We start from the raw sequence: 115,343 nt of genomic DNA on the forward strand, positions 1-115,343 counted from the left end.
GCATCTCAAAACAATGAAAATTATATTCAGATTATTAAAAAACTTGAAGAAAAACATTTAGATTTAGTCACAGAATTAATTCCGATTTCGAATCAAAGTTCATGGTTGAGCTTCGTTAAAAAACATTTTAATGATATAGAAGATATCTGTAACGGAATTTTCGTATTGGGAGAATTCACAGATAGAATTAAAGATAAAATTATGTCTTACGGCGAATTTCTGTCGTCAAACATTATCGCTGCAAATTTACAATTCGAAAGATTTGATATCAAATGGATGAATTCTTCCGAAAATATTGTTACTAATAACAATTACACCAATGCAAAAGTAAATTTTGAAGCCACTGAAAAGAATTTGATACAATTTTTAAACGAAAATAAAAATCAGATTATTATGGCTCCCGGATTTATTGCTAAAGATGAAAAAGGAAATTCTACAACCTTAGGACGAGGCGGTTCAGACTATACCGCATCTCTCATTGCTTCAGCCATCAATGCTGATGAACTTCAGATCTGGACAGATGTAAGCGGAATGATGACTTCAGATCCACGATTGGTTTCCAACGCAAAACTAATTCCTGAAATTTCATATGCAGAGGCAATGGAACTTTCCCATTTTGGAGCAAAAGTTTTATATCCTCCGACAATTCAACCAGTGATGGTGAAAAATATTAATCTAAGAATTAAAAACACTTTCGAGCCGGAAGCATGCGGAACATTAATTTCTCATCAACTGGAAAAAATAAATTCTGAAAATCAGCAGATTGCAGTCGGAATTTCTAATATGAGCAACATTGCTTTATTGACTTTAGAAGGAAGCGGAATGATTGGAATTCCGGGATTTTCCGCAAAATTATTTCAATGTTTAAGCAGTGAAAAAGTGAGTGTTATTCTCATTACACAGAGCTCGTCTGAACATTCCATAACTGTTGCCATTCATGAAAAAGATGTTTTTAATGCAAAAAATGCTATTGATATCGCTTTTGAAGATGATTTAAAGCTAAAAAAAGTCGAGCCCGTAAAAATTGAAACCAACCTTGCCATTGTAGCTTTGGTCGGAGAAAATATGAAAAGCAGAAGCGGCGTAAGCGCAAAAATGTTTGGCTGTTTGGGAAATAACGGCATCAATATACGGGCAATTGCACAGGGTTCCTCTGAAAAAAACATCAGCATTGTCATTTCAGAAAAAGACATCAAAAAAGCAGTGAACGTGCTGCATGAAGAATTTTTTGAATCGGAAATAAAACAGGTACATCTTTACATTTGCGGAACTGGAAATGTTGGAATGAAATTAATTCAGCAGATCTATGACCAGAACGAATATCTTAAAGAAAATCTTTTAATCAATTTAAGAATTGCAGGACTTTCCAACAGCCGTAAAATGATTTTTTCAGATACAGGAATTTCAGAAAACGAATTTTTCAATTTTAACAAGAATGGCGAAGATGCTTCTGCAGAAAAATTTGCTCACGAAATTATTTCAAGGAATTTAAGAAACTCTGTTTTTGTAGATGTTACGGCAAGTTCAGAAATTCCGAATATGTATGAAAAATTGCTTAAAAAAAGTATAAATATTGTAGCTTGTAATAAAATTGCAGCCTCATCAGATTTTGAAAATTATAAAACCTTAAAAAACATTGCCCGGAATCACAGCTGTAAATTTTTCTTCGAAACCAATGTCGGAGCAGGACTTCCCATCATTGGAACAATTAACGATCTGATAAGAAGCGGCGATAAAATCACCTCTATTCAAGCAGTTTTGAGTGGAACTTTAAATTTTGTTTTTAACTATTATGATGGAAATAAACCATTTTCTGAAATCGTAGCCCAAGCCCAAAAAGAAGGCTACACAGAGCCCGATCCGAGACTGGATTTATCTGGGACCGATGTAGCCCGAAAAATTTTAATTCTTGCCAGAGAAGCAGGCTATTCGCTGGAATTCAATGAAATCGAAAATGAAAGTTTTCTTCCTGAAGAATGCATGAAAGGAAACGTGGAAGATTTTTACAACTCCCTTCTCAAATACGAAACTCATTTTAAAAATTTACTGGATAAAGCTAAAAATGACGGCAAAATTTTAAAATATGTAGCTGAATTTAAAGGCGGCAAAGCAAAAGTTGGATTACAGCATATAGCACCCGAAAGCGACCTTTTTAACCTATATGGAAAAGATAATATTGTGATTTTTAAAACTTCAAGGTATTCTGAACAGCCTCTGGTTGTGAAAGGTGCAGGAGCAGGTGCTGAAGTTACTGCAAGTGGAGTTTTCGCGGATATTGTTCGTTCTGTTTAAAATTTTGACTATGAAAAATATAAAATTACAAGTCCCTGCAACAGTCGCCAATTTGGTTTGCGGATTCGATATTTTAGGAATGGCTATCCATGAACCATATGATGAAATGGAACTGAAATTATTAGAAACGCCTGAAATTATTATTAAACATCAAGATCATTTCGGATTACCGGAAGAGCCTTCAAAGAATGTTGCCGGAGTTGTTTTATTAAAAATCCAGGAATATTTGAATTTAAAAAACGGCTTTGAAATCATCATAAATAAAAAGATAAAACCAGGAAGCGGATTAGGTTCCAGTGCTGCAAGTGCGGCCGGAGCTGCTGTGGGAGCTAATGAATTACTGGGAAATATTTTCACCAAAGAAGAACTGGTATATTTTGCAATGTTTGGGGAAGAACTGGCTTCCGGCGTAAAACATGCAGATAACATTGCGCCCTGTATTTTTGGCGGAATAACTTTAGTTAAATCATCAAATCCTATTGATATTATTCCCCTGAATTCTCCAGATTTATTGGTGACGGCAGTTCATCCGCAGGTTGAAGTGAAAACCTCCGATGCAAGACAGATCCTGAAGAAAAATATTCTTCTTAAAGATGCAATAGAACAGTGGGGAAATATTGCAGGACTGGTTGCCGGAATTCAGAATAATGATTTCGGATTGATTGGCAGAAGTCTGAATGACGTCATTGTAGAGCCCGTACGAAGCATTTTAATTCCAAAGTTTAATGATATCAAAGAAAAAAGTTTAGAATTAGGAGCTTTGGGCGGAGGAATTTCAGGTTCCGGACCGTCAATTTTTATGATTTCAGAAAAAGAAGAAATTTCAAAAAAAATCGCAGACATGATGAAATCTGTTTATAATAAAATCGGCATTGAAAGTTTCGTATATGTTTCAAAAATAAATCCCTCCGAAATTAAAATCATCTAAAATTAAAATTTAACCTAATGAAGTATTACAATTTAAAAGATAAAGAAGAAGCCGTTGATTTCAAAACTGCGACCATAAAAGGACAGGGAAAAGAAAAAGGTTTATTTTTCCCTGAATTTATTCCAAAATTTGATGAGGATTTTATAGAAAATTTACATCAATATTCCGCTGAAGAAATTGCTTTTCAATGCATGAAAGATTTTATTGGAGATGAAATTACTTCTGATATTTTAAAAGAAATCGTTTCAGAAACCATTAATTTCGATATTCCTCTGAAAAAAATTAATGAAAACATATATTCTTTAGAACTTTTTCATGGACCGACTCTGGCTTTTAAAGATATTGGAGCAAGATTTATGAGTCGCATTCTTTCCTATTTTCTGAAGGATGAAGATAAAAAGGTAACGATTTTGGTTGCGACGTCTGGAGACACAGGAGGTGCAGTTGCCCATGGATTTTACAAAACTGAAAATATTGATATTGTTATTCTTTATCCTAAAAATCGTGTGAGTGAAGTTCAGGAAAAACAATTGACCGCTTTAGGCGAAAATATTTCTGCTCTGGAAGTTGACGGCAGTTTTGATGATTGTCAAAGTCTGGTAAAACAGGCATTTTCAGATAAAGAAATAAACTCATCTTTATTCTTAACTTCTGCAAATTCTATTAATGTCGCAAGATGGCTTCCTCAGCAGATTTATTATTTACTGGCTTTAAAACAGTGGCAGAAATTGGAAAAACAAAATCCTGTCATTTGCGTTCCCAGCGGAAATTTCGGGAATATTTGCGCAGGAATTCTAGCTCATTTCAGAGGACTTCCTGTTGATCATTTTATTGCGGCCTGTAATGAGAATGATATAGTTCCTCAGTATTTAAAAACACAAAAACTAGAATCGAAAGAAACAGTTGCTACCCTTTCGAATGCAATGGATGTTGGAAATCCGAGCAATTTCGTAAGAATTCTAGAGCTTTTTAAAAATCATTTTGAAGATGTAAAAGGCAAAATTTCGGGCTACTCCATCGATGATGACAAAACCTTACACACCATCAAAGAAGTTTATGAAAATTTTAATTATTTGCTTGACCCCCACAGTTCAGTCGCTTATACAGCAATGGAACAATATTTGAAAGAAAATCCGGGTAAAAAAGGTTTTATTTTGGCAACAGCACATCCTGTAAAGTTTCCTGATGCGGTAGAAAAGGCAACCCAAATCTCTATTAAGCTCCCCGAATCTTTAGAAGATTTAATGAAAAAGGAGAAAAAAAGTCTTGAAATACAACCTGACTTTGCAGAATTAAAACGATTTTTGCTTGATAAAAATTAAGAAATATGAGCAAGATTTTTCTTGAAGATTTAAAAATATATGCCTATCACGGTGTTTTACCAGAAGAAAATATTATTGGCACCTACTATATTCTAAACGTGGAACTTCACACCGATTTGTGGAAAGCAGCGGAATCTGACGATTTGAACGACACCATAAGCTATGCTGACATTAACCAAATCATCCATGATGAAATGAAGATTAAATCTAAACTATTGGAACATGTAGCAGGAAGAATCATTTCTCGGATCCATAACGAGTTTCAACAGATAAATTATATCAAATTAAAAATCACCAAAACCGCCCCACCTATGCAAGGCGAAATGAGAGGGGCAAGTATCGAACTGGAGCAAAGTTTTAAACCTGAAAATTAAATTTACTTAGTTTTCTAAAATTTTATACCATTGAATATCATCAAAATATTATTTTTAGTAGCTTTTATCAATGCTTTTGGACAAACAAATGTCGAGAGCCAGCAAATAGCATATAATTTTCCGAAGATAAAATCTAATATTACCATGCCGGTAACGATTCCTCTTTCGGAAATCAGTAATATGATTAATGCTTCCGTAAAAGAGCTTATTTACCAGGACGATTCTTACACGGACAACAATAATGACCAGTTCAAAGTCAAAGTCTGGAAAACCCGCCCTATACGGCTAGTTGGAGGAACCAATCAGAATATATTAATTGAAGTTCCTTTAAAAATATGGGCAGAAAAAGGCATCGGAACATTAGGTATTTACACCTATCAAAATACAACTTTTGAAACCGTAATGTCTTTTAATACTACATTGACTTTTCAAAATAACTGGACCATTACAACCAGTACCAAACCCAACGGATTCCGATGGGTAACAAAACCGGTTTTAGATTATGGGAAAATTCAAATTCCCATCACTTCTATTGTCGAAAAAAATTTAATAGAACAGCAGCAAAAATTCTGTAAAACCATAGATCAGCAAATGGCCTCTCAGCTGAATTTTCAGCAATATGCAGTATTGGCGTGGAATGCTTTTTCACAACCTTTTAATATATCAGAAGAATACAATACCTGGCTAAAAATCTCCCCGATCAGTGTAAATATTACTCCGTTAAAATTTTATGCTAATCAGATTAATACCAATATTGGAATAGATATTTATTCTGAAACTTTCACAGGCACCAAACCGGATGCTTCACAGCCTATAAAAACAGCCTTAAACTTCAGTTTCTCTCCTAGCTTAGGAGATAATTTTTTATTACAGACAACCGCCAATATTCCTTATACAGAAGCCAGCAATATCGCAAGAAAAACATTTTTGAACAAAGAATTCGATATCAGAGATTCAAAAGTAAAAATTACCGATATCAGAGTCTATGGTATAGATGATAAAATTATGATTGAAGCTCAAACCGAAGGCTATGTAAAAGGAACCAGCATTATTTCAGGAATTCCGGTATATGATGAGGCAAAAAAGAAAATTGTTCTTTCGAAAACCAAATTCAAACTTAAAACATCCAATTTTTTACAGAAAACAGCTTCTGTTTTATTTCAGGGAAAAATCGTAAAAATGATAGAAGAAGAATATGGTATTCCTACTGAAGATCTGGAAAACAATTCGAAAAAAAGCATCGAAGAGGCTTTCAACAAAGAATATTACAAAGGATTAAAAATGACCGGAAAGGTTTTTAATCTCAAACCTACAAAAATACTCTTAACATCAACAGCAATCACAGCCGTTATTGATACTAATGCATCTTTAAAGCTTACCCTCGCTGGAATTTGAATTATCTTATCTGAAAACAACGACTTTTTTTAAAATTTATCCCACTGATAAACAATATAAAAGAATGTAAAGGACAGAAAAATTGGATATTTTTTTTGCCGAGCAAGAAATTTTAGTATATTTGCAGACGTAAAAAAACGGTGCTTTGGCCGAGCGGCTAGGCAGTGGTCTGCAACACCATCTACAGCGGTTCGAATCCGCTAGGCACCTCATAAAACCCTATCCTATTGAATACAAATAGTTTAGGGTTTTTTCTTTCCAAACCTTCACGATATTTTCACGATAAATAAGAATTCATCTTTTTAGATCATATCTATTCCAAATAATAAAGCCTTACCCATACGTTGATGTTCCCCAAAATTTGATCAATAGATATTATTCAAGAATTAATAGAAGAAAAAGCAAGCCTTATTTCCTGGCAGAAATAAAGAAAAATTAAGCCATCTATTATAGAAGGCTTTTTTATATTTGTGCGAAATTTCTAAGCATGCCTATATCAAAAACCCAATATAATATATACACAGATCAAATTTAGATTTTCGTAAATATTCTGTCTCATCAATTCTTCCATTATCAATTTGAAATTTAAAAATAACCATGAAATCATTTTTTAAAATATTTAAGTTTTTAGGTAAGTTCATACTAGGAATTCTAATAGCAATATTGTTCTTAGGGCTGTGTTACCGATTATTTAGCCCCAAACCAGTTCCTCCCGGTACATTAGTTAATGTTAACGGAACCAACATCCATGTAAGAGCAGAGGGAGACAAAAAATCTTTACCTACAGTGATTATTGAAGCTGGAGCACACAGTAATACAGACATGCTGCATTGGATTGCGGAAGGTTTAAAAGATAAAACGAGAGTAATACGTTATGACAGAGATGGAAAATGGTTTAGCGAAGCGAGTAACAGTGATCATAGATCTCCTGAATTTTATGCACATCAGCTTCATGAATTATTAGAGAAAACAGGAGAAAAACCACCTTATATTTTGGTGGGCCATTCTATGGGAGGTCCTTATACCAGAATATTCAGAGATCTTTATCCGAACGAAGTAAAAGGAATGGTCTTCATAGATTCAAGTCATCCTGAACAATGGAATCGATTAGCACAAAAAGAATTGGTTCCTGAAGGACAGGCAAAAACATTAAAAATCGGAGCTATACTTTCGGATTTAGGTATTTTAGGTCTTTATAACCGGATTTTTAGTAAAGCTCCATATCAAGGTGATGGCTTACCCAAAGAGGTGTATATTCGTTCACAATCGCTAACAAATAATTCCGGGGATGTTTATAATATGTTTTTAAGAGAAAATAAATTGACTAATGACGTACTGAAGCGTGCAGGTGAGGCGAAAAAATTAGATTCATTACCTGTTTTAGTATTTACTGCTACAGAACAGTATAATGAATCCCAAAAAGAACAATACAGAAAAAAGGGGATTGATCCTGAAAAGCAAGTTCAATTATGGTTTGATATGCAAAAAGAAATAAAAGAACTTTCTTCTCAAGGAAAACAAATCGTCATGAATGCCAATCATGGTAGTATCATTACGAAAAAAGCAAACGCAGATGTAATCAACAAGGAGATTATTTTACTCTCCGAAAATATTGCAAAGAAAGAATAACATCCTTCTAAAAACTCTAATCTTAAGATTAGAGTTTTTTATTTTAAAGTTATTTATAAAAATTAGAAACTAAATTATATTTTCTCATCATGAACATTAGCATCAATGTTTTTTGGAATTTATATTTTTTTTCTTAATCTCCATATACCGTCTGTAATCAGGAAAATTGTTACTGTAATGCCAAAAACCAGATCGGCCACTATTTTTACGGAGAAATAAATACAAACAGGAGATTACAAACATCATTAGAACTAATAATACAATTAGCTTGACGAATGAATGATCAAATAAGTCCATGGAAAGTTTTTTAGTTTGTACAAATCTACAAAAATAAAAATGCTATAAAAAACTAACAAATGATATTTTTAAAGTTTTTTTTAAATCATAAAAACAAATAAAGTGTAAAAAAATCACTAAAAATAGATTTATAATTATTTCATTTCTTTTAGAATTAATATAATATTTTTTCATCAAAAATTTCATTAAAAAGAATGAAACCCTTTATTTATAATACTTTTAAGCATATCCTTCAGAAAGAAAAAAGGACTGTTTGTTTTTCTATCCAGAAAAAGTGAAATAAATACAAGAAAAACATTACAAATTATTGACAATAAAGCAATCTACAATCTAAAATTCACCTTTCTCTAGCAAGAATTTTGCTGTGTTATTTTTATTTATTCCACCAATTTTAACACTTATTAACATTGTTTGGCTTTATAATTGAAATTATCATTACAACAATTGGTAAATGTTATCAATAAAAAATTGAATTATGAAAAAGATAGTGTTAGCAAGTTTTTTGTCAGTATTTTTAATGACAGCTTGTAAAAAGGATGATCAAGTAGCTGAAAAATCTTTGGAACAGCAGAAAATTGAATTCCAGATGAGACAGCTAGAAATTGAAAAACAGAAATTAGCTATTGAAAAAGAAAAAATGGCTTACGAAGCTCAGAAGCAAGCAGACAGCATTGTTGAAGCTAAAAAAGCAAAAGCAGCTACTTCAAGTAATTCAAAACCTCAGATCATAAGAGAGAGAACCATATATAGAGAAAGTTCAGGTTCAAACGGAAGCTATGCTAACAATGGAAGTAATGGAAGCAGTACAGCTTCACAGGGAACTACTCAGAAAAAAGGGATGAGTAAGGCCGCAAAAGGTACCATCATTGGTGCTGTAGGGGGCGCAGCAGCAGGTGCAATTATCGCTAAGAAAAACAGAGGACTTGGTGCCGTAATCGGCGGAGTTGTAGGAGGTGCAACCGGTTATACCATTGGTAGAGCAGGTGACAGAAAAGACGGCCGGGTTCAGCCAAAATAATTATTGTTTTTTCAATAAAACTAAAAGATTGCTTATTTTTAAGCAATCTTTTTTTATGATCTTAATTTTACTTTCCACAATATTGATTATTCCGACCCTGATCGGCTGGGGAAGAATCTCAGAATATTTGTTAACTCCACTATTTAAAGGAATTTCAGGGAAAATATTTTCCGGAGTTTTAACCATCAGTTTGATTTGGACTGTTATTTCCTTCTTCATTCCGTTAAATCTATATGTAGAAATTCCGACAATCTTATTGGGGCTTCTGTATTTTTTCAAAGACAAATTATATAAGGAATTTACTTTATTTTCGAAAAAAGACTATTTTTTATTTTTTATGATTTCGCTGATCATCTTATTCTGCGGTTCGTTTTATCCCTACATGATAGATCATTTCGGATATTATGTTCCCTCAATAAAATGGCTTACAGAATATGGTACGATTAAAGGTATTTCAAACCTGAATCCCGTTATTGGTCAAATGTCTATTTGGCATATTTTTCAAGCTGGATTTTCCAATTTAGCAGATCCTTTTCTGAGAATAAACACCGTTTTACTCATTGTTTACATACTCTATATCATTGAAAAAAAATGCTGGATCCACCTTTGCTTCCTTCCTTTTTTACTTATGTTTTCGCAATCCCCGAGTCCAGATCTTCCTGTCATCATTTTTTCATTAGTTATATTAAATGAAATTGTGAAACAAAATAAGGAAACAACCATTTTATTTATATTTTCAGCATTTGTTTTTGCAATAAAGCCAACAATGATCTGGCTACCTATCTTAAGTTTTGCTTATTCAATATTCATTACCAAATCAGGTTTTAAAAGCCTAATTCCAGGAATTTCGATCCTAATATTATTTTGTATTAAGAATATTTACACCTTTGGTTATCCTATTTTCCCAATTTCAGTTGGAGATGTTGGAGTAAGCTGGAAACCTAATCCCGATATTTTAAAAACCTCTTCTGAAATTGCTATTCAAAAAACATATGATATGCAGTATTCTTATCAGCAAATTCAACAATTTTCCTGGTTTGATTATGTAAAAAACTGGTTTTTCTTGCACGGAATGAAGTCAAAGATCAATATACTATTTGTTATAAGCTTAATTATTTTCACGGGATTTGCATTCATCAAAAAAAACAGAATCATTACCTTAATTTGTATTTCGGTTTTAATAAAAAGCATTTTAGTAATTTCATTTTCCGCACAATATAGATTTTTCATAGATGTTTTCTTTGTCATTTTCTTTATCATGTTTATGAATTACTTCGATCAAAAAAAATCACTTATCATATTTTCTGTTTTCAGCATATTTTTTATCGGATTTATATCAATTCCTCAACTTGTTAAAAAACATTTTCAGAGTTTCTATTTAGGAAACTTTATGAAAGAACCTGAAGTAGAACAGATTTACAAACCATCCGTTTATAAAACCATAGATTACAATTCTTACAAAATAGGAAACTTAAATTTCAATGTCTCCAGAAAATATCCGCTTAATTATAACATTCCTCTTCCTGCTATTTCCGAAGGCTATGTTTTTGAATATGTAAAAGCCGGAATTTTCCCACAGCTTATCGATGAAACAAATATGAAAAGTGGATTTATCTGGAAAAAATTAAATTCAGAAGAAAAAAAAGAAGCAGAAAACGTTATCAATTCTATCAACAATCTGTATAAACAGAAGTAATTTATGAGCCTTTTTATCTGAAGAAAAAGCCGTAAATTTGTATCATGTTAAATACTTTAGGTAATCTTCTCAGTCTTACAACATTTGGAGAAAGTCATGGCTTGGCTTATGGTGGAATCATCAATAATTTCCCGGCAGGTTTAACGGTTGATTTCGATAAAATTCAATACGAATTGGATCGAAGAAAACCCGGACAATCTGCAATTGTAACCCAAAGAAAAGAAAGTGACACAGTAAAGTTTCTTTCAGGAATTTTTGAAGGAAAAACTACCGGAACTCCCATTGGTTTTATTATCGAAAACGAAAATCAGAAATCAAAAGATTATGATCATATTGCTAACTCATATCGTCCGAGTCATGCAGACTTTACGTATGATCAAAAATATGGTCTAAGAGATTATCGCGGCGGAGGAAAGTCATCAGCAAGAGAAACCATGAACTGGGTGGTTGCCGGAGCTTTGGCAAAACAGTTTTTATCAAATATTGAGATCAATGCTTACGTTTCTTCCGTAGGCGAAATTTTCTGTGAAAAACCTTATCAGGCTCTAGATTTCTCAAAAACGGAAAGCAATGAAGTCCGTTGTCCTGATGCCGAAACGGCAGAAAAGATGATCGAAAGAATCAAAGAAATTAAAAAAGAGGGCAATACAATCGGCGGAACGATTACCTGTGTAATCAAAAATGTTCCTGTCGGAATTGGTGAACCGGTTTTCTCAAAATTACAGGCAGAATTAGGCAAAGCAATGCTTAACATCAACGCAGCAAAAGGTTTTGAATATGGAAGCGGATTCTGTGGTGCAAAAATGACAGGAAAAGAACATAACGATCTTTTCAATGAGGATTTTACGACAAAATCTAATCTTTCGGGCGGCATCCAGGGAGGAATTTCAAATGGGATGGATATCTATTTCCGTGTAGCTTTCAAACCTGTAGCTACCATTTTAAGACCTCAGGAAAGTGTTGATAAATTCGGAAATCCTGCCATCGTAGAAGGAAAAGGGCGCCACGATCCTTGTGTTCTTCCAAGAGCAGTTCCTGTAGTGGAAAGTTTGGCTGCTTTTGTTTTAGCAGATCTATTTTTGATTAACAAAACAAGAAATATTAATAATTTTTAAAATATAAACAGAGTAATGGAAAATTACTGGGCTCAAGGAATTTCTTTTGAAGACTATGTTCAAATTGCAAAAGAAAGATTAGAAAATCCTTCCACTCAACAAGAAATCGACTATAAACAATATTATGAGCTTGGACTTCAAAGAATGGACAGAACGGTAAAAAAGTATGTCCCGGATGAAGAACAATTAAAAGAACTGGCTGCTAAAAATTTTGACGGAAAGATTTTAATCATTTCTGAAGCGTGGTGTGGTGATGCAAGCGCAACAGTTCCAGCTTTGGTTAAGTTTTTTAAAGGTCACAACGAAGTAAGAATCTTCCTGAGAGATAGCGATAAAAGTTTAATCAATCAGTTTTTGACGAATGGGACTGAATCTATCCCGAAAATCATTATTCTTGATAAAGATTTCAACGTAAAAAAATCTTGGGGACCACGTCCAAAATACGGAACCGAATTGCTTATGAAACACAAAGCTGATCCTGAAGGCTACCCAAAAGACAGTTTTTATAACGATCTTCAGCTATATTATGCAAAAAATAGAGGAAAAGACGCTGTTCAGGAAATTTTAGATCTTTTGTAAATTCTGATATTCAGAAAAATATAAATTTTTATCTGCATTTTGGGCTAATTAATAGTAAAACTCATGAAAAAGAACATACTTTATCTTGTATTAATTATCATTATCGGCGTGATTGCATTCGTTCCCGGAGTGAAAGAAAAATTACAGGACGCTTTTTTTCCAATTGCAACCATTGAAAATGCCGTTCATGTAAGCGAAGAAGATTATGATATTGATCTGCAGGGAATCAATGTACCGAGTACCAATCTTAAAGCTTTTAAAGACAAAGCTGTTTTTCTTAATTTCTGGGGAACCTGGTGTCCTCCGTGCAGAAAAGAATGGCCTTCGATCCAAAAACTTTATGACACAAAAAAAGATAAGGTAAACTTTGTTTTAATCGCCATGAATGATCAAGAAGATGCCGTAAGAAAATTCCTGAAAGACAACAATTACAATGTTCCTGTATATATTGCACAAAGTCCTATTTCTGAAAAAATACTTCCTAAAGTTTTTCCTACCACTTATCTTTTGGATAAAAACGGAAGAATCATCATTAAAGAAGATGCTTCAAGAGACTGGAACTCAGAATCAGCACATCAGTTTATCGACAGCATCGTTAAATAATTTTTTAACTAAATTTTATAAATATTTGGTACAAAGTTTGTGAAATATACAGGGTTAAAATTATTTAAACCAAACACAAAATGAAATATTCGAAACTTAATCTTGCAAAAGAAGCCATCAATCACAAAGGCTTTATGAAAAAGATTCCTGATATTTTCAGAATGATAAAAATGTGGAGAAAAGGGACATATCCCATGAAATCTATCGACATTATTCTTCCTTTATTAGGTCTTTTATATGTAATTTCTCCTATTGATCTTGTGCCTGAAGTAGCAATACCTGTTTTAGGAGTCATGGATGATCTTGCGGTTTTATACCTGGTAATTCCTAAACTCATCAAAGAGGTGGACAAATTTTTACTTTGGGAAGCTCAACAAAAATACAGTGCAGGAGGACCAAAGATTATTGACGCTGAAATAATAGAATAGAAAACATTCCCGATCGGGAATGTTTTTTTATTATCGGCTGTCATTCTGAACAAAGCGAAAGTTGAGTGAAAGAATCCTTTGAGCATAAATTAGATTTCTCCTATCGTCGAAATGACAAACTATTTTTTCATTACAACAAATAATCATCCCTAACAACGTTTTAAAATATCATCAAAAATTTGAATGTAAAATTCACTATTTACTTTCCTAGATAAAATTGATATTTGAGTTTTCCCATTTCGTTTTCAAATCCTTAAATTTGCACCATCTAATAAAAAATAATGGAAAGTAAAAAAGAATTCTTTTTGGAGTGCTACAAGCTTGGCATCATTAAATTCGGAAGATTTACATTAAAAAGCGGTATTGAAAGTCCGTTTTATGTAGATTTAAGACCACTGGCTTCAGATCCTAAAATTTTGAAAAGTCTGGCTAATTATTTACTGGAAATGCTTCCTCTGGATAATTTCGATTTAATCTGTGGGGTTCCTTACGCTGCACTTCCTATGGCAACAGCAATGTCTTTGGAAAGTTACATTCCGTTAATTATTAAAAGAAAAGAAGCAAAAAGCTACGGTACAAAAAAACTGATCGAAGGAATTTATCAGAAAGGACAAAACTGTCTTTTGGTAGAGGATGTCATCACTTCAGGAAAATCTTTGATCGAAACCATTGCAGAAGTAGAACAGGAAGATCTTAAAGTTGCGGATATCGTTGTCGTTCTTGACAGAGAACAAGGCGGAACACAGCTTTTGGAAAGCAAAGGGTATAAAGTACACACACTTTTCAACATTTCAGAAGTTTGCGAGATTCTTCAGGAAAATGGAGAATTATCTGACGAAGAGGTAAAAAGAATTCATGATTTCTTACAAGGGAACCATATTCAGTTTGAAGAAAAAACAAAAGCTTCTTACGAACAAAAGCTAAACAGTGCTCAGCATTCTGTTTCTAAAAAATTATTAGAAACCGCCATCGCTAAACAATCTAATCTAATTGCTTCTGCTGATGTTACGACCACTCAGGAATTATTAGATCTTGCTGATAAAGTTGGACCGCATATCATTGCATTAAAGACTCATATCGATGTTATTTCTGATTTTGAATACGAAAAAACAATTACTCCATTAAAAGCATTGGCTGCAAAACACAATTTCTTATTAATGGAAGACAGAAAATTTGCAGACATTGGAAACACTCAGCAGCTTCAGTTCACAAGTGGAGTTTTTAAAATTACTGACTGGGCAGATTTTGTAACCTCACAGGTAATTGGAGGTTTTGAATCTTTAGACTGTTTCAAAAATGTAGGTGTAGTTGCCATTATCGGAATGTCTTCTAAAGGAGCTTTAACTACAAGCAGCTACAGAGAAGAAGCTTTAAAGGTGGCTTCATCTCACCCAAATGTAATAGGAGGAGTTTCTCAAAATACACTTCCTGAAGAACTGTTATTGTTCACGCCAGGTGTGAATCTTGCTGATTCAGGTGATGGAAAAGGACAGCAATACAATACGCCGGAACATGTGTTCAGAACTCTTCATACCGATTTCATTATCGTAGGCAGAGGGATTTATAAAGCTGAAAACCCTGAACAAGCTGCTATCACTTATAAAAATGAAGGCTGGAAAGCTTATTTGAATTCTTTATAAGAAATAATTCAAAATATTTTTAACCACAAGAGGTACTAAAGAACTTATTTAGATCTATTATATCTTTTGTGGTTAATTTTTTATCAACTCCTTACTCAAATCTTTACGAAATCTATCCAAAATAAGTTATATTTGGTACTTTATCAGGAATATTGAAAAGAATTAGTATTTGTCTTATTTTGTTTTTAGGTGTTGTAGAGATTTCTGCACAGAAAGACAGTATATCTGTTGAAGCCAGGCTTTCTGCAGATAACAAAACATTAACGGTAACTCAGGAACTGGTCTATTATAACCATTCTGAAAAAGAGCTGAACACTATAAAACTGTTAAACTGGATTTCTGCCTATCATAAGAGAGGAACATCTTTAGCCTACAGAAAACTGGAAGACCGGAATACTGATCTTCATTTTGCTAAAGATGAACAACTGGGAAAGCTTTTAAACTTACAGATTAAAAGTTCCGGTCGGGATATTCCCGTTCAAGACCTCTCAGACGAAAATCTTTTCCTTCCCTTACAGCAAGCACTGAAACCGGGAGAAAAAATCAAATTGCAGCTGCAGTACAAAATGCAGCTCCCCGATCAAAGGTTTACAGGATATGGCACATCTAGCAATGGTGTAGCTCTAAAATATTTCTTTATTGTTCCCGATCACTTCGATCCGGACAATATTTCTTCAAAAAAATATCATGATATTGAAGAATCTGTAAACTTCAATACTTTTTGGGATATTAATCTCACTTCCGATATAGCCTATTCTATTCAAAGTAATATCTCTCAATCTTCAAATGGCCATTTCACCGATGATCTTGATTCTGATCCTGAATTTATTCTTTCTAAAAAAGCGTTTCCGGTTATCAAAATCAATACTGATGATATTAACACTGAAATAAAGTTCGGATATGATCTGAATCCTCAGGAAAAAGAAAATCTGGAGTTTTTTCTCCCTCTTCATTTAAGGTTTATTAAAGAAAAACTAGGATTTGTTCCTGAAACACTTTTTATTTCTGAGAAATTCAGGAATAAGGAAGATTTTTTCGGGAATAACGATATTAGTGTCTGGAAGTTTAATTTTCCTCTTTTTACAGATGCTGAAAAAATAGATTTGGACTACTTTGGAATTATTGCAAAGAAAATTCTTGATGAAAGCATTATAACCAATAAACAGGATAATCATTGGTTTAAAAATGGTTTAAAGTCTTATTTGGAAATCCAGTATCTGAATAAATTCTATAAAGAGACCAAACTTTTGGGAACACTTCCGGAAGCTAAAATCTTTGGAATAAAGCCTTTAAAACTATTCCATGCTTCCAAGGTTAAACTGGTTGACCGATATGGTCTTGCCTACCAATATATCATGTCGCAGAATCTTGACCAGAAAGTTGATGAAAAGTTCACGGTTTTGAGCAACTTTAATGATATGGCGATCAGCAGTTTTGAAACAGGAAGCTTGTTCAATTATTCTGCTGATAAAATGGGATATGATAATTTCAACAATCTTTTAAAAGATTTTATTGTAAAAAATTCTCATCAAAACATTAATCCGAGAGATTTTTTAAAGGAGCTTTCAGAAAAAGATAAGAGAACAGAATATCTGGCCAACTTTCTGGAACACAAAAACAGGGTTAATTTTAAATTAAAAAGATTACATACAGAAAATGACACATTGAATATTAAAATTCGTAAAAATACATTTTCAAACATTCCTGTAAAATTAAAAACAGAAGATAGAGACGGCAGCAAGCAAGAATATTGGGTCGACGCCGAAGACAACGAAAAAACAAAAATTTTTCCACTTCCTGCCGATGACATTTACAAAATCACACTGAATGAAGATTATATCTTCCCTGAATCTAAATACAGGGACAATTACCTGTATGCCAAAGGTTTTTTCTCTAACACTAAGAAAATTAAATTCAAATTCATAAAAGATATTCCCAATCCGGAATTCAATGAAATCTATATAAGCCCAAAGATCAGATTTAATAATACTTACGATAAATTCTTGTTTGGAGTCAATTTTAAAAACCAGTCATTTTTTGACCAGAAATTCCTGTATTCATTTACCCCGCTGTACAGTTCCGGAACAGGAAAAATGACGGGTTCTGGAGCCATCTCCTACTCTTTTCTTCCTGCCGAAAGTATTATCCGAAGTCTGACTTTCGGAGTTTCGGGCTCTTATTTTCATTATGACTATAATCTTGCCTATCACAAACTTTCTGCTTTTTCTAACATTAATTTCAGAAAAAATCCAAGAAGCACCGTAGGAAGAAGTCTGGCTTTTTCATACAACTATTTCGAAAGAGATCTCAGTCCAGCAATGATTGCCAACAAAGATTATGACAAATATAATCTCTGGAGCCTTGGATATGGATACAGCGACAGTCAGATGATCCATGAGAAAAGCTTAAGCATTAGTACTCAGGGAATGGAAGATTTTAACAAAATAAATGCTGAAGGTTTTTACAGATGGGAATTTGCTCCTAAACAAAAACTGAGCTTAAGATTATTTGCCGGATATTTCCTAAGAAATGATACCCGAAACAGTATGTTTAATTATGGTATTTCGAGAGTTTCCAATTATTCATTTTCCTACACACTTTTAGGTGAAAGTGCCAGCAGCGGAATTTTGGCCCAGCAGTTTATTTTAGCAGACGGAGGATTCAAATCTTTTCTACCAGGAAGTGTAAACCAATGGATCACTTCTTTCAATGTAGATTCCAGTGTCTGGAAAATTTTCCATGTATATGCAGACGCCGGATTTTATAAAAACAAAAACCGACCGACTCAATTTATCTGGGACAGTGGAATAAAAGTGAAGATAATTCCTGATTTTCTTGAGGTATTTTTCCCTGTACAGTCTTCATTAGGTTTTGAGCCTTCTTTCAAAGATTATGCAAAACGTATACGATATACATTGGTACTAAACCTGGGATCTATTATTAATGCAGCGAGACGAGGTTGGTATTAATAAATCATGTAAGAACAGGCGTGATTTATAACTATTTTACCTCCTAGTAAATTTTTAACTACTAAAATCAAAAGTTAATTTGAGTATTTATTAATTAATAAAAAAAGAGCTATCAAAAATGACAGCTCTTTTAAAATATAATTTTCTGTTAAAATTAATCTTTCAAAATTTTCTGAGAAACTGCTTCATTATTTACAGTACCTGTAACGATATAGTTTCCTTTTGCCAAATCAGCAACATTTAAAGTTCCATCAGCTTTTACCGACGCTGTTTTCACTACTTGTCCGAACATATTATAAACTTTTACATTTTTTGCGTCAGTTCCGAAAACAATTTTATTATTCTTTACAAAAGTGTTTTTTACAAAAAGAGATTTTTCTCTTCCGAAATCTGCAACAGCTAATGAACCATTGGCATAAACTCTAGCCACCAAATTACTGATACTAACATTTCCAGTACCAGATGTTGCACTTCCGGCCTGTCTAATAGCAACTCCTCCTAAAGTTGCAGGTGCAGATCCAGTTCCTAAATTATTTGTCAAAAGCGGCTGTGAATTAATTTGCAATGTTGTAGTATTTGTAGCAGGACTTGCAGAATTGTCTATTATATATGTAAGAGTGATATTTGCAGGTGTACCATAAGGAATTTCAGCACCATAAGTTGGATTTGGCGCAGGAGTTCCCGAGCCATTATTTAAAACTCCTAATGTATATCCTGTAGCAGAGCCTTTAATATATAATCTCCCATTAAAGTTTCCAGGAGTAGTTCCAGCTGTTACGACAAACATCAAAAAGTAATCTCCAGCGGTAGTTAACCCTGTAGCATTTGCAACGTTAATTGTAGCAGAATAATCTGCCTTACTAATCCCTGTTGCACTTACGGTATATGGCGTTGAAAATGCTTTATTAGCATCTTCACTATTTCCAGCCACAAGAGTAACCTTAGTTCCATCAGCAGTCAATTGACCTGCAGTTCCACTATGTGAAACCCAACCATTTGAAGTTAAAGCTCCGGTATAGTTAAAGTTATCCGTTAAAACAGTTGTTTGCGCATTCATTATTGTTGAAACAGCAACAATTCCTAAAACAGTAAATATTTTTCTCATAATTTAATTTTTTAATTATTTATAATTTATAGCACAAAATTACATCATTTTTTTAATCAAAAGCAATAATTGGATTAATTTTTTGTTAATACTACTAAAACCCCAAGTATAAGTATTTTTTTAGCTATTTTTACCAATTATTTTTAAAGAATTGCGGAATTATCTTTTAATATTCGTATTGTTTTTTACGGGCATATTCTATGGAAATGCGCAGATTTTCTCGTGGAAAAATCCGAACCTGCCCAAAGACACTTTAAAAAAAGACAGTATTCTCTCCGCAAAGAAAGACAGTATCATTGCTGCTAAGCTGGAACAGGATATTTTTGCAAAGGACACTTTAGATTTTGTAAAGACCAGCAACAGAATCCTTGTAGATGAAGCGGTTTTAGCTAAAAATGACAAAAAAAGATTTTTAGGGGAGTTAAATTCCAAAGGTTCTATTATCCGTGGAATTACTTTTGGTAACAATCAGGGACAGTCTGTACAAAGCTCTATGGACCTTCAAATCTCCGGGAGACTTTCTAAAGATGTCACGATTTTAGCCAGTATTTCTGATCACAACCTTCCTATTCAAGCGGATGGATATACTCAAACCCTGGAAGAGTTTGATAAGATCTATATGCAGCTTAACATAAAAGATAAATCTATTCTTAGAGCCGGACATCTGGATTTAGCGGAAACAAAAAATTACTTTGCCAAATATCAGAGGAGAAGCATGGGACTTCAATTCCAGACCGAAATGGGAAAGGAAAATAAAACTTTCGTGGATGTTTCTATGGGTGTAGCGCGAAGTGAATTCCACAGAGTCCGTTTTCAGGGGGTGGAAGGAAATCAGGGACCTTATCGATTAACCGGAAAAAACGGGGAACAGTTCATTACGCTGATTTCCGGTTCTGAACAGGTTTTTATTGATGGTATTTTAATGAAAAGAGGGGAAAACCAGGATTACATTATCAACTACAATACCGGAGAAGTTACTTTTACCAGTTTCCGGCCTATTTTCCAACAAAATTTCATTACCATTTCTTATAATTATACCAATAGAAATTATTCAAGATACTTATTTACAGGGAAAATAGAACATGCAAGGGAGAAACTTAAACTAGGATTAAACTGGTTTATGGAAAATGATAATAAAAATGCTCCTCTGGCTCTTAATCTTTCTAAGGAGGATGAACAAATTTTAGCAAATGCAGGTAATAATCCTGATCTTATGTATGCACCATCAGGAGTGGTCACCCAGTATGATGTGAACAAAATCCTATACAGGCTGAATCCTAATGGAAATTATTATGAATTTTCAACAGATGCCAACGAAACCCTTTATCAGGTATCTTTTACTTATTTTGGTACCAATCTAGGGGATTATAAACTTACTCAGACCACCAACAACGGACGTGTTTTCCAATATGTAGGGACAAATCTGGGAGACTACAGAGCTGTAAGAAAACTGCCATCTCCTGAAAAATCCCAGGTATACTCATTAAATTCTGAATATGCACTTAAAGACGGTAAAATAGGAGCAGATTTTTCATTGAGTAATTATGATGTTAACTTATTTTCTTCAAAGGATTCAAGACTAAATACTGGATATGCATGGCGTGTATTCGGAAACAAAATTTTCAAGAAAAACAACTGGAGTGGTACTCCAACTTTTGAATATCAATATATTGATAAGCAGTTCCATATCTTAGACCGCATCAATGATGTGGAATTTTCCAGGGATTTCAACTTGGCCCAGGAATTCAGCGGAAGAACTCAAAACAGGTTTACATTCAGCTTTTTAAATAAATGGAATAATAAATCGACTTTAAACTACCGCATCAATTACCTGGATGAACAGGATTCTTATAAAGGAATTAAAAATGATTTGGATTTTTCTTGGATTAAAGGTAAATTTTTAACAAAAGGAAATTTATCATATCTGGATACAAAAGCAACCCTTCAGAATACCAAATTCATAAGAGGAGGAGCTTCTACAGAATTTACCGGACAGAAAGGAAGCTGGGCGGTAGGAGGAAGTATGGAGCATAATGAGAAAACATATAATGACACTCAACTCATGGATGTCACCAGTTTCAGCTGGAGAGAACTTTTTGTGCAGAAAAAAATCGGAGACAGTACCAGAACCAAACTGTTGGCAAAAGTATACATGAGAGGTAATGACTCTGTACGTGATAACCGTCTTCAAAGTATGAATAATATTTTAGGATTCATGGCGGAAAGCCAGATTATTAAAACAGAAAAAACAACGCTGAATGCTTTGCTTCATTACAGAAAGTTTTTCTATCAAAACCAGGAGCCGAATGTAACCCAGAACAATGATTTCGTTGTCGGAAACATTCTTTACAATCAGCAGCTTTTCAGAAACGGAATGCGTCTACAGGCATTTTATGAATTAGGAAACGGACAGGAAGCACAAAGAGAATTTCAGTATATAAAAGTAACGGACGGACAGGGTATTTATAAATGGACCGATTACAATGGAGATGGCGTTCAGCAGCTTGATGAATTTGAGATTGCAGAATATTCGGATTTAGCACAATACATAAGAGTATATACCAATTCGGTACGTTATCTTCCCTCCAATAAAAACAAGCTTCAGTTAGCATTATTCGTCAATCCTGCCATTATATTTAACTCTGAAAATAAATTTTTAAAACGCTGGAATTTTAATATTTCCCTGAATTCACAAAATTCATTCTATAAAAAAGATAAAGTACTTGTGCTCAATCCTTTTGAAAAAAGTGATAATCAGATCCTGAAAAATCAGAATATATTAACTTCTGTACAGTTCAATCCTACCGAAAAATCAGGCTGGAATGGTAATTACCGTTTTATCTCAAATGACAACCTCATCAATGCCAATTTCAGTAACGAAGAAAGAGAGCAAACTTCCCATTTCTTAAATATCGGATATTGGTTTAATAAAGAGTTCAGGGTAGATTGGGAAAACTCTGTTCATGATATTAAAAATTCTTCCCAGCTGTTTGCAACAAGAGATTATCGCTTAAACAATTTTGAAACAAAGCCTAAAGCAACCTATAAATTCACAGATGCCATTCAAGCCGAACTTTCTTCTGCCTACAGACAGAAACAAAGAGTAGATGGTGAAGAACTTTTAAAAGCATTCGACATTACCGGGACCATACAATGGGAGCGTAAAAAAACTTCCATCAGAGGAAATTTCTCCTTCATCAATAATGACTTTACCGGAAATAATTTTAGTATTGTAGGAAATCAAATGCTTGATGGATTAAAACCAGGTAAAAACCAGGTATGGAGTGTGTTTATTCAACAGGCGATCAACTCATTCCTTCAGTTGAATTTAACTTATGAAGGAAGAAATTCGGGAGATAGAACCATTCATATCGGAAGCATGCAGGTAAAAGCAAGTTTCTAACATTTTTCCTTATTAATTACGATAATAGATATTATCATATTTTCAAAAGATTAGAATTTCGTAAATTTGCACCATGATAAAAATAGGCAACATAGAACTGCCGGAATTTCCGCTTTTGCTGGCTCCGATGGAAGATGTAAGTGACCCTCCATTCAGAAGATTATGCAAAATGCATGGTGCAGATTTAATGTATTCAGAATTTATTTCTTCTGAAGGCTTAATTCGTGATGCGATTAAGAGCAGAAAAAAACTTGATATTTTTGATTACGAAAGACCTGTCGGAATTCAGATTTTTGGAGGCGATGAAGAGGCAATGGCCATGTCTGCAAGAATTGTAGAGACTGTAAATCCTGATTTGGTTGACATCAATTTCGGGTGTCCTGTAAAAAAAGTGGTTTGCAAAGGTGCCGGAGCTGGAGTTTTAAAAGATATTGACCTTATGGTTCGTTTGACTAAGGCTGTAGTAAGCTCTACTCATCTTCCTGTAACGGTAAAAACCCGTTTAGGATGGGACAGCACTTCCATTAATATTGACGAAGTTGCCGAACGTCTTCAGGAAACCGGTATCAAAGCATTAACGATCCATGCAAGAACACGTGCTCAGATGTATAAAGGTGAAGCCGATTGGGAGCATATCTCAAGAATTAAACAAAATCCAAATATTGAAATTCCAATCTTTGGAAACGGAGATATCGATTCTCCTGAAAAAGCTCTGGAATATAAACAAAAATACGCCTGCGACGGAATTATGATCGGTCGTGCAGCGATTGGCTATCCTTGGATCTTTAACGAAATAAAACATTTCTTTAAGACCGGCGAACATTTGTCTGCTCCAACTATTGAAGACAGATTATTAGCTGTTCGTCAACATGCAGAATGGAGTGCAGAATGGAAAGGAGAAAGATTGGGACTGGTTGAAATGAGACAGCATTACAGCAATTATTTCCGTGGAGTTCCGCATTTCAAGGATTTCAGAAAGAAATTCCTGGAAGTTTTTACTTTAGAAGAAATGGATGCTTTAATCAAAGAAACTCAGGAATTTTACACCGAATATTTCGCTCAACAAGCATAAAATAAAAACCCATCAAAATTTGATGGGTTTTCTTTTTGTATTAAAAAAATATCTTTCTATTAATATCCTTCTGAAGCAGACTGATTTTTAATTAAAGCCAGCGCAGAAGAAGTTCCGATTCTCTTGACTCCAAGATTAATCATTTTTTCAGCATCTTCAAAAGTTCTCACTCCTCCCGCTGCTTTTACAGAAAGTTTCCCTGCATTATCCAGCATAATTTTTACTCCTTCAAATGTTGCTCCGTTAGGTTTTCCATTTTCAGTTTTATAAAAGCCGGTTGAAGATTTTACAAAAATTTTTGATAAATCATTCTCAGAAAAACTCTCTTCAGCCCAGTTAGAAATATTCTTAGTAAGATCTGCAATCTGTACATCCGTTAGAGCTGCAATTTCGATAATCCATTTTGCAATCTTATGATGCTGCAGACAAAGGGATGTACATTGTACAAATTCTTCTTTTACTAAATGTAAATCTCCTTTCAGATATGCAGTATAATTAATAACAAAATCCAATTCATCTGCTCCGTCTACGATTGCTTGTTTAGCTTCCGCCAGTTTTTCTTCAATAGAATCTGTTCCTTCGTGAAAACCAATAACAGTACCTACCACAACATTGGATTGTTTTTCCTGGATATACTTTTTGATTTCAGATACATAATCAGGGCGAATCATTACGGCAAAGATTCCGTTATCAATCGCTTCCTGTGTCAATTCTATATCTTTCTGTAAAGTTTCTTCATCTGAAAGTCCCGACTGCGCAGGAGTTTTCAAATAGGTTGAATCCAAATATTGTGCAATGTTCATAATCTGTTATACTTTCAGTTGTCTGTAAATACCTTGTTCCAAAGATATGAAAGTTTCTGTTCTGGTCACTCCTTTTAGCTTCTGAATTTTGCTAAGGATCTGCATCAGATGATCATTGTCTTTACACAGAACTTTTAAGAAAATCGTATAATTTCCGGTTGTATAATGTGCTTCCACTACTTCATTAATATCTCTCAAAGCCTTTACCATATCCGGATAATGACTTGGCTGATCTAAGAAAACACCGATATAGGAAATTACCTTATACCCTATCTTTTTAGGATTCAAAAAAGAAATTGAATTTTCAATAACTTCTGCCTGCTCCAATTTTTTTATTCTTTGATGCACTGCTGTTGTAGAAATCCCAACATTTTTTGAAATATGTGCTAAAGAAGTTTTCGCATTATCCATCAGCATATGGATAATCTGCTTATCTATGGAGTCTAGGTGGTAGGTTGTGTTTTCAGCGTCTTTCATTTTTGTTAAACTTTTGCTTTTTTACTTTTATTTTTACTTATTATGTTCTCTTAATTCTACAATTACAGGAAAATGATCACTATATCCTCCTAAATAACGGGTTCCTGCATAGGTTCTAAAAGGCCTCCCACTAAACACTTTATCTTTGCTACTGATTTCTTCCACATTAAAAACATATGCTTCCTCAAAGCAAAGCCCCATACTTTTATTAAAAAAAGACATGGATAATATAATCTGATCGAACAAAAGACCAGATTTGTAATGATAAGTGGAGTACTTTTTCTCAGTAAATAATTGCCGAAAAGGATTTTCTAAGATTTTACCCGAGGGGGAGTCAGATAACATCTCAACTAGATTTTTTTCATCCGGATTCTCATTGAAATCACCAAACAAAATCACAGATTCATTACGGTTACTAATGATTTCTACAATTTTGCTTTTAATCTCTTTGAGAATAAAGTCTCTTTTAGGCTTATTGACGTCTTTTTCTCTTTTGGAGGGTAAATGAGCAACAAAAACGTTGATAATCTCATCATTACATTTTATTTTCGAAAAAAGGACATCTCTTGTCGTGTCATAATCTTCTTTATTCGGATTTCCTCTATCAAAAAAAAAAGTAATGGCTTCGGAATCTAAAATTTCCACTTTTGATTTGTCATACAGCAATGCTACGTCTACTTTCCTTTCATCCATAGAATTGTAATGTACAATTCCATAATCTGAATTAAAAGGCTGCATTTGTACAAGCTCTTCTAAGACTTTTCTTCCTGAAATTTCAGACAAACCAATGAGGAATGGCAGGGAACCTTTCTTATCTTTTATGAGTTGAAAAACATGAGAAATTTTGTGTAGCTTATTCTTATATTTTCGCTCATCCCAGTTTCTCAATCCTGAATGAGTAGGATCAAGCTTATGTGTGGGTTTCGGATCAGGTAAAAATAAATTTTCTACATTATAAAAAGCTAATAATTCCATCAACATTCATTTTCAAAACGCGGTTCTCCACCTTAAATTCCGAATGTAAATTTATCACTTTTTTACAAATATTATTACCTATTTCACAATTATTTTATGAAAAACAAAAAAACCAAATTTACATAATGCGAAAATTAACAATTTAATCATTAGTATGGGTTTAAATTTTACTTAAAATACCTTGAATCTTAAATTAATTTTTCTTCAATCCCGGATAATTTTCAGTCAATTTGAACCTCGAAGATATTTCGTAAAAAAATTAAAAATTATACCTAACAATCACTGTTTTTGTGGTTTTTTAATCTAAACCTTAGTCAGAAAATAAGATTATTTTATGTTTTTTAGACCCAATTGAAACTTTACTCATTTTTTATTAAAATTTTGGGAATTTATTTCAATAAAAAACCGGATTTATAATAAATCCGGTCGTTTTTCTTTCGTTATTCTTACGGCTTCGTCGTGCCGCCATTCTTCAATTTTGCCAAAATTACCGCTCAGCAATACTTTGGGAACTTCTAATCCTTTATAAACTTCCGGCCTTGTATAAATAGGCGGCGATAGAAGATCATCCTGAAAACTATCGGTTAATGCACTTTGTTCATCATTAAGAACTCCGGGTAAAAGACGGATCACAGAATCCGCGAGCACGCATGCTGCAAGTTCTCCTCCGGTTAAAACATAATCTCCAATAGAAATTTCTTTGGTGATATGAAGATCTCTTACCCTCTGATCAATTCCTTTATAGTGACCACAAAGGAAAATCAGGTTGTTCTTTATAGATAGCGTGTTGGCAATTTTCTGATTCAAAGTAATACCGTCCGGTGTTAAATAAATCACCTCATCGTATTCTCTCTGCGATTTCAGTTCGGAGATACATTTATCCAGCGGCTCTACCATCATTACCATTCCTGCACCTCCTCCATAAGGCTCATCATCTATTTGCCTGTGTTTATTGATTGCCCAATCTCTAAGATGATGAAAGTGCACTTCTACCAGTCCTTTATCCATTGCTCTTCTTAATATGGAAGTTTGAAATGGACTTTCCATCAATTCTGGAAGTACGCTTATGATATCAATTCTCATTGTAATGTTCCGTTTTTCTTATTAGGTAAAATAATTAATCTTAAAGCTGAATCTTTGTTGAAATAACTCCACATCCAGTTAAAAAACACGGCAAGTTTATTTCGAACGCTCAAAATTAGCATTAAGTGGAGGAACATCCAAAAATACCAAGCCAAGAATCCCTGAAATTTTATAAACGGCAGATCTACAACTGCTCTATGTTTGCCTATTGTCGCCAAAGAACCTTTATCATCGTATTCATATTCATTCCATTCGCTAACTTTCTTTTTCAAAAAGTTTTTCCCTAGATTTTTTGCCTGATTTATGGCTACATTGGCAACCTGCGGATGACCTTGAGGATATTTCGGAGTCTCCATATAGGCGATATCTCCTATGGCATAAATATTATCATACCCTTTTATTTTATTGTACCGGTCAACAATATATCGGTTTCTTATAAGATTTTCGGCGGGAAAACCATCAATCACATTTCCGGTAACTCCTGCTGCCCAGATCACATTATTTGAAGGAATTTCTTTTCCGCTTTTCATGTACACTTTATCACCATCGTAATCTGTTACATATTCTTCACTCAGGAAAGTCACTCCTAAATCTTTTAAATATTTTTCAGATTTTTCCTGGGATTCATTGCTCATTACTGCGAGTGGCTTCTCCGTAGAACTTACCAGGATAATTTTAAGGTGATCAAAATTCATGTAAGGATAATCTCTTGGAAGAATATCTTTTTTCATTTCGGCAAAAGCACCTGCAAGTTCCACTCCCGTCGGTCCGCTTCCTACAATTACAATATTCCAGTTTCCGTCATCGCTTCTGCTTTTTTCTAAGATCAACTTTTCAAATGTTATTAAAACATGGTTTCTGATACTGATGGCTTCCTGGGTATTTTTCATCCCGAAAGCTTTTGATTCAAGATCTTTATTTCCAAAAAAATTGGTCTTACAGCCGGTTGCAATAACTAATTTATCATACGTAAATTCTGCTCCATCTGTTATGACTTTATTATGAGCTGCATCAATCTCTTTTACTTCTGTCAGACGAAATTGTGTATTTCTGGATTGCTGAAAGATTTTTCTGAACGGAAAAGAAATATTGGAAGGTTCTATCCTGCCACATGCCACCTGATAAAAAAGCGGCTGAAACATATGATGGTTTACCCGGTCCAGAACAATAACTTTTTTATTTTTATTGTTCAACGTTTTTGCAAGTTGCAATCCCGCAAAGCCGCCTCCTATAATGATGATCTTTTCGCGTGTTTCCATATTACACAAATTTACTTATTTTATTTAGTATTTTTTCGCTTAAAAAGTTAGTTTTGCAAAACTTTATGAGCCCTAGAAAGTACACCAAAAAGACTGCCAAAAAGATCCATAAAAACAGACGGAAAAGCTATTTCTTCCGTCGCAGGATTGTATTGGTAATACTTCTTATTGCTCTTATCGGAACAGGATTGTATTTAAAACATTCCATAAGCTATTATTATGCTTTATATTTTAATAAATTTAAGCATAAAAAACTACATAATACTGAAGCAGAAGCCTTAAGAATTCAAAAAATACTTTCGGATAATCTTGATAAGACGTATGGTTTTGATGTTTCACATTATCAGAATAAGGAAGATATCAACTGGGATAGTTTAAGCATTGGGAACAAAACAATTCCTCTGGAGTTTGTAGTTATGCGGGCTACCATGGGAAACCGCAGTGCTGACAAACATTTTGATGAGTTCTGGCAACAGGCCAAAAAGCATGAACTGATACGGGGAGCATACCATTTTTACAGATCCGATGAAGACCCTGTCATTCAGGCTAACAATTTTTTGGCCAACGTGCATTTAGAAGGTGGTGATTTGCCGCCTATTTTAGATATTGAAAAAATTCCCAGGCGAAAATCCAACAAAAAACTGGTAGAGGATTTAAAAGTCTGGTGCAAAATTGTAGAAGAAAGATATGGCGAAAAGCCTATCATTTACACCTACTATCATTATTATAAAGATTTTTTGAAAGGTGAATTTGATGATTATCCGCTCTGGCTTGCCAATTATAATGATGTTCCCGCTCCGTCTCCCGATGACAGCTGGGATTTCTGGCAATTTACCGAAAACGGAATCGTACACGGCATTAACACCAAAGTAGATCTTGATATCTACAATGGAAGTTCATGGTCTTTAAAAAGCCTGACTTTAGATTAATTTTTCAAAAAAACAATAACGTCTTTGTTTAGATCTTCTGCAATTTCAAAAGGAAGATAATGGGTAGCTTTAGGATAAATTTTAAGCTTGGCATTGGGAATTTCTTTGGCAATCATTTCAGTATGTTCTTTCTTGATCACATCGTTTTCTCCGGCAATGACCAATGTAGGATTCTGAATTTTCTGTAAAGATTTTTTATTGATATTTGGCTCAGTCAGCATAAGATTCAACAATCGTTTTTCAGTTTCATGTTCCGGTTGGTTGGCAAGTTCTATGAAACGGGCTTTGGTTTTAAAATTCTTAAGCAAATCTTCATCAACTCCTTCTGGAAAGATATTGGCTCCGATAATGATGAGTTTGTTGAGATTCTGAGGATATTTTAAAGCAAATTCAAGCCCTGTATTTCCTCCATCGCTCCATCCTAAAATATTAGTTTTTGAAATATTTAAATGATCTATTAAATGCTTCAAGTCATCAGCAAAAATTTTGTAGTTCAGATCACCTTTGGTAAAGTCTTTACTTTTTCCCTGAGCTCTTGTATCAACAGCAATGACTTTAAATTCTTTTGAAAGTTCGGGAATCTGTTTGTAAAATTCTTTGATACTTCCGCCGTTTCCATGAAGTAAAACAAGTGGCTCACCTTCTCCATAGATTTCATAATACAATTCCGTATCATTCAATTTCAGAGTGTTTCCCACAGCATCATTTTTACCGTAAACAGAATTTTCAGATTCTAAATTATATTGACTAAGATCCGGAGCCAGGATTGAAACCTTATCATTATTATCCTTCACGTCGTCTTTACTATTTTTCCCGTTTTTATCCACTTTAACATCAATATTAATAGCTGGTGCAGCAATAGTCATTTTTTTCCAGTCACCATAAAATTCTCTGATATATCCCGTTCTGAACAACGCAGCACTAATCGTGATTCTCCCCTGGAATCTTTTCAAAAACTGGATTCCGACAAAAAATCTCCCCTGAACCCAGATATTCCGGTCATTAACATCCAAAGTAAAGGTACCGTCTTTTATCATCTCTTTCGTCAGTTCAACCGTAATTTCTTCGTCCAAAACATTCTTATCCGGAAAACCGTTTTTCTCCGAATAAATGCTGTAACGCATTAGAACAGGCTGATCAGAAGTATAGCTTGAGATATTCAGATTGATGTTTTTAATTTTTGATTTTTTACTGGTATTAAATTCTAAAGCTGTCTCACCTAAAAAGTTCTCATTATTTATATCCGGATTTACATTGTACATCACGCTTTTTGTCTTGGTATTCACTCCCCAGTTTTTATCCACCAGCTTTTTAGGTTTAATATGTACCTCGTCAATATTTTTCACCTTTTCTTTTAAAAATATCTTTTGTCCGTCCAGATTTTTAAAGTCTTGAACAGATTGAGAATATTTTTCATATCCGGGAACTTCAATCAAAATAGGTTTGGTAGAATTTATCCTGGAAAGATCGATGGAAAAATTCCCGTTTTCATCTGAAATCACTCCGGTTTTCTCTTTGTCTACACCTACTTTTACATAAGGAATCGGTTTATTCTCCTCTTTGGAAAATACCGTGGCTGAAACAACCTGTGCTTGGAAATAAACAGCAACAAGGGAAAGGAATAGAAAACTAAGTTTTTTCATGGTAAAAATTTGAAACAAAAATCCTTATTTTCCTAATCAAAAGCTCATAATACCTTATTAAATTTAACAACACAACTGTTAAACTTATTGTAAAGTCTCACCAAAAAGTGAAATTAATTATTAAAAACATCTAAAAAATGTTTCCACAGCAAAATATATTTTATCTCTTGTAACGCTTTATATTTTTGTATTTTCGCGCTACAAAATTTTTATAGAAAATGAATTACGTTGCTGCTGAAAACCTTACCAAATCCTACGGAATAAAAGTTTTATTTGAAAATATTTCTTTCAATATCAATGAAGGTGATAAGATTGCCATTGTCGCCAAGAACGGAAGCGGAAAATCTACCCTTCTGAAAATTCTTATGGGAAAAGAAATTGCAGACAGCGGAAATGTAATCATCAACAAAGACATTCAGGTTGTTCTATTTGATCAGGAAATAGATTTCGATTCGAATCTTACCGTAGATGAATTTATGATGACCTTAGATTCTGCTCCGATTGCGGCTCTAAAAAATTATCATAAATCCCTTCATTCTACAGACAATGATTTCATCGAAAAGGCTCTGGCTGAAATGGAAGTTCACAAAGCATGGGATCTTGAGAATGAAATGAAACAGATTCTTTCCCAACTTAAGATCACCAATCTTGAAGCGAAGATGGGCACACTTTCAGGAGGACAGATTAAACGTGTGGCATTGGCTAAACTTCTAACCGAAACCAGAGCAGAACACCGTCATACTTTATTGATCATGGATGAGCCTACCAATCACCTGGATGTAGAAATGGTAGAATGGCTTGAAAATTATTTGAATAAAGCAAAAATAACTTTACTGCTGGTTACTCACGACAGATATTTCCTGGACAGTGTTTGTGATATTATCTGGGAAATGGAAGATAAAAACCTTTATTTTCACAACGGGTCTTATGCAACTTATCTTGAAAATAAGATGATCCGCGAAGACAATACGAATGCAACCATAGACAAAGCCAACAATTTGTACAGAAAAGAGCTTGAGTGGATGCGAAGACAGCCCAAAGCAAGAACCACAAAATCCAAATCAAGAATCGATGCTTTTTACGAAACGGAAAAAGTAGCCAAAACAGATACCAGAAAACAGGGTCTTGAACTGGACTTTGAAATGAAACGTTTAGGAAATAAGATTCTTGAATTAAAGAACATCGATAAAAGTTTCGGAGATAAAGTATTGTTTAAAGATTTCAGCTATCAGTTTCAGCGAGGAGAAAAAGTAGGAATTGTAGGTAAAAACGGTGCCGGAAAATCTACCCTTCTAAACATTATTCAAGGATTTGAAAAAGCTGACAGAGGAGAAATAGAAACCGGAGAAACGATCTCTTTCGGATATTTTTCTCAAAAAGGCTTAACTTATAAAGAAGACGAGAGGGTTATTGATTTTATTAAAGAAATTGCAGAATTCTATCCTTTAGCAAATGGAAAAAGTCTTTCTGCTTCGCAATTTTTAAGATTATTCTTATTTGACGATCAAACTCAGTATTCTCCTATTTCAAAACTTTCCGGTGGAGAGAAAAGAAGGCTGCATCTGATGTATATTTTGTATCAGAACCCTAATTTCCTGATTTTTGATGAGCCTACCAATGATCTTGACCTTCCTACTCTAACGGTTCTTGAAAATTTTCTGCAAATGTTCCAGGGTTCATTGATCATCGTTTCTCACGACAGATATTTTATGGACAGAATTGTGGATCACGTTCTGGCTTTTGAAGGAGACGGAAAAATAAAAGATTTTGTGGGTAATTTTTCTGAATACCGTGAAGCGAAAAGCCGTGAAGAATCTTTAGAAAAAAATACGGTTCAGAAACAGGAATCTGCAAAAGAAACTATTCCAACTCCGGCACAGCCACAATCTCCATCCAAAAAGAAAAAACTTTCTTTTAAAGAGCAGAGAGAACTGGAGCTCATCGAAAAAGAAATGCCTCAACTGGAAGAACAGAGAGCAAAAATTTTAGATCAACTTAACAACGAAGCTGATTATGAAAAGATTTCCAAACTTTCAGAAGAATTAGAAAAGATTTCCGAAAAACTGGAAAACCACGAAATGAGATGGCTGGAACTTCAGGAAATTCTGGGAGAAGCATAAAATAAAAGGTTCATGAAATTCATGAACCTTTACTTTTTTAAACCAGATGAATAACTTTCCCTTCTTCAGAGCTTTTCTCCGCAGCTTCAATAATTTTCATATTTTGAATGATCTCATGTCCGGGAGAAGGTAATGCATATCCAAAAACAGTATATTCATAGATCCGCTGGTAATAATTCATATAATTGCCGGCTTCGCTTGAAGTCAGGTTTCTTTCAGTTTCGGAAACTTCGTTGATATAATTTAAAATTCCGTCAGTTCCTTTTAGCGGTTTTGTCCATTCTTTTCCGTATTCCGGAATTGATCCTGCCACCAGTTCATTTTCCTGATCGTCACTTCTTTCCTGTAAAAAGCTTCCTTTGTCTCCATGAAGAATATAAGCATAATGAGCTTCTTTACTGAAAACCGAAGACTTTAACCTTACTCTAAGCTCGTTCGGATAATAAAGAAGGACTTCAAAGTAATCATTGGCGAATTCTTTTCCTTTCATAGAAAAAATATCTGCAAATAGTTTCTCAGGATAACCGAAGAACTGAGTTGCCTGATCAATAAGATGTGATCCTAAATCATGTAAAGAACCGGAACCCATTTGTTCAGGATTTTCTTTATGCTGTTTTCCGCTTGCCTCGGTTCTGAATCTGTCAAAACGTATTTCAACTTCTTTCAGATTTCCTAATTTACTTCCCTGAATGATCTTCTGTACCTGTAAATAATCTCTATCAAATCTTCTGTTTTGATACACACTAACAAACAATCCTTTTTCATCCGCCAGTTTCACCAAATCTTCCGCTTCAGACAATGTTACGGTAAAAGGTTTTTCTACAATCACATTTTTGCCCGCATTTAAGGCCATTTTTGCATATTCAAAATGAGTCTGAACCGGTGTATTCACTACAACCAATTCAATATCTGCATTAGTTAACATCTCTTCAACCGATCGATAAATAATAGCATCAGGATATTTTTCTTTAGATTCTTCTTTACTTCTCTCTACTACCGCCGACATAAAAAAACCTGGATGTTCTTTTAAAAACGGAGCATGGAAAACCTTTCCACTCATTCCAAAGGCACAAAGCCCTACTTTTACCAATTGCATACTCATATTTTTAACAAAGATATTTATAAATACCTTGAAGTTAGATGGCTTTAATACAAAAAATTAACATTTTTTATGATAAAAATCAGCAATATTATTTTTAATAAATCTAAATAAAGACAAAAAAATAATTAGATTTGCACCTTATTTAAAACTACTCTAAATAAAAATAAGAATGAAAAAGCAGCTGGTAACTTTAGGATTATTATTTACTGCAGTGTCTTTAAGTGCACAAATGAAAAACACTGAAGCTGATACGATCAGAATCCAAACCATTGAAGATGTAAATCTTCATAAGACCGGAAATCCGAATAAGGCAAAATCATCATCAATAAAGTCTAATCTGACCGTGATGGAAACGCCACAACCAATTGCTATCGTTACCCACGAAATCATTGAACAGCAACAGGCAAAACAACTTAGCGATGTACTTCAAAACGTAAACGGAATTTATATTACTTCTTCCAGAGGTAATTCTCAGGACAGTTTTGGGGGGCGTGGTTTCTCTTTAGGGAATGATAATATTTTCAAAAACGGAGGTAGGATAAACAGTGGTGTTTTCCCTGAAGTAAGTGGTTTGGAAAGAGTTGAAGTATTAAAAGGGGCAAATGCTATGTCGTATGGAAATACTGCTGCCGGTGGTATTATTAATATGATTACTAAAAAACCAAGATTTAACTTCGGAGGAAGCGTAGGAATAAATGCAGGAAGCTGGAATTCATATAAACCAACTGTTGACGTTTATGGTCCATTATCTAAAAATGTTGCATTTAGAGTAAACGGAACTTACGAATATGCTGAAAGTTTCAGAGATGTAGTAAAATCCAATAAATATTATTTCAATCCATCTTTCTTATTTAATCTGGGTTCCAAGTCTCAATTAATTATTGAAGCAGATTACTTGAAAAATGATTTCACTCCTGATTTTGGAATTGGTGCTATAACCAATACTGATGGTAGTTACAAATTAAATAATTTACTTGACAGAAATTCTTTCCTAGGAACAGATTGGCAATACCAAAATGTTCAGCAAGCATCTACAACCGCAACTTTCAATCATCAAATTAATGAAAAATGGACGCTGAATGCTATTGCAACCTATCAAAGCTATACGAAAGATTATTTTTCTACCGAAAGAGTTCAATGGGCTTATGATAAAACTAACAGACTGTTTTGGAACAGACCTTTAAACAGGACTTATAATGAAATGAACTATACTTCAGCACAAGTTAATTTAAACGGAGAGTTCAGCACAGGAAAAATCAACCATAAAGTATTAATAGGCGGAGATGCTGATTATGGAGCAGCAGATTCTTACACTTATTATAATCCTGATAATAACAAAGTCTACGGGACCAGCTATTATTTTGGGGCAAATGGTGCAGCAGGAATCAATGGTCAATCAGGAACATTATATCTTGATGATCCGTCAACCTGGGCTTCCGGAACACAACCAAACTCTGCAACACTGAGCAAATCAAGAATCAATACGAGAAGAATTGGTTTCTATGCTCAGGATTTCATTAGCTTAACCAATCAGTTCAAAGTTATTGCTGGTTTACGTTGGTCGTATATTGAAAATATGCCTACTATAAGAACGGATTTTAAAGCTGCTAAAAATAATATAGTTGACCCTAATTCTACTGTAAATAAAATATTCGTTGATAATTCCGCAACTTCAGACCAAGCCTTTTCTCCAAAAGTAGGAATCGTTTATATGCCTAATGATAACTTATCCGTGTTTGCAACTTATACCAATTCATTTGCAGCTAATACTGGTACAGATATTTATTTTACTGCTTTAAAGCCTACAACAATTGATCAATACGAAATTGGGGCAAAGAAAAACATATGGAACAACGCCGTTTCGTTCAATGTATCTTTATATCAAATCAGATACAACAACTATTATGGAACAGCAGAATTCAGAGCAGATGGTTCAGTAAATAGCGACACTACTATCAAAGAATATATTGGCAAATTAGACAGCAAAGGTTTTGAAGTAGATATTACGGGAAATCCTACACCACAGCTTTCTATTATTGGAGGATTCTCATACAATCATTCTGTTTACAAAGATACCCCAAACACACTGAATGCTTATGTAGAAGATCAAAGATTAGTCAGAACTCCTGCAACAACAGCAAATTTGTCTGCATTTTATAAATTCAGCAGCACATTACAAGGTCTGAAAGTGGGAGCAGGAATATACTATGTTGGAAATAGATTTGCAGGCTGGAATGATACCAAAGCAACATTAGCTAGCAGAAGCAATGTGACCAGAATGTTTGAAGTAGATCCTTATGTTACTGTTTCACTATCTGCAGGCTACGACTGGAAGAAGTTCTCAATTCAAGGAAAAGTTGGAAACCTGTTTGACACCGTAAACTATAATGTACATGAAAACTATTCGGTAAACCCTATTACACCAAGAAATTTCTATTTCACATTGACCTATAAACTGTAAGATTAAATAATTTTTCAGATAAGAGTGGAAGTTGCATTTTTGCAGTTTCCACTTTGAACTTTATAAACAAAAATAATTAAGATATGGATAAGATTAAAGACACAAGAAGTTTCATGAGAGTTACCCACCGTTATCTCGGGTTCTTTCTTGCCGGCATTATGGCAGTTTATGCAATAAGTGGAGTGTTATTGATTTACAGGGACACTGATTTTCTAAAAAAAGAAAAGAAAATTGATAAGGTCATTGCCAAAAACCTTTCTGAAAAAGAGCTGGGAAAAGAATTAAGACTTAAAAACCTGGAAGTAGAGAAAACAGAAGGCAGTGTTTTAAAATTCAAACAGGGAACTTATGATGCAGCTACAGGTCAGGCAAAGTATACCAAAAAAGAGCTTCCTTTTGTACTGGATAAAATGACAAAACTTCATAAATCTCAGTCAAAAGACACCCTTTCTCCGTTAAATGCTTTTTTCGGAATTGCATTATTTTTCTTTGTGATCTCAAGTTTCTGGATGTTCAGTCCTAAAACAAAAGCATTCAAACGCGGAATGGTGTTTACCATTGTAGGGCTTATTGTTTCAATCATTCTTATTTTTATATAAAAAAATTATAAAATCAATAAAAAAAGGCTCAAAAAATTACATCAAGTTTTAACTTAATTTTATGTAAATAATAAAAAATCACCTTAAAATGAGTTACATGGCATATTTATTGTTTTTAACAAAACATTAAGATAATAAACATTAATTATTAAAACGATAAAGTATGAAAAAATTAATTTTAGCAGGAGTTTTTGCGATCGGTGGACTTACTGCTACAGCAAATGCTCAAATACAGAAGGGGAATTGGTTGGTAGGAAGCAGCCTTTTATCCAGCAACTTTGGGCTTAATACAGGAGGTGGTTACAACATATCCATTCAGCCAAAAGGAGCTTATTTTATTGAAGATAATGTAGCAGTCGGTGGTTATGTAAATCTTGGAATAAGCAAGGTAACTAACGGAAGCCCTACAAGATTTGATTATGCAGTGGGGGGTTTAGGACGTTACTATTTGTCTCCTGGAGAAAAAGGAGTTGATAATTTATTGAATCACGGAAGATGGTTTTTTGAAGGGAATGTAGGAATCGGAGGTTCTTCTGTAGAAAGCGGAAACTCAACTACAGGTCTTGATTTCGGAGTTGGACCTGGATATTCTTACTTCATTACACCTAACATCGGGTTAGAAGGTTTAGTAAAATACCAAGGGCAAGCAGGATTCGGAAGTGAAGGACTAAATTCCAATATTACTTTTAATGTTGGATTCAGTATCTATATTCCGACATCAAAAGCAAAACAAGTAATCAGAGAAGCTAAATAATGCTTCTTTAGTTAAATACAATAAAAGCGGCCCGGAAATTTTCCGGGCCGCTTTTCGTACAAATTAAAACTAAACTATAAAAAATCAAATAAATCATGTATTAGGTTGGGGCGTATATCTTAGATACGGTTTGATTTCCCTTACTCCTTTCGGGAATATTTTTTTGGCATCTTCAGTAGAGATAGCCGGTGGAATAATAACATCCTCACCGTTTTTCCAATTGACCGGAGTAGCAATCTTATGAGAATCCACCAATTGTAAAGAATCTAAAACTCTTATGATTTCATTAAAATTCCTTCCTGTAGACGCCGGATAAGTAATAATCAATCTCACTTTTTTTTCAGGATCAATAATTAATAAAGAACGAACAGTTGCCGTTGCCGAAGCGTTCGGATGAATAAAGTCATAGAGTTCTGAAATTTTCCGGTCTTTATCAGCTATAATAGGAAATTCCACTTCTGTATTCTGGGTTTCATTAATATCTTTTATCCAGTTGTGATGATCTTCTACTCCATCCACACTTAAAGCAATTGCTTTTGTATTTCTCTGTTCAAATTCGGATTTCAATTTTGCAGTAAAACCAAGTTCTGTAGTACATACCGGTGTATAATCTGCAGGATGGGAAAATAGAATCCCCCATGAATTCCCAAGAAAATCATAAAAATTCAAGCTTCCAACAGTAGACTCTGCATTGAAGTCTGGTGCTGTATCTCCTAGTTTAATTGACATATTAATTCGTTTTATTAGTCTACAAATTTAGTAGACTTTTTGAGACTGGCAAAATTTTTGTTGAAAATTTCTAAAAAAATTTTAATTTTAGAATTCCATGGAAAAAACAGGCTTAAGATATATAGATGTTGTATACAAAGTTTTAGAAAACTGGTATTTAACTTTTGCAGAACTCACCCCTAAACTGGTCGTAGGGATTATTGTATTTTCTTTTTTTCTTTTTACCAGTAAATATCTCAGCCAAATAGCTGTGAAGCTTTTCCATAAATTTTTCCCAAAAAGTCAAAAAGAAAGCTCCCTTGTCACTTTAATTAGTGTTTTCAGGTTTTTAATTATGGTAATGGGAACATTTATCGCCTTAGAAATCATGGGCTTCAGCGGATTCCTCTGGAAGTTTATCGGAAGTTTAGGGGTTGCAGGGGTAATTGCAGGGGTTGCATTGAAGGATTTAGTTTCCAGTATATTTTCAGGAATGCTTATTGGAATTGACAAAGCGTATAAAGTCGGCGATTACATTACTATAGGAAATCACTCAGGTACGGTACAGGAAATCGGTTTTTTAACGACTAAAATCCTTACCGATGACGGAAAGAAGGCATATATTCCGAACCAGGTAGTTTTTAATGCTCCATTTTATAATATTACAGCTTCTCCGCAACGAAGAATTATTTTAAATTTTGAAATTCCCGCTGATGAAGATATCAGCAAAGCACAAAAAGGAATTTTAGAGGTTGTCAAAAATCTTGAAAACGTAGATCGCTTAGACAGTGTGGAAGTTATTTTCACAGATCTGAAACAAGGTATTTTTAACCTGCAGGCAAAATTCTGGATGAAAATAGGTGCTAATATGGTTCAGCTCAAAAGTGAAGCCTATTTAAAAATAAAACAACGTCTGGATACAGATGGAATTCAGCTGGTAACTCCAACAAGTATAAGCATTACCAACGGAGAGGTTGGGATCAATGAAAATCATGATAAATAATAAAAGCAGTCGATTTGACTGCTTTTATTTATTAAAGATTAAAATTATTTATTTCCCGATAATCAGCTTCTCGGTTACTTTCTCTCCATTTTCTAAAGTAATTGAAATTAAATAATTTCCATTGGTAAGGTCATTTACTTTCAATTTTGTCTCCCCTTTAAAGCTACCGTTTTTCATCAATCTTCCAGAAGCGTCAAATAATGAATAATCCGCTTTTTGTGATTGATTTTTTAATTTAATATTAACCACATCATGAGAAGGATTAGGATAGACTAAGAAACCGCTTTTTATTACAGATTCCGAGGTTCCCAACGATTGAGTAATTGAGAAATTTGAAGAATTTACTGCAAAATAAATATTATTAAGCGCTTTTACCATAATTCTTGCTGAGGCAATATTTTCATTAGGTAATACCACTGATGCAGATCCGTTATTCGGAACACTTGCAGCCAACACCGTATTAAAAGTAAGACCACCATCTTTCGAAAGTAAAATCGTTACATTTTGAGTATTGATGGTTCCCGTATTAGTTCCTGCAACATTCCAGGTAATATTGGTAGTTGTACCTCCGGTATACGAAACATTACTCGTGTGTGAAGAAATAGTGAAAGGACCATCACTTGTAACGGTTACCACCATAGCATCTCTCGCTGCCTGATTTCCCGTCGCTTTATTATCATTAACAAGCAGTGAGAAGTTCAACGTTCTTGCTACACTCGGCGTAACTTCCCATTTTGGAATCAAATTGTTGGCAACTACAGAGCTTAACACCGGAAAATATCTTGAAGGAGAAGTTGTCGGCAACAAAGAACGATACACAGGTCCCCCCGTAGCCGTAGAAACCGGAGGCTGAGTATTTGAAGTGTTATCATACTGCTCCCATAAATAAGTGATCGGATCACCATTAGGATCGGTTCCGGTTCCGGTTAAAACAAAAGCTGTCCCGTTTGGAATAATATAATCTGCTCCCGCATCTGCAGTTGGAACCAGATTATTATTAGGAGTTTTCACAGAACAATCTGATGCCCGTTGCAATACAGCATACATTTCCTGTACGTTTGCAGCATGAAAATAAGCATCACTGTTGTTCTGAACATTGTTCGCTGACCCACAAATTCCTGCATAAGCCATAATAGTGCTTCCACTACCCGGCTCATAGGCAGTAGAGTTATTGGCATTCCCGCTGCATGAACCTGTATTCGCTCTGAAAGTATGGTTTCCACCAAACTGATGCCCCATTTCATGAGCCACATAATCAATATCAAAAGGATCTCCAACCGGAGCTCCGGAACCCGTAACTCCTCTCGCCTTATTAGTCGTACAAATTGAGCCTAAATAAGCAACACCACCGCCTCCGGTACTGAAGACATGCCCAATATCATAATTAGCCGTTCCAATAATCGTATTAATGTTGGTCTGATTTTCACCCAACATAGTAGATCCGTTATTATTCGTATAAGGATCTGTAGTGGCGTTTGTATAAATCAATAAATTATTATTGGCTATCATCACCATGGTAGAGGATATCGTTTTTTCATAAACTCCGTTTACTCTCGTCATCGTTGTCGCCATTGCTGCAAGTGCTCCAGCTACTGTACCTCCATGGAAAGTGGTATATTCTCCTGTTGCCGCTAAAGCTAATCTGTATGTTCTGAATTGCCCGTCGGAAACTACAGGTGCTTTATTGGCAGAGCCATTATTTTTTAAATTATCCAGTTCATTCTCAACATGACACTCAAAAAGCCGGTCATTTTTAGGTAAATCTTTTCTTTTATACAAGATAAAGGAAGAATGATCTTTTGTATAGCTATCAAGATAACTGATGTCCCAGTTATCAAAATACATCACACTGATTCCGGTCTGTGGAGTAAGACTGAAACGGATTGAGTTTTCAGGGTGGCCTTTTTGCCAGCCAACATACGAGCGAATTTCCGGAAACTTAGCCTGTAACTCTGGCTCCATTACAGGAGCTTCCTGAACAATATAATCTCTTATTTTTCCGTCAGAATCCGGAAACTTAACAATAAGGTTTTCATTTTTAGAAAAACGTTGCGGAGCATTTTTAAGATCGTTTTTAATTTTGTCTACATCCAACTGATACAATGAAAAAGCAGTTGGAGTCGTCCATCTCGGACTCAAATTTTCTCTACTCACTTTTTGATCTTTAAGTTTTGTCCAGTAATTCTGCTGGCTAAATCCTTGCACCGCTATTAAAAGGCACGAGACAATAAATGGTTTAGTTTTCATGAGGGTAATTTTAATATATTAGTATTTAATGGTGATTTTTTTAATGGTGATATTTCCAGTTAATTTTAATAAAATATTAGGTGAAACTCTATTTGCTCTAGCAAAATCAGGATTATCAAATCGTGTAACTTTAATATAGAGTATATTTTTATCTAAACTTATCTTCTCAATTAAAACATCATTAGAATCTTTTAAAGATGGCTTAATAATAAGATAGGTTTCATTTTCAACAACTACAGGAATTGGAGAAAACCTGTTTCCTTTATTATTGTTATGGATAAGCTTAAAAACCTCATCCATTTTTTGCTGGGAATTAATAAGAAGAAAGTCCTTTGAAGTTAAGCTAAAAGGATAATGGTATCTGTCTTCAAATTGAATTTCCTTTCCCTTGGGTATTCTATTATTACTGACAACCTGAGACTGACAATTAAGAAATAAAAAGAGGAAAAAGTATAGATGCATTTTCACTTTAAAACCCAATTATTGTAAAAATAGCAATTTTAAAATGAATATATTAGGTTTAACAAAAAAAACCGTTCCAAAATGAAACGGTTTTTTTGTTTTATATAAAAATTTTAGATTAAGCTAAAACTTCTTTTACTTTGTTTGCAGCTTCTTCCAAAGTAATTGCAGAGTGAACAGGAAGACCTGACTCGTCAATTAATTTTTTAGCTTCTACAGCGTTAGTTCCTTGTAATCTTACGATCAATGGAACAGGCAGGCTACCCATAGCTTTGTAAGCATCTACAACACCTTGAGCAACTCTGTCACATCTTACGATACCTCCGAAGATATTGATTAAGATTGCTTTTACGTTTGGATCTCTCAGGATAATTCCGAAAGCAGTCTGAACTCTCTGAGCATCAGCAGTACCACCTACGTCAAGGAAGTTAGCTGGGTTACCACCAGATAATTTGATGATATCCATAGTTGCCATAGCAAGACCAGCTCCGTTTACCATACAAGCAACGTTACCGTCTAATTTTACGAAGTTAAGACCAGCTTCACCAGCTTCAACATCCATTGGGTCTTCTTCTCTTGTATCTCTAAGTTCAGCTAAATCTTTGTGACGGAACAATGAGTTGTCATCCAAAGTTACTTTAGCATCTACTGCGATAATTTTGTTATCAGAAGTTTTCAAAACCGGATTGATTTCGAAAAGAGAAGCATCAATTCCTGTATATGCATTGTAAAGAGAACCGATGAACTTTACGAATTCTTTGAAAGCATTTCCTTCAAGACCTAAGTTGAAAGCAATTTTTCTAGCCTGGAAACCTTGAAGACCTAAAGCTGGATCAATGATTTCTTTGTGGATCAAATGAGGAGTTACTTCAGCAACGTGCTCAATATCCATACCGCCTTCAGTAGAATATACGATTGTATTTTTACCTTCAGCTCTGTCTAATAGAATAGAAACATAAAATTCTTTAGTCTCTGACTCTCCCGGATAATATACATCCTCTGCAACCAAAACAGAATTTACTTTTTTACCTTCAGCAGAAGTTTGTGGAGTTATCAACTGCATTCCGATGATGTTCTGAGCGTTTTCTTTAAGCTTATCCATGTTTGGAGAGAACTTTACACCACCACCTTTACCACGACCACCTGCGTGAATCTGAGCTTTTACTACCCACCCTTGAGCGCCAGTTTCAGCCGTTAGTTTTTCAGCAGCAGCTACAGCTTCATCTACGTTGTTTGCTACGAAACCACGTTGGATTGCTACTCCATACTTTGATAAAATCTCTTTTGATTGATACTCGTGAAGATTCATATTATTTTTATTATTTTATTTTAAAATTTAAAGGTTGACAAATTTACTAAAAAGACACGGAAGTGCAAGATTCTAAGTCTAAAAAATAAATTTTAGAAAAAATTAGATTCTGTTTTTAGCAAAATACAAAATAAGCATTCCCCAGCTTAAGATCATTAACAGCCCTCCAAGTGGAGTAATAGGGCCTAAAAATTTAAGATTTATACCCAAATAGTCTTGCAAACTCAGAAAATAAATACTTACTGAGAATAAAAATGTCCCTGCAATCATTAAAATTGAAGTCCATTTTTCTGATGGTGTTTCAAACTTCAAAATATAGCCGATGATTAAAAGGAAAAAAGTAGCATACATTTGATATCTTACTCCTGTTTCAAAACTCTCCAGTCTTTCCACAGATAAAATTTTCTTTAAAGCATGTGCTCCGAATGCTCCCAAAATTACAGACAACATTCCGTAAACAGCACCGAAGACTAAAGTAATTGTTTTCATTTTATAATTCTTCTAATTCTAGATTTAACTATTTTTCTGGTTTTCATTATGCAGGAAGTAAGAAATAGGAAACCAGCTTACCAATTAATACCGCACCTCCCAAAACAATAAACATCACGGCAAACTTTTTAGAGCTTCTGAATCCCGGATGATTGGTTCTCTTTAAAAACAATCCGAAAAGCAGGATTATAATTGCCAGAATAATCTGTATCATGATTGATCTCTTAATCTGTTAAACTCATTGATCACTTCGTGATGACTCACTGTTTTATCTTTAAAATAGGTTACAAAGTGTTGTTTTTCTTCCTCTGTTGCCCCTAATTGGTTCAAAATATTCAATAAATGCATTTTCATATGCCCTTTCTGAATTCCTGTTGTCACCAAAGAACGCAGTGCCCCAAAGTTTTGTGCCAAACCGGAAACCGCAAGAATACTCATCAATTCCTGCGCAGAAGGTTTTCCAAGAAGTGCCAAAGAGAATTTTACCAGCGGATGAAGATTCGTCAAACCTCCCACAACTCCTACAGAAATCGGAAGATCAATCCAGAATCTGAAAATCCCGTTATCTGTGGTACAGTGTGTTAAAGAAGAATACTTTCCGTTTCTTGCCGCATAAGCATGTGCACAAGCTTCCGTTGCTCTAAAGTCATTTCCTGTAGCAATTACCACTGCATCCACTCCATTCATAATTCCTTTATTGTGAGTGGTCGCGCGGAAAGGTTCAATTTCAGCAATCGTAACAGCCTGTTTGAATTTTGAAGCAAATTCTTCATTGGAAATTCCGCTGTCATCTTTTAAATCTTCAATTTTACAGGAAACTTCAGCTCTTACGATACAATCAGGTGTAAAATTGGAAAGGATATTCATTACGATCTGTAAAGAATTCTTTTCTTCCTGTGAGAAATCTTCACTTACGGCCACTTCCTGCTTCAATGTTTTTCCAAATTGTTCCAAGCATGAATTAATGAAGTTGGCTCCCATCGAATCTACGGTATCAAAACTTGCTTTCAACTGATAGTAATTCGGCATTTCAGCCGTTTTATCAACCAATTTGATATCTAAAATTCCACCACCACGGTTTCTCATGTTGGCCGTAATATCGTTTGTTGCTTCGATTAATTTTTTCTTCAAATTAAAATTAAAGAAATGAAGCAGTTTATGTGGTTCAACATTAAAGATAAAATGCGTGTGACCCAGTTTTTCATTGTTAATAATTGTTGTTTTAAAACCACCTTTATCAATCCAGAATTTTGCGGCTTTTGAAGCTGCAGCAACTACAGAACTCTCTTCAACTGCCATTGGAAGTGCAAATAATTTCCCGTCAATTAAAAAATTCGGAGCAATTCCGTAGGGCATATAGAAATTGGAAATCGTGTTTTCAGAAAACTCGTCATGTAGTTTCTGCAAATCAGCATTTTCGTTCCAGTATTGATTTAATATATGTTGATATTCTGAGTTTCCTTCAAGGTATTCGTTAACTAGCCAATCGATTTTTCCCTGTTTTGTCAGTTTAGAAAAACCTTCTACCGGTTTGTGATTCATAAGTAAGCGATTTTATACAGTAATGTAATACGATTTTACGATTACACTCATAAATTAATGTCCGTAAATATACTAATTTTGTATCTGTAAACTGTGGATAACTTCAACCAAAAACAGTTGATATTTATCAATTTTGGAACTAAATTTGAATAGAAAATTTAAGTTTTAAACCACAAAAGTCACAAAAGTTTTTACACTTTAGTAATTAAAAAGTTTAATATAATACTGTAAAAAGTACATTTAAGTATATTAAAAATCTTCGATTTTTCTTTTGTTAGCTTTTAATTATCAAATTATTTAGACTTAAAATCTTTTGTGACTTTTGTGGTAAAATTAGAATTACATTATGAATTTTGAACGCCTGAAAGAAAAACTCGAAATCCTTGCGGATGCAGCGAAATATGATGTTTCGTGTTCATCAAGCGGAGGAACGAGAAAGAATAAAAAAGGTGCTTTAGGAGATAGTTCCGTAAGCGGGATCTGTCATACCTATACGGAAGACGGGCGATGTGTCTCGCTTCTCAAAATTCTTTTGACCAATCACTGCATTTACGATTGTGCGTACTGTGTTTCCAGAAGTTCCAACGATATAAAAAGAGCTGCTTTTACGGTAGAAGAAGTTGTTGACTTAACGATCAATTTTTACCGCAGAAACTATATTGAAGGTCTATTTTTAAGCTCAGGAATTTTTAAAAATGCGGATACGACCATGGAACGTTTGGTTCGTGTTGCAAAAAAATTACGTTTGGAAGAAAATTTTAACGGATACATTCATTTAAAATCGATTCCGGGAGCAAGTGACGAACTGATGCAGGAAGCCGCTTTATATGCTGACCGATTATCTATCAATCTTGAAATTCCTACGGAAAGCGGATTGAAATTATTGGCTCCTGAAAAAAATCGACAGGATATGCTGAATCCGATGAAATATATTCAGAATGGAATTGCACAGTATAAAGACGAAAAGAAAATTTTCAGAAAAACACCAAAATTTGCTCCGGCCGGTCAGTCTACTCAGATGATTGTGGGTGCAACGAATGAAAATGACTTACAAATCATTAAAGTTGCCGATCATTTTTATAAGAACTTTAGTTTAAAAAGGGTTTATTATTCAGGTTATGTTCCTGTTTTGGAAGATAAAAGGTTACCTTCTTTAACGACTGAAGTTCCTATGCTTCGTGAAAACCGATTATACCAATCCGATTGGCTGATGCGTTTTTATGGATTTAAAGCGGAAGAAATTTTAGATCCTCACATGCCGTTTTTGGATTTAGAAGTCGATCCGAAATTAAGCTGGGCTTTGCGGCATCTTGATCAGTTCCCTGTCAATTTACAGACTGCAGATTACCAGATGATTTTAAGAATTCCCGGAATCGGAGTAAAAACAGCACAAAAAATTGTAAGTGCAAGACGTTTTCAGGTATTGAATATGGATCATTTGAAAAAGCTGGGAGCCGCTGTAAATCGAGCTAAATACTTTATTGATTTCAATGCCGGAAATGCCTTTTTAAGATATTTAACTGATAAAAATCTCAGAAAATTATTGATTGGAGGAAGTTCTTCGAAGTTTCAGAATCAGTTTTCACAGCAATTGACTCTTTTTTAAACATAAATTTAGTGAATATTTTGCATGAGTGAACACAAAATAAAACTTTTGGCTGTCATTCTGAACAAAGTGTAGCGTAGTGAAGAATCCATTTATAAGTACAACAGATTTCTCCTTCGTCGAAATGACATTTGGAATGAAATATTGAAGAGATTCTTCCTTCGTCAGAATGACAGTTTAACCACATAACATTAATTAATTTTCAAATTATCACATTTTCAAATTAAAACATGATTACCCTACTCTACGACGGCAGTTTCGACGGGCTTTTAACTGCGATATTTGAAGTTTTCGAATACAACTATAAAGACATAGAAATTGTAAGCAGAGAAAGATTTCATCAGGAAAATATTTTTGCAGAAATTCATGAAGTCATTACTCAGGATGACAAAGCTGAAAGAGTTTTTAAAAAATTAGAGCAAAATATCGGAAAATCTGGAATTCACGAGTTGCTGAAAGTCTACTTATCAGAAGATCCTGAGTTGGAACAGCTTATTTTTTCAGCAGTAAGCCAATCTGTACAGCATCCGAATGAAAATATTCTGCAAAATTATGCGGATCAGGATATTTTAAAAATTTCTAAAATCTGCAAATCCATCAGTCGGGAAAGGCATAGGATGACTGCTTTTGTCCGTTTTGAAAAGATGCAGGATGGTGTTTTTTTTGCTAAAATTGATCCCGACTTCAATGTCATTCCCCTGATTCGAAAACATTTTAAAGACCGTTATCAGGATCAGAAGTGGATGATTTATGATTTAAGGAGAAATTATGGAATCTTATATGATCTGGAAACCTGCGATTTCTTTTATCCAGATGAAAAACTGGATTTAAACAAGTATGAACAGCAGTTTCATGATGAAGAAAAAAAATACCAGAAACTCTGGCAAAGATATTTTACCAAAACCAATATCATTGAACGTAAAAATATGAAGCTTCATATTCAGCATGTTCCGAAAAGATACTGGAAGTACCTCACTGAAAAATGGTAATCAAGCATTCCCGTTAAGATTTAAAATGTCTGAAAAATCATCAATAGTTTCATATTGTGTTTAACTTTTACTTTTTGATGGTTCTTAAAGCTTTCTTCACGATGTATTGGGTTTCTTTTGTTGAACTTTGACGAAGCCACTCATCACAAATCTCTATCACAAATTCTGGCTGTGATTTACTGGCATCATTCAGCCAATTCCCTACACTATCCTGAACATATCTGGAGACATCGGATCGCAGCGGTTCTAAAATTTCAAGTCCCAATCCGGGATTTTGCTTTAGAGCATTAATATGTTCACACCACACCCCTCTCGGTCTGGTAGATTCGCTTGCAAAACGTCTCACATTTTCATTCTCATGCTGAGTCCATTCTGATAAAATGGATAAACTTTCGTCAAGATTTTTTGAAATATCAGGACGTACCGCCATCCAGCATATTTCCCTCACTCCAAAATGGGAGTCTGCAGCAAATGTCATAATACCGTTAAATTTTTCTCCAAGCTTTAATTTATCATTTCTTCCAATGCTATAGGCAACCCAACAACGCACCAGGTCTGCCGGATGGGTTGCAAGCTTCAATAGAAACTCATCATCTTTATTGTTTGTAGCCAGATGCAGCAATGTAATACCAATGGCTTCATTGACTGTATTGACCGTTTGTTTTTTCAGTTGGTCCACAGTATTTAAAACCAATTGCAAATATTCTGTACGATTATTTTGCTGCAGAAGGTTTTTTAACAATATTCTTTGATCAACCGCCAACCATTCAGTAAGATTGGCCGTTTCTATTTCTCCCCAGTTAAGTTGTTCTAAAATATCAGCAGGAATATCTTTAATGGAACGGGCTCCTTTTCTTTTTTCTGTCATAATGATTGTATTAATTCTTCTACATCTACTCTGATCATGTAATTTACCTCTAAAAATTTATATATGACCCTATGGTTTTCATCGATAACGAAAACAGCGGGAACAGGTAATGTATTTTCATCATTTTTGTTGAAAAGTGAAAGATCAATACCTAAATCCTTATAATAAGGTAATACAAAATCCTGAAGCTGAAATACAATACCCAGTTTTTTAGCAAAATCATTATTATGATCAGTTAACACTTCAAATTCAAGATTGTTTTTTTCAATCATCGGCAGAGAATGATCGGGACTTTGTGGAGAAATAGCCACTAAAACAGCATTTTTCTTTTGTATCTCTGAAATATTATCCTGCAAAAATTTCAATTCAAGATTACAGTAGGGACACCAGCTTCCTTTGTAAAATACCAGAATCATTTTTCCATTTTTAAGGATTTCTCTGGAATTTATTTTTTGGCCATATGCATTGGGCAGAGAAAATTCAGGGACCTGCTCTCCTATCTGGATACTGTTTTCCTGTATATTTTTTGTTTTTAAATCTTCAACAGAGTTTCCGAATGCGTTTAAAACATCTTGTGAAAGCTGTGAAGAAAGTTCATGATTCAATTGCTCAATCTGCATTGACAGTGTATTCATTATTTTTAATTTATTATTTTTACAAAGGTCTAAAAGCCTTTAAGAATAGGCAATACCGCATATTTTTCACCCATAGGGATAAAAAAGTCAATTTTATGAAAACAGAGGAAAAAGCTGAAGAAAATAAAATCTGCCCACTGGAAATCGCAGTGAATACGATCAGTGGAAAATGGAAAATTCCCATCGTATGGCAGATCAATGAAGGAAAAAAACGCCCCAGTGAATTTTTGCGCGGCATTGCCAAAGTTGACCGAAGAGTTCTGAATCAACAATTAAACGAAATGGTAGAAGATGGTATTCTGGAGAAACAGTCATTTAATGAGCTTCCTCCACGGGTAGAATATACCCTTACAGAACTGGGGGAAAAGCTGATAGAGATTCTCTGGCAACTGAATGATTGGGGAAAATTGCTGATCCCTGAAAAAGAAAAAATATAAAACAGCTTTTAATTCTGAACCGGGATAGTTAAATAAACTGATCCTTATAGCAGCTAAATTTACATCCTCATATAATCTTGACATCTGTGCCGCAGAAACAAAAACTGCACGATATTTTTTTAAACCTACAAACTTCAGAAGCTTTTAATAATTTATATTCAAAACTCTTATCAAGTTACTGCCATTATCTGAACTTGTTTTTGTAAATTTGTGTTCGAAATTTTTTACTAGATGAAAGAGAGTGCTGTAAAAAAAATTGCAGTTCTTACTTCAGGAGGTGATTCTCCGGGTATGAATGCAGCATTAAGGGCGGTAGTAAGAACCGCAAATTATTATAATATCGAATGTTACGGAGTAAGGGAAGGCTACAATGGCTTAATCCACGATGATTTTCTTAAAATGGGCCCCCGTTCCGTAAAAAATATAATCAACCAAGGCGGAACTATTCTGAAATCTGCCAGATCCAATGAATTTAGAACCAAAGAAGGTCGTCAACAGGCATATGACAATTGTGTAAAATACGGAATTGACGGTTTGGTGTGTATTGGTGGAGACGGAACTTTTACGGGAGCGAAAATCTTTAATGAAGAATTCGGAATCCGTGTAATTGGTGTACCCGGAACAATTGACAATGATATTTTCGGAACTGATAACACGATCGGTTATGACACTGCATTAAATACTGCAATGGATGCCATCGACAAAATCCGTGATACGGCCACTTCTCACAACAGGGTTTTCTTTGTAGAAGTAATGGGTCGTGATGCTGGTTTTATCGCTTTAAACAGCGGATTGGCAACCGGAGCACTGGATATTTTAATTCCTGAGAAAAAAGACAGCATTGATGAGCTCTTTGCTAATTTCAGAACGGCTGAAAAATCAGGAAAGTCTTCAAGTATCGTAGTGGTAGCAGAAGGTGAAAAATTAGCCAATGTTTACGAACTGGCTGAAAAAACAAAGTTATCTTTCCCTGATTACGATATTCGTGTAGCTATTCTTGGTCATATGCAAAGAGGAGGATCTCCAAGCTGTGCAGACCGGGTTTTGGCAAGCAGATTAGGCTACGGAGCCGTAACAGGATTAATGGAAGGACAAACCAATGTAATGGCAGGAATGCGTTCTAACGATGTTGTTTATACACCTATCGAAGAAGCCATTAAAAAGCATAACGAAATCAATCAGGATCTTTTATTGATTTCAGAAATTTTAGCAATCTAATATTTTTAATATAATTTAAAACAAACTATTATGTCAACAATCAAAGTAGGTATCAACGGGTTTGGTAGAATTGGACGTCTTGTTTTCAGAGCAATGACTGAAAGAGACAACATCGAAGTAGTGGGAATCAATGACCTTATCGATGCTACATACATGGCTTACATGTTAAAATATGATTCTGTACACGGGATTTTCCCAGGTGAGGTTTCTGTAGAAGGAAACGACCTTGTTGTGAATGGAAAAAGAATCAGAGTAACAGCTGAGAGAGATCCTAACAACCTGAAGTGGAACGAAATCGGAGCTGATTATATCGTTGAATCTACAGGTTTATTCTTAGATAAAGAAAATGCTGCAAAGCACATCAACGCTGGTGCTAAGAAAGTAATCCTTTCTGCTCCTTCTAAAGATGATACTCCAATGTTCGTAATGGGTGTAAACCACACTGAACTTACAGACGATATCAAAATCTTATCAAATGCTTCTTGTACAACAAACTGTTTAGCTCCTTTGGCTAAAGTAATCCACGATAACTTCGGAATCGTAGAAGGTTTAATGACAACTGTACACGCTACAACGGCAACTCAGAAAACTGTTGACGGTCCTTCAATGAAAGACTGGAGAGGTGGTAGAGCTGCGCTTAACAATATTATTCCTTCTTCTACAGGTGCTGCTAAAGCGGTAGGAAAAGTAATCCCTTCATTAAACGGAAAATTAACAGGTATGTCTTTCAGAGTACCAACTGTTGACGTTTCTGTAGTAGATTTAACAGTAAGATTAGAGAAAGCTACTTCTTACGACGAGATCTGTGCTGCCATCAAAGCTGCTTCTGAAGGTGAATTGAAAGGTATTCTTGGATACACTGAAGATGCTGTAGTTTCTCAGGATTTCGTAGGAGATAAGAGAACTTCAATCTTCGATAAAGATGCTGGTATCATGCTTTCTCCTAACTTCGTAAAACTTGTTTCTTGGTATGACAACGAAATGGGATATTCTAACAAGTTAGTTGATATGCTAATCCATGCTGCTTCTTTGTAATAAAATAAATAGCAATAAGTATTATAAAGCCTTCCCAATGGGAAGGCTTTTATTTTTTTATTTAATCACACCATTAAAATGACCATAAACATTCATTACTAAAAATTAAATAGTTTATACCCTACCCCAACTCCTAACCAAGGTTTTTTATTATACTTCCATAAATCAGCATACTGACCAATCGCATAATCAAACCCTAAAAATGCACCTATATTAATGTTATTATATGAATACGTCAAACCAAACGCAATAGAAGCCAAGCCTTTTGTTGCATCTACATATTCAATAATATTTAAGTCTTGATTTGGTTTTATAAATGAATTTGATTTATCCAATTTGACAGAAGAAGCCCCAAAAAGAAGGCCTCCTGTAATTTTCCAGGTATTTATTTTAGTTTCCATTTCCTCTTGATAAAAAAAGGTGGTTTTTCCATATGTATATCCCACAAATAAATTTCCATTGATTTCTGTAGAAAATTCATCACCTAAACCATTATTACCTTTAAATCTATATTTAAGTGGTATTGTAATTGCACTTACAGTAACTGATGTAAAAGATAAATGTGGACTTTTCCTGTTTTTTAATTCATAGAAATAAACAGGATGGTCCTTACACCCATCTAATAGTAAGTTTACTAATAGTTTATTTTTTTCCACTTTAACATTTCCATATTTAACAGAACATAATTTAACCTCTTCTGTTTCTGAATAGGAAAGTGTTTTATAAAAATTTTCATCAATAATAATTTCACGAGTTGTGGTAACCTCATTTTTATTAATAATTATTTTATCTTCGACTAGCAGCTTATCACCAATTTTGTATTGATCTCTAATTTTTTTCTGCTGTTCCCTTGATAAGCTATCATATTTTTTTATAACTTCTTTTTTAAGACTGTATTCACCAAGTTTATCATAAATCCGATACTTCACATTAAAGTTTTCTTGCCCAAAAAACATTCCCGCCCATCCAAGCAGGAACAGCAATACAATTTTTGTTCTCATAATTATTTAGTTTTAGTTGTTAATATAACAAATCTCGGATTTATCTAAATATAAAAAAATCACACTTTTGTAGTATTTCTAATAAAATTCCGAGAATGAATAAGCATTAAATTTTTCATTTAAACTGACAAATCTCACAACCTCATTTACATGAAAAACCTGTATTTTTATAGGAATGGAAAACACAATTTTACAACCACGATTTAAGGAATCAGCTCACTTCAAAGATTTTTGGACAAAAGGCAACGGAAAGCAGCTTATTGAATTTTCTGGTGCAGAAGTAAGCTTTAATGATTTTGAAAAATTCGCACCTTATTTTTATCATGTCGATGAAGTCGGAGATCAGGTTGTAAAAGATATTTATTTCACTAAAAAATTCCATGAAGCCTCTAAAGAAATTGAACACTATATCCGAAATGGAGTTTCTGAAAGTGACGATGTTCCTGAAAGTGTAAAAAAACTTTTTCTTCAAACCCAAACAATTCCTGATTGGCTGGATTATGATTTAATCACATCCGGTGCAGAACTCTGCATGCGAAGCAATCTTGATTCTTTGATTTCTTTGAGAGATTATTGTCTGATTGGCGGCTATGACTATGCTTACCTCAACAAACCTCTGATTGTCACCGAAGCACTGAAAAAAGGTGCCGTAAAACGTCTTTCTGAAACTTTGGATTTTTGGGTAAACGCTACACGATACAACGCACTGGAAATTCATGCAAAAGGCTATGAGTTTGCTATAAAAACCCGTCTGATTCATTCTTACGCCAGACTTTCCATTAAAAAACACTATAAAGATTGGGATACAGAGAATTGGGGCAAACCCATTAATTCTTGGGATATGATGGCTACTTATATTGGTTTCAGCCTTGTTTTTTTACATAGCCTTCATAAATTGGGAAATGCCTTTTCAGAGAAAGAGGAAAAAGGAATTTTCCACCTTTGGAAATATGTAGGCTATTTATTGGGAATTCCTGAACCCCTTCTTCCTAACGATAAAAAACAGGCTACCGAATATTTTTATTTATGGACCTCTGTTCAGCCACCTGCTGATAAAGACTCTGTACTTCTGGCACATTCTTTATTGAATGAGTCACTGGAAAATCCCATTTTAAAATATCAGTTTCAGAGAAAAAACTTACGCTATCTTCATATTTGCTGCACATGGTTTTTACTGGATGATGAAGTTTGTAAAAGGCTTCAGATTCCTGATGTGTCCAACAGAAAAGTTTTCCCGAAAACAAAATGGGCTGTTAATAAAATATACAACAAATTGGTAAGCCGGCAAGCCAGAATAAATAAAGGAAATAAAGACCAGATGAAAGTATTGAATGATTATTTAAAGATCACACACAACTCAAATTTTCATTAAACAACAAAGCTCACATTCTTTTAATTTTGAACGAGTTAAGTATGAATACATTATATTTTCATCATTTTAAAAATGATTTTCTGTAATAAATAATATTAGCTTTTCATTGAGAAATTATGTATTTTTGAGAAATTATAATTATACAGATGAGTAACGCAGACGATAAAAAGAAAGCACTTGCCTTAGTGCTTGAAAAACTAGATAAAACATACGGAAAAGGAACTGTAATGACTTTAGGAGACAGTTCTGTAGATAATACCATTGAGGTGATTCCTTCAGGATCTTTAGGATTAGACATCGCTTTAGGTGTTGGTGGTTATCCAAGAGGAAGAATCATTGAGATCTACGGTCCGGAATCTTCAGGTAAAACGACTTTAACACTTCATGCCATTGCTGAGGCTCAAAAAGCAGGAGGAATTGCTGCCTTTATTGATGCGGAACACGCATTTGACAGAACCTATGCTGCCAAATTAGGAATCGATTTGGAAAATTTAATCATTTCGCAACCTGATAACGGGGAACAGGCATTAGAAATTGCTGATAACCTGATCCGTTCCGGAGCAATAGACATTGTAGTAATTGACTCCGTAGCTGCTCTTACTCCAAAAGCTGAAATTGAAGGGGAAATGGGAGATTCAAAAATGGGTCTTCACGCAAGATTGATGTCTCAGGCATTAAGAAAATTAACAGCTACAATTTCAAGAACGAAATGTACCGTGATTTTCATCAACCAGCTGAGAGAAAAAATCGGAGTAATGTTCGGAAATCCTGAAACAACAACAGGAGGTAACGCTTTGAAATTTTATGCTTCAGTAAGAATTGATATCAGAAAAGCATCTGCGCCTATTAAAAATGGAGATGAAGCGATCGGAAGCCGTGTGAAAGTGAAAATTGTGAAAAACAAAGTAGCCCCACCATTCAAACAGGCAGAATTCGACATTATGTACGGTGAAGGAGTTTCTAAAACAGGAGAAATTTTGGATCAGGCGGTAGAACAAGGAATTGTAAAGAAAAGCGGTTCTTGGTTCAGTTATGAAGAAACAAAATTAGGACAGGGTCGTGATGCAGTGAAAGATGTATTGAAGGATAATCCTGAGCTTTCCGAGGAATTGGAAAATAAAATTAAAGAAGAGATTTCTACTAAAAAATAGTAATTTGTTCGTATAAAAAAAGCTCGGCGGGACCTTTGGTCCCGCCGAGCTTTTTTATTATCAGTTTCAGTTTCGGCGGCTTTGCCGCCGAAACTGAAACTTCAATTAAGGTTTATCCTCCGTTAACTCAAATCCCCAATCTTTTCCTTTCTGGATTGCAGGAATACCTTTTGTCATCCAGACCGGAGCTTTAGCTCCTTTCAGATAATAATCAAAAAACTGCTGTTCACGGATTTGAATATCTTTTCTGTTCTGACGCTTTATAAGATTATGATCGTCTCCATTATAATTCAGAAGCCATACTGGCTTTCCTAAACGTCGTAAAGCTGTAAACATTTCAATTCCTTGATACCAAGGCACGGCTCCATCTTTATCATTACTCATGATCACCACCGGAGTTTTCACTTGATCAATTGTAAAGAGCGGTGAGTTTTTAATATACAGTTCCGGTGCTTCCCATAGATTTTTCCCTAACCTACTCTGCGATTTTTCATATTGGAATTGACGGTTCATTCCTGAAGACCAACGGATTCCACCGTAGGCAGAAGTCATATTAACAACCGGAGCACCACTCCATGCCGCTGCATACATATCAGTATGAGCGATAAGATATGCCACCTGATATCCTCCCCAACTTTGTCCCTGAATTCCTACTTTAGCACCATCTATCCAAGAATTCTGTTTTAGTTTTTCTACTCCAGAATTGATATATTCCATGGCTGATTCTCCAGGAAGACCATCAACATAGGAAATATCCGGTGTAAAAACCAAATATCCATTGCTGACGAAATAAGAAATATTCAGTCTTGAAGGCGTTGGAGCAGGTGCTACATAACGATTCAGGTTGTCTGAAAGTTTTTCATAGAAATACACAATCATAGGGTATTTTTTATTCGGATTGAAATCTTCCGGTTTATACAAAACACCTGTAGATGAATTTCCTTTCGGGGTGGTCCAGTTTACCAGTTCACTTGTCCCCCAGTTATAATTGCTTTGTTGCGGATTAGTATTGCTTAATTTTTGCTGTTCAGAAAAATCGGATGTAGTGAAAATATTCGGAGAATCTGTATATGATTCTTTTACAAGAATGTATTCTTCCGCATTTTTCGCTTTCTGAAGACTTCTGTATCCCCAGACATTTTCCATTTTAATTTTCACTGGATCAGAATTCGACTGAATCTTTGTTTTAAAAATTCCATTTGCCTTAGATGTATTATCAAATGCTAATAAATAAATGGAAGTTTTACGGTTTAAACTTTTAATATCCTTATCTAAATCGTACGTATCAAATGTTATTTTATTCTTACGTCCAAATCCATTGGTCATATTTCTTGGCTTTTTTGATCCATTCAGGAAAAACTCCCAAAGATCATAACGATCTTTGATAATCACTGATTCATCATTATCCGTCCAAGAAGCGATACCATAAGCATTTGGAAAATCCGGCATATCAAATTCTTCATCCACAAAAGAAACCTGTAATCCTTTATTTAATGGAAGTGTTTGCTTTGTTTTAACATTGTAACTCAACCACGATCCCTTTTCTCTGTCAAATATCACAACAAATTTTCCGAGTGGAGAAACAGAAACCGATCCATCCAAATTTTTAATAATTTCTGTTCTATCTCCTGTTTTATTATCAATAAGGAAATAGGTTTTCTTTGTAGAACCTTCCCATTGCGAGGAAATCCGATTATTTAAACTTGTAATACCGATCACAAAATCCGCATTCCCATCATTGACCAATCGTAAAGTGTCCAAGTCTTCCCCATCAATATTTCTAAAAAAATCAGGCTTTTCTGTCTGCATTACTGCAGCGTAGGATTTTTTCAGATCATTTTTCAGTTCCTTCAGCTGAACTGTTTGCAGGTAGTCATCTTTGTAGTTCCAGATATCCACTACAGCATGGTCATTCGCAATCATGGCTGTATCTTTAGCGACAGGTTTCGGAGCCACACCAAAATACAATTGCTTTCCACTTTTACTGAATATTGGGAAACGGTTTTCAGAAACTACCCAATTCTTTCTCATTTGGGCATTTTCATTGGTTACAGTTTCTTTTTTATTGGTCTTAAAGTTAAAATAATACAGCTGATACAATTTCACGAGATCATTCTGCGCAGAAGAAGTTCCCACAAATGCCAACTGATTTCCTTCTTCATCAAATGATAACTGTGAAAAATCACCCTCTATTTCAGAAATTTTAGTTACTGATCCTTTTTGAAGATCAACAACCTGCACAGTCTCAAGTGCATATTTCTTCGGCTTCGATTTATCATTATCCTTTTTCTCAGCAATTTTTTCATCTCCGGAATCTTTCTCCCCTTTCTTATCTTTAGTTTTCTTCTCTTCCGGTTTCTTGGTTACAAAAACCAGCTGTTTCCCGTTTTTACTAAATTCATAGCGGGTTACATTATCATACGTTGTACTCTTCCCATCGAGAAGATTTCGCACAACCAACTGCAATGGCTTTGCATTTTTATCCTCATCTTTCTTATCATCTCCATCTTCTTTATCCGAAGCATCATCAGATTTATCTTTCATATTTTCCAAAAGGTACGCAACATACGAACCGCCTTTTTCAGGAATTTTAAACCCTTTTACATTCGGAATTTTTTCTGTTGTACCAGTGAAAAGATTAACTATGGCAAGGCTGTCTTTTGTTAATTTATCCTGTTTCAGTTTTTTATCCTTTACCGCTTTAATATCCTTATATAATGGGCGGATCTGGAAAACAGCAAACTTGGAATCATTTGTAAAATCAGCTTTTGTTGCTCTTACAAACTGTTTTGAAATTTTATTTTTAACTGAATATAAAAAAAGATTGGAATTTCCTTCCTGCGCATCCACAGAATAGGAAATCCATTTTCCGTCATTGGAAATTTTTCTTGCTCCGATATTTTGCCAGTTATCATACACTGAATGATCTAAAGGCTTTTTCTGTCCATACACAAGATAACTCATAATGAACAGGATAAAAACTGTACTTCTCAACTTCATTTTTAAATACTTTTAAAGTTTAAAAATAAGATATTTCTTCGACAAAACTTTTATCAGTACATATGGCTCATTATAAAAATGTCAAAATGTCACTTTTCATGAAACGGTATTTTTTTTGAGAAAGATTTTGAAGAAAAATTAAAACTAAAAATATTATGACGAAAGGAAATATCAATGTATCTGTGGAAAATATTTTCCCATTGATCAAAAAATTCTTGTACAGTGACCACGAAATCTTCTTAAGAGAATTGATTTCCAATGCAACGGACGCCACTTTAAAACTAAAGCATTTAACAAGCATCGGCGAAGCGAAAGTTGAATATGGAAATCCAAAACTTGAGGTTAAGATTGACAAAGAAAACAAGACTCTTCATATTATCGACCAGGGAATCGGAATGACCGGTGAAGAAGTCGAAAAATACATCAACCAGGTTGCCTTTTCAGGAGCAGAAGAGTTTTTGGAAAAATATAAAGACTCTGCAAAAGATTCAGGAATTATAGGTCATTTCGGACTTGGATTCTATTCTGCGTTTATGGTTGCAGAAAAGGTTGAGATCTTAACCAAATCCTACAAAGAAGAACCTGCTGTTCGTTGGATCTGTGATGGAAGCCCTGAATTTACATTAGAAGAAACTGCTGATAAAACGGACAGAGGGACTGAAATTATCCTTCATATTGCAGAAGATTCAGTAGAATTTTTAGAAGAAGGGAAAATCCGTGAATTGTTATTAAAGTACAACAAATTCATGCCTGTTCCTATTAAATTCGGAACAAAGACCCATACTTTACCTTTACCGGAAGATGCTCCTGAAGATGCAGTTGCAGAGACCGAGGAAGTTGATAATATCATCAACAACCCTACTCCGGCCTGGACTATTGCTCCAAATGAACTGACCAATGAAGATTATATGAACTTCTACCACGAATTGTATCCAATGCAGTTTGAGGAGCCTTTATTTAATATTCATTTGAATGTTGATTATCCATTTAACTTAACTGGGGTTTTATTCTTCCCGAAACTGAGCAATAACCTGAATATTGAAAAAGATAAAATTCAATTATATCAAAATCAGGTATTTGTAACAGATGAAGTGAAAGGTATCGTTCCGGATTTCTTAATGTTGCTTCGTGGAGTGATCGATTCTCCGGATATTCCTCTTAACGTATCCCGTTCTTATTTACAGGCAGACGGTGCAGTGAAGAAAATCTCTTCTTACATTACGAAAAAAGTGGGCGACAAAATGTCATCTCTAATCAATGAAAACCGCGAAGATTATGAGAAAAAATGGAATGACATTAAAGTGGTTATTGAATACGGAATTGTAACGGAAGAAAAATTTGCTGAGAAAGCAGATAAATTCACATTATATCCTACAACAGATGGAAAATATTTCTTGTGGAATGAGCTGGAAGAAAAAATTAAATTAAACCAAACTGATAAAGATGGAAATTTAGTTGTTCTTTACGCTTCCAACGCTGATGAGCAGCACAGTTATATCCAGTCTGCAAAAGATAAAGGCTATGAAGTTCTTCTTTTAGACTCGCCAATTGTTCCTCACGTGATTCAAAAACTGGAAACGTCTAAAGAGAAAATTTCTTTTGTAAGAGTAGATGCGGATCACATCAACAATCTGATCAAAAAAGACGAACCGATCATTTCGAAGTTGAACGAAACCGAAAAAGAATCATTGAAGAAAAACGTTGAAGAAGTAATCAACGATACAAAATTCACAGTTCAGCTTGAAGATTTAGAAAGCAATGATGCTCCCTTTACCATTACCCAGCCAGAATTCATGAGAAGAATGAAAGATATGCAGGCAACCGGTGGCGGCGGAATGTTTGGAATGGGCGGATTCCCCGAAATGTATAATCTGGTAGTAAATTCCAACAGTGAATTTGCCAACCAAATCTTAAATACAGAAAATATTGAGGAAAAAGCAGGTTTAATTAAATATGCTTTAGATCTAGCAAAACTTTCTCAGAATCTATTGAAAGGAAAAGATCTGACAGACTTTATCCAAAGAAGTTATCAGAATTTAAATAAATAATTGGTTATTTTATATTGAGGTTTCGGGGTGACTTTGCCGCCCCGAAACTTTTATTTTATAGCTCATCCAAAGGATTCCAAAAAAGTTTCTTAAAATTTTTGATTCTAAAATTTTCCACCTCAATTCCCTCTGCTTCTAATTTTACATGAAATTCCGGAACAGATAAAGTTCCCGAACTTGAAATCACACGATGTGCAGGAACATCTTTCGGACAACCTCCCATTGCTTTTCCTACATGTCGTGAATGATTAGGATAACCAACTGCTTTTGCAATGGCTCCGTAGCTTGTTACTCTGCCTTTGGGAACTAATTTTGTAATTTCCCAGACCTGTTGCTTAAAGATTTCGTCCATAAAATATCTGAATAGATTAAAGATAAACATAATTTTCAGATCGGAAAACCTGTTTTACAATATTATCATTTCTAATAATGCAATCGGTTTCTTATCATAGATCAAGGTATAAAGATGTTTTAATTCGTAAATTTAAATATCATTAATTCAAAAAAATTATGGCAAATTTAAAAGGAAAAGTAATAATTGTAACAGGAGCAGCCATGGGACTTGGTCTGGCTGCAGCAGATGTATTAGCTTCTAAAGGAGCCGATTTGACATTAGTAGATTATAATGCTGAAGCTTTGAATAAAACGAAGGCAGATCTGCAATCAAAATATCCGGAAAATAATTTTTTAACAGTAGCTGCAGATGTTTCTGTAGAAGAAAATGTAAAGAACTATGTTGACGAGACTGTTAAGACATTTGGGAAAGTTGACGGATTATACAACAATGCAGGAATTGAGGGAAAACAAGCTCCTCTAATAGATTATGACATTAATATTTTTAAAAAAGTAATTGATATTAATCTTTTAGGAGTTTATTATGGAATGAAATATGTGATCCCTGAGCTACAGAAAAACGGAGGGGGAAGAATTGTAAATGTAGCTTCTGTCGGCGGGATCAGAGGAGTTTTGAATCAGACCGCTTATGTAGCGACAAAACACGCCGTAGCCGGAATGACAAAAAATGCAGCGTTGGAATACGGTAAAGATAATATTCTGACCAATGCTATTGCTCCGGGAGCTATTTTAACACCAATGGTAGCAGAAGCTTTTAAGCAGGTAAATCCAAACGATCCGAAGGCAGCCGAAAAAGAATATGCATCCCGAAATCCTACAAGACGATTAGGAGATCCAATGGATGTGGGACATTTGGTAGCTTATTTATTGAGTGATGAAAACGGCTATGTTTCCGGACAGGTAATTGCCATCGACGGAGGAGAATCCAATATATATGGAAATCCATAAATAGGATAATGCAGTAAATAATAAATTTAATATGTTAGTAGTGAAATTGCCTGTCGGATTGATGGGCAGTTTTATTTTAGTAAAACCGCATAGTTTTTGAATACTATGAAATAATCACTAAAATATATTATCATGAAAAAATTATTTTTCAAATTTCTGAATAGCATCAATAAGTTGATTCTTCCTAAATTGAGCCATAAAGATCCTAATACACTCACAAAAATTCAGAAAGGAATTCTGGCGTATCGATATTTTGTATTAGTGAACGCTTTAGATTAATAAATCTTATTTGATGTAAAAAAATAAAAGGCCTATATAATAAGCCTTTTATCTAGAATTTATGATTATTTTCTATTAAGAATTCTCAAGAATATAAGAGAACATCAATGGTGCACAGATCGTTGCATCACTTTCAACGATAAATTTCGGTGTTGTAATATCTAATTTACCCCAAGTAATTTTCTCGTTCGGAACCGCTCCTGAATATGATCCATAAGATGTTGTAGAGTCTGAAATCTGGCAGAAATAAGACCAGAACGGAATATCATGCATTTCCATATCCTGATACAACATCGGCACAACGCAGATCGGGAAATCTCCTGCAATACCTCCACCAATCTGGAAGAATCCAACTCCCTTTCCACCTGAATTTTTAGTATACCAATCAGCCAAATATGTCATGTATTCGATCCCTGATTTCATGGTTGTAGCCTTAAGCTCTCCTTTAATACAATAAGAAGCGAAGATGTTACCCATTGTAGAATCTTCCCATCCCGGAACTACGATCGGCAAATTTGCTTCTGCCGCAGCGATCATCCAAGAGTTTTCTCTAGGAATCTCATAATACTGCTCCAAAACTCCTGAAAGGATCATTTTGTACATGAATTCGTGCGGGAAATATCTTTCACCTTTTGCTTCAGCATCTTTCCATATCTCTACGATATGTTTCTGTAATCTTCTGAAAGCCTCTTCTTCAGGGATACAAGTATCTGTAACTCTGTTCAGACCTCTTTCCAAAAGATCCCACTCATCCTGAGCTGTCAAATCTCTATAGTGAGGAACTCTTTCATAATGAGAATGCGCTACAAGATTCATAAGGTCTTCTTCAAGGTTTGCCCCCGTACAAGAGATAAAATCTACTTTACCTTGACGGATCATTTCAGCAAGAATTTTCCCCAACTCGGCAGTAGACATTGCTCCAGCCAAAGTAATCATCATTTTTCCGCCATCCTTAAGGTGTGCAACATATCCTTTAGAAGCATCCACCAATGCTGCCGCATTAAAGTGAAGGTAATATTTTTCTATGAATTCAGTAATCGGTTTGCTCATTTTTTTAATTTTTGCAAAGATAAGAATTTTGGGTTGTAAGATGGAAGCCGGAAGTTATAAGAATTCTTAAAACTTAAACCTTCTGTTTTCCTTTTTCTCCGAAAGCTTCTTTTTGGTATCTAATCTTTTCTGTTTCTTAGCTTTAGACGGTTTGGTGGCAATTCGTTTTTTAGGAATCCATAAAGATTTATCAACGATTTCCAGTATCTTTTCAATCGCTTTATTTTTATTCATAAGCTGTGTCCTGCTCTCAGAAACCGTTAAGAATAAAAAACCATCCACATTGATTCTGTTTTTTAATTTATCCCGAATTAAATCTTTTTGTTCATCAGTAAAAAATTCAGATTCGTCTACCTTCCAAAGGACTGTAACAGAAGTCTCCACTTTGTTGACATTCTGACCTCCTGCTCCGCTGCTGCGGGAAGTTTTAAAACTGAGCTCTTTTGTGAAATCTTTCATTTTCTTTTTAATGGGCTATAAAGATAAACCTTAAAGCATATTTTTTAATTCAATTCTATTCACTTTTCCATTAGGAGTTCTCGGAATGTTTTCAATGAAAATTAATTCCTTAGGTTTATGAAAATTTTTCTCAAAAGAAATTTCCGAAATCTTTTCCAGCAAATTTGCTGACTTCACCCCTTCAATAACCAATATCAATTTTTGTCCTAAACTTTCATCATCAACGCCTAAAAAAACAGCCTCATTAGGAATTTCTTTTTTGACTAAAGCTTCCAATTGTTCAGGAAAAATCTTTGCTCCACCTGAATTAATGACATTATCCATTCGTCCTAAAAACCTGAACTGATTTCCATTCCTAATTTCAACTAAATCATTAGTTTGCAGCACCTCAGCATTTACTTTAGGAGCAAAAATTTTCAGGCAGCCTCTTTCGTCCTTTGAAATCTCAACATTTTCAAAAACTGTAAAATAATCTTCCGGATTCGGAGCTACCTGCTTGAGTCCTATATGAGAAAGCGTTTCAGACATTCCGTAAGTTTCAAATATTTTAGTAGAGGAATTTGAAAGCCTGAGCGTTTGAATAATTTTCGTTTTTAAAGTTTCTGAAACTGCAGCTCCTCCGATGATTAAATTTTTAATCAAATGTAATTTATCCAAAGAATTCTCTACCTGAAGTGGAGTCATCGCACAAAAATCAATTGTATCATTCAGACTTTCAAGAGGCTTTGTAGAAGGATCAACAATGATTAATTTTAATTTTCTAATAATGGAACGAACAACCATCATTTTTCCAGAAATATATTCCACAGGCAAACAAATCAAAGAAGTGTCTCCTTCTTTCAATCCTAAAAAATTGCAAGTCATTTCTGCAGAATTAATCATTTTCTTTTTTTCAATATCAAAAACCTTTGGGACTCCTGTAGAACCGGAAGTCTGCACTTTTACCATTTCTGAATTTGAAAACCATTCTTCTAAGAAATTTTTAATTTTAATTTCAAATTCGGTTCCAAAATATAATTGATTAATATTGAGATTATTGAAGTCTATCAGCATAATTAGCGGGAATAAAAAGTACAGTAAATTTAAAAAAAATTGTAAAAAGTTCTTGCATGTAATGAAAAAAGCTGTAAATTTGCACCACTAAAACAAACAGAGACTCATGGTGTAGCGGTAACACTACTGATTTTGGTTCAGTCATCTGGGGTTCGAATCCCTGTGAGTCTACGAAAAACCATCCTTTTCAAGGATGGTTTTTTCTTTTGGTATTTATACAAAAAATGGGATTAAAAATATTATTCTTCAATCCCATATTCCTTCAAAAAACAAAATCAATTAAGATTTCGGTTTATATATTTTATACATTAAAAACAAAAATGCCAGCCAGATCGGAATCAGAACCACCTGAATTTCCATGCCTGTAATACTCATTAATACTAAAATAACTAATAAAAATGCCATGCAGATATAATTTGAAACAGGATAAAATATCGACGGAAATTTCAAATTAACACCTGCTTCCAGATTACCTTTTTTGAATTTTAAGTGAGTATAACAAATCATCAGCCAATTGATAATCAAAGTAGAAACCACCAAAGCCATCAGATATTCAAATGCTTTTTCAGGAATTAATTTATTAATGATAATACAAATTCCGGCGAAACACGATGACACAATAATCGCGTTGGTAGGAACACTACTTTTATTTAATTTAGTTAAAAACTTCGGTGCATTTCCCTGTTGAGCTAACCCGAAAAGCATTCGGCTGTTGCTGTAAACACTACTGTTATAAACGGATAAAGCTGCCGTCAATACAATTAAATTAAGAACATTTGCAATCAAAATATTGAACTGAATCACCTTTCCAAACAACGTAAATTCAAAACCATTCAGATTCTGGAAAACCATTACAAACGGGCTCGTTCCTTCCGTAATTTCTCTCCATGGACTCAATGAAAATAAAATGATTAAAGCTCCCACATAAAAAATCAGAATTCTATAAATCACCTGATTGGTTGCTTTTGGAATTGTTTTCTCTGGATTTTTGGCTTCTGCTGCTGTAATTCCGATGAGTTCCAATCCTCCAAAAGAGAACATAATCATTGCCATCGCCGCAAACAATCCAGAATATCCTCCTTCAGTTTTATTGAATAATCCTTTCGGGAAAAATCCGCCATCGTTCCACAAATTAGAAACCGTCGCCTTCTCTCCTCCTGTTCCGCTGATCAGCAAATAAATTCCAAAAACAATCATTGCAATAATTGCCACGACTTTTATAATGGAAAACCAAAATTCTGTTTCACCATAAACCTTTACTGAAGCCAGATTCAAAGCATTAATCACAATAAAAAAGAACAAACTGGACACCCAAAGCGGAATATCAGGCCACCAAAAATGAATATAATGGCCGATCGCAGTGAGTTCCGCCATACTTACCAAGATATAGAGAATCCAGTAATTCCATCCAGAAGCAAATCCTGGAAAATTACCCCAATATTTGTATGCAAAATAACTAAAGCTCCCTGAAACTGGTTCTTGTACCACCATTTCACCAAGTTGCCGCATGATAAAAAAAGCAATAATACCCGCCAAAGCATACCCTAAAATAACTGACGGTCCCGCCAATACGGCGGCCGGACCAATTCCTAAGAAAAGCCCTGTACCGATAGCCCCACCAAGGGCAATTAATTGAATATGGCGGTTAGTAAGTCCTCTAACCAGAGAATCTTTTTGTTCTCCTTTATTTTCGTTGTTCATAATGAAAAATATGAGCCTAAATATATAAAAACTTTCTCTCGGGGCTAGTCTACGAGACTCATAAAATGATAACAGTTGCACCATATAATTTTGATTTAATCATAAATCAACAAAAGAAATTAAACTTAATATTCGATTCATACTTGATTAATCCCAATATCCCAACCTTAAAAAAATTTACAATGAAAAAAAATTCTTTCTCTGGCATTAGCAGCGATTAGGGAAAGCACAGAACAATACTAATCATTCTAAAAAAGGCGGATTATTTATTCTGAATTACCGACCAAATAATAACTTCAACATAAAAAATGAAAGGCTGTCTTGTTTTAAGACAGCCTTTTTATTTTTTCATTTACTAAAAACCTATAAATAATCCTTAGGAATAGCGATATTATTTTTTTTCATGTACTCTACAAGATCATGAAATTTATTTTCGTATTCATCATTTCCGCATTTATGAGAAATACTACAGATATCCGAAGGTTTAATTTCTAAAATATCGGAAATTTTAGTCAGAATTTCAAAGTTGATCTTTACCTTAGCATTCTCAATATCCGAATATGCTTTTTGAGAAATTCCCATCTCAAAAGCCATATATTCCTGAGTAAAATCCTTACTTCTTCTTATTTTTCTAATATTTTGTCCACATATCTTCATCGTGTCTGTTTTAGTAGTTTTCGGTATATTTTAGAAGTATATCTATTAGACTTACACAAAGTTAGTAAATACCTTTGTCAAAACATTATTACGCTACATGATATTTAAGACCTAAGCTGAAAATTTGCTCAAAAGCTTCTGTTTTAAAGGAAATATCACCTCAGTACAACACATAGGAATTATGGAGACGCAAAAATTTAATTATGACAATACTATTGTCAGAGCATTCCTCTATGCTACCATTGCATTCGGTTTAGTCGGGTTCTTACTCGGGCTTACCGCTGCACTGATGCTTTTTTATCCTGAACTTCCGGAATTTTTATTCGGAACAGATGACACCACCATTAAAAGTTTGGCATCTGGAAACATTCAGGGACTGATTAATACACAAGGAGCTCTAGGCTTCGGAAGGATCAGAATGTTGCATACGAGCGCTGTCATTTTTGCTTTCGTCTGTAATTCCTTTTTCTGTGGCGCTTATTACAGCATGCAAAGATTGCTTAAAACAAGAATGTACAGTGACACCTTATCGTGGATCCATTTCTGGACATGGCAGATCATGATTATCAGCGTAGTCATCACTTTTCTAATGGGAATCAACACCTCTAAAGAATATGCGGAACACGAATGGCCAATTGATATATTAATTACAGTTTCATGGGTTGTTTTCGGGATCAATATGTTCGGAACAATCGCCAAAAGGAGAGTAAGACATTTATATGTTGCCATCTGGTTTTTCATTGGAACCTGGATCGCCGTAGCCATGCTTCATATTTTCAATAATCTTGAAGTGCCATTATCTTTTACAAGCTGGAAATCCTATTCAATCTATGCAGGAGCAAAAGATGCTTTGGTTCAGTGGTGGTATGGTCACAATGCCGTAGCTTTCGTATTGACGACTCCGGTTTTGGGATTGATGTATTATTTCTTACCCAAAGCGGCGGACAGACCGGTTTTCTCTTATAAATTGTCAATTATTCACTTCTGGTCACTGATCTTCGTTTACCTTTGGGCAGGACCTCACCATTTGCAATATACTGCGCTTCCGGCATGGGCACAAGCAGTGGGAACAGGTTTCTCAATTATGCTGATTGCACCATCCTGGGGAGGAATGCTAAACGGACTTTTAACTCTAAGAGGAGCATGGGATAAAGTAAGAGAAAATCCTATTTTAAAATTCTTCGTAGTAGCTGTTACCTGCTATGGTATGGCAACATTTGAAGGACCGCTTTTAGCAACCAAATCTTTAAATAAAATCGGACATTACACCGACTGGGTAATTGGCCACGTACACATTGGGGCATTAGGGTGGAATGGCTTCATGGCTTTCGGAATCATCTATTATCTGATTCCTGTAATGTGGAGAACCCAACTATGGTCTAAGAAACTGGCTAACTGGCATTTCTGGTTAGGGACTTTAGGAATTATTTTCTACGCAGTTCCCATGTATATTTCAGGATTTACTCAAGGATTGATGTGGAAACAATTTAACCCGGACGGAACGTTGTTGTGGAAAAACTGGCTGGATACCGTTACTGCAATCATCCCTTACTACAAAATGAGATTTTTGGGTGGTTTATTTTATATTTCAGGAGCGATCTTAATGGTTGTAAACGTTATTGCTACTGTAAGAAAAGGATCATTCCAGAGAGAAGTTCCTGCAGAAGCTCCTGCATTGGCCAATATCGGAAGTACAAGAAAAGAAGGCGAAGGAATTCATTTATGGCTGGAAAGAACCCCGAAATTATTATCGATATTAGCATTCATCACTATTGCTATCGGTGGTTTAGTAGAAATTATCCCGACATTAACTTTAAAACAAAGTGTCCCGACCATTACCGCAGTAAAACCCTATTCTCCCTTAGAACTGGAAGGAAGAGACCTATATATCAGAGAAGGATGTAACGCTTGCCATTCTCAGATGATAAGACCTTTCAGAGATGAAATCGTAAGATTTGAAGGGAAAAACGGACAGTATTCCAAAGCCGGAGAGTTTATCTATGACCGACCTTTCCTTTGGGGATCAAAAAGAACAGGACCTGATTTACACCGAGAAGGAGGCAGAAATCCTGATTCATGGCATTTTAAACATATGTATAACCCAAGAATTACCTCAGCAGGTTCTATCATGCCACGTTTTCCTTGGTTAATTACAAACAAATTAGACAAAACACAAATGGTGGACAAAATGAAATTGATGAAAAATTATTTCGATGTTCCTTATACAAAAGCAGAAATAGATTCAGCCAATCAATGGGCGAATAATCAGGCGGCAGGAATTGTAAAAAGAATTTATTCCGAAGCTACCGATGTGAAAGAACAGATTGAAAAAGACCGAGTTGCAAAAGGAGCAACGTTTGTTCCGCTTGAACAAAGAGAAATCGTTGCAATGATTGCGTATCTCCAAAGATTAGGAACCGATATCAAAACAACTCAGATTCAAACCGCAAGTGCAGAATAATTTAAATTGAATTACAATGAAAACAAGAACTCCAATTTCCATATACATCCTTGTCACACTAGGTTTGACGATCATGGCGTTCGAAATGTTCGCGCACGATTCAGGATACTTTTCTTCACCTTTTTTCTGGGGACTAATACTGATCGCAATCATTCTTCTTTTGATTATGAATTCAATTGGGGATTTAATTGAAAATCAGAATTTCACCAAATTATCTGCAGAAGAAAAAGCCGAATATTTAAAAGATAAAAACACACCTTATTTTCAGAAACTTTGGAATTCAGCTTTCAAAAAACAGTCTGCTACCGAAGAAAAAGATATTCTTATCGATCATGGCTTCGATGGAATTACTGAGCTTGACAACTCGCTTCCCAAATGGTGGATCGGTCTGTTTTATTTTGGGTGCATTTTCTGTGCAGTATATCTTACAGCCTTTGCTTTTACAGATTATGCACATCCCGAAGCAGAATTGAACCATGAAACAAAAAAAATGCTTGCTTCCATTGAAGAGTTTGAAAAAAATGCTCCACAGGTAACTCTTGAAACGGCAAAATATAGTGCAGACAACATTACAGAAGGTCAGGAATTATTTAAAACCAACTGCGTTACTTGCCACGGTGATAACGGGAAAGGAGGAATTGGCCCTAATTTAACCGATACTCATTGGATCAACGTAAAACAAAAGAGTTTATTCAAAAATGTGATCTGGATGCTTGAAAACGGATCGCCCAACAATCCTACCATGAGACCGTTCATCAAAGAAGGAACAATCACAGGAAGAGACGCCGAAAAAATTGCAGCTTATGTTTATCATATCAATCAGGAAACCGCTCCTATAACTCCTGCTCAAGGAGGTGCCGCACCACAAGGTGAAGAAGTAAAATGGGAAAACGGAAATGAATAAATTTTTATCTCAACATACAAACCCAATGCCCCCTTTGAATAACTAAACTAACATTTGAAATTTCATTTTTGCTAACCTTTTCACCATAAAAAATGATAAAAGGGGGCTTTTAAAAAACAAAAAATCCGCACCTTGGCTGTCTTCATCAACTAATTCACTTGACGACAACTAAACTTAAATTCCATAAATGGACAGTCAAGGCAGGATTTTTGTATTCACAAAGAGTATCACCGCAGATAGATAATAAATTCGTATTATTATATTTGTCTAAAACGAATCACTCTTGAAACTGAAAATTAATACTAGAAAGCTCTTAAGGCGATTCCTTATCACCATTATTTCCATATTGGTTTTTCTTATCCTGCTTGTTTTTAGTTTAAGGCTTCCGGCCGTTCAAAACTTCATCAAGGATAAACTGGTCGTCTATCTTGAAAAGAAAATCAAAACAAAAGTAAGCCTCGAGAGAGTTTACATCGGATTTCCAAACAGTCTTGTTATGGAAAATTTGTATTTAAAAGGACAAGATGTCGATACTCTTCTGGCGGTAAGAAAATTGGATGTTGGCTTAAATATGCTGAAACTGATTCATTCCACAGCAGATATTACCTCAGTAGATCTGGAAGGAGCAAGAGCTAATGTCGTGAGAAAACCTGATGGAAAATTCAACTTTGATTATATTATTGATGCTTTTGCAACCAGTGACAAAGAAGAAAGCCCGTCTAAACCTTTCATCATTTCTTTAGATAAAATTAAACTAAAAGATATTGGTGTTACCTTCAATGACCAGCAATCCCGAAATGATATAAAACTTTACTTTACATCTTTTGATACAAGGGTAAAAACCTTTGACTTAAATAACAATAAATACGCTGTTAATGATATTAATCTTGACGGACTAAAGTTAAAATTAAAACAGGATCTCGTAGAAGAAGTCTCCAAAAAAGTTGAAAAGAAAGTTGATTCCCTGAATAATAAAAAGCCGATGCAGATTGGGCTAAGAGGAATAAAACTCACCAATTTCGATATCGACTATGGCGACGAAAATACTAAAACTTTCGCAAAAGTCCTGTTCAAAGAACTCAGCACAAAAGTTAACAAGCTTGACCTGGAAAACAATGCTTATAGTGTAGATAATATTTTCCTTTCCGGTGCAGATATCAATGCCAATCTTTATCTTCCGGCTCAGAATGCAAATCCGAAAAACAGCAAAAAACTTGAAGCTTCTAAAGTAACGGATAAAGAAAAAGCAATGAGTCTGTTACTTGGAAAACTGGTTTTAAATGATGTAAAAGTTGCCTATAACAATACCGCCATTGCTCCTACAAAACAGGGAATGGATTTCAATCATATGAATTTCCCAAAAATGAATGTTGAGGTAAGAAGTTTCAAAATGCAGAATAATACCTTTGCAGGAACTGTAAGCTCAGCAGAAATTCAGGAAGCGAGAGGGCTCGATATTCAGAAATTCAATACGGATTTTGTATACAATGAGAAAGAAGCTTATTTAAAAGACCTTTATCTGCAAACCCCAAAAACGTTATTGCGTGATGAGATCATTCTAAATTACAATTCTATTGAACAATTAAGTTCAAATTTAGGTGCTGTAAAAGTTTCAGCGAATATTAAAGATTCCAGAATTGGTTTTTCAGATATTCTGAATTTGGTTCCGACTTTAAGAAACACCGTTCCTTTCAATAAATATCCAAATGCTGTTTTAAATGTTAATGCCAATGTAAAAGGAAATGTCAACGATTTATTGATCAACAATCTTAAAGTTTCAGGCTTGGATCAATTGAGAGTTGCAGCATCGGGAAGAATCAAAAATACGATGAATCCTGATAAATTATATTATGATTTAAGGTTTACAGAATTATCTTCATCTGCAAAAACGATTTTTAATTTAGTTCCGAAAAAGACGATTCCTTCCAATATTTCCCTGCCTTCACAAATGAGTATTAAAGGAATAGCAAAAGGTACCACGAAAGTTGTAGACGCCAATCTGAACCTCTACTCCAGTCTTGGCAACGCGGCTGTGATTGCTAAAGTGGATATGCGCAGAAAGAATCATGAGCTGTATGATGTAAAAGCAAATCTCCAGGGATTACAGATTGGTAAAATTATTCAGAATAAAGATATCGGAGCAATTTCAGCACAAATTTATGCCAAAGGAGAAAGTTTTGATTTCAAAAATGCAAAAGCAGATATAAAAGGGCACGTTGCATCGGCAGTTTACAAAGGCTACCGTTACCAAAACATGAACCTTACAGGGAAAATCAATCGTGGAGCCTATACTATTGTTTTAAATTCAAAAGATCCGAATGCTAATTTATTACTAACCGCTTCCGGAGTTTACAATGAAAAAAATCCTACGGTAAAAGTGAATGGAGAAGTGATAAAACTGGATGTCAACAAGCTTGGATTCTATGAAAAACCAATGATTATTGCAGGAAAGATTGATGGTGATTTCACCAATCTTGATCCGGACAATCTGAATGGTTATTTAACTTTAAAAGATTTTGCCTTCTCAGATACCAAAGAAGTATATCCTGTTCAGGAACTAAATCTAAAAGCTTCTTCCACAAACGATTCTACGCAAATTGTTCTTAATTCGCAGGTTGCAAATGTAGAACTAAAAGGAAAATATAAACTGACTCAGATTTTTGGATCCTTATCCAATACCATCAATCAATATTATCAGTTTCAAAAGCCAGGAAAAGTTCAGAAAATTCAGCAGGGACAGTTTTTTACCTTTAATGCAAAAATTAAAAATGATGATATCATCAGAAAATTTGTTCCGGATCTGAAGAGTTTTGAGACCATTAATCTGACTGGAAATTATGATGCCGATTCTCAGAAAATTGAAATTGACGGACAGATTCCGCAGCTTTTGTATGGTGAAAATTCTGTTGAAAATGCAACCTTAAAAGTTACCAACGAAAATCAAGCACTACAGTACAATCTGTATGTAGCAGGATTAAAAAGCTCAAGTTTTGCTTTAAATAAGGTAAATATAGGTGGAGATGTTGCCAACAATATCATCAATTACAATATTACCACGAAAGACACAAAAGATGTAACCCAGTTTCTGATCGCCGGAAATGCAAAATCATTGAATGACATCACAGAAGTATCTCTAAATCCGGATGGATTAAAATTAAACTATACGGATTGGACAGTCTCAGAAGGAAACAAAATTCAAATCGGAAATAAAGGAATTTTTGCAGATAATTTCAAACTTTCCAATGGAGGAAGTGAAATTTCATTACAATCAGAATCTCAGTCTCCAAACTCTCCTTTAAATGTTTCGTTGAAAGATTTCAAAATTGAGACCATTACAGAACTGATTAAAAAAGACACTCTTCTGGCAAGAGGAACAATCAATGGAACCGCTCAATTGAAAGATCTGACGAAAAAAATGACATTCACCACCGATTTAAATATTTCAGATTTAATCGTATATGAAAATCCTGTCGGAAATCTTGCCGTAAAAGTCAACAACAATTCTCCAAACCTTCTGAATGCTGATGTTGTCCTTTCAGGAAATAATAATGATGTGAAAATTCTGGGAGACTACAATACTTCTTCCAGCACTTTTGATCTGAACATGGCGATCAATCAGCTTCAAATGAAGAGCATCCAAGGTTTTTCCATGAATGCGATCACCAATACGGAAGGGTACATTTCAGGAAATCTTAAAATTACAGGAACAACTGATAAACCTAACATTTTAGGGAAAGTCAAATTCAATGATGTAGGGTTGGAAATTGCCAAAACAGGAAGTGATTTCAGAAAGCTGAATGATGAAATTAACTTTACCAATCGAGGTATAGAGTTCGATAATTTTAAAATCAATGATAGAGACGGAAACTCTCTGAGAATTAACGGAGAGGTTCTTACACAAACCTATAAAGATTTTGCTTTCAATTTAGATGTCAGAGCCAAGGATTTTAAAGTCGTAAATTCTGAAAAATCGAACGATGCCATTATGTACGGAATTTTAGCGATTGATGCCAATCTTCATATCCGCGGTAATCTGGATCTTCCAAAAGTTGATGGAAGACTTAGCGTTTCGGATGCCACCGATTTTTCATTTGTACTTCCACAATCGAGCCCGTCATTGCAGGAAAGAGACGGAATTGTAGAATTTATCGATCAGGATCAGGTCGTTCTTAATAAAACCATTAAGGCAGATTCTCTAAATGCACAAAGCCGCATCAAAGGAATGGATGTAAGCGTGAATATAGAGGTAAGTAAAGAAGCAAAACTTTCTATTATTATCGATAAAGCAAACGGGGATTTTGTAAAACTTCAGGGAGAAGCAGAGTTAACAGGAGGAATAGATCCTTCCGGAAAAACTACACTTGTCGGAGTATATCAGGTAGAATCCGGAGCGTATGAAATGTCAGTAAGCTTACTGAAACGTAAATTCGATATCCAAAAAGGAAGCACCATTACCTGGACCGGAGAACCTACCACCGCAATACTGAATATTACTGCCATTTACAAGACCGAAACAGCCCCAATAGATTTGGTAGAACAGCAATTAAATCCAGATTCTCCGGGAGAACTCAATCAGTACAAGCAAAGAATTCCTTTCAATACATTATTAAAAATGAAAGGAGAGCTTTTAAAACCTGAAATTACATTTGATATTACTACTGATAAGAAGAATAACGCAGTTTCATCTGCCGTAATTGAAACTATAGATCAGAAACTTGCCCAGCTGAGAACCCAGGAATCGGAAATGAATAAGCAGGTTTTTGCTCTCTTACTACTAAACCGCTTCATTGGTGAAAATCCTTTTGAATCCAGCGCAGGAATGTCCGGGGAAATGATCGCCAGACAAAGTGTGAGCAAACTTCTTTCTCAGCAGCTAAATAATCTGGCATCTGATTTGATAAAAGGAGTAGATTTAAATTTTGATCTCGAATCTTCAGAAGATTATTCAACCGGTAATAAAAATACAAGAACTGACCTTAATGTAGGAGTGAGTAAGAAACTGCTGAATGACCGTCTCAAAGTTTCTGTAGGAAGTAATTTTGCTTTAGAAGGTGATGCCCGCGAAAATGAAAATATGACCAATATCGCCGGAAATGTAACGGTAGATTACAGCCTTTCTAAAGACGGAAGATATATGCTTCGTGCGTACCGTAAAGATGAATATCAAGTGGCTCTTCAGGGACAAATCATAGAAACCGGAGTAGGCTTTATTATCACATTGGATTATGATAAATTCCGTGATATTTTCAAAAAATCTACAGAGAAAAGAGTCAGAGAAAAGAAAAAGGATAAGGCAGTAGAATTCAAATAAACACTAAAGAATGAAAAATAAACTCTCTATATATTTCAAATATTTATTCGCTTCCGGATTTGCAGCGGTCAGCCTTTCCTGTAGCAATACTAAATTTTTGAAGGAAGGACAAATGCTTTACACCGGAGCGGAGGTAAAAATAGAAAACGATTCTCTTTCAAAAAAAGAAAGAAAAGAGCTTAAGACCGCCTTGGAAGCTAACCTTACTCCAAAGCCCAATTCCACGTTTTTAGGAATGCGTCCCAAACTGTATTTCTATAATATCGCCAAAGAACCTAAAAAGGAAAAAGGATTTAACTACTGGCTGAAATATAAAATGGGGGAAAAACCTGTTTTACTGGGAGATGTAGACCGGGAGTTTAATAAAGATATCATTCAGAATTATTCTGAAAATAAAGGATATTTTAATGCAAGAGCTACTTATGACACCGTTTCTAAAAACAAAAAAGCACAGGTTATCTATACGTTAAGACCGGGTTCAAGATATTTAATCAGTAATGTTAAGTTTCAGAAAGATTCTTCATTAGTGAATAAGGAAATTCAGGATTTATCCGGTAAAACATTTCTTAAAAACGGCAATCCGTTTGATCTGGACGTTATTAAAAGTGAAAGAGAAAGAATTGATAATGGGCTTAAAGAAAGAGGTTTCTATTATTTCCATCCTGATAATATTATTGTTCAGGCTGATAGTACCGTAAGCAAAAATCATAAGGTAGAGCTTAATGTAAAACTGAAAGATGACACTCCGGATCTTTCCACACAGCAGTTCAGTATTGATAAGGTGATTGTATTTCCGACCTATAATATCCAGGATGTAAGAACCGGGAAATATCATATTCCGATGAATACGGATTCCCTCGCTCAATATGCCTATAAGGATATTTATGTCATCGATCCGCAACACAAATTCAAACCGAAAATCTTTGACAGGGCTTTATATTTTAAAAAGGGAGATCTTTACAACCGTACCAATCACAACCTTACTTTAAACCGACTGATCAGTTTAGGAGTTTTTAAATTCGTGAAAAACGAGTTTATCGTATCAGATTCTCTTCAGCATAAATTTGATTCTTATTATCTTTTAACACCGAGAGAAATACAGTCTCTTCGTTTAGAAGCTTTAGGAAGAACAAATTCTGCCAATTATGCCGGAAGTGAATTAAACCTCAACTGGACGCATCGAAATTTTTTCAAAGGAGCAGAACAGTTTAAAGCCGCAATTTACGGAGCCTTCGATTTCCAGATGGGAGGTCCTGAAAATGCTAAAAATTTATTCAGAGCCGGAACGAATGTTCAGCTTTCCATACCGAGAATTGTTGCTCCTTTCAGGTTTAATTCTTCAAGTGCTTTTGTCCCGAGAACCAATATTACTCTAGGCTACGAGTTCCAGAACCGTACCGAGTATTACACTTTAAATACCTTCACAGGTTCATTCGGATACCTTTGGAAAGAGAATGCCAGAAAAGAACATGATCTGAAAATTTTTGATGTGACTTATGTTTCTCCTTCAAAAATTACGGCATTGTATGATTCAATTTCTGCAAAAAGTGATGCGATGCGGAGAGTAGTGGCCCGTCAATTGATTTTTGGACCTACTTATTCCTATACATATACAAATACCATGCTGTCGAAACCAACAACCATTTATTATAAAGGTACATTGGATTTAGCAGGAAATATAACAGGTTTGGTCACGGGTGCGAATGTAAAAAAAGATAAAGAAAAAACAGTTTTCGGAGTTCCGTTCAGTCAATATGCAAAGATTGAAAATGACTTCAGACTGTATCATAAGTTCACCGAAAAAACATCTTTAGCAACGAGGTTTATCGCCGGATTAGCTTATCCTTACGGAAATTCTGAGCATATTCCTTTTTCAAAACAGTTTTTCTCCGGGGGAAGTAACAGTGTAAGAGCATTTCGCGCAAGAACCTTAGGGCCCGGAAGTTTTGATCCGAGAACGATTCAACAAGGCTATTATTTTGATCAGTCCGGTGATATTAAATTAGAACTTAATGCAGAATACCGCGCCAATCTTTATAAGTTTTTAAATGTCGCCGTTTTTGCTGACGCAGGAAATGTTTGGCTGATCAATGAAGATGCCAGCAGACCGGGAGCCAAATTTTCAAAAGAATTTTTAAGTGAAGTCGCCGTTGGAGCCGGAGTTGGCCTAAGATTAGATTTCTCTATTTTAATTTTAAGATTGGATCTGGCCATGCCACTGAGAGTTCCATATTATGAAAAAAATGACAGATGGACATTCGATAAAATAAATTTCGGTGATTCCAGCTGGAGAAAGGATAATCTTATTCTGAATATTGCCATCGGATACCCTTTCTAATTTTATGTTCAATAAACCCTGATGAATAATATGATAAAAAATATAAAATTTTTCTGGGAAGTCCTAAAGGAAACCTTCTCTGAATGGAACAGTTCTTCTGCTTCCACAGATTCGGCAAGCTTAGCTTATTATGCTATTTTTTCGATTCCGGGATTATTAATTATCATTATTTGGATTGCAGGATACTTTTTTGGGGAGGAAGCAATACGCGGAGAAATTAGTCAGCAAATCAGCGGTTTGATGGGTGCTGATGCCGCAAAAAGTATAGAGAATATGATTGCTGGAGCTTTGATCGATAAGCAAAATATTTTCATGAAAATCATAGGAGTGGGTTCTTTAGTTTTTGGTTCTACTACTCTATTTTTTCAACTGCAACATTCATTAAATACCCTTTGGGATGTAGAAGCAGCGCCTAAAAAAGCTATTGTGAAGTTTTTACTGGATAGAGCCAATTCATTAGGAATGATCTTAATTCTTGGTTTTCTGCTTATGGTGACCATGATTTTGTCCTCTTTAATCAGCATTTTCAACAAATTCATTACCCAATATTTTGGCTTGGAAACCTATATGTTGGTAGAACTGATCAACTTTGCAGTGGGTTTTGGTGTAGTTATGCTTTTATTTGCCTTATTATTTAAAGTGCTTCCCGATGTAGAAATCAGCTGGAAATCGGTTTGGGCAGGAGCATTGCTAACTACGATCCTTTTTACGCTGGGAAAATTTTTATTAAGTCTCTATTTTGGAACGGCGAAACCTACTTCGGCATTCGGAACTGCCGGAACCGTCATTTTAATTATGATGTGGATCAACTATTCCTGTATGCTTGTGTTTTTCGGAGCAGAGTTCACTAAAGTATATACTTATAAAAAAGGCTACAGAATTGTTCCTTCAAAACATGCTAAATGGAGCAATGCTAAACTTTATCAAGACAGCAGAAAAACCTCAACATAAAATATTGATCTTAACTTCAATAAAAAAGGCTTTTGAAATTCAAAAGCCTTTTATTTTTTACATTCTGTTTACAGTTTGTATTCCTAGGAGCTGTAGCGATTTTTTTATCGTTTTTGCCGTAAGATCCGAAATACTTAGACGGAACTGTTTTACATTCTCATCTTCCTGATTCATAATCGGATTACTCTGATAGAAAGAATTGTATGTTTTTACCAGATCATACACATAATTGGCTATTAAAGCCGGACTTAAGACTTCTGCTGCTTTTTCAACAACAATTTTATAATTTGCCAGCTGCATGATCAATTCTTTTTCAGACTGATTCAATTCAACTTCAGCAATTTCTTTCTGCTCAAAATTAGCTTTAGCCAATAAAGACTGAATACGTGCGAAAGTGTATTGAATGAAAGGACCTGTATTTCCATTAAAATCGATACTTTCTTCAGGATTGAAAAGCATTTTTTTCTTCGGATCCACTTTCAGCATGAAATATTTCAATGCCCCAATTCCTACATTTTCATAGTTCGCATTCTTTTCTTCTTCGGTTAGGTTTTCTAATTTTCCTAATTCTTCAGCTTTAGATTTTGCAATAGTAAACATTTCCTGCATCAAATCATCCGCATCTACTACTGTTCCTTCACGGGATTTCATTTTCCCGTTAGGAAGCTCAACCATACCGTAAGATAAATGATATAGCTGATCCGCCCAGGAATATCCCAGTTTTCCTAGAATTTTAAATAAAACCTGGAAATGATAATCCTGTTCGTTTCCTACCGTATAAATCAGTTTTTGAATATCATTTTGTTTAAAACGCTCTACCGCAGTTCCCAAATCCTGAGTCATATAAACTGAAGTTCCGTCCGAACGTAATAAAAGTTTCTGATCCAATCCTTCATCCGTAAGATCGCACCAAACAGAGCCATCCTCTTTTTGATACAAAACTCCTTTATCTAAACCTTCCTGAATAAGGTCTTTACCTAAAATATAGGTATTGCTTTCATATTGTACCTGATCGAAGTCTACTCCCAATCTTTTATAGGTTTCATTGAATCCTTTATATACCCAGGAATTCATTTCATTCCAAAGATTTCTTACTTTTTCATCTCCATTTTCCCAGTCCAGCAACATCTTTTGAGCTTCTTTCATCAAAGGAGCTTCTTTTTTTGCTTGATCTTCACTCATTCCCTGAGCAACAAGTTCAGCCATTTCCTGCTTATATTCCTGATCAAATCTCACATAATAATTACCAACAAACTTATCTCCTTTGGTATGAGTAGCATCAGGAGTTTCACCCTTTCCATATTTTTCCCAAGCCAACATCGACTTACAAATGTGGATTCCTCTATCATTAATAATCTGAGTTTTGATCACATCATAACCTGCTTCTTTTAAAATCTGAGCAACAGAAAAACCTAATAAATTATTTCTGATGTGTCCCAAGTGAAGAGGTTTGTTCGTATTCGGTGAAGAATATTCTACCATTACCGTAGAATTTTTCTTTTCAACAACATCAAACTGATTAGCTACCGATCTAAAATTATCTACAAAAAACTGATTTTTAACTTTAACATTAAGAAAACCTTTCACGACATTGAAGCTTTCCAATAGTTCAGTCTGTTCCGTTAAAGCTTCACCTAATTCCACACCAATACTCTCCGGATTTTTTTTCAACTGCTTTACCAAAGGAAAAGTAACAATCGTAAAATCTCCTTCAAATTCAGTTTTATTCTCCTGAATTTCCAGCTTGATCTCTTTCAGTTGGTAAACGTTAAGGATAACTTCAGCTAGTTTTTGTTCTATTATATCTTTAATATTCATTATTCCATTTTGAAATACAAATATACGGAAATAAAAAAACCGCCTTTCAGCGGTTTTTAAAATATTAAAATTTGTATGTAACTGTTAATTTTTATCCCAGAATACTTTAGTTGTTAGTAAATCTCCACCAATAGCCGATGAAGCAGCACTTACATTCGCCCCATTAGTCTGATATTCACTAGTAGGATATGACATACGCATAGGAACACTGTTAATTGTTGCAGCAGCAGCAGGTTGAAGGACAGGATAGTCAAGTCTTCTCCAGAAATTCCATGAAACCAAAGGCTGATTATACATAGCTACCCAAGCTTGCTGACCAACTGACTGTTTCCAGTTTGCTGCATTATATGGATGTGCAGCAATATAAGCTGCCGCGTCTGCTGATATTCCCCAATCCGTAAATGAAGAAGTAATTGCCTTTGTATAATTGGTAGCTGGTGATCCTCCGACTCCCCAACGAGCACTAGCTTCAGTTAAGTAAAATGCTACTTCCGTATAGTTCATCAAAATGCCTGGTGTGGTAGGAGTATATGCAAAAGTACCGGGAGCAGAAAAACTAGCAAATGAAGCAGGCAAACCAATTGATTGTCCTACATAAGTTCCTGTGCTTCCTACAGGCTTGAAATACTTAGCTATTCTCGTATCATTATTAGCATTCATATAATCCACCAATGTTTTACCTCCTACAAAGTCATTTCGATTATTAGCCTTTACATTTTCATATATTGGGCTATAATTTGGCGACCCCGATAAATATTGAAATTTACAATCATTGGCAGATGAAGTCATTACTCCATTATTAATAGCTAAAGTCGCAGTCTGTTGAGCCAACGTAGGATTTGAATCCGCAATAGCAATTCCTAATTTCAATAAAAGAGAATTACCTAAAGTTTTCCATGCTGAAAGATCCCCTGAATAAAATACATCAGCCGAAGAAAAATCATCTGATGCCGAGTTTAGACCTCCATTAACATCAATAGCTGCTATATCCTGCTGTAATCTTGATATTAAACTAGAATAAATTCCTGCTGCATCATCATAGGCCGGAGCAACATTTGATCCAAGTTGATTGGCTTGTGAATAAGGAATATTTCCAAAAGTATCTACTAATCCTTGATAAGTGTATACCTGCATAATATCAATTATAGCAAGCTGATTTTTTTTAGTTGTAGGCCATGTTAATGCTTCAGCAGGCACCGGTTGATATGCATTTATTAAGTTCTTTGCCTGAACTAAGCTATTCAATACATTAACATAATTATCAATAAAGATCTGATTAGCAACATTTCTATTAGTGAAGTTATAGTTACTTTCTTCTACATAGGTAGTTTCCTGCCAATACTGCATTGTTAATCTAAAATTGTTTTCATTTACGCTACACGTATTTACATAATCGCTTAGTTCCTTCTGAGCATTTGTTACCAATGTCGACGGAATCGTTGTATATGCTGAATGGGGATCCATATTAATATCATCGGATGCGCAACTAACAAATAATGTTCCTAGTAATATGGGTATTATGATTTTTTTCATTTTTCTTTTTTTTAAAAATTAACTTTTACATTGAATGAGAAATTTCTTGTCGTAGGCATAACTCCTGATTGGTATCCTTGTAAATTTCCTGAAGATAATCCTGCTTCCGGATCTGCATAAGGTAATTTTTTATGAATAATCCAAAGGTTACTGCCTATAAGACTAAATGACATACCCTGTAAAAATTTGGAACCCAAAACTTCTTTTGACAATGTATAAGTGATAGATGCCTCTCTTAACTTGACATAACTTGCATCATATACAAACGCAGCAGCAGGAGGATCTGTATTCAATATTTGGCTTGACCATGATTTATCCAGTCTGACATTATTTGCTAGATATTGCCCTGGATGATTTGGATCAGGAATAACTCCCTGTAATACCACTCCCCCACCATTAGCAATCGTATTTCTAATAGGGTTGCCCAAGTCATTCAATCCTACTGAATCAGGATAAATTCCTGTTCCATATCCATATGCTTGATCTAGAGAAAATACTTTTCCACCTTGTTTTACATCAATGAGAAAACTTAAAGAAACATTTTTATAATTTATAGTGTTTCGCAACCCACCAAACCATTTAGCCTGATAGCTTCCCAAGTTATTATTGGTAGAAGTTGTCTTCATATAAGCACCTGTATCAGGATCAATTACTCTTTGTCCATCAGGAGCATATACGTAATCTGTCCCGTAAATTGTTCCATATAACCCTCCCAAAGGAGCATTTAATGTAACGCCACCTTGAGAAGTATTTGTTTGTAAAGCCAAATTATCTACTCCGTTTTTCAGTGCAGTAACAGTTGTTTTTGGATTAGACCAGTTAGCTGTTAAATTCCAACTAAAATTTGAGGATTTAATAGGAGTCAATCTCAATGAAAGCTCAAATGCCTCTGTCCTCAAGTTTCCAATATTCTGTTTCTGAAGTGTAGTACCTGATGCATAAGAAACAAGTACATTTGAGATCAGGTTATTAGAATCATTTTTATACCATGTAGCATCAAAACCAATTCTGTTTTTCAAAAAGGAAGTCTCTAAACCAAACTCCATACTTTTTAATTTTTCGGCCACCAAATCTGGATTTTTTAAAACTCCATTAAACTGATAGACAGGCAAATTCCCAAAGGAAGACCCTGCTAAATAAGTATCAATTAATTGGTTAGCATCAGTATCATTTCCTACTACAGCATAATTAGCTCGAGCTTTCGCAAAACTTAGCCACGGTGCTTTAATTAAATTTGAAAGCACTATACTACCCGAAACCGAAGGATACCAATATACATTATGATCTGATGATAATGCAGTAGTCTGATCTCTTCGTATTGTTCCTTCCAGATAATACGTATTTTTATAACCCAAACTTGCCTGAGCAAAAACCCCTATAACCTGCTTGCTTGTATCACTTGTTTGATTAAGTGGCCGTCCTTTAGAATTTGATATATCAAAATAATTAGGTACGTTTAGGCCCCCTACGGTAGAATGTATATCAGAATAAGCAGTATTATAGCGGACATTTGCTCCTAAAACTCCATTTAAATTAAGATCTTCAGTAAGATCTTTTTTATAGGTTCCTATAAAATCGTAATTTCTTTCAGACAATCGGTAATTACCTAGATTGTATCCTGAAGGCTGAGCGGTATTAATATTGAGACCAAAGATATTCGGAACAGATCCGTTTGCTTTTCTTTCCTCCGTGGTCATACTATAGCTATCATTACTTAATCTTAATAAAAAGTTTAATTCTTTAGAAACATCATAGCTTAAAGAAACATTACCACTGAACCTGTCTCTTGAATCATTTTGGTAATTTTGGTATCGTTGAAAATAAATATTATCCCAATATTGAGGAGTAAGATCTGTCGGATCTGTAATATTCCAAGAATAATTTTGATGTGCAATATTATAAAAATCTTCTTGTTGTTTTAAATCAACGTTTGTTGGCCACCATTGTCTAAAGCCAGTCATTATATTTCCATTATACCCAGTATCATTTCTACCTTTGGTTTTCTGTGTGATATAATTAGCATATAAAGATGCCGTTAATTTATCTGTAATTTTATAGGATGCATTACCTCCGAAATTATTTTTTACCAATGAGCTATTGGGCATAATATCCGTAGCATCTAAATTGGTATAGTTGATTCTGTAAGTTGCAACATCATTTGCTCCACTAAGGGAAATGCTATTTGTGAAATTAGTACCATTTTTAAAGAATGATAATGGCCCATTTTTAGCCATTGTCCATGGAGTAGCCTTTCCATAATTAGGAGATCCCGGGATAAACGCATCATATTGATACACCATTAAATTGGGATCGTACTTTGGTCCATAGGATGCATCGCTTCCAAAACCAGCAGCTAAACCACCATTATAACTCCCCCATTCATCTTCACCGAAATACCCTTCTCCATATTCCGTTTGATACTTAGGAAAAGTAGCTTTATCAATTGAAGAAATTGTAATTGAACTTGAATATTCTAAGCCAATCCCTTTTTGATTCTTTTTCCCCTTCTTAGTCGTGATAATAATTGCTCCGTTTGCAGCACGAGAACCGTACAAAGCAGCAGCAGCCGCTCCCTTTAGTACGTTAATTGTTTCAACGTCATTTGGATTTATATCTGAAGCGGCATTACCATAATCAATTCCATAACGCCCTGTAGTCTGGCTAGATGTGTTAATATTGTTATTAATAATTGGAACTCCGTCCACTACAAATAAAGGTTGATTAGATCCTGAAAAAGATTTAAACCCTCTTAAAACCACATTGATCGATCCTCCAAAGTTGGTACTTTGCTTGATATCCATCCCTGCAACCTGTCCGGAGAGATTGTTTAAAAAGTTAGGAGTAGGGTTTTTGTTGACATCATCACCCTTTACTTCTTGAGTTGCATATCCTAGAGATTTTTTTTCTCTCTTAATACCAAGCGCAGTTACAACTACACCCTCAATTTCTTGTGTTCTTACAGTATCCTTCTTTGTCTGCTGAGCATTCGCAACAGCAACAGACGAAGACAATACCAATACAAGCACACCTACTGTTAGTTTCTTCATATCAATTAATTTTGCAATAACAAATTTGTGAAACTTTCTTAAAAAGACAAAATAAAATCTTAAAAAAATGTTATTTTTGTCATAGTATTAGGAAAAACATCAATTTTACCCTTTAAAATGTTTTAGTTTTTATGGAATTACTAAAGAAATGGACAAATAATTATATTGAAGCAGGATGCGATGAGGTAGGAAGAGGTTGTCTATGTGGTCCTGTAGTGGCAGCAGCTGTAATTCTGGATGAAACTTTTGAGCAAAATCTAATCAATGACTCCAAAAAGTTGAATTTCAAAACAAGAATGGAGCTTGATCACTATATTAAAAATAATGTAAAAAGTTATGCGATTGCAGAACTTTCGCCTTCATTTATAGATCAGCATAACATCCTCAATGCCAGCATACATGCTATGCATAGAGCACTTGATCAGCTAAGTATAATCCCTGAGCTCATCTTAGTAGACGGAAATAAATTTCATCCTTATAATTACATTCCTCATGAATGTATTATTAAAGGAGATTCAAAAGTACTTTCTATTGCTGCTGCATCTATTTTAGCTAAGAATTACAGGGATAGATTAATGATAGAACTGCATGAAGAGTTTCCACAATATGGATGGAACACTAACTTTGGTTATGCGACGAAAAAGCATCAGGAAGCTTTAATAAAACACGGCCCAACCCAGCATCACCGTCAGTCATTCAGGTTAAAATATGATTGATCTTAAAACAGGACTGTGAATTATCTATCCTCTATCACTAACATTTGAAATTTAAATCATTTCTAAATAAAAAAAGAGAAGCAATAATTTGCTTCTCTTTTTGTTATAATAAGTTATTTTATTTCTTCTTTCTTTGTTGCTCTTGCGTTTTTTGCTGTTCCTGAGCTTTTTCCATCATTTCTCTCATACGCTTTTGGAACTTCCCTTCAGCTTTTGGCTTTTCTTTGTTAGCCTGGATTTGTGCATGAATCTTCTTTTCATCCAGAATTACATATTTAATAACAAGGATAATCAGAATATTGATTGCATTGGATACAAAATAATACCAAGAAAGACCAGATGCAGAAGTATTCAGGAAGAATAGGAATGTCACCGGGAAAATATACATTAACACTTTCATGTTTGGCATACCTTCCTGTTGTGGTTGCTGCATATTTCCTGAAGTCATTACTGTATAAATCAAAATTACAATGGTACATGCTAAAGCAAAAATACTCAAATGGTCTCCCAGGAATGGAATTTTAAATGGCAACTTAATCAGATCGTCATAAGCTGTTAAGTCTTTTGCAAACCAGAAACCTTTCCCTCTCAGATCAATAAAGTTCGGGAAGAAACGGAATAATGCATAGAAAATAGGAATCTGAACCAACGCCGGCAAACATCCCGCCATTTGATTTACCCCAGCTTTTCTGTATACTTCCATGGTAGCCTGCTGTTTTTTCATAGGATCTGCATCCTTGAACTTAGCATTTACCTCATCAATTTCCGGACGGATCACTCTCATCATTGCACTCAGCTTGTGCTGCTTGTACATAATAGGTGATAAAATCAATTTAACCAAGATTGTCAATAAGAAAATTGCCCAACCTGCAGTTAATCCCCAAGATGCAATGAAGTTATAGATCGGAATAAAGAACCCTCTGTTCATCCATCCGATGAAAGACCATCCCAATGGAAGAATTTCGTCAAAGTTTTTATTATATTCTTTTAATAAGGGTAAATCTAAAGGTAAAAAGTACCATGTAAAATCTTGGTTCAGCTCACTTCCTGCCATCTGAACAAAACCTTCATAATTTAGTTTTTTCAAATATTCTCCTTCTTCAACAGTTTCCTGATTTCCCTTACTTTGCGTAAATCCGTTTTTAGCTTCAATTACAGAAGCAAAGAATTGTTGTTTTACCCCGATCCAGTTCAGTGTTTCTTTGTCTTCATTCATCGTTGTTCTTCCATCGTAATCATATTTTTTATAATTATCGAAAGCATACGAGAATTCTGAGTGAGACTGTTCTTGCGCTCTACCTTTTTCTAGGTTTCTAACGTTATAGTCCCAAAGAAAATCAGCTTTGTTATCAGTAGTGATTTTTGAAAGCCCCTGCGTTCTTACTTTAAAATCTAGGGTATATTTGGGAAGTAATGTGTATATAAACTGGATAACCGCTCCGTTATAATTAGCCGTCATCGTTACTGCATTTCCATTAACAGCCAGCGCAAAAACCAAGTCTTTAGTATTGATTACTTTTCCGGTTTTATCTTTGAATTGAAAACCGTAGTTTGAATTATTTTTTGAGATCAGGTAAAGCGGAAGATCGGCTCTATCTGTCTTACGATCGTATGCCTTGTATTCTGCAAGCTCCACTTTAGAAACCTGCCCTCCTAAGCTGTTAAATTCAATTTTTAATTCATTGTTGGCAAGATTTGCTGTTTGAATTGCGTTGGGAGTTACATTTGGATTGATATTACTTGCCGGAGTTTGTTTTACAGCATTTTTCGTCTGTTCGGTTTTTTGTTGCTGAGCTTTTACTTCCTCCTCTTTCGACTGTTTGTTTTGGAAATAAAACATAAAACCGAAGAGAACCAAACATAAAACCGCAAAACTAATAATCTGACTTTTATCGAGTCCGTTGTTCTGTTGCATTTTATTTTTAATTAAAATTTTTCAAATTTAAAAGTATTCCAATGTTATACTTTTCGAGTCGACAAAAATACTGTTTTTTTATCAAAACTCTATGCTATAATATATTACTATATAATAAACTCAGGCTGAGAAAAATCAGTCTGAGTTTATATATGACGTTAGTAATTAAAAAATTACTTTATTTCGATGTACAAGCCTTAATGAAAGCTCTGAATAACGGATGCGGTGTTGCAACCGTACTCTTATATTCCGGGTGATACTGTACCCCAACATAGAACGGGTGATCCGGCATTTCCAATGCTTCTACCAATCCTGTTTCCGGGTTGGTTCCTGTTGCTAAGAAACCATTTTTCTCAAATTCACCAATATAATCACTGTTGAATTCATATCTGTGACGGTGTCTTTCGGTGATATTTTTAGCTCCGTAAATGTCATGTAGTTTAGAACCATTCTTCAAAGAACATTTCCAAGCTCCAAGACGCATTGTTCCACCTTTATCTACTACATTTTTCTGTTCTTCCATTAATGAAATCACAGGATGTTCCGTAGAAGTATCGAATTCCATTGAGTTGGCTTTAGAATATCCTAAAACATTTCTAGCAAATTCAACTGTCATAATCTGCATTCCCAAACAAATTCCCAACATCGGAATTTTATTTTCTCTTGCATATTGAGCGGTAAGAACTTTTCCTTCAATTCCTCTGTCGCCAAAACCTGGAGCAACAAGAATTCCGTCTACGCCTTTTAAAGTCTCTTTAATATTTTCAGGAGTAATATCTCCACTGTACACCCATCTTACTTTCACTTCAGTTTCCAGATCTGCTCCTGCATGTTTGAAAGCTTCAGCAATTGAAATATAGGAATCCTGAAGAGAAACATATTTCCCAACCAATGCAATTTCAACAGATTTTTTAGGATTCTGGAATTTTTTTAAGAAAGATTTCCAGTCTTTAAGATCTGCTTCTTTATCACTTTTAAGGTCTAATTCTTTAAGAACTACATCATCAAAGTTTTGTTTTTGAAGGTACATCGGAACTTCATAAATTGTATCCAGATCTTTACATTCAATTACATTGTCTAAAGAAACATTACAGAACTGAGCCAATTTCGCTCTCTGATCCTTTGGAATTTTATGTTCCGTTCTGCACACCAAAACATCCGCCATAATTCCACTTTCCATTAATTGACGAACAGAATGCTGAGATGGTTTTGTTTTTAATTCTCCACTTGAAGCCAAATACGGCAATAAAGTCAAGTGAATGACCATAGAATTTTTCTCACCCAATTCCCATTTTAACTGACGAACAGTTTCGATGTAAGGTAAAGATTCAATATCTCCAACAGTTCCACCAATTTCAGTAATGATGATATCGTAGTTCTGTTTAGATAAAATTTTAATTCTGCGTTTGATTTCGTTTGTAATATGAGGAATTACCTGAACTGTTTTTCCAAGGAAGTCTCCTTTTCTTTCTTTTTCGATGACAGTCTGATAGATTTTTCCTGTGGTAACGTTGTTGTTTTGGGAAGTCGGAGCATCAAGATAACGCTCATAGTGTCCTAAATCCAGATCCGTCTCCGCGCCATCTTCGGTAACATAGCATTCTCCGTGTTCATAAGGATTCAAAGTTCCCGGATCGATATTAATATAAGGATCAAGCTTTTGAATAGTTACGTTGAAGCCACGTGATTTTAGTAGAAGTCCAAGAGAAGCTGAAACGATTCCCTTTCCCAAAGATGAAGTTACACCTCCTGTCACAAAGATGTACTTTGTATTCTTTTTACTCATTAGATTAGGTTTGTGCAAAGTTAGGGGAAAAAGAAATACAAAGCAATTTTGTTGCAATTTTAAATTTTACATTCACCAAAACACACTAAAAACAAAGGCTTCCAACCTATGTTGAAAGCCTTTCACCCAAATCAAATTATATACTTAATTATTGTTTTATCAATTCAAAATATAGATCTATATCAACATCTTTAGCTACTCCTGCTCCTGTAGGATCATATTTGATATTATAGTCTAAACGGTTGATTGTAAACTTAGATTGAAATCCTAATACTTCTTTTCCCTGCTGGTTTTTTGCAACGCCTCCAAAAGTAGCAGGAACAGTAATTTCTTTTGTAACATCTTTAATCGTAAGTTTCCCTTTCAAAGTGTAGGTATTGTCTTTTCCTTTTGCCACTGTAAATCCTTCAAATCTGATTTGCGGATATTTTTCTGCATCAAAAAAATCTGCACTTGTAAGGTGTTTATCTCTCTTGTCTACTCCAGTATTGATCGTAGCAGGATATACGATAAAATCAAACGCTCCTTTTTCCAGATTATTTCCGGCTGTGGAAACTTTTCCGTCAAATTTATCAAACTTCCCCTGTACAAAACTAATTCCCATATGTTTAATATTAAAATTAATGGAAGAATGCATAGGATCTACTGACCACGCAGATTGCGCAAAAGCTGTAATGCTTATTAAAGCCAATACAAAAGTTAAAAATAGTTTTCTCATTTTTTTATTTATTATACTAACAAAGTTATTCTTTAATTGCGAATTTATACATTGATCTATGTTAGTTTTTTGATTTTCCTAAAATTATTTTTGAATAAAGTAAATCAAACAAATAAACAATTAAAAGAACAATAAATGAATTGATATATAGCAATAAACTGAAAATATTCATTACATCAGATCCGAATGGATTAAAGCCTACTAAAATTAAGCTAATCAAATAAATGATCTGAAATAAAACCGCCATTCTTAAAACAGAACGATAGTTTTTTCGAAATATACAAACAGTAATAAAAGCTACCACTGAAGTTACTAAAGATTCTATTAGTATCAAAAAAGGATACATCCCAAAACTTCCGCCGGGAAAACACGCAATATTTAAGATCAGTGCACTCAACAATAAATTCATGATTGACATCAATACAAAAGTTTGAGCGCTTTTCAGTAAAATATTTTTCATGCCAGAAAATTAACTAAAAATCAAAAGAAAAATTCAAAAAAAATTTTGAACTTCGCGGTATGGCAAAATTAAGAACGGCATATTTCTGTCAAAACTGCGGTTCACAGTATCCTCAATGGACTGGACAGTGTAAAAATTGCGGTGAATGGAACACTTTGGTGGAAGAAGTTGTAGAAAAAACAGCTTCACACAAGACTCCGCCTTTTTCAAAAACGAAACAACATGTCATTAACATCATTGAAGTTGAAGCTATTGAAGAGCCGAGAATAAAAACACCTTCCGATGAGCTTAATAGAGTGTTGGGAGGAGGCATTGTATTAGGCTCTGTCACTTTAATTGGTGGAGAACCGGGAATCGGTAAATCCACTCTACTTCTTCAACTTGCCCTTAAAATGAAGAAAAAGATCTTCTATGTTTCAGGCGAGGAAAGCGCCTCCCAGATCAAAATGAGAGCTGACCGTTTAGCCGATGTGAAAAACCCAAACTGTTTTCTTTACACTGAAACTTCACTGGAGAAAATACTTCACGAAGCCAAAAAACTGGAACCTGATTTCGTCATCATCGATTCTATCCAGACCTTACAGTCTCAGCTGATTGAAAGCTCTCCGGGAACTGTTTCCCAGATCAGAGAATGTTCCAATGAAATCATTAAATACGCCAAGGAAAATAATGTTCCTGTATTTTTAGTCGGGCACATTACAAAAGACGGGCAGATTGCAGGTCCAAAAGTGCTGGAGCACATGGTAGATGTCGTTTTAAATTTTGATGGAGACAGAAATCACCTTTTCAGATTGTTAAGAGCCAATAAAAACCGTTTCGGTTCAACTGCCGAAATCGGAATCTACGAAATGATCTCACAAGGATTAAAAGAAATCAAAAATCCTTCAGAAATATTAATCACAAAAAAATCTGAAGAGCTTTCCGGAAATTCCGTTGCTGTAACCATAGAGGGAAACAGACCGATGCTATTGGAAATTCAGGCATTAGTAAGTTCTGCAGTCTACGGAACTCCACAAAGAAGCTGTACCGGATTTGATTCTAAAAGATTAAATATGTTACTCGCTGTACTGGAAAAAAGAGCTGGTTTCCAATTGGGAGCCAAAGACGTTTTTCTGAATATTACCGGAGGTATAAAAACCGATGATCCTGCTTTAGATTTAGCAGTGGTAGCTTCTATTCTGTCTTCCAATGAAGACCTTCCGATCTCTGAACATTATTGCTTTGCCGGAGAAATAGGACTAAGTGGCGAAATCCGCCCCATTGCACAGGCTGAACAGAGAATTTCTGAGGCCGAGAAATTAGGTTACGAGAAAATTTTTGTTTCCAACCTCAATAAAATCCCCAAGAAAAAATTTGGGATCAAAATCGAAGAAGTAAGTAAGATTGAAGACTTCCACGAGCGTCTTTTTTAAAATATATTTTTTTAAGACTCGGGCGTTTTTCCTTTAGGAAAAACGCCCGAGTCTTTTTATGAAAAACATAATAAAAATTCACATACTTTAGAAATAAATTATTAATTTTATAAAAATATCAACTAAACACCACCGATAAACTTAAATATTTATTTTATGAAAACAAAAATCTCAATTTTTGCATTAGCGGTTTCCTCTTTTGCTTTTGCCCAGCAGACTTTTTTTCAAAACAAAATCCCTAACAGCAATGTAAAAGAGTCACAAAAAATTTCAAAGGAGCTTGCCACTACCTATTATAATACACAATATTATAATCAGACAGCATTTGATCTGAATCAGGATATCAAAATTCCGACAGTAAAAGATCAGATGATTGTAGCAAAACTTGACAAAATCTACAGATACACCAACAAAAGCGAATCTTACACTTATAAAGTCGAGAATGATCCTTCCGCAGAACTGGTCCTTTCCAAATATGACAATATTATTACCGGAATGTATGTTTCAGGTTCAGGTGAAAAGGTAATGTATCATCAGGTCAACGAGAATACATTCGCCATCTCTCAGGTGGCTGAAAAATTATTGATCGATCAGGATTCTGCAGATGATACAGTCATTGACAAATCTTCGGTAGAAAATTTAATCACTGCCAAAACCAACAGTAATATTTGTTCTTCAAGCACCGCAACCTGTCCCGCATCCACCGTAGATGTTATGGTTGTTTATACGAGTGCAGCGAGCACAGCGTGGGGAGGAACTTCGCAAAGTAATTCATACATTGCAACAGCAATTACCAATTTTAATACAGCGCTTACAAATTCAGGAATTACAAATGCAACCATTAATCTTGTCTATTCCGGAGTTATTTCCTATACAGAATCCGGAGATTTAAGCACGGATTTATCAAGATTAAGAGCTACGGCAGACGGTTATATGGACAACGTTCATACGTTAAGAACAACTTACGGGGCAGATCTTGTTTCTCTGGTTACTTCTACCCCTACATCGACTTGTGGATTAGGATATGTAAATACTTCAGCAACCAATTATGTAGCTACAGCAGGTTTTTCTGCCGTTTTATACAATTGTGCAGTATCCAATTATTCATTAGCGCACGAAATGGGACATAATATGGGATTAAGACACGACTGGTATGTAGATACAAGTACAACACCTTGCAGCAATCACCACGGTTACACCAATGCAGTTGCTATTACAAACGGAACTTCTGCAACATCAGCCCAAAAATGGAGAACCATCATGGCCTACAATGACGAGTGCTCTAATGCAGGAATAAGTTGTACCAGAATCAACAGATGGGCAAATCCCGCTATCAATTACAATACTTATCCGACAGGAGTTGCTATAGGAAGTACAAATCCTGCCAATGAAGCTTTCGGATTTGCACGTTTCGTTTGTGTTGTTGCCGGATTCACAGCCAGCGCCGGTGATGTATTAGCGGTAGAAGAAAGAAATGTTAAAACTAAAGAATTCGCCATTTATCCTAATCCTGCAAAAGATATCCTTAACGTTACAACCGATGAAAAGGAAAGCTATAGTTTCGAAATCATTAATGCAGCAGGACAAGCTCTTCTGAAAACAACTTCAAAAGAAATCAACCTCAGCAAATATCCCAGAGGAGAATATTTTCTTAATATCTACTCGGGGAAAAATACTTTCATAGGAAGTAAAAAATTTCTGAAAAATTAAAATATCACTCCACTTAATTAAGTCTCCTTTTATTTTTTAATAACTGGAGATTTTTTTATATTCGTTTATGAATTATCTGGCCCATTCCTTTCTCTCTTTTACTGACGGACAAATTGTCGGCCAGTTTCTGGAAGACTTTATCAAAAATAAAGAGAGGTTTTCTTTTCCTAAAGAAATTCAGGATGGAATTACAATGCACAGAGCCATCGATACTTTTACAGATTCACACCCTGCAATTCATGAGGCAAAAAAAGTATTCAGTCCTTTGGTAAGATTATATGCCGGAGCTTTTGTGGATGTTGCTATGGATTATTTCTTAGCTAATGATTTGAGCTTACATTCAGAAAAAGAATGGAAGGATCATTCTTTGAAAGTCTACAGGGTTTTACATGAAAACAGTCAGTTCTTACCCGAAAATTTCAAAAAAATGCTTGTAAAAATGGAGCATGACGACTGGCTGTACAATTATCGTGAAGACTGGGGAATTAAATTCAGCATTCAAAATGTTTTAAATAAAGCCAAATACTTAGAAAAAGACATTCCGATATTTCAGGCATTTCTTGACAATAAAGAAGTTCTGCAGAAATGCTATGATGATTTCTTCCCAGATCTTCTCACTCATGCAAAAGCAGAAAATGCACTCTTACAAATGGAAAGATAATTCATTCTAAAATTGCTGATACAAATACCGGTTCGGATACGTCAGTTTTTCACTTTTTCTGTTTCCGTTAACGATAATATGGACGATATTAATCTGATCTTCAAATAAATTATACAGAAAACTCACTGCAGTTTCAACTTTTTTAGGCGCAACAACAGTCTCAGATTCCAGATAGAGATTTACAGATTCATTATCTTCTTCGTAACCAACATAGTTTATTTTTAAAAACTTATTATCAGTTTTCAGTTTAAAGTATTCAGCACTGTAATTCTTTAAGGCTTCATTGAGCTGAGCTTTGTATTTTGCATCATTGAAATGAAATGATTTTCCATACTTTTGAGACAGTCCGTTTTCAAGATCATCCAGAAAAAACCTTCCCGTAATTTCAAAAGTCTTTGATTTAGAATTGTAATTAATTTCCACCGAGCCTACATGATAAGGGTGTTTCTCTTCTTTAAAAGAGAAAAGAAAAAAAATACAGCACAAAAACAACAAAAGCTTTCTCATATATCGATCTATTGCTAAAATCCGTTCCGAAATTAATCATTATTTTCGTAACCTTTATTATATAAACTTATGATGCAGGATTTTCTATTTTACTTAAACCTTGGCTGGGAACACATTATCTCATTGGATGCATTAGACCATCAGCTTTTTGTTTTAGCACTTATCGCGGTGTATTCCTACAGCGACTGGAAAAAAATTTTAGTTTTGGTAACCGCATTCACCATTGGGCATTCCGTTACTTTAGCTTTAAGTATTTTAGATATCGTGAGGGTTCCTTCAGCCTGGGTTGAATTTTTAATTCCGCTTACGATTGTTTTAACAGCTTTAGGGAATATTCTTATGAAAAATAAGAAACAGTCTCAAAGTAAACTCAATTATTATCTGGCTTTATTCTTCGGGCTTATTCACGGAATGGGATTTGCCAATACCGCAAGAGTGATGATTGCTAAAAGCCAGAGCATTGCATTACCTCTTCTAGGATTTAATGTAGGACTGGAAGTTGGGCAGATTGCCATCGTTTTAGGAATTCTCGTTCTGCTTTTTATACTTTTAAATCTATTTAAAGTCAATAAAAAAGACTGGATCTTATTTGTATCCTCTGGAGTTTTCGCTTTATCCTTAAAAATGACATTGGAAAGAATTCCTTTTTAGCCTTGAAACATTTTCAATTTTTCAGCTACTTATCATTATATTTGAAAATTAATTAAATCATTTCGGTTATGAAATTTAAAGTTTCAGCACTTTCAGTTCTTTTTTACATCGGTGCTTTTGCTCAAAACATTCAGAATAATCCGGGAAGCAATCACGGAAACAGATTTGAACAACTGGGAACTATTTTACCTACTCCCAATGTGTACAGAACCGCTTCAGGAGCTCCGGGACACGCTTACTGGCAAAACAGGGCAGATTATGACATCACTGCTTTTTTGGATGAAGACAAAAGAAATCTGAAAGGATCGGAAACCATTACCTATTACAATAATTCTCCGGATGATTTGGATTATATCTGGCTTCAGCTGGATGAAAACCAACAGTCTACCGTAAAAAAGGCAGACTTCCCCTTCTCTTCTACCCTTCCGAAAGCAGCCAACGATCAGCAGCTTAAAGCTTCCGAATTGCCTGTAAAAGATAACGGATATGGAGTAAATCTTGAAAAAGTAACCGATGCTTCAGGCAATCCGCTAAAATATACGGTCAACAAAACCATGATGCGCATTGATTTACCTAAAGTGCTGAAAAAAGGCGAAAAACTGGTTTTCAAAGTTGATTGGAATTACAATATCCCTAACCGAATGAAAATGGGAGGCCGAGGCGGCTACGAAAACTTCGCAGAAGACGGAAATGATTTGTATACCATGACACAATGGTATCCGAGAATGTGCGTATACAGTGACTTCCACGGATGGCAGAATCATCAGTTTACGGGAAGAGGAGAATTTGCCTTGGTTTTCGGAAATTTTAAAGTTTCAATGAATGTTCCTGCAGATCATGTTGTAGGAGGAACCGGTGAATGTAAAAACTACGATCAGGTGTTAACATCGGATCAGTTAGCGAGATACAACAAATCTAAAACTTCAGCGGAGCCTGTAGAAATTGTAACGCTTGACGAAGCTAAAAAAGCAGAGAAAAATCATTCAAAACAAAGAAAAACATGGAATTTTGAAGCACATGACGTAAGAGATTTCGCATGGACTTCTTCCAGAAAATTTGTTTGGGACGGAATGGGTGTTACCATTCCTGAAAACAACAATAAAGTAATGGCGATGAGTTTCTACCCCAAAGAAGCTTACGGATTATATAGAAAATTCTCTACAAAAGCCGTTGCACATACGATTAAAACCTATTCCGAATTTACGATTCCTTATCCGTATCCGGTTGCTCAGTCCGTAGAAGCATCCAACGGGATGGAGTATCCTATGATTTGCTTTAATTACGGAAGAACAGAAAAAGACGGAACCTATTCTGAAGGAATCAAAAACGGAATGTTGGGAGTTGTCATCCATGAAGTTGGACACAACTTTTTCCCGATGATCATCAACTCAGATGAAAGACAATGGAGCTGGATGGATGAAGGTTTAAATACGTTTACCGAATATTTAACGGAAGAAAAATGGGACAACAAATTCCCATCCAAAAGAGGACCGGCCTGGACGATCGTTGATTACATGAAACTTCCGAAAGATCAGCTGGAACCGATTATGAGTAATTCAGAAAATATTATTCAGTTTGGTCCAAATGCGTATTCAAAACCGGCAACCGGATTGAATATCCTTCGTGAAACGATTATGGGAAGAGAACTTTTTGATAAGGCTTTTAAAACCTATGCAAAAAGATGGGCATTCAAACATCCTGAACCTGCAGACTTTTTCCGTACCATGGAAGATGCGAGCGGTGAAGATCTGGATTGGTTCTGGAGAGGATGGTTCTACGGAACAGATCCTGTAGATATTGCCATTGATAAAGTAACCATTGCGACTCCTGATTTGGGAACAGCTCCAAAACAGGCTTCAGAAACTAAATACAAAGTCGACAAACCTTTACAGAATGAGTTTGAAGATATTTCAAAAGTCAGAAACAGAGAAGATAAAAATATCACCTTCTATGTAGAAAAAGATAAAGTTGCTCAGGATTTCTATTACAGATACGACAGAGGTCAGGAAAAAGTAGATACACAAAAAGAATATGTTTCTAAAACTGAAGGGACAGAACCTTTAACTGCAAAAGAAAAAGAGAAATTTAAAAATCTGACCGGTTATCAAATCGATTTCGTCAACAAGGGAGGTTTAGTAATGCCAATCATTCTTGAATTTACCTTTGAAGACGGAACAAAGCTGACTGATAAATCTTCTGCACAGATCTGGAGACAAAACGAGCAAAAAGTTTCCAAAACCTATTATTTTGACAAAAAATTAAAGTCAATTCAATTGGATCCGATGAGAGAAACAGCCGATATAGATACTTCAAACAATTTCTGGAGCAATGATAACGGAGCGGCTGAAGTTTCCAAATTCCAGTTATTTAAACAAAAAGAAAGCGGTAATGCAAGAGGCGCTTCCAATGGGAAAGTAAATCCGATGCAGGCTGCAGGAAACAAAAAATAAACAAAATAGGCTATCTCTTCCGATAGCCTATTTTTATTTAGAGTCCTAATTGTTTCATATACGTTTGATTGTCCCAGTATAAATATTCTTCACTCATTGTTCCGTTGTCATTCCAAATACTGAAAGTTGCCATTGGGAGTTTAAACTTTTTTCCGGTAGGCTTAATAAAGCCTCCTTTTCCATCTGGCATTGGCTCTGTAAAAGTTCCTTCCATTATTCCGGTAACAGCGGTAATATTTCCCTGTCCAACTTTGATAGGGTGAACCGAAATTCTAGTATCAGGAGCATATACAAACATAGCCTCCATATCTTCTATATGTTTTTTCAAGCCATTCGTTGTATGCCCGTCGGGAAAATGAACAATCACATCATCCGCATGACTTTCATGGAAACGTTTCCAGTCTCGTTTGCTAAAAACCTTGAAATCTAACGTATCAAATTTCGCCAAATTTCGTTTGATTATTTCATCTTCCGGCAGTTTATTGTTCATTCCACTGCTATCCGCTTTTACCTGTTCTTTCAGGCCGGTATTCATTTTCTTTTCACAACCTACAAACATTAATCCTAACATAGAAAAAGCAAATGAAAACATAAAAAACCGGATTATTAATTCTGTTTCTCTGTTTTTTTTCATGTTTATTAATTTATTTATACATTATAAAATTACGTTTTTTTTGATCACATATTATCAATACACTATTTATTTTTATGTGACAAATTTTCACTTTTACATAAAATCTTCTGCCATTTCAGCCAGCTAACTCCAATGGCACACATTTAGAGAATTTCAACACAGAAATAATTAAAAAATTAAATATATTATGTCAGTAAACTTTAAACCATTGGCAGACAGAGTTTTGGTAGAACCAATCGCTGCAGAGACTAAAACAGCATCAGGTATTATTATTCCGGACACTGCAAAAGAAAAACCTCAAGAAGGTACTGTAGTGGCAGTAGGTCCAGGTAAAAAAGATGAGCCTACAACTGTAAAAGTAGGTGACAAAGTTCTTTATGGGAAATATTCAGGTTCTGAATTGAAATTGGAAGGAAAGGATTATTTAATTGTAAAAGAAGGGGATTTACTAGGAATCATCGGATAAGATGCTTCTAGCTATTGGCTTTTGGCTAATGGCGTGACTGCATATAGATTAGCATGAGAGATTTTAAAAAGTTTGAAGTTTGGCAACTGAGCCATCAACTAACTTTAAAAATTTATAAAACCAGTCAAAGTTTTCCAAAGGAAGAAATGTTTGGCTTAACCTCTCAAATCAGAAGATCGTTTGCTTCAATCGGATATAATATTTCAGAAGGAAGCGGAAGAAATTCTGATAAAGAATTTGCTAATTTCATCAATATTGCATTAGGATCGTCCAATGAAGCCGAAAACCAATTAATTCTTGCTAAAGATTTAGGTTACATTAATGAAAATGATTATCAAAATCTTTTAAGCGAATTAACTATCTTAAAAAAGAAGCTTGTCACACTTTGGAACAGGCTCAACGGAAATTAAAATCAAATTATAAAATCAAACCGCGAATTGCTAAAGCCAAAAGCTAACAGCAAATCGCCAAAAGCTTAAAACAATGGCAAAAGAAATAAAATTCGATATTGAATCAAGAGACGCTTTAAAAAGAGGTGTTGATGCATTGGCTAATGCAGTAAAAGTAACTTTAGGACCAAAAGGGAGAAACGTGGTGATCGAAAAATCTTTCGGTGCACCTCACGTAACTAAAGATGGTGTTTCTGTTGCAAAAGAAATCGAACTTGAAGACAGAGTAGAAAATATGGGAGCTCAAATGGTAAAAGAAGTGGCTTCCAAAACTAATGATATCGCAGGAGACGGTACAACTACCGCTACTGTTTTGGCACAAGCTATCGTAAGAGAAGGTCTTAAGAACGTAGCTGCTGGTGCAAATCCAATGGACTTGAAAAGAGGAATCGACAAAGCAGTAACTGCTGTTGTTGAAAACTTGAAAACTCAGTCTCAGGCTGTTGGTGATTCTACAGATAAAGTAAAGCAAGTTGCTTCTGTATCTGCTAACAACGACGAAACGATCGGTGCTTTGATCGCTGAAGCTTTCGGAAAAGTTGGTAAAGAAGGAGTTATTACTGTAGAAGAAGCTAAAGGTATCGATACAACAGTAGACGTTGTAGAAGGGATGCAATTCGATAGAGGATATCAGTCGCCATATTTCGTGACTAATCCTGAGAAAATGTTAGCTGAACTTGAAAACCCATATATCCTTTTAGTTGAGAAAAAAATCTCTTCAATGAAAGAATTACTTCCGGTTCTTGAGCCAATCGCACAAGGTGGTAAATCTTTATTGATCATCTCTGAAGAAGTTGAAGGTGAAGCTTTGGCAACTTTAGTAGTAAACAAACTAAGAGGTTCTCTTAAAATTGCTGCGGTAAAAGCTCCGGGATTCGGAGACAGAAGAAAAGCAATGTTGGAAGATATCGCAATCCTTACAGGAGGAACAGTTATTTCTGAAGAGCAAGGTTTCACGATGGAAAACATTACGATGGATATGTTGGGAACTGCTGAGAAAGTATCTATCGATAAAGACAACACAACGATCGTAAACGGTGGTGGTGAAGAAAGCAAAATCAAAGGTAGAGTGACTCAGATCAAAGCTCAGATGGAAACTTCTACTTCTGATTACGATAAAGAAAAATTACAGGAGAGATTGGCTAAATTAGCTGGTGGTGTTGCCGTACTTTACGTAGGAGCAGCTTCTGAAGTGGAAATGAAAGAGAAAAAAGACAGAGTGGATGATGCACTTCACGCTACAAGAGCAGCAGTTGAAGAAGGTATTGTTGCAGGAGGTGGTGTTGCTTTGGTAAGAGCTATTGCTGCATTGGAAAACCTTACTGGTATCAACTCTGATGAATCTACAGGTATTAAAATCGTAAAAAGAGCAATCGAAGAGCCATTGAGACAAATCGTTGCTAACGCAGGTGGTGAAGGTTCTGTAATCGTTGCTAAAGTAGCGGAAGGAAGCGGAGACTTCGGATACAACGCTAAAACTGATGAATTCGTAAACATGCTTGAAGCAGGAATCATCGACCCTACAAAAGTAACAAGAGTTGCCCTTGAAAATGCAGCTTCTGTATCTGGAATGCTTTTAACAACTGAATGTGTTATCACTGAAGTGAAAAAAGACGAACCAGCTATGCCAATGGGTGGTGGAATGCCAGGAATGATGTAACAGCGTGTCGCTAAGACAATTTAATATATTAACCGTTCTGCTTTTGTGGAGCGGTTTTTTCGTTTTTTACGTTTTCCCATAAACAAGTATCATTCTTATATCTTAATTTAGTAAGAATTTAGAATTATCACATCATACCATTTACTAAAAAAACAATTATACTATGCTAACAATAGAAGAAATCATATCTAAAGGTAAATTATTACAAAAATTCCAAATTGAAGATGAATTTGAAGGATTTGATGATAATAAAATTTTTGAGTTTACAAACTCAGAATATTGGTTGCAAAAAGATTACAAATATTGGTATTATTATGCTTATAGACCAAGTGGAAAGATTTATGAGTATCTAAGCAGAACATATTTAACTATTGATAACCAAAATCAGTTTATAGAGGTCGAAAAAATTGAAATACAAGAATATACAATTATAAGTGATTTTAATGGTTGGAAAGGAGATACAATTTTTGAAATGGATAATGGTGAAATTTGGAAACAAGATTCATATGATTATGACTATAATTATTCATATAGACCTAAAGCCGCAATTTATGAGAACGGATTAAAAAGTATAATGATTGTCGAAGGTAAATCTATAGAAGTGAAAAGAATTAAATAATATATTTAAAAACGCAGCTTCTGTTTCTGGAATGCTTTTAACAACTGAATGTGTAATCACTGAAGTGAAAAAAGACGAACAAGCTATGCCAATGGGTGGTCGAATGCCAAGAATTATGTAGTAGCGAGTCACTAAGACAAGTTTATTATATAAACCGTTCTACTTTTGTGGAGCGTTTTTTTGTTTCTTGCGGTTTCCCGTAATTTAATCCTAATAAAATATCTTAACTTTAGTAAAAGTATGATCTGTACATCTCTAAATATATAGACTTGTAATACACATAAATTTAAAAATTAATAATATAATGACGAAATCAATACTAATTATTGGAACAAGTTATGCTGGTAAATCAACAACTGCAAAAGAAGTTTGTACATAACTTAAAACAACCAAAGTGTTTAGACTAAAAATTTCACAAGAAGAATTAGTTGATACCGAAATAGAAAATATTTTTAATACCACTTTTATTATTGAAGTAAATGGTAAACTTATTCTAATTGTTGCCGGAACAACAACTGAACAAGGCCTTAAACTTACAGTTATAATTGATGTTTGTATAAAGTTGAAACTTAATATATCTCTCGCCTTTGTATCAATGAGAAGTTTTGAAAGGAAAGAAGGATTTGACACAAAAAATTGTTGGAAGAAAGAATCTCTAGAATTAATGAAGAAGATTTTAGAAACTCAAAAGAATGGAAAAATAGAATTGAAAAAATAGTCAGTTTAATTAAAGAAAATATCTAATTATAACTACTCGAAAGGATTCGTGTGGCAATGGTGAATTGGCAGAATACCATAAAAAAGAAGCTGCAATTAATAAAACACTAGAATATATCATTTACTTGATTTGTAATTATAATACTACGCAAAACCGTATAATAGCTCAATTTTTATTCTGTAGTTTCACCTAAAATTAAATAATACATCTTTTAATGTCATAAATAAATACTATTTTCGTGAAAACTAATAAAAAGACCATGAATAATAATAAAAACATGAACAAATATTTACCTATATGTAATAATAAGTATTTAAACTACTCATGTTTAATTCTTATAGTTACAAGTGTATTAATTGTCATTTACAGCCTTAATACTACTAGTGTTGCAGAATATAGCAGAACTGTGTCATCTCTTATATTACTTCAGTTTTTATCATTTTTTGCTGGAAGTTTTCTAGGATTTCTTTTCGGATTCCCTTCTCATAACAATAATAATAATTTATTAGAAAAGTATCAGCGAAATTCTTCTTTAAAAGAAATAACAAGCTGGTTAACAAAAATAATTGTAGGTATTACTTTAGTTGAATTTAAAGACATTTTTAGATACTTAAAATATATTATTCATCACCTATCTTATTCATTAAGCAAAGACAACGGTCACACAGTTATTATTGCAGCTATTATAGGAACTTTTTTTATTTTAGGATTTATAGTATTCTTCATTTTATCTGTAACAACTATTTTTGAAGAGCTTGTGGTTAATGATAAAAACATAGAATCTATATTAGCAGGAGCAGCTATGAATTCAAACGAATTACATTTAGATAACGTTGATAAGGTTTTGGATTCTGACTTTACTAAAATGAATCCAAAAGAAAAACAAGAAATTTTAGAATATGTCGCAAAAAATGGCTTGGATAAATTAAATTATTTGATGACAAAAAGGTTGGCAAAGTTTTTATATGTTATTGAAGAATACAGTTCTGCTGCTGAAGCGTATGAAATTGCATATAATAAAAATAACGATGAAAAATACTGTTTATTAAACGCCTGTTATATCAATAGTAAGTTTTTGAAAGATTTTGATAACACAAATAAAAAACTACAAAACCTAATTGCATCCGCTCCTAATTTTGCACCTGCTCATTATAATCTGGCATGTAATTATTATAGAGAGTACTCGGAGTTCAATGATGAGCCAAAGACAGAATACATGGATGGATTAAAAGCCAAAGCGGAACGTTATCTTATTAAAGCTTTCCAACTAGATAAAGGTCTATATAGTTACGCTAAACAAGATGAGGCATTGCATGGCATAGATATTGACGATATATTTAAAAAATCCAAGATTAATGATAGTAATATAGATAATGATGATAATTAACATGTCTATGTTGCGTATTTAAAATATTTAATTAATTTTACACCATTAAACTAATCTTCAACTCAAAACCATACACTTATGAAAACACAAGATTTAATAACCATCTAATGATTAAATCAATTAATCGTTTTTATTAAAAAATACGCCTCCGTAATTGGGGGCTTTTTTATTTTGAAAAGAACAGATCAGTTTCTGCTTTTCTTCTGCGGAACAAACCTTTTAAAGTCTTTCCACTTGGTATCTAACCATTATATCGTGTGGATTTACCTTTTAGATTATAATGTTTAATTTATAATATAACCATACTAGAGAATTCGTGCGGTAACAGAGGGCAAATAATCCAGCAAATTATATCAAAAAATTCCAATTATTATCCCAAAAGTCCGCTTGGAATTGATAACAAAGAAAACAAGGAATATTGTGGATGAATTGAAAGAAATTGGAGGCTACAATAAAACGAGGAATTTGAGATTTAGGAAATGATTAAACAGATATATAAAATTTAGCTCAACAAACAAGACCGAAAAAGGAGCAGCAAATAGCAGAAATTTGGCAAATGTCTGGTTCAGTTCTAAATTCAACAGAAGTTCTTCACTGCACAAAGTCAGGAGACTTTGCACCAATAAAACCAGTCTATTAAAAAATAAGCTTCAAAGTCTGATGACTTTAGAGCTTATTTTATTTATCTAATCCAGAATAGTATTCCTCAAAAACAATATCAAATAATTCCTTGAAATGTGCTCTTAATCTAGTTGCAATTTCAACAAAAAGACGCTCCTGAGAGCAAGAAGTGAGAAACAATAGCCGAACCTATCCAGAAAAATTGACTAGTTCTGGTAAAGAAACCTCCAAAGCATTAGCTATTTCAAGCAAAGTATAAAGAGTAGGATTCACTTTACCATTTTCCAGTTTTTCAATAGCTTGACGATCTTTATTACAGGCACGGGCAAGATCAGACTGGCTCCAGCCTTTCTTTTCACGAAGGTTAATAATCCGCTTACCCAATTCTATCTTTAACTTCTCTCTGGTCATAAACCAAATGTCAGCTAATTTGTTGACAAATTTGTCATATAAAAATATGACAATTCGAAATTTAATTATATTTTTGTCGTATAATTATATGACAAATGATTAATTCAAGAAAACTTAAAATTCATACGAGATATCAAACAAGTACGGACAGGATGATAACTGTTCCGGAAATCCGGCTTAAAGGAAAATGGCTAGAAAAGCTGGGTTTTAAAGAAGGTCAAATGGTAGATATCACCCAAAAGAAAAACAAGCTTACAATAACTCTTAATAAAAAAGAGAAATGATAATGTAACCACTTTAAGTTTATTATTGGTATTTCATTACAAACTCGATATCTCATATTTCCAATCCATCACTTTTTCCTATCTTTAAAATCAAATCTCACCACCCTTGAAAACAAAAGCATTCCTCCTTTCATTTTTCGGCTTATTCTTTGCAAATGCGCAAACCCTAAATTTTAAACATCTTTCGGATATGTCTATGGGCAGAGGAGCTATCAGCAGTGTCATTGTAGATGATAACATCTATGTGAGCAATGGGTATAAAGACACTGATGGGAATGCAAACTTTATTGAGAAATACAGTATTAAAGATAACCGCTGGAGTATCATCAACTCTACGCTACTCCCCAAAAGATTCGCTAATTCGGAAACTTACGGTAATAAAATTTATATTTTTAACGGCTGGGGAAATAGCCATCTTGAAATTCTAGACCTTGCAACTCATAAAATAACAAAGGGAGCTGTTAATCATGCCTATACAGGAAATGCAGGTTCAGCCATCCATAATGGAAAAATATACGTGTTCGGCGGCAGTGGGTTAAACGGTGCTGCAACCACTGTATTTTCTGATAGATTCCAATATTATGATATTGCTTCAGATACATGGCATCCATTACCAGATATGCCCAAAGCCAGAGAAGCAAAAGGCAAAATTGTGAACGATAAGCTTTATGTTATTGGTGGTTTTAATGGTACATCATCCCATCTGGTCAATGTTTACGACCTCAACAAAAATCTTTGGACTGAGCAATATACGATGCCTGTTGGGATATCAGGTCATTCATTAGCAGTATCCGGTAATAAGATTTTTATTGCAGGCGGTTATAATAATCAAACTTTTTTAGCGTATTTCGATACAGAAACCAATAAATTACATCAATTATCTTCAAACATGATCCCGCGAAGACATGCTGCTGCGGAAATTTATAACAATAAATTATACATCATGGGTGGAAGTACAACATCTTTAACCAAATCAGCCATTAAAAGCATTCAGGTGGCAGATATTAGCGAAGAAGCCCTTTCCGCTAAAGAGACTAATGAAGATGTGTTCAAATCAAAAGTTTATACCAATGCTCAGAGAGACGGTTTTACGATCAGTAATAAAAACAACAGCAACCAGTTTGAATACATAGTCTATACAATGGATGGAAAAGAAGCCGGAAAAGGGTTTGCCTATTACAATCAAAATATAGATTTAACAAAAGTACCACGCGGAACGTATATTTTTACTTACAAAAATGAGAAAGGGGTTTTACAAAAGGTTAGGGTTATTAGATAAACCCATCAAAATTTTCTTGTTACTTTTCCATTCCAAAACAAATTCCTAAGTTTACAGGTTCTTCCAGCTTCAAAACACACTTTCACAATGGAAAACAAAAAAGAGAAAAAAATTCTGGATAACGGTCCATTCTACCACGGTACAAAAGCTGATTTACAAATCGGTGATTTGCTCAGTGCCGGATTTCAATCAAATTATTATCCAGAGATCATCATGAATCATATTTACTTTACTGCCTTACAAAACGGCGCCGGATTAGCTGCTGCACTGGCAAAAGGTGATGGTCATGAAAGAATTTATATTGTAGAACCCACAGGAGAATTTGAAAATGATCCTAACGTTACCGATAAAAAATTTCCGGGGAATCCTACCCGATCTTATCGAAGTAAAGAACCTGTAAGAATTGTCGGTGAAGTAACAGACTGGATCCGGTTAACAGACGAAGAGCTCCAAAACTGGCGGGAAAGAATCGCAAAGCTTCGGGAAAATCCGGATGCTGAAATTATCAATTAGAATCGCAATCGTAATACGCAATAAAACATTATCTAGCTTTGCTAAAATACACCAATGAAAAAAACCTTTGAATTCCTTAAACAATTAGAAAAAAACAACAATCGTGAATGGTTTGCCCAACACAAAACGGAGTATGATTCGGTTATAAAAGAAAACAAAACCTTTTTCAATCAGGTTTATAATGAGCTTCAGGAACATGATAATTTAAAAGGAATCCATATTTTCAGAATTTACAGAGATGTTCGCTTTTCTAAAGACCAGACTCCGTACAAGACGCATTTCGGAGTCGGATACTCCCGCTCAAAACCAATGCTGAGAGGAGGATATTACATCCAGTTGGAACCCGGCAACAGTTTTGTAGGAGGCGGATTTTGGGGACCCGATGCTAAAGACCTGCTCCGCATCCGTAAAGAATTTGAAATCAATACCGCAGAAATTGAGAAGATCACTTCAGACGATACATTCATAAAATATTTTAAAGAAATTAAAGGCGAAGCAGTAAAAACAGCACCGAGAGGATTTGATAAAGATCATCCCGCCATAGACCTCATCAGAAAAAAACAATATGTGGTCATGAGAAAATTTACGGGTAAGGAAGTGCTGTCTGATGATTTTCAAAAAGAAGCTGTTCTCACCTTATTAGCCATGCGTCCTTTTTTTGATTATATGAGCGAAGTACTGACTACGGATTTGAATGGGGAATCTTTATTTTAAAATATAAAACTGTTTAAGATTTCTACCTTGCTCAATCCCGCTTCTATTTTATTATTTTTATAACAGACTAAATCACCAAACAAAATATTGCACCCATGACAGATTATAATTTCTGGAATATCTATAAGAATGCTGATGTAACAAGTATCAATTAATATAGTATAAAACCGTTACGATTTTCAGAGTGTTTTTTGTTATATTCGGAAAATTATTTACGAAGCCTAAATCAATGACCATCCAAGATCAAATCCAGGAATATGTAACCAGCCTGCCTGAATCCAAACGCAGCGATATCCTAGAACTTCACAACATTATTTTGGAACTCATACCGGAATCTAAACTTTGGTTCCTGGATGGTAAAAATGAAGAAGGCAAAATAGTTTCCAATCCTAATATCGGTTATGGAGTCTATTCAATACAATACAAAGACGGAACTTCAAAAGAGTTTTATCAGATCGGGATAAGCGCAAATACAACCGGAATTTCCGTTTATATCATGGGGATTGATGATAAAAAATATTTACTCCAAACCTATGGAGAAAAAATAGGTAAAGCGAGTGTGACCGGATACTGTATTAAATTTAAAAAGCTTAACGATATTAATATTGACATATTGAAAGCCGCGATACAAGATGGAGTTAAGAGATCAGCATAAACAAAATATGAAAAACAAATTTTTATCTTCTATCCTTAAATACAAATACAGACTGATCTACCTTATATTCTTTGCATTCATCTCTTTTCTCTTTAATCCGAAACAAAAAGAGTACTACTTAGCAAAAGACATTCAAACTTTCCAAGAGAGTCATTATCTTACAATAGCTATGATGGGCAGTGGAATAATCATATGCATTATGCTAATTATTGGATTTTTGAAAAAATGTAAGTTTAATCAAATTTTGAACGTTTTCATTTTCGCTTTATTTACTTGTTTTACGATATTCTTCCTAATGCAAAACACCGTCACTTGTTTCTGTTTATTTATCAACAGATTAGGAACTAACAAAGAAATCATTGAGTCTTATGAAACATTTAATATCACAGATAAAAAATATTTTACAGCAGTAAATATCAGCCGACCGAATGACTTCATCGATGAGTCGGATTATTATAAATATTCCGGATTAAAAAACGCTTCAAAATTGAAAAGAGGAGATACAATCCGTTTACAATTTAAACAAGGATTGCTTGGTATTAATTACTTTGAAGCAGAATAACGTAATTCAATTTTCGGGGATTTTTTTGCTCTATTGATTCGTTGTACGTATTATTGTAAAAAATTATTTCCATGTACATTGAAGTTTCTCAGGATTTTAAGAGAAAAACTAAAGCGGCTGTATTTTCTATCGCCATTTTCGTTTTCATTTATATTCTTTTATTTCTATTGACAGTAGCTTTGGCTCTTGGCTGCATTGCCGGAGGAATTGCCATCATCGCCGCTAAACCAATGTTTATCACCCTTATGTTAGGTGCAGGTTTGGCAGGAACCGGACTTTTTGTGTTCTTTTTTATCATTAAGTTTTTATTTAAAAAACACATCAACGACAGAAGCGATCTTACCGAAATCAGAAGAAATGATGAACCCGAGCTTTTCCAAATGATCGACAAAATTGTACAGGAAGCAGGAACCAACGCTCCTAAAAAAGTTTACCTTTCTTATGATGTGAATGCAAGTGTTTTTTATGATTCAAGTTTCTGGAGCATGTTCTTACCCATTCAGAAAAATCTCACCATCGGAATGGGATTGATCAATACCACTACAAAACAGGAACTGAAAGCCATCCTTTCCCACGAATTCGGGCACTTTTCCCAACGTTCTATGAAAGTGGGAAGTTACGTATACAATGTTAATCAGATTATTTTCAACTTAGTCAATGATGACGAATCTTACCGCAACTCAGTAGAAAAGTTTGCAAGTGTAAGCGGCTATTTTTCAATATTTGCAGCCTTAGCATTGTTCTTTACCGGAAAAATCAAGTGGATTTTGGTAAAAATGTACAATTTTGTCAATATCCGTCACATGGCGCTTTCTAGGGAAATGGAATTTCATGCGGATGAAGTGGCCGCCAATATTGCCGGTTCACTGGCATTGGAAGAATCGCTTTTAAGGCTGGAACTTGCTGACAACTCTTATCAGAATGTCTTAAGCTTTTATGATAAAAGATATTCTAAAAATGAATCGAGTAAAAATATCTACCGCGAACAGTTTTTTGTCATGAATTTTCTTGCTGAACAAAGTGAAGTGGAATCCAAAAACGGACTTCCCAATATTCAGCTTTCGGAATCGGGATTATTCAATAAATCAAAACTCAATATTGAAAACCAGTGGGCTTCACATCCTTCTCAAAAAGAGAGAATCACTAAGCTCAGAGCTTTAAATATTGTAAAGGAACAGGATAATCTGCCTGCAAAAAATATTTTCAAAAACTTTCAGGAAACAGAAGAACAGATTACTTCAAAACTCTTTTCAAGAGTACAATACCAGAAACAAAAAAGCGATCTTGAATTTGAAGAATTTCAGTCCGAATTTGAACAACAATATCAGAAAGATTCGTTTGATAAAATTTTCAACGCATATTATGACAACAAAAACCCTGATTTCAAAGTAAAAGAAAGTGAACTCACTGATGAAATTTCTTTCGATGAGCTTTTCAGTAAAGAAAAAGTGGAATGGGTCTACACATTAATTGCTCTTGAAACTGATTTAAAAACTGTGGAAGCGATTTCAGGAAAAGAATATACTATTAAAACTTTTGATTACGACGGAAAAAAATATAAACAGAAAGAAGCTAAACATTTAATTCCAAAAATCCAGGAAGCCATCCGGGAGATCAAAGAAAAGATTCATCAAAACGACAATGACATTTATAATTATTTTATAAAAAAAACTGAAGATCAACAGAAAAGAGAAAATTTCATCCAGCTTTACAAAAATTTCGGAGCCTATGATACTGAATACGATGATCAATATAAGCTTTATATAGAGTTGATGAATGCTACTGCGTTTATGAATACGAAAACTCCATTCGAACAGATCAGGAAAAACTTCAGTGACCTGAAACCTCTTGAGGAAAAATTAAAAGATCAGATGACCGTTTTTTATCAGAACGAGATACTCATTAAAGAAATGAACGAAGAAGATATAAAAGACCTGAAATTCTACACAGAGAAAGAGCATCCTTATTTTAATAATAACGAATACATGGAACATAATCTGCAGCTTCTGATGAAAGCTGTCAATTACCTTCCTTATTTTCTTCACAGAAAATATTTTTACCATAAAAAAGAGCTTTTAGCATTCATGAAAGAACTGCAGGAACAACACTCTATGGCAAAAATATCCTAGAAAATACCGCTCTGAAAAATCAGAGCGTTTTTTTATCTTTATGTCAAATTGAATAATGAAAAACAACGAAAAAGTCTATGCCATCTCTTTTGCCTGAGTGTATCCACATTATATTGCCAAAGCAGAAAAGAAAGGCTGTATGTACCAAGGAAGAAGTGCATGAAATTATTTTTTGGTTAACAGGCTATGATGAAAAAAGTCTTCAGAAAATTTTAGAAAGTAAAATCGATTTCAGGACATTTTTTGAACAAGCTCCTAAAATTAATCCTAACGCATCTCTGATAAAAGGAATCATCTGTGGATATCGCATCGAAGAAATCGAAGAAGATCCCATGAGAAACATCCGCTATCTCGATAAGCTGGTTGATGAATTGGCAAAAGGAAAAACAATGGAAAAAATCCTGAGGAAATAAATGAGATTACTAAACAAAACAATTACAGCAATAATTATCTTTCTTTTACTTATAAATTGTCAGACGAAAAAAATTAATTCTCTGGGAGAATATGTAAGAATTAGTGAAGAAAGCAAGCAACATAATAATAATGAAGTGAATGCTATTCTTATCAAAGCTCGAGAACTTCGTAGTAAAAAAAATGATTTTATTGCTTACAAGAGCTATTCTATTGGAAGTATTAGATTAAATAAAATAGATTCCAACACTTGCCCTAATTGTAATCCTGATGATCCTCTTTTTTTGTTTTGGAATGAAAATGGTAAAGCATGGATTCAAAAATCTGATAACTGTGGAATATTCTTCCCGATTGAATTAAACAACTTTGAAATTACAGATTTTGTTAACGATAATTTCAAAACCATTAAATCTGAAAAAATAAAATATTATAGTACAGATAAAAATACATTTTCAATGATTGACCACTCTACATTCAAGCAATTTTTGATTGTTAAATCCGATATTGAAATTTATAATCATTTTGATCTTTACAACATGTCTAATAATCCTAAAAATATAAATTATAACTATAACAATAATTTAAAAATTGTAAAGCTTGATAATATGATTAAAAAGGAAATTAAAAAATTGGATTCTTTAAGTCTTTTTAAAAGAGATTTATCTCGATGCAATAGTCTCCAACAATAGATTATCTAATAAATACTGATGAATAAAAAGAGAAAATTACCTCAAGCCTTTTTAACTTTCCCACACCAACTTGTATGTCAAATTATTTCAATAATCAAATAATCTCTTCCTTACCTCAAAAAACTTCCCGAAATTAGCAGCCTGTGCGTTAAACAAAAAATTAATGAATTAAAAATTTAAACAGAACATACAGTAAAACTTAGTATAAGTTTTCTTCGGGGCAGGGTGAAATTCCCTACCGGCGGTTACAGTCCGCGACTCCTTTCTTTTTTGAGAGGACTGATTTGGTGAAATTCCAAAACCGACAGTTAAAGTCTGGATGGGAGAAGAAAATGGAACAATCAGTGAGGCTATTCCGATGGACTCATTGTGTTGTATTTCATTTCCATGTACCGAAGTGTATTTTAACTTTCAAAAGTAAAATAACATGGAAAAATTATTAGAAAAATTCGGAGCCAATCCGAAAGAACGTGTAGAAAATGCACTTCTGAAATTACAACAAGGCAAAGGAATCCTTTTAGTAGATGATGAAAACCGTGAAAACGAAGGCGACATTATCTTTCCTGCCTCTACCATCACAGAAAAAGATATGGCACTTCTGATCCGCGAATGCAGCGGAATCGTTTGCTTATGTATTTCTGAAGAGAAAAGTAAACACCTTAATCTACGTCCGATGGTGGAAACCAATAATTCTAAAAATCAAACCGCATTTACCATTTCTATAGAAGCCAGGGAAGGTGTAGAATCCGGAGTTTCTGCAAAAGATCGCGTCACGACCATTAAAGCAGCCATTGCAGAAAATGCTTTAGCAGAACATATTGCCAGTCCTGGGCATGTATTTCCTTTGGTAGCTAAAAAGAACGGCGTTTTTGAAAGACGTGGCCACACAGAAGGAAGTGTAGATTTGGTACAGCTAGCCAATCTGGGTAATGATGCTGTGCTTTGCGAATTAACCAACGAAGACGGAACCATGGCAAGACTTCCGGAAATCGTAGATTTCGCAGAAAAAAGAGAAATGACGGTAGTAACCATTGACGATATTTATCATTATCGTAAAATGATGATCAGTCAAAATTAAAATAAAGCTTTAACGCACAAAAAGGGCCGTTCAAAATATCTGAACGGCTATTTTTTGATTCATGATTAAAATTTATTTATGATTAAATAAAACACATTCTCATACACAAGTTTTTAATTATATTTAATGAAATTTCTGATTATGAAAAAAAACCTACTTTTTATCCTTGCGTTTTCAGGATTGTGCTCAGCACAAACTACCATCACCAAAGCATTTAACGATCCTCTTGTAGGAGACATCGTGAATAACTTTGTGGTCAACGGAACGGTTGATAATTCTGCAACAGGAGCCAATACAACCTTCAACAATGCATCTTTGACACAAGGAGCGGCGTCACAAGTGACTTACATAGCTCCTACTTCTTCTGAAATCAGTACCTATCCCGGATCTACGATTAAAATGAATGATTCCGGAAACTTCGTTTTATACAAAGCTACGGCAACCCAGCTTGAAATTACAGGAGTGATCACTCCTACTGCCACTTTAAATTTTGCCGCTGATAACGGAACGTTTATTACTTACCCTGCAAGTTTCGGATATTCAAATACCGATACTGCGAAAGGAACTTTTACCTCAACAGCAGCTTCGGGATTATTTAAAGGAACCATTGTCACTACGGCAGATGCCTCAGGAACTCTTCTTGTAGGCCCGAAAACGTATACTAATGTTTTAAGGATAAAATCTGTACAGAATTTCAACTTATATCAGTCTACAGACACCAATTATCTTTTCCCTATCGGAAGTGTGATCAATACATCATACACTTATTTTGACAGTACTCATAAATTTCCGTTGCTAAGCTCTACCAACGGAACACTCAGCGTACCGTTATTGAGCATCAATCAAACAACAACCGGAGCGCAGGCTCTCAATGAAGTTTTTTTAGCGGTAAATGACAATGTAATTAAAAAGCAAAGTTTTAAAATATATCCGAATCCTGCACAAGATTTTGTTGAATTTGCCGGAGACTCCAACAATTATTCAACAGCAAGAATCTACAGTCTGGATGGAAAACTGGTAAAAA

The 115,343-nt window shown here is 34.6% G+C and carries 94 protein-coding genes, 2 tRNA genes, 1 pseudogene and 1 riboswitch (2 of these 98 cut by a window edge); of the genes and pseudogenes, 62 read left to right on the forward strand and 35 right to left on the reverse strand.

Annotated elements, in window-relative coordinates; all coding sequences use genetic code 11:
- The 15 genes from thrA to P0Y62_10100 all read left to right on the forward strand — a co-directional run.
- Positions 1–2,292, forward strand: the 3' portion of a protein-coding gene (gene thrA / locus P0Y62_10030; GenBank protein ID WEK68211.1) for a bifunctional aspartate kinase/homoserine dehydrogenase I. The gene continues 159 nt to the left of window position 1, outside the view; the window shows 2,292 of its 2,451 coding nt (coding positions 160–2,451); its start codon lies off the left edge, out of view; it ends in the stop codon at positions 2,290–2,292.
- A gap of 10 nt (positions 2,293–2,302) precedes the next feature.
- Positions 2,303–3,220: a homoserine kinase gene (locus P0Y62_10035; protein ID WEK68212.1), complete on the forward strand. Its 918-nt coding sequence runs from the start codon at positions 2,303–2,305 to the stop codon at positions 3,218–3,220.
- A gap of 17 nt (positions 3,221–3,237) precedes the next feature.
- Positions 3,238–4,542 carry a threonine synthase gene (gene thrC / locus P0Y62_10040; GenBank protein ID WEK68213.1) on the forward strand — a complete coding sequence of 435 codons (1,305 nt, stop codon included), beginning with the start codon at positions 3,238–3,240 and terminating at the stop codon, positions 4,540–4,542.
- Positions 4,543–4,547: 5 nt separating this feature from the next.
- Positions 4,548–4,916, forward strand: a complete 369-nt coding sequence (folB, locus tag P0Y62_10045; protein ID WEK68214.1) for a dihydroneopterin aldolase — start codon at positions 4,548–4,550, stop codon at positions 4,914–4,916.
- 30 nt (positions 4,917–4,946) lie between these two features.
- Complete coding sequence (locus P0Y62_10050) at positions 4,947–6,311, forward strand: DUF4403 family protein (GenBank protein WEK68215.1); 1,365 nt, start codon at positions 4,947–4,949, stop codon at positions 6,309–6,311.
- Between the two features lie 139 nt (positions 6,312–6,450).
- Positions 6,451–6,521: transfer RNA gene (locus tag P0Y62_10055), tRNA-Cys, on the forward strand.
- Between the two features lie 387 nt (positions 6,522–6,908).
- On the forward strand, positions 6,909–7,940 hold the full coding sequence (locus P0Y62_10060; GenBank protein WEK68216.1) for an alpha/beta hydrolase: 1,032 nt from the start codon (positions 6,909–6,911) through the stop codon (positions 7,938–7,940).
- A 772-nt stretch (positions 7,941–8,712) separates the two neighbouring features.
- Positions 8,713–9,255, forward strand: a complete 543-nt coding sequence (locus tag P0Y62_10065; GenBank protein WEK68217.1) for a YMGG-like glycine zipper-containing protein — start codon at positions 8,713–8,715, stop codon at positions 9,253–9,255.
- 55 nt (positions 9,256–9,310) lie between these two features.
- Positions 9,311–10,951, forward strand: a complete 1,641-nt coding sequence (locus P0Y62_10070; protein WEK68218.1) for a hypothetical protein — start codon at positions 9,311–9,313, stop codon at positions 10,949–10,951.
- A gap of 44 nt (positions 10,952–10,995) precedes the next feature.
- Positions 10,996–12,066: a chorismate synthase gene (aroC, locus tag P0Y62_10075; GenBank protein ID WEK68219.1), complete on the forward strand. Its 1,071-nt coding sequence runs from the start codon at positions 10,996–10,998 to the stop codon at positions 12,064–12,066.
- 15 nt (positions 12,067–12,081) lie between these two features.
- Positions 12,082–12,645, forward strand: a complete 564-nt coding sequence (locus tag P0Y62_10080) for a thioredoxin family protein (protein WEK68220.1) — start codon at positions 12,082–12,084, stop codon at positions 12,643–12,645.
- Between the two features lie 63 nt (positions 12,646–12,708).
- The gene (locus P0Y62_10085) at positions 12,709–13,248 is read left to right on the forward strand and encodes a TlpA disulfide reductase family protein (GenBank protein ID WEK68221.1); all 540 of its coding nucleotides are present in this window, start codon (positions 12,709–12,711) and stop codon (positions 13,246–13,248) included.
- Positions 13,249–13,328: 80 nt separating this feature from the next.
- Positions 13,329–13,676: a DUF1232 domain-containing protein gene (locus tag P0Y62_10090; protein ID WEK68222.1), complete on the forward strand. Its 348-nt coding sequence runs from the start codon at positions 13,329–13,331 to the stop codon at positions 13,674–13,676.
- Between the two features lie 281 nt (positions 13,677–13,957).
- Positions 13,958–15,316 carry an orotidine-5'-phosphate decarboxylase gene (gene pyrF, locus P0Y62_10095; GenBank protein WEK68223.1) on the forward strand — a complete coding sequence of 453 codons (1,359 nt, stop codon included), beginning with the start codon at positions 13,958–13,960 and terminating at the stop codon, positions 15,314–15,316.
- 152 nt (positions 15,317–15,468) lie between these two features.
- Positions 15,469–18,285, forward strand: a complete 2,817-nt coding sequence (locus P0Y62_10100; GenBank protein WEK68224.1) for an aminopeptidase — start codon at positions 15,469–15,471, stop codon at positions 18,283–18,285.
- Positions 18,286–18,439: 154 nt separating this feature from the next.
- On the opposite strand, the gene P0Y62_10105 is transcribed toward P0Y62_10100, so the two are convergent.
- Complete coding sequence (locus P0Y62_10105; GenBank protein WEK68225.1) at positions 18,440–19,390, reverse strand: T9SS type A sorting domain-containing protein; 951 nt, start codon at positions 19,388–19,390, stop codon at positions 18,440–18,442.
- 193 nt (positions 19,391–19,583) lie between these two features.
- Here P0Y62_10105 and P0Y62_10110 point away from each other — a divergent pair, with 193 nt between their 5' ends.
- Together P0Y62_10110 and dusB are read left to right on the forward strand one after the other, a co-directional pair.
- Positions 19,584–22,793, forward strand: a complete 3,210-nt coding sequence (locus P0Y62_10110; protein ID WEK71795.1) for a hypothetical protein — start codon at positions 19,584–19,586, stop codon at positions 22,791–22,793.
- Positions 22,794–22,866: 73 nt separating this feature from the next.
- Positions 22,867–23,865 (forward strand): tRNA dihydrouridine synthase DusB, encoded by a 999-nt coding sequence (gene dusB, locus P0Y62_10115; protein WEK68226.1) that lies wholly within the window; start codon positions 22,867–22,869, stop codon positions 23,863–23,865.
- A gap of 59 nt (positions 23,866–23,924) precedes the next feature.
- On the opposite strand, the gene deoC is transcribed toward dusB, so the two are convergent.
- From deoC to P0Y62_10140, 5 genes are all read right to left on the reverse strand, one after another.
- Complete coding sequence (gene deoC, locus P0Y62_10120; protein WEK71796.1) at positions 23,925–24,671, reverse strand: deoxyribose-phosphate aldolase; 747 nt, start codon at positions 24,669–24,671, stop codon at positions 23,925–23,927.
- A gap of 3 nt (positions 24,672–24,674) precedes the next feature.
- A complete protein-coding gene (locus P0Y62_10125; protein ID WEK68227.1) occupies positions 24,675–25,145 on the reverse strand; it encodes an Lrp/AsnC ligand binding domain-containing protein in 471 nt (156 codons plus the stop codon).
- A 33-nt stretch (positions 25,146–25,178) separates the two neighbouring features.
- Positions 25,179–26,120, reverse strand: a complete 942-nt coding sequence (locus tag P0Y62_10130) for an endonuclease (GenBank protein WEK68228.1) — start codon at positions 26,118–26,120, stop codon at positions 25,179–25,181.
- A gap of 411 nt (positions 26,121–26,531) precedes the next feature.
- Positions 26,532–27,203, reverse strand: a complete 672-nt coding sequence (gene trmD / locus P0Y62_10135) for a tRNA (guanosine(37)-N1)-methyltransferase TrmD (GenBank protein WEK68229.1) — start codon at positions 27,201–27,203, stop codon at positions 26,532–26,534.
- Positions 27,200–28,462 carry an NAD(P)/FAD-dependent oxidoreductase gene (locus tag P0Y62_10140; GenBank protein ID WEK68230.1) on the reverse strand — a complete coding sequence of 421 codons (1,263 nt, stop codon included), beginning with the start codon at positions 28,460–28,462 and terminating at the stop codon, positions 27,200–27,202. The genes trmD and P0Y62_10140 overlap by 4 nt, the downstream gene beginning before the upstream one ends.
- A 65-nt stretch (positions 28,463–28,527) precedes the next feature.
- On the opposite strand from P0Y62_10140, the gene P0Y62_10145 reads away from it, so the two are divergent.
- Positions 28,528–29,391, forward strand: coding sequence for a GH25 family lysozyme (locus tag P0Y62_10145; GenBank protein ID WEK68231.1), 864 nt, complete (start codon positions 28,528–28,530; stop codon positions 29,389–29,391).
- Here P0Y62_10145 and P0Y62_10150 read toward each other — a convergent pair.
- A complete protein-coding gene (locus P0Y62_10150) occupies positions 29,388–31,034 on the reverse strand; it encodes an alpha/beta fold hydrolase (protein ID WEK68232.1) in 1,647 nt (548 codons plus the stop codon). The two genes, P0Y62_10145 and P0Y62_10150, sit on opposite strands and share 4 nt — an antisense overlap.
- Positions 31,035–31,252: 218 nt before the next feature.
- Between P0Y62_10150 and P0Y62_10155 the strand changes: the two genes are divergently transcribed.
- Complete coding sequence (locus P0Y62_10155) at positions 31,253–33,154, forward strand: ABC-F family ATP-binding cassette domain-containing protein (GenBank protein WEK68233.1); 1,902 nt, start codon at positions 31,253–31,255, stop codon at positions 33,152–33,154.
- A gap of 37 nt (positions 33,155–33,191) precedes the next feature.
- Here the strand turns inward: P0Y62_10155 and P0Y62_10160 are convergent, their stop codons facing one another.
- Positions 33,192–34,250 carry a Gfo/Idh/MocA family oxidoreductase gene (locus P0Y62_10160; protein WEK71797.1) on the reverse strand — a complete coding sequence of 353 codons (1,059 nt, stop codon included), beginning with the start codon at positions 34,248–34,250 and terminating at the stop codon, positions 33,192–33,194.
- Between the two features lie 175 nt (positions 34,251–34,425).
- Here P0Y62_10160 and P0Y62_10165 point away from each other — a divergent pair, with 175 nt between their 5' ends.
- From P0Y62_10165 to P0Y62_10175, 3 genes are all read left to right on the forward strand, one after another.
- Complete coding sequence (locus P0Y62_10165; GenBank protein WEK68234.1) at positions 34,426–36,717, forward strand: TonB-dependent siderophore receptor; 2,292 nt, start codon at positions 34,426–34,428, stop codon at positions 36,715–36,717.
- A gap of 83 nt (positions 36,718–36,800) precedes the next feature.
- Entirely contained in the window at positions 36,801–37,316 is a 516-nt protein-coding gene (locus P0Y62_10170; protein WEK68235.1) for a PepSY domain-containing protein, read from the forward strand.
- A gap of 163 nt (positions 37,317–37,479) precedes the next feature.
- Positions 37,480–38,070, forward strand: a complete 591-nt coding sequence (locus P0Y62_10175; protein WEK68236.1) for a hypothetical protein — start codon at positions 37,480–37,482, stop codon at positions 38,068–38,070.
- Positions 38,071–38,163: 93 nt separating this feature from the next.
- On the opposite strand, the gene P0Y62_10180 is transcribed toward P0Y62_10175, so the two are convergent.
- Entirely contained in the window at positions 38,164–38,799 is a 636-nt protein-coding gene (locus P0Y62_10180; protein ID WEK68237.1) for a peroxiredoxin, read from the reverse strand.
- A gap of 97 nt (positions 38,800–38,896) precedes the next feature.
- Between P0Y62_10180 and P0Y62_10185 the strand changes: the two genes are divergently transcribed.
- Positions 38,897–39,781: a mechanosensitive ion channel family protein gene (locus P0Y62_10185; GenBank protein WEK68238.1), complete on the forward strand. Its 885-nt coding sequence runs from the start codon at positions 38,897–38,899 to the stop codon at positions 39,779–39,781.
- 48 nt (positions 39,782–39,829) lie between these two features.
- On the opposite strand, the gene P0Y62_10190 is transcribed toward P0Y62_10185, so the two are convergent.
- From P0Y62_10190 to P0Y62_10215, 6 genes are all read right to left on the reverse strand, one after another.
- Positions 39,830–42,028 carry a M12 family metallo-peptidase gene (locus P0Y62_10190; protein ID WEK68239.1) on the reverse strand — a complete coding sequence of 733 codons (2,199 nt, stop codon included), beginning with the start codon at positions 42,026–42,028 and terminating at the stop codon, positions 39,830–39,832.
- Positions 42,029–42,046: 18 nt separating this feature from the next.
- Complete coding sequence (locus tag P0Y62_10195; GenBank protein WEK68240.1) at positions 42,047–42,328, reverse strand: hypothetical protein; 282 nt, start codon at positions 42,326–42,328, stop codon at positions 42,047–42,049.
- Between the two features lie 280 nt (positions 42,329–42,608).
- The gene (sucC, locus tag P0Y62_10200; GenBank protein ID WEK68241.1) at positions 42,609–43,799 is read right to left on the reverse strand and encodes an ADP-forming succinate--CoA ligase subunit beta; all 1,191 of its coding nucleotides are present in this window, start codon (positions 43,797–43,799) and stop codon (positions 42,609–42,611) included.
- 102 nt (positions 43,800–43,901) lie between these two features.
- Complete coding sequence (locus P0Y62_10205) at positions 43,902–44,288, reverse strand: DUF423 domain-containing protein (protein WEK68242.1); 387 nt, start codon at positions 44,286–44,288, stop codon at positions 43,902–43,904.
- 46 nt (positions 44,289–44,334) lie between these two features.
- Positions 44,335–44,502, reverse strand: coding sequence for a hypothetical protein (locus P0Y62_10210; GenBank protein WEK68243.1), 168 nt, complete (start codon positions 44,500–44,502; stop codon positions 44,335–44,337).
- Positions 44,499–45,830, reverse strand: a complete 1,332-nt coding sequence (locus P0Y62_10215; protein ID WEK68244.1) for a hydroxymethylglutaryl-CoA reductase, degradative — start codon at positions 45,828–45,830, stop codon at positions 44,499–44,501. Before P0Y62_10215 ends, P0Y62_10210 begins: the two co-directional genes overlap by 4 nt.
- A 346-nt stretch (positions 45,831–46,176) precedes the next feature.
- Between P0Y62_10215 and P0Y62_10220 the strand changes: the two genes are divergently transcribed.
- Together P0Y62_10220 and P0Y62_10225 are read left to right on the forward strand one after the other, a co-directional pair.
- Positions 46,177–47,436 carry a putative DNA modification/repair radical SAM protein gene (locus tag P0Y62_10220; protein WEK68245.1) on the forward strand — a complete coding sequence of 420 codons (1,260 nt, stop codon included), beginning with the start codon at positions 46,177–46,179 and terminating at the stop codon, positions 47,434–47,436.
- 230 nt (positions 47,437–47,666) lie between these two features.
- Positions 47,667–48,425 carry a TIGR03915 family putative DNA repair protein gene (locus P0Y62_10225; protein WEK68246.1) on the forward strand — a complete coding sequence of 253 codons (759 nt, stop codon included), beginning with the start codon at positions 47,667–47,669 and terminating at the stop codon, positions 48,423–48,425.
- 67 nt (positions 48,426–48,492) lie between these two features.
- On the opposite strand, the gene P0Y62_10230 is transcribed toward P0Y62_10225, so the two are convergent.
- The gene (locus P0Y62_10230; protein WEK68247.1) at positions 48,493–49,293 is read right to left on the reverse strand and encodes a DNA alkylation repair protein; all 801 of its coding nucleotides are present in this window, start codon (positions 49,291–49,293) and stop codon (positions 48,493–48,495) included.
- Positions 49,290–49,928 carry a peroxiredoxin-like family protein gene (locus P0Y62_10235; GenBank protein WEK68248.1) on the reverse strand — a complete coding sequence of 213 codons (639 nt, stop codon included), beginning with the start codon at positions 49,926–49,928 and terminating at the stop codon, positions 49,290–49,292. Before P0Y62_10235 ends, P0Y62_10230 begins: the two co-directional genes overlap by 4 nt.
- A gap of 95 nt (positions 49,929–50,023) precedes the next feature.
- On the opposite strand from P0Y62_10235, the gene P0Y62_10240 reads away from it, so the two are divergent.
- The 3 genes from P0Y62_10240 to gap all read left to right on the forward strand — a co-directional run bounded on the left by P0Y62_10240 (position 50,024) and on the right by gap (position 52,618).
- Positions 50,024–50,365, forward strand: coding sequence for a helix-turn-helix domain-containing protein (locus P0Y62_10240; protein ID WEK68249.1), 342 nt, complete (start codon positions 50,024–50,026; stop codon positions 50,363–50,365).
- 231 nt (positions 50,366–50,596) lie between these two features.
- Positions 50,597–51,583 carry a 6-phosphofructokinase gene (pfkA, locus tag P0Y62_10245; GenBank protein ID WEK68250.1) on the forward strand — a complete coding sequence of 329 codons (987 nt, stop codon included), beginning with the start codon at positions 50,597–50,599 and terminating at the stop codon, positions 51,581–51,583.
- A gap of 30 nt (positions 51,584–51,613) precedes the next feature.
- Positions 51,614–52,618 carry a type I glyceraldehyde-3-phosphate dehydrogenase gene (gap, locus tag P0Y62_10250; GenBank protein WEK68251.1) on the forward strand — a complete coding sequence of 335 codons (1,005 nt, stop codon included), beginning with the start codon at positions 51,614–51,616 and terminating at the stop codon, positions 52,616–52,618.
- Between the two features lie 98 nt (positions 52,619–52,716).
- Here the strand turns inward: gap and P0Y62_10255 are convergent, their stop codons facing one another.
- The gene (locus P0Y62_10255) at positions 52,717–53,619 is read right to left on the reverse strand and encodes a hypothetical protein (GenBank protein ID WEK68252.1); all 903 of its coding nucleotides are present in this window, start codon (positions 53,617–53,619) and stop codon (positions 52,717–52,719) included.
- Positions 53,620–53,794: 175 nt separating this feature from the next.
- On the opposite strand from P0Y62_10255, the gene P0Y62_10260 reads away from it, so the two are divergent.
- Positions 53,795–54,991 (forward strand): oxygenase MpaB family protein, encoded by a 1,197-nt coding sequence (locus tag P0Y62_10260; protein ID WEK68253.1) that lies wholly within the window; start codon positions 53,795–53,797, stop codon positions 54,989–54,991.
- A gap of 146 nt (positions 54,992–55,137) precedes the next feature.
- Complete coding sequence (gene recA / locus P0Y62_10265) at positions 55,138–56,142, forward strand: recombinase RecA (GenBank protein ID WEK68254.1); 1,005 nt, start codon at positions 55,138–55,140, stop codon at positions 56,140–56,142.
- A 105-nt stretch (positions 56,143–56,247) separates the two neighbouring features.
- Here the strand turns inward: recA and P0Y62_10270 are convergent, their stop codons facing one another.
- Positions 56,248–59,142, reverse strand: coding sequence for a prolyl oligopeptidase family serine peptidase (locus P0Y62_10270; protein ID WEK68255.1), 2,895 nt, complete (start codon positions 59,140–59,142; stop codon positions 56,248–56,250).
- A 155-nt stretch (positions 59,143–59,297) separates the two neighbouring features.
- Between P0Y62_10270 and htpG the strand changes: the two genes are divergently transcribed.
- On the forward strand, positions 59,298–61,190 hold the full coding sequence (gene htpG, locus P0Y62_10275; GenBank protein ID WEK68256.1) for a molecular chaperone HtpG: 1,893 nt from the start codon (positions 59,298–59,300) through the stop codon (positions 61,188–61,190).
- Between the two features lie 55 nt (positions 61,191–61,245).
- Here htpG and P0Y62_10280 read toward each other — a convergent pair whose 3' ends face one another.
- Positions 61,246–61,542 carry an MGMT family protein gene (locus tag P0Y62_10280; GenBank protein ID WEK71798.1) on the reverse strand — a complete coding sequence of 99 codons (297 nt, stop codon included), beginning with the start codon at positions 61,540–61,542 and terminating at the stop codon, positions 61,246–61,248.
- A gap of 158 nt (positions 61,543–61,700) precedes the next feature.
- Here P0Y62_10280 and P0Y62_10285 point away from each other — a divergent pair, with 158 nt between their 5' ends.
- Positions 61,701–62,492 carry a glucose 1-dehydrogenase gene (locus P0Y62_10285; protein WEK68257.1) on the forward strand — a complete coding sequence of 264 codons (792 nt, stop codon included), beginning with the start codon at positions 61,701–61,703 and terminating at the stop codon, positions 62,490–62,492.
- Positions 62,493–62,624: 132 nt separating this feature from the next.
- Complete coding sequence (locus tag P0Y62_10290; GenBank protein ID WEK68258.1) at positions 62,625–62,771, forward strand: hypothetical protein; 147 nt, start codon at positions 62,625–62,627, stop codon at positions 62,769–62,771.
- 75 nt (positions 62,772–62,846) lie between these two features.
- Here the strand turns inward: P0Y62_10290 and P0Y62_10295 are convergent, their stop codons facing one another.
- From P0Y62_10295 to P0Y62_10305, 3 genes are all read right to left on the reverse strand, one after another.
- A complete protein-coding gene (locus tag P0Y62_10295; GenBank protein WEK68259.1) occupies positions 62,847–63,821 on the reverse strand; it encodes a deoxyhypusine synthase family protein in 975 nt (324 codons plus the stop codon).
- Positions 63,822–63,887: 66 nt separating this feature from the next.
- Positions 63,888–64,280 (reverse strand): alternative ribosome rescue aminoacyl-tRNA hydrolase ArfB, encoded by a 393-nt coding sequence (gene arfB, locus P0Y62_10300; GenBank protein WEK68260.1) that lies wholly within the window; start codon positions 64,278–64,280, stop codon positions 63,888–63,890.
- Between the two features lie 30 nt (positions 64,281–64,310).
- On the reverse strand, positions 64,311–65,333 hold the full coding sequence (locus P0Y62_10305; GenBank protein WEK68261.1) for an AMP-binding protein: 1,023 nt from the start codon (positions 65,331–65,333) through the stop codon (positions 64,311–64,313).
- Positions 65,334–65,433: 100 nt separating this feature from the next.
- On the opposite strand from P0Y62_10305, the gene P0Y62_10310 reads away from it, so the two are divergent.
- Positions 65,434–65,504 (forward strand) — tRNA-Gln (locus P0Y62_10310).
- A 108-nt stretch (positions 65,505–65,612) separates the two neighbouring features.
- Here P0Y62_10310 and P0Y62_10315 read toward each other — a convergent pair.
- Positions 65,613–67,034, reverse strand: coding sequence for an amino acid permease (locus P0Y62_10315; GenBank protein ID WEK68262.1), 1,422 nt, complete (start codon positions 67,032–67,034; stop codon positions 65,613–65,615).
- Positions 67,035–67,397: 363 nt separating this feature from the next.
- On the reverse strand, positions 67,398–67,691 hold the full coding sequence (locus tag P0Y62_10320) for a helix-turn-helix transcriptional regulator (GenBank protein ID WEK68263.1): 294 nt from the start codon (positions 67,689–67,691) through the stop codon (positions 67,398–67,400).
- 181 nt (positions 67,692–67,872) lie between these two features.
- On the opposite strand from P0Y62_10320, the gene ccoN reads away from it, so the two are divergent.
- The 5 genes from ccoN to P0Y62_10345 all read left to right on the forward strand — a co-directional run bounded on the left by ccoN (position 67,873) and on the right by P0Y62_10345 (position 79,656).
- Positions 67,873–70,152 carry a cytochrome-c oxidase, cbb3-type subunit I gene (gene ccoN, locus P0Y62_10325; protein WEK68264.1) on the forward strand — a complete coding sequence of 760 codons (2,280 nt, stop codon included), beginning with the start codon at positions 67,873–67,875 and terminating at the stop codon, positions 70,150–70,152.
- Between the two features lie 16 nt (positions 70,153–70,168).
- The gene (locus P0Y62_10330) at positions 70,169–71,056 is read left to right on the forward strand and encodes a cbb3-type cytochrome c oxidase N-terminal domain-containing protein (GenBank protein ID WEK68265.1); all 888 of its coding nucleotides are present in this window, start codon (positions 70,169–70,171) and stop codon (positions 71,054–71,056) included.
- Between the two features lie 283 nt (positions 71,057–71,339).
- Complete coding sequence (locus P0Y62_10335) at positions 71,340–76,367, forward strand: translocation/assembly module TamB domain-containing protein (GenBank protein ID WEK68266.1); 5,028 nt, start codon at positions 71,340–71,342, stop codon at positions 76,365–76,367.
- Positions 76,368–76,377: 10 nt separating this feature from the next.
- Positions 76,378–78,705: a BamA/TamA family outer membrane protein gene (locus P0Y62_10340; protein ID WEK68267.1), complete on the forward strand. Its 2,328-nt coding sequence runs from the start codon at positions 76,378–76,380 to the stop codon at positions 78,703–78,705.
- A gap of 30 nt (positions 78,706–78,735) precedes the next feature.
- Complete coding sequence (locus P0Y62_10345; GenBank protein ID WEK68268.1) at positions 78,736–79,656, forward strand: YihY/virulence factor BrkB family protein; 921 nt, start codon at positions 78,736–78,738, stop codon at positions 79,654–79,656.
- Positions 79,657–79,713: 57 nt separating this feature from the next.
- Here P0Y62_10345 and argS read toward each other — a convergent pair whose 3' ends face one another.
- The 3 genes from argS to P0Y62_10360 all read right to left on the reverse strand — a co-directional run bounded on the left by argS (position 79,714) and on the right by P0Y62_10360 (position 86,054).
- Complete coding sequence (argS, locus tag P0Y62_10350; protein ID WEK68269.1) at positions 79,714–81,474, reverse strand: arginine--tRNA ligase; 1,761 nt, start codon at positions 81,472–81,474, stop codon at positions 79,714–79,716.
- Positions 81,475–81,558: 84 nt separating this feature from the next.
- Entirely contained in the window at positions 81,559–83,007 is a 1,449-nt protein-coding gene (locus P0Y62_10355) for a SusD/RagB family nutrient-binding outer membrane lipoprotein (GenBank protein WEK68270.1), read from the reverse strand.
- A gap of 11 nt (positions 83,008–83,018) precedes the next feature.
- The gene (locus P0Y62_10360) at positions 83,019–86,054 is read right to left on the reverse strand and encodes a SusC/RagA family TonB-linked outer membrane protein (GenBank protein ID WEK68271.1); all 3,036 of its coding nucleotides are present in this window, start codon (positions 86,052–86,054) and stop codon (positions 83,019–83,021) included.
- 131 nt (positions 86,055–86,185) lie between these two features.
- Here P0Y62_10360 and P0Y62_10365 point away from each other — a divergent pair, with 131 nt between their 5' ends.
- Entirely contained in the window at positions 86,186–86,770 is a 585-nt protein-coding gene (locus P0Y62_10365) for a ribonuclease HII (GenBank protein WEK68272.1), read from the forward strand.
- 118 nt (positions 86,771–86,888) lie between these two features.
- Here P0Y62_10365 and yidC read toward each other — a convergent pair whose 3' ends face one another.
- The 4 genes from yidC to P0Y62_10385 all read right to left on the reverse strand — a co-directional run bounded on the left by yidC (position 86,889) and on the right by P0Y62_10385 (position 91,649).
- On the reverse strand, positions 86,889–88,685 hold the full coding sequence (yidC, locus tag P0Y62_10370) for a membrane protein insertase YidC (protein WEK68273.1): 1,797 nt from the start codon (positions 88,683–88,685) through the stop codon (positions 86,889–86,891).
- A 178-nt stretch (positions 88,686–88,863) separates the two neighbouring features.
- Positions 88,864–90,471, reverse strand: coding sequence for a CTP synthase (locus P0Y62_10375; protein ID WEK68274.1), 1,608 nt, complete (start codon positions 90,469–90,471; stop codon positions 88,864–88,866).
- Positions 90,472–90,619: 148 nt separating this feature from the next.
- The gene (locus P0Y62_10380) at positions 90,620–91,189 is read right to left on the reverse strand and encodes a YceI family protein (GenBank protein ID WEK68275.1); all 570 of its coding nucleotides are present in this window, start codon (positions 91,187–91,189) and stop codon (positions 90,620–90,622) included.
- Positions 91,190–91,250: 61 nt separating this feature from the next.
- Complete coding sequence (locus P0Y62_10385) at positions 91,251–91,649, reverse strand: hypothetical protein (GenBank protein ID WEK68276.1); 399 nt, start codon at positions 91,647–91,649, stop codon at positions 91,251–91,253.
- A 59-nt stretch (positions 91,650–91,708) separates the two neighbouring features.
- Between P0Y62_10385 and radA the strand changes: the two genes are divergently transcribed.
- From radA to P0Y62_10400, 3 genes are all read left to right on the forward strand, one after another.
- Positions 91,709–93,061: a DNA repair protein RadA gene (gene radA / locus P0Y62_10390; GenBank protein ID WEK68277.1), complete on the forward strand. Its 1,353-nt coding sequence runs from the start codon at positions 91,709–91,711 to the stop codon at positions 93,059–93,061.
- A 156-nt stretch (positions 93,062–93,217) separates the two neighbouring features.
- On the forward strand, positions 93,218–94,771 hold the full coding sequence (locus P0Y62_10395) for a M12 family metallo-peptidase (GenBank protein WEK68278.1): 1,554 nt from the start codon (positions 93,218–93,220) through the stop codon (positions 94,769–94,771).
- A gap of 67 nt (positions 94,772–94,838) precedes the next feature.
- Positions 94,839–95,432: an ACP phosphodiesterase gene (locus P0Y62_10400; protein ID WEK68279.1), complete on the forward strand. Its 594-nt coding sequence runs from the start codon at positions 94,839–94,841 to the stop codon at positions 95,430–95,432.
- Positions 95,433–95,438: 6 nt separating this feature from the next.
- Here the strand turns inward: P0Y62_10400 and P0Y62_10405 are convergent, their stop codons facing one another.
- Positions 95,439–95,939, reverse strand: a complete 501-nt coding sequence (locus P0Y62_10405; GenBank protein ID WEK68280.1) for a hypothetical protein — start codon at positions 95,937–95,939, stop codon at positions 95,439–95,441.
- A 72-nt stretch (positions 95,940–96,011) separates the two neighbouring features.
- Here P0Y62_10405 and P0Y62_10410 point away from each other — a divergent pair, with 72 nt between their 5' ends.
- A complete protein-coding gene (locus P0Y62_10410) occupies positions 96,012–96,590 on the forward strand; it encodes a HupE/UreJ family protein (protein WEK71799.1) in 579 nt (192 codons plus the stop codon).
- Between the two features lie 68 nt (positions 96,591–96,658).
- The gene (locus P0Y62_10415) at positions 96,659–99,040 is read left to right on the forward strand and encodes a M1 family metallopeptidase (protein WEK68281.1); all 2,382 of its coding nucleotides are present in this window, start codon (positions 96,659–96,661) and stop codon (positions 99,038–99,040) included.
- Between the two features lie 37 nt (positions 99,041–99,077).
- Here P0Y62_10415 and P0Y62_10420 read toward each other — a convergent pair whose 3' ends face one another.
- Positions 99,078–99,674 carry an ester cyclase gene (locus P0Y62_10420; GenBank protein ID WEK68282.1) on the reverse strand — a complete coding sequence of 199 codons (597 nt, stop codon included), beginning with the start codon at positions 99,672–99,674 and terminating at the stop codon, positions 99,078–99,080.
- Between the two features lie 187 nt (positions 99,675–99,861).
- On the opposite strand from P0Y62_10420, the gene P0Y62_10425 reads away from it, so the two are divergent.
- The 6 genes from P0Y62_10425 to P0Y62_10450 all read left to right on the forward strand — a co-directional run bounded on the left by P0Y62_10425 (position 99,862) and on the right by P0Y62_10450 (position 104,973).
- Positions 99,862–100,140: a co-chaperone GroES gene (locus P0Y62_10425; GenBank protein WEK68283.1), complete on the forward strand. Its 279-nt coding sequence runs from the start codon at positions 99,862–99,864 to the stop codon at positions 100,138–100,140.
- Positions 100,141–100,193: 53 nt separating this feature from the next.
- A complete protein-coding gene (locus P0Y62_10430) occupies positions 100,194–100,550 on the forward strand; it encodes a four helix bundle protein (GenBank protein ID WEK68284.1) in 357 nt (118 codons plus the stop codon).
- 73 nt (positions 100,551–100,623) lie between these two features.
- On the forward strand, positions 100,624–102,249 hold the full coding sequence (gene groL, locus P0Y62_10435; GenBank protein ID WEK68285.1) for a chaperonin GroEL: 1,626 nt from the start codon (positions 100,624–100,626) through the stop codon (positions 102,247–102,249).
- A 163-nt stretch (positions 102,250–102,412) separates the two neighbouring features.
- On the forward strand, positions 102,413–102,868 hold the full coding sequence (locus P0Y62_10440) for a hypothetical protein (GenBank protein ID WEK68286.1): 456 nt from the start codon (positions 102,413–102,415) through the stop codon (positions 102,866–102,868).
- Positions 102,869–103,262: 394 nt separating this feature from the next.
- Complete coding sequence (locus P0Y62_10445) at positions 103,263–103,586, forward strand: hypothetical protein (GenBank protein WEK68287.1); 324 nt, start codon at positions 103,263–103,265, stop codon at positions 103,584–103,586.
- 259 nt (positions 103,587–103,845) lie between these two features.
- The gene (locus P0Y62_10450; protein ID WEK68288.1) at positions 103,846–104,973 is read left to right on the forward strand and encodes a hypothetical protein; all 1,128 of its coding nucleotides are present in this window, start codon (positions 103,846–103,848) and stop codon (positions 104,971–104,973) included.
- Between the two features lie 810 nt (positions 104,974–105,783).
- Here the strand turns inward: P0Y62_10450 and P0Y62_10455 are convergent.
- The gene (locus P0Y62_10455) at positions 105,784–106,005 is read right to left on the reverse strand and encodes a helix-turn-helix transcriptional regulator (protein ID WEK68289.1); all 222 of its coding nucleotides are present in this window, start codon (positions 106,003–106,005) and stop codon (positions 105,784–105,786) included.
- Positions 106,006–106,100: 95 nt separating this feature from the next.
- Between P0Y62_10455 and P0Y62_10460 the strand changes: the two genes are divergently transcribed.
- From P0Y62_10460 to P0Y62_10510, 11 genes and pseudogenes are all read left to right on the forward strand, one after another.
- Positions 106,101–106,289 carry a SymE family type I addiction module toxin gene (locus P0Y62_10460; GenBank protein WEK68290.1) on the forward strand — a complete coding sequence of 63 codons (189 nt, stop codon included), beginning with the start codon at positions 106,101–106,103 and terminating at the stop codon, positions 106,287–106,289.
- A gap of 190 nt (positions 106,290–106,479) precedes the next feature.
- Positions 106,480–107,568, forward strand: a complete 1,089-nt coding sequence (locus tag P0Y62_10465; protein WEK68291.1) for a kelch repeat-containing protein — start codon at positions 106,480–106,482, stop codon at positions 107,566–107,568.
- A gap of 87 nt (positions 107,569–107,655) precedes the next feature.
- Entirely contained in the window at positions 107,656–108,081 is a 426-nt protein-coding gene (gene arr / locus P0Y62_10470) for an NAD(+)--rifampin ADP-ribosyltransferase (protein WEK68292.1), read from the forward strand.
- A 54-nt stretch (positions 108,082–108,135) separates the two neighbouring features.
- Positions 108,136–108,795 carry a DUF2461 domain-containing protein gene (locus P0Y62_10475; protein ID WEK68293.1) on the forward strand — a complete coding sequence of 220 codons (660 nt, stop codon included), beginning with the start codon at positions 108,136–108,138 and terminating at the stop codon, positions 108,793–108,795.
- A gap of 229 nt (positions 108,796–109,024) precedes the next feature.
- Complete coding sequence (locus tag P0Y62_10480) at positions 109,025–109,450, forward strand: DUF1801 domain-containing protein (GenBank protein ID WEK68294.1); 426 nt, start codon at positions 109,025–109,027, stop codon at positions 109,448–109,450.
- 295 nt (positions 109,451–109,745) lie between these two features.
- A complete protein-coding gene (locus tag P0Y62_10485; GenBank protein ID WEK68295.1) occupies positions 109,746–110,012 on the forward strand; it encodes a hypothetical protein in 267 nt (88 codons plus the stop codon).
- A 71-nt stretch (positions 110,013–110,083) separates the two neighbouring features.
- On the forward strand, positions 110,084–112,141 hold the full coding sequence (locus tag P0Y62_10490) for a M48 family metallopeptidase (protein ID WEK68296.1): 2,058 nt from the start codon (positions 110,084–110,086) through the stop codon (positions 112,139–112,141).
- A gap of 97 nt (positions 112,142–112,238) precedes the next feature.
- Positions 112,239–112,554 (forward strand): annotated as a pseudogene (locus P0Y62_10495) (DUF2200 domain-containing protein).
- On the forward strand, positions 112,555–113,241 hold the full coding sequence (locus tag P0Y62_10500) for a hypothetical protein (protein ID WEK68297.1): 687 nt from the start codon (positions 112,555–112,557) through the stop codon (positions 113,239–113,241).
- A 207-nt stretch (positions 113,242–113,448) separates the two neighbouring features.
- Positions 113,449–113,576: riboswitch (FMN riboswitch) on the forward strand.
- A 92-nt stretch (positions 113,577–113,668) separates the two neighbouring features.
- On the forward strand, positions 113,669–114,319 hold the full coding sequence (gene ribB / locus P0Y62_10505) for a 3,4-dihydroxy-2-butanone-4-phosphate synthase (GenBank protein WEK68298.1): 651 nt from the start codon (positions 113,669–113,671) through the stop codon (positions 114,317–114,319).
- Positions 114,320–114,460: 141 nt separating this feature from the next.
- Positions 114,461–115,343 carry the 5' portion of a T9SS type A sorting domain-containing protein gene (locus P0Y62_10510; GenBank protein ID WEK68299.1) on the forward strand. 116 nt of this gene lie beyond the right edge of the window, so only the first 883 of its 999 coding nucleotides appear in the window; it begins with the start codon at positions 114,461–114,463; the stop codon falls past the right edge of the window.

It is taken from the genome of Candidatus Chryseobacterium colombiense, from assembly GCA_029203185.1.
Taxonomy (GTDB): Bacteria; Bacteroidota; Bacteroidia; order Flavobacteriales; family Weeksellaceae; genus Chryseobacterium; species Chryseobacterium colombiense.

Coding starts and splice junctions, on each gene's coding strand:
- P0Y62_10035 (WEK68212.1), top strand. CDS start 2,303: ATGAAAAATATAAAATTACAAGTCCCTGCAACAGTCGCCAATTTGGTT.
- thrC (WEK68213.1), top strand. CDS start 3,238: ATGAAGTATTACAATTTAAAAGATAAAGAAGAAGCCGTTGATTTCAAA.
- folB (WEK68214.1), top strand. CDS start 4,548: ATGAGCAAGATTTTTCTTGAAGATTTAAAAATATATGCCTATCACGGT.
- P0Y62_10060 (WEK68216.1), top strand. CDS start 6,909: ATGAAATCATTTTTTAAAATATTTAAGTTTTTAGGTAAGTTCATACTA.
- P0Y62_10065 (WEK68217.1), top strand. CDS start 8,713: ATGAAAAAGATAGTGTTAGCAAGTTTTTTGTCAGTATTTTTAATGACA.
- P0Y62_10070 (WEK68218.1), top strand. CDS start 9,311: ATGATCTTAATTTTACTTTCCACAATATTGATTATTCCGACCCTGATC.
- aroC (WEK68219.1), top strand. CDS start 10,996: ATGTTAAATACTTTAGGTAATCTTCTCAGTCTTACAACATTTGGAGAA.
- P0Y62_10080 (WEK68220.1), top strand. CDS start 12,082: ATGGAAAATTACTGGGCTCAAGGAATTTCTTTTGAAGACTATGTTCAA.
- P0Y62_10085 (WEK68221.1), top strand. CDS start 12,709: ATGAAAAAGAACATACTTTATCTTGTATTAATTATCATTATCGGCGTG.
- P0Y62_10090 (WEK68222.1), top strand. CDS start 13,329: ATGAAATATTCGAAACTTAATCTTGCAAAAGAAGCCATCAATCACAAA.
- pyrF (WEK68223.1), top strand. CDS start 13,958: ATGGAAAGTAAAAAAGAATTCTTTTTGGAGTGCTACAAGCTTGGCATC.
- P0Y62_10105 (WEK68225.1), bottom strand. CDS start 19,390: ATGAGAAAAATATTTACTGTTTTAGGAATTGTTGCTGTTTCAACAATA.
- dusB (WEK68226.1), top strand. CDS start 22,867: ATGATAAAAATAGGCAACATAGAACTGCCGGAATTTCCGCTTTTGCTG.
- P0Y62_10125 (WEK68227.1), bottom strand. CDS start 25,145: ATGAAAGACGCTGAAAACACAACCTACCACCTAGACTCCATAGATAAG.
- P0Y62_10130 (WEK68228.1), bottom strand. CDS start 26,120: ATGGAATTATTAGCTTTTTATAATGTAGAAAATTTATTTTTACCTGAT.
- trmD (WEK68229.1), bottom strand. CDS start 27,203: ATGAGAATTGATATCATAAGCGTACTTCCAGAATTGATGGAAAGTCCA.
- P0Y62_10140 (WEK68230.1), bottom strand. CDS start 28,462: ATGGAAACACGCGAAAAGATCATCATTATAGGAGGCGGCTTTGCGGGA.
- P0Y62_10145 (WEK68231.1), top strand. CDS start 28,528: ATGAGCCCTAGAAAGTACACCAAAAAGACTGCCAAAAAGATCCATAAA.
- P0Y62_10150 (WEK68232.1), bottom strand. CDS start 31,034: ATGAAAAAACTTAGTTTTCTATTCCTTTCCCTTGTTGCTGTTTATTTC.
- P0Y62_10155 (WEK68233.1), top strand. CDS start 31,253: ATGAATTACGTTGCTGCTGAAAACCTTACCAAATCCTACGGAATAAAA.
- P0Y62_10160 (WEK71797.1), bottom strand. CDS start 34,250: ATGCAATTGGTAAAAGTAGGGCTTTGTGCCTTTGGAATGAGTGGAAAG.
- P0Y62_10165 (WEK68234.1), top strand. CDS start 34,426: ATGAAAAAGCAGCTGGTAACTTTAGGATTATTATTTACTGCAGTGTCT.
- P0Y62_10170 (WEK68235.1), top strand. CDS start 36,801: ATGGATAAGATTAAAGACACAAGAAGTTTCATGAGAGTTACCCACCGT.
- P0Y62_10175 (WEK68236.1), top strand. CDS start 37,480: ATGAAAAAATTAATTTTAGCAGGAGTTTTTGCGATCGGTGGACTTACT.
- P0Y62_10180 (WEK68237.1), bottom strand. CDS start 38,799: ATGTCAATTAAACTAGGAGATACAGCACCAGACTTCAATGCAGAGTCT.
- P0Y62_10185 (WEK68238.1), top strand. CDS start 38,897: ATGGAAAAAACAGGCTTAAGATATATAGATGTTGTATACAAAGTTTTA.
- P0Y62_10190 (WEK68239.1), bottom strand. CDS start 42,028: ATGAAAACTAAACCATTTATTGTCTCGTGCCTTTTAATAGCGGTGCAA.
- P0Y62_10195 (WEK68240.1), bottom strand. CDS start 42,328: ATGGATGAGGTTTTTAAGCTTATCCATAACAATAATAAAGGAAACAGG.
- sucC (WEK68241.1), bottom strand. CDS start 43,799: ATGAATCTTCACGAGTATCAATCAAAAGAGATTTTATCAAAGTATGGA.
- P0Y62_10205 (WEK68242.1), bottom strand. CDS start 44,288: ATGAAAACAATTACTTTAGTCTTCGGTGCTGTTTACGGAATGTTGTCT.
- P0Y62_10210 (WEK68243.1), bottom strand. CDS start 44,502: ATGATACAGATTATTCTGGCAATTATAATCCTGCTTTTCGGATTGTTT.
- P0Y62_10215 (WEK68244.1), bottom strand. CDS start 45,830: ATGAATCACAAACCGGTAGAAGGTTTTTCTAAACTGACAAAACAGGGA.
- P0Y62_10220 (WEK68245.1), top strand. CDS start 46,177: ATGAATTTTGAACGCCTGAAAGAAAAACTCGAAATCCTTGCGGATGCA.
- P0Y62_10225 (WEK68246.1), top strand. CDS start 47,667: ATGATTACCCTACTCTACGACGGCAGTTTCGACGGGCTTTTAACTGCG.
- P0Y62_10230 (WEK68247.1), bottom strand. CDS start 49,293: ATGACAGAAAAAAGAAAAGGAGCCCGTTCCATTAAAGATATTCCTGCT.
- P0Y62_10235 (WEK68248.1), bottom strand. CDS start 49,928: ATGAATACACTGTCAATGCAGATTGAGCAATTGAATCATGAACTTTCT.
- P0Y62_10240 (WEK68249.1), top strand. CDS start 50,024: ATGAAAACAGAGGAAAAAGCTGAAGAAAATAAAATCTGCCCACTGGAA.
- pfkA (WEK68250.1), top strand. CDS start 50,597: ATGAAAGAGAGTGCTGTAAAAAAAATTGCAGTTCTTACTTCAGGAGGT.
- gap (WEK68251.1), top strand. CDS start 51,614: ATGTCAACAATCAAAGTAGGTATCAACGGGTTTGGTAGAATTGGACGT.
- P0Y62_10255 (WEK68252.1), bottom strand. CDS start 53,619: ATGAGAACAAAAATTGTATTGCTGTTCCTGCTTGGATGGGCGGGAATG.
- P0Y62_10260 (WEK68253.1), top strand. CDS start 53,795: ATGGAAAACACAATTTTACAACCACGATTTAAGGAATCAGCTCACTTC.
- recA (WEK68254.1), top strand. CDS start 55,138: ATGAGTAACGCAGACGATAAAAAGAAAGCACTTGCCTTAGTGCTTGAA.
- P0Y62_10270 (WEK68255.1), bottom strand. CDS start 59,142: ATGAAGTTGAGAAGTACAGTTTTTATCCTGTTCATTATGAGTTATCTT.
- htpG (WEK68256.1), top strand. CDS start 59,298: ATGACGAAAGGAAATATCAATGTATCTGTGGAAAATATTTTCCCATTG.
- P0Y62_10280 (WEK71798.1), bottom strand. CDS start 61,542: ATGGACGAAATCTTTAAGCAACAGGTCTGGGAAATTACAAAATTAGTT.
- P0Y62_10285 (WEK68257.1), top strand. CDS start 61,701: ATGGCAAATTTAAAAGGAAAAGTAATAATTGTAACAGGAGCAGCCATG.
- P0Y62_10290 (WEK68258.1), top strand. CDS start 62,625: ATGAAAAAATTATTTTTCAAATTTCTGAATAGCATCAATAAGTTGATT.
- P0Y62_10295 (WEK68259.1), bottom strand. CDS start 63,821: ATGAGCAAACCGATTACTGAATTCATAGAAAAATATTACCTTCACTTT.
- arfB (WEK68260.1), bottom strand. CDS start 64,280: ATGAAAGATTTCACAAAAGAGCTCAGTTTTAAAACTTCCCGCAGCAGC.
- P0Y62_10305 (WEK68261.1), bottom strand. CDS start 65,333: ATGCTGATAGACTTCAATAATCTCAATATTAATCAATTATATTTTGGA.
- P0Y62_10315 (WEK68262.1), bottom strand. CDS start 67,034: ATGAACAACGAAAATAAAGGAGAACAAAAAGATTCTCTGGTTAGAGGA.
- P0Y62_10320 (WEK68263.1), bottom strand. CDS start 67,691: ATGAAGATATGTGGACAAAATATTAGAAAAATAAGAAGAAGTAAGGAT.
- ccoN (WEK68264.1), top strand. CDS start 67,873: ATGGAGACGCAAAAATTTAATTATGACAATACTATTGTCAGAGCATTC.
- P0Y62_10330 (WEK68265.1), top strand. CDS start 70,169: ATGAAAACAAGAACTCCAATTTCCATATACATCCTTGTCACACTAGGT.
- P0Y62_10340 (WEK68267.1), top strand. CDS start 76,378: ATGAAAAATAAACTCTCTATATATTTCAAATATTTATTCGCTTCCGGA.
- P0Y62_10345 (WEK68268.1), top strand. CDS start 78,736: ATGATAAAAAATATAAAATTTTTCTGGGAAGTCCTAAAGGAAACCTTC.
- argS (WEK68269.1), bottom strand. CDS start 81,474: ATGAATATTAAAGATATAATAGAACAAAAACTAGCTGAAGTTATCCTT.
- P0Y62_10355 (WEK68270.1), bottom strand. CDS start 83,007: ATGAAAAAAATCATAATACCCATATTACTAGGAACATTATTTGTTAGT.
- P0Y62_10360 (WEK68271.1), bottom strand. CDS start 86,054: ATGAAGAAACTAACAGTAGGTGTGCTTGTATTGGTATTGTCTTCGTCT.
- P0Y62_10365 (WEK68272.1), top strand. CDS start 86,186: ATGGAATTACTAAAGAAATGGACAAATAATTATATTGAAGCAGGATGC.
- yidC (WEK68273.1), bottom strand. CDS start 88,685: ATGCAACAGAACAACGGACTCGATAAAAGTCAGATTATTAGTTTTGCG.
- P0Y62_10375 (WEK68274.1), bottom strand. CDS start 90,471: ATGAGTAAAAAGAATACAAAGTACATCTTTGTGACAGGAGGTGTAACT.
- P0Y62_10380 (WEK68275.1), bottom strand. CDS start 91,189: ATGAGAAAACTATTTTTAACTTTTGTATTGGCTTTAATAAGCATTACA.
- P0Y62_10385 (WEK68276.1), bottom strand. CDS start 91,649: ATGAAAAATATTTTACTGAAAAGCGCTCAAACTTTTGTATTGATGTCA.
- radA (WEK68277.1), top strand. CDS start 91,709: ATGGCAAAATTAAGAACGGCATATTTCTGTCAAAACTGCGGTTCACAG.
- P0Y62_10395 (WEK68278.1), top strand. CDS start 93,218: ATGAAAACAAAAATCTCAATTTTTGCATTAGCGGTTTCCTCTTTTGCT.
- P0Y62_10400 (WEK68279.1), top strand. CDS start 94,839: ATGAATTATCTGGCCCATTCCTTTCTCTCTTTTACTGACGGACAAATT.
- P0Y62_10405 (WEK68280.1), bottom strand. CDS start 95,939: ATGAGAAAGCTTTTGTTGTTTTTGTGCTGTATTTTTTTTCTTTTCTCT.
- P0Y62_10410 (WEK71799.1), top strand. CDS start 96,012: ATGCAGGATTTTCTATTTTACTTAAACCTTGGCTGGGAACACATTATC.
- P0Y62_10415 (WEK68281.1), top strand. CDS start 96,659: ATGAAATTTAAAGTTTCAGCACTTTCAGTTCTTTTTTACATCGGTGCT.
- P0Y62_10420 (WEK68282.1), bottom strand. CDS start 99,674: ATGAAAAAAAACAGAGAAACAGAATTAATAATCCGGTTTTTTATGTTT.
- P0Y62_10425 (WEK68283.1), top strand. CDS start 99,862: ATGTCAGTAAACTTTAAACCATTGGCAGACAGAGTTTTGGTAGAACCA.
- P0Y62_10430 (WEK68284.1), top strand. CDS start 100,194: ATGAGAGATTTTAAAAAGTTTGAAGTTTGGCAACTGAGCCATCAACTA.
- groL (WEK68285.1), top strand. CDS start 100,624: ATGGCAAAAGAAATAAAATTCGATATTGAATCAAGAGACGCTTTAAAA.
- P0Y62_10440 (WEK68286.1), top strand. CDS start 102,413: ATGCTAACAATAGAAGAAATCATATCTAAAGGTAAATTATTACAAAAA.
- P0Y62_10450 (WEK68288.1), top strand. CDS start 103,846: ATGAATAATAATAAAAACATGAACAAATATTTACCTATATGTAATAAT.
- P0Y62_10455 (WEK68289.1), bottom strand. CDS start 106,005: ATGACCAGAGAGAAGTTAAAGATAGAATTGGGTAAGCGGATTATTAAC.
- P0Y62_10460 (WEK68290.1), top strand. CDS start 106,101: ATGATTAATTCAAGAAAACTTAAAATTCATACGAGATATCAAACAAGT.
- P0Y62_10465 (WEK68291.1), top strand. CDS start 106,480: ATGTCTATGGGCAGAGGAGCTATCAGCAGTGTCATTGTAGATGATAAC.
- arr (WEK68292.1), top strand. CDS start 107,656: ATGGAAAACAAAAAAGAGAAAAAAATTCTGGATAACGGTCCATTCTAC.
- P0Y62_10475 (WEK68293.1), top strand. CDS start 108,136: ATGAAAAAAACCTTTGAATTCCTTAAACAATTAGAAAAAAACAACAAT.
- P0Y62_10480 (WEK68294.1), top strand. CDS start 109,025: ATGACCATCCAAGATCAAATCCAGGAATATGTAACCAGCCTGCCTGAA.
- P0Y62_10485 (WEK68295.1), top strand. CDS start 109,746: ATGCAAAACACCGTCACTTGTTTCTGTTTATTTATCAACAGATTAGGA.
- P0Y62_10490 (WEK68296.1), top strand. CDS start 110,084: ATGTACATTGAAGTTTCTCAGGATTTTAAGAGAAAAACTAAAGCGGCT.
- P0Y62_10500 (WEK68297.1), top strand. CDS start 112,555: ATGAGATTACTAAACAAAACAATTACAGCAATAATTATCTTTCTTTTA.
- ribB (WEK68298.1), top strand. CDS start 113,669: ATGGAAAAATTATTAGAAAAATTCGGAGCCAATCCGAAAGAACGTGTA.